The sequence below is a fragment of the Micromonospora echinaurantiaca genome (assembly GCF_900090235.1).
Lineage (GTDB): Bacteria > Actinomycetota > Actinomycetes > Mycobacteriales > Micromonosporaceae > Micromonospora > Micromonospora echinaurantiaca.
Genome location: NZ_LT607750.1, coordinates 6,941,876 through 7,050,475 on the forward strand (window position 1 = coordinate 6,941,876; position 108,600 = coordinate 7,050,475).

General features: G+C 73.8%; 118 protein-coding genes, 1 tRNA gene, 4 pseudogenes and 1 riboswitch (2 of these 124 only partly in view). Of the genes and pseudogenes, 71 read left to right on the forward strand and 52 right to left on the reverse strand.

Annotation, left to right across the window (positions count from 1 at the left end):
* The 7 genes from eccCa to GA0070609_RS31645 form a co-directional block, all read left to right on the forward strand.
* A protein-coding gene (gene eccCa / locus GA0070609_RS31615) for a type VII secretion protein EccCa (protein ID WP_088997171.1) crosses the window boundary here: on the forward strand, nucleotides 1–3,558 show its 3' portion. 405 nt of this gene lie to the left of the window's left edge; 3,558 of the gene's 3,963 nt are visible here — the last part of the coding sequence; the start codon falls outside the window, past its left edge; it ends in the stop codon at nucleotides 3,556–3,558.
* Between the two features lie 48 nt (nucleotides 3,559–3,606).
* Nucleotides 3,607–3,870: a hypothetical protein gene (locus GA0070609_RS31620; protein ID WP_088997172.1), complete on the forward strand. Its 264-nt coding sequence runs from the start codon at nucleotides 3,607–3,609 to the stop codon at nucleotides 3,868–3,870.
* A gap of 176 nt (nucleotides 3,871–4,046) precedes the next feature.
* Entirely contained in the window at nucleotides 4,047–4,355 is a 309-nt protein-coding gene (locus GA0070609_RS31625; RefSeq protein ID WP_088997173.1) for a WXG100 family type VII secretion target, read from the forward strand.
* Nucleotides 4,356–4,383: 28 nt separating this feature from the next.
* Nucleotides 4,384–4,662 carry a WXG100 family type VII secretion target gene (locus GA0070609_RS31630; RefSeq protein WP_088997174.1) on the forward strand — a complete coding sequence of 93 codons (279 nt, stop codon included), beginning with the start codon at nucleotides 4,384–4,386 and terminating at the stop codon, nucleotides 4,660–4,662.
* 82 nt (nucleotides 4,663–4,744) lie between these two features.
* The gene (locus tag GA0070609_RS31635) at nucleotides 4,745–6,286 is read left to right on the forward strand and encodes a S8 family serine peptidase (RefSeq protein ID WP_088997175.1); all 1,542 of its coding nucleotides are present in this window, start codon (nucleotides 4,745–4,747) and stop codon (nucleotides 6,284–6,286) included.
* A gap of 33 nt (nucleotides 6,287–6,319) precedes the next feature.
* Nucleotides 6,320–6,886, forward strand: coding sequence for a hypothetical protein (locus tag GA0070609_RS31640; RefSeq protein WP_088997176.1), 567 nt, complete (start codon nucleotides 6,320–6,322; stop codon nucleotides 6,884–6,886).
* Between the two features lie 15 nt (nucleotides 6,887–6,901).
* Nucleotides 6,902–8,203 (forward strand): WXG100 family type VII secretion target, encoded by a 1,302-nt coding sequence (locus GA0070609_RS31645; protein WP_157748348.1) that lies wholly within the window; start codon nucleotides 6,902–6,904, stop codon nucleotides 8,201–8,203.
* Nucleotides 8,204–8,492: 289 nt separating this feature from the next.
* On the opposite strand, the gene mycP is transcribed toward GA0070609_RS31645, so the two are convergent.
* Both mycP and GA0070609_RS31655 read right to left on the reverse strand, forming a co-directional pair.
* Nucleotides 8,493–9,740, reverse strand: a complete 1,248-nt coding sequence (gene mycP, locus GA0070609_RS31650; protein ID WP_231928472.1) for a type VII secretion-associated serine protease mycosin — start codon at nucleotides 9,738–9,740, stop codon at nucleotides 8,493–8,495.
* A gap of 137 nt (nucleotides 9,741–9,877) precedes the next feature.
* Entirely contained in the window at nucleotides 9,878–10,219 is a 342-nt protein-coding gene (locus tag GA0070609_RS31655) for a helix-turn-helix transcriptional regulator (RefSeq protein WP_088997179.1), read from the reverse strand.
* A gap of 237 nt (nucleotides 10,220–10,456) precedes the next feature.
* Here GA0070609_RS31655 and GA0070609_RS31660 point away from each other — a divergent pair, with 237 nt between their 5' ends.
* Entirely contained in the window at nucleotides 10,457–11,167 is a 711-nt protein-coding gene (locus GA0070609_RS31660; protein WP_088997180.1) for a carbonic anhydrase, read from the forward strand.
* A gap of 78 nt (nucleotides 11,168–11,245) precedes the next feature.
* Here GA0070609_RS31660 and GA0070609_RS31665 read toward each other — a convergent pair whose 3' ends face one another.
* The gene (locus tag GA0070609_RS31665; protein WP_088997181.1) at nucleotides 11,246–12,262 is read right to left on the reverse strand and encodes a coiled-coil domain-containing protein; all 1,017 of its coding nucleotides are present in this window, start codon (nucleotides 12,260–12,262) and stop codon (nucleotides 11,246–11,248) included.
* 4 nt (nucleotides 12,263–12,266) lie between these two features.
* Nucleotides 12,267–12,397, reverse strand: a riboswitch (cyclic di-AMP (ydaO/yuaA leader).
* 166 nt (nucleotides 12,398–12,563) lie between these two features.
* Complete coding sequence (locus GA0070609_RS31670) at nucleotides 12,564–13,934, reverse strand: YibE/F family protein (RefSeq protein WP_088997182.1); 1,371 nt, start codon at nucleotides 13,932–13,934, stop codon at nucleotides 12,564–12,566.
* 369 nt (nucleotides 13,935–14,303) lie between these two features.
* Between GA0070609_RS31670 and GA0070609_RS31675 the strand changes: the two genes are divergently transcribed.
* The 3 genes from GA0070609_RS31675 to GA0070609_RS31685 all read left to right on the forward strand — a co-directional run bounded on the left by GA0070609_RS31675 (nucleotide 14,304) and on the right by GA0070609_RS31685 (nucleotide 17,739).
* Nucleotides 14,304–16,457, forward strand: coding sequence for a copper-translocating P-type ATPase (locus tag GA0070609_RS31675; RefSeq protein ID WP_088997183.1), 2,154 nt, complete (start codon nucleotides 14,304–14,306; stop codon nucleotides 16,455–16,457).
* A 10-nt stretch (nucleotides 16,458–16,467) separates the two neighbouring features.
* Entirely contained in the window at nucleotides 16,468–17,040 is a 573-nt protein-coding gene (locus GA0070609_RS31680) for a hypothetical protein (RefSeq protein WP_157748349.1), read from the forward strand.
* 75 nt (nucleotides 17,041–17,115) lie between these two features.
* Nucleotides 17,116–17,739, forward strand: coding sequence for a DUF305 domain-containing protein (locus GA0070609_RS31685; protein WP_088997185.1), 624 nt, complete (start codon nucleotides 17,116–17,118; stop codon nucleotides 17,737–17,739).
* 104 nt (nucleotides 17,740–17,843) lie between these two features.
* On the opposite strand, the gene GA0070609_RS31690 is transcribed toward GA0070609_RS31685, so the two are convergent.
* Nucleotides 17,844–18,140: a metal-sensitive transcriptional regulator gene (locus tag GA0070609_RS31690; RefSeq protein ID WP_088997186.1), complete on the reverse strand. Its 297-nt coding sequence runs from the start codon at nucleotides 18,138–18,140 to the stop codon at nucleotides 17,844–17,846.
* Between the two features lie 151 nt (nucleotides 18,141–18,291).
* Here GA0070609_RS31690 and GA0070609_RS31695 point away from each other — a divergent pair, with 151 nt between their 5' ends.
* The 4 genes from GA0070609_RS31695 (at nucleotide 18,292) to GA0070609_RS31710 (ending at nucleotide 22,046) form a co-directional block, all read left to right on the forward strand.
* Nucleotides 18,292–18,501 (forward strand): heavy-metal-associated domain-containing protein, encoded by a 210-nt coding sequence (locus GA0070609_RS31695; RefSeq protein ID WP_088997187.1) that lies wholly within the window; start codon nucleotides 18,292–18,294, stop codon nucleotides 18,499–18,501.
* 34 nt (nucleotides 18,502–18,535) lie between these two features.
* Nucleotides 18,536–19,531, forward strand: coding sequence for a hypothetical protein (locus tag GA0070609_RS31700; protein WP_088997188.1), 996 nt, complete (start codon nucleotides 18,536–18,538; stop codon nucleotides 19,529–19,531).
* A gap of 10 nt (nucleotides 19,532–19,541) precedes the next feature.
* Nucleotides 19,542–21,797 carry a heavy metal translocating P-type ATPase gene (locus GA0070609_RS31705; RefSeq protein WP_088998086.1) on the forward strand — a complete coding sequence of 752 codons (2,256 nt, stop codon included), beginning with the start codon at nucleotides 19,542–19,544 and terminating at the stop codon, nucleotides 21,795–21,797.
* Nucleotides 21,798–21,872: 75 nt separating this feature from the next.
* Nucleotides 21,873–22,046, forward strand: a complete 174-nt coding sequence (locus tag GA0070609_RS31710; protein ID WP_088997189.1) for a CsbD family protein — start codon at nucleotides 21,873–21,875, stop codon at nucleotides 22,044–22,046.
* Between the two features lie 192 nt (nucleotides 22,047–22,238).
* Here the strand turns inward: GA0070609_RS31710 and GA0070609_RS31715 are convergent, their stop codons facing one another.
* The 3 genes from GA0070609_RS31715 to GA0070609_RS31725 form a co-directional block, all read right to left on the reverse strand.
* The gene (locus GA0070609_RS31715; RefSeq protein WP_088997190.1) at nucleotides 22,239–23,507 is read right to left on the reverse strand and encodes an RNA polymerase sigma factor; all 1,269 of its coding nucleotides are present in this window, start codon (nucleotides 23,505–23,507) and stop codon (nucleotides 22,239–22,241) included.
* The gene (locus GA0070609_RS31720; RefSeq protein WP_088997191.1) at nucleotides 23,504–23,869 is read right to left on the reverse strand and encodes a YciI family protein; all 366 of its coding nucleotides are present in this window, start codon (nucleotides 23,867–23,869) and stop codon (nucleotides 23,504–23,506) included. Before GA0070609_RS31720 ends, GA0070609_RS31715 begins: the two co-directional genes overlap by 4 nt.
* Before the next feature lie 105 nt (nucleotides 23,870–23,974).
* The gene (locus tag GA0070609_RS31725; RefSeq protein WP_088997192.1) at nucleotides 23,975–25,213 is read right to left on the reverse strand and encodes a DUF2786 domain-containing protein; all 1,239 of its coding nucleotides are present in this window, start codon (nucleotides 25,211–25,213) and stop codon (nucleotides 23,975–23,977) included.
* A gap of 191 nt (nucleotides 25,214–25,404) precedes the next feature.
* Between GA0070609_RS31725 and hflX the strand changes: the two genes are divergently transcribed.
* From hflX to GA0070609_RS31740, 3 genes are all read left to right on the forward strand, one after another.
* Complete coding sequence (hflX, locus tag GA0070609_RS31730; RefSeq protein ID WP_088997193.1) at nucleotides 25,405–26,556, forward strand: GTPase HflX; 1,152 nt, start codon at nucleotides 25,405–25,407, stop codon at nucleotides 26,554–26,556.
* 79 nt (nucleotides 26,557–26,635) lie between these two features.
* Nucleotides 26,636–27,880, forward strand: coding sequence for a PucR family transcriptional regulator (locus GA0070609_RS34980; RefSeq protein WP_088997194.1), 1,245 nt, complete (start codon nucleotides 26,636–26,638; stop codon nucleotides 27,878–27,880).
* A gap of 543 nt (nucleotides 27,881–28,423) precedes the next feature.
* Nucleotides 28,424–28,744, forward strand: coding sequence for a TraR/DksA family transcriptional regulator (locus GA0070609_RS31740; RefSeq protein WP_088997195.1), 321 nt, complete (start codon nucleotides 28,424–28,426; stop codon nucleotides 28,742–28,744).
* A gap of 44 nt (nucleotides 28,745–28,788) precedes the next feature.
* Here GA0070609_RS31740 and GA0070609_RS31745 read toward each other — a convergent pair whose 3' ends face one another.
* The 4 genes and pseudogenes from GA0070609_RS31745 to GA0070609_RS34990 form a co-directional block, all read right to left on the reverse strand.
* Nucleotides 28,789–29,751, reverse strand: coding sequence for a sensor histidine kinase (locus GA0070609_RS31745; protein WP_088997196.1), 963 nt, complete (start codon nucleotides 29,749–29,751; stop codon nucleotides 28,789–28,791).
* Nucleotides 29,748–30,581 (reverse strand): MEDS domain-containing protein, encoded by an 834-nt coding sequence (locus tag GA0070609_RS31750; protein ID WP_088997197.1) that lies wholly within the window; start codon nucleotides 30,579–30,581, stop codon nucleotides 29,748–29,750. Before GA0070609_RS31750 ends, GA0070609_RS31745 begins: the two co-directional genes overlap by 4 nt.
* A gap of 102 nt (nucleotides 30,582–30,683) precedes the next feature.
* A complete protein-coding gene (locus GA0070609_RS34985; RefSeq protein ID WP_269459265.1) occupies nucleotides 30,684–31,052 on the reverse strand; it encodes an SMP-30/gluconolactonase/LRE family protein in 369 nt (122 codons plus the stop codon).
* A gap of 215 nt (nucleotides 31,053–31,267) precedes the next feature.
* A pseudogene (locus tag GA0070609_RS34990) lies at nucleotides 31,268–31,624 on the reverse strand (L-dopachrome tautomerase-related protein); the annotation flags it as partial.
* A gap of 39 nt (nucleotides 31,625–31,663) precedes the next feature.
* On the opposite strand from GA0070609_RS34990, the gene GA0070609_RS31760 reads away from it, so the two are divergent.
* Entirely contained in the window at nucleotides 31,664–32,572 is a 909-nt protein-coding gene (locus GA0070609_RS31760; protein WP_088997198.1) for an LLM class flavin-dependent oxidoreductase, read from the forward strand.
* A gap of 58 nt (nucleotides 32,573–32,630) precedes the next feature.
* Here GA0070609_RS31760 and GA0070609_RS31765 read toward each other — a convergent pair whose 3' ends face one another.
* The gene (locus GA0070609_RS31765) at nucleotides 32,631–33,155 is read right to left on the reverse strand and encodes a DUF421 domain-containing protein (protein ID WP_088997199.1); all 525 of its coding nucleotides are present in this window, start codon (nucleotides 33,153–33,155) and stop codon (nucleotides 32,631–32,633) included.
* A gap of 47 nt (nucleotides 33,156–33,202) precedes the next feature.
* Nucleotides 33,203–33,700: an ATP-binding protein gene (locus tag GA0070609_RS31770; protein ID WP_088997200.1), complete on the reverse strand. Its 498-nt coding sequence runs from the start codon at nucleotides 33,698–33,700 to the stop codon at nucleotides 33,203–33,205.
* A gap of 167 nt (nucleotides 33,701–33,867) precedes the next feature.
* On the opposite strand from GA0070609_RS31770, the gene GA0070609_RS31775 reads away from it, so the two are divergent.
* Nucleotides 33,868–34,275 carry a four-helix bundle copper-binding protein gene (locus GA0070609_RS31775; RefSeq protein WP_231928473.1) on the forward strand — a complete coding sequence of 136 codons (408 nt, stop codon included), beginning with the start codon at nucleotides 33,868–33,870 and terminating at the stop codon, nucleotides 34,273–34,275.
* A gap of 74 nt (nucleotides 34,276–34,349) precedes the next feature.
* Here the strand turns inward: GA0070609_RS31775 and GA0070609_RS33455 are convergent, their stop codons facing one another.
* Complete coding sequence (locus tag GA0070609_RS33455) at nucleotides 34,350–34,508, reverse strand: hypothetical protein (RefSeq protein ID WP_157748350.1); 159 nt, start codon at nucleotides 34,506–34,508, stop codon at nucleotides 34,350–34,352.
* 250 nt (nucleotides 34,509–34,758) lie between these two features.
* On the opposite strand from GA0070609_RS33455, the gene GA0070609_RS31780 reads away from it, so the two are divergent.
* Genes GA0070609_RS31780 through GA0070609_RS31790 form a run of 3 tightly spaced genes read left to right on the forward strand, consistent with a single transcriptional unit; the run spans nucleotide 34,759 to nucleotide 38,169 of the window.
* The gene (locus GA0070609_RS31780; RefSeq protein ID WP_088997201.1) at nucleotides 34,759–35,280 is read left to right on the forward strand and encodes an HPP family protein; all 522 of its coding nucleotides are present in this window, start codon (nucleotides 34,759–34,761) and stop codon (nucleotides 35,278–35,280) included.
* Nucleotides 35,273–37,708: a molybdopterin oxidoreductase family protein gene (locus GA0070609_RS31785; RefSeq protein ID WP_088997202.1), complete on the forward strand. Its 2,436-nt coding sequence runs from the start codon at nucleotides 35,273–35,275 to the stop codon at nucleotides 37,706–37,708. The genes GA0070609_RS31780 and GA0070609_RS31785 overlap by 8 nt, the downstream gene beginning before the upstream one ends.
* 2 nt (nucleotides 37,709–37,710) lie before the next feature.
* Nucleotides 37,711–38,169, forward strand: a complete 459-nt coding sequence (locus tag GA0070609_RS31790) for a hypothetical protein (protein ID WP_088997203.1) — start codon at nucleotides 37,711–37,713, stop codon at nucleotides 38,167–38,169.
* Between the two features lie 39 nt (nucleotides 38,170–38,208).
* Here the strand turns inward: GA0070609_RS31790 and yidD are convergent, their stop codons facing one another.
* The gene (gene yidD / locus GA0070609_RS31795; protein WP_172899441.1) at nucleotides 38,209–38,586 is read right to left on the reverse strand and encodes a membrane protein insertion efficiency factor YidD; all 378 of its coding nucleotides are present in this window, start codon (nucleotides 38,584–38,586) and stop codon (nucleotides 38,209–38,211) included.
* A 6-nt stretch (nucleotides 38,587–38,592) separates the two neighbouring features.
* Between yidD and GA0070609_RS34715 the strand changes: the two are divergent.
* The 3 genes and pseudogenes from GA0070609_RS34715 to GA0070609_RS31805 form a co-directional block, all read left to right on the forward strand.
* Nucleotides 38,593–38,832 (forward strand): annotated as a pseudogene (locus GA0070609_RS34715) (RidA family protein); the annotation flags it as partial.
* 25 nt (nucleotides 38,833–38,857) lie between these two features.
* Nucleotides 38,858–39,025: a hypothetical protein gene (locus tag GA0070609_RS34720; protein WP_231928947.1), complete on the forward strand. Its 168-nt coding sequence runs from the start codon at nucleotides 38,858–38,860 to the stop codon at nucleotides 39,023–39,025.
* Nucleotides 39,022–39,453, forward strand: coding sequence for an SRPBCC domain-containing protein (locus tag GA0070609_RS31805; protein WP_088997204.1), 432 nt, complete (start codon nucleotides 39,022–39,024; stop codon nucleotides 39,451–39,453). The genes GA0070609_RS34720 and GA0070609_RS31805 overlap by 4 nt, the downstream gene beginning before the upstream one ends.
* An 85-nt stretch (nucleotides 39,454–39,538) precedes the next feature.
* On the opposite strand, the gene GA0070609_RS31810 is transcribed toward GA0070609_RS31805, so the two are convergent.
* The gene (locus GA0070609_RS31810) at nucleotides 39,539–39,778 is read right to left on the reverse strand and encodes a hypothetical protein (RefSeq protein WP_172899442.1); all 240 of its coding nucleotides are present in this window, start codon (nucleotides 39,776–39,778) and stop codon (nucleotides 39,539–39,541) included.
* A 313-nt stretch (nucleotides 39,779–40,091) separates the two neighbouring features.
* Here GA0070609_RS31810 and GA0070609_RS31815 point away from each other — a divergent pair, with 313 nt between their 5' ends.
* Complete coding sequence (locus GA0070609_RS31815; protein WP_088997205.1) at nucleotides 40,092–40,820, forward strand: alpha/beta fold hydrolase; 729 nt, start codon at nucleotides 40,092–40,094, stop codon at nucleotides 40,818–40,820.
* A 27-nt stretch (nucleotides 40,821–40,847) separates the two neighbouring features.
* Here the strand turns inward: GA0070609_RS31815 and GA0070609_RS31820 are convergent, their stop codons facing one another.
* Complete coding sequence (locus tag GA0070609_RS31820; RefSeq protein WP_197700202.1) at nucleotides 40,848–41,066, reverse strand: SbtR family transcriptional regulator; 219 nt, start codon at nucleotides 41,064–41,066, stop codon at nucleotides 40,848–40,850.
* A 437-nt stretch (nucleotides 41,067–41,503) separates the two neighbouring features.
* Between GA0070609_RS31820 and GA0070609_RS31825 the strand changes: the two genes are divergently transcribed.
* From GA0070609_RS31825 to GA0070609_RS31845, 5 genes are all read left to right on the forward strand, one after another.
* A complete protein-coding gene (locus GA0070609_RS31825; protein WP_088997206.1) occupies nucleotides 41,504–41,713 on the forward strand; it encodes a hypothetical protein in 210 nt (69 codons plus the stop codon).
* A 191-nt stretch (nucleotides 41,714–41,904) separates the two neighbouring features.
* On the forward strand, nucleotides 41,905–42,948 hold the full coding sequence (locus GA0070609_RS31830) for a fatty acid desaturase family protein (protein ID WP_088997207.1): 1,044 nt from the start codon (nucleotides 41,905–41,907) through the stop codon (nucleotides 42,946–42,948).
* A 71-nt stretch (nucleotides 42,949–43,019) separates the two neighbouring features.
* A complete protein-coding gene (locus GA0070609_RS31835; RefSeq protein ID WP_088998090.1) occupies nucleotides 43,020–43,751 on the forward strand; it encodes a GAF and ANTAR domain-containing protein in 732 nt (243 codons plus the stop codon).
* Nucleotides 43,752–43,899: 148 nt separating this feature from the next.
* Entirely contained in the window at nucleotides 43,900–44,700 is an 801-nt protein-coding gene (locus GA0070609_RS31840) for a SigB/SigF/SigG family RNA polymerase sigma factor (protein WP_088997208.1), read from the forward strand.
* A 151-nt stretch (nucleotides 44,701–44,851) separates the two neighbouring features.
* Entirely contained in the window at nucleotides 44,852–45,409 is a 558-nt protein-coding gene (locus tag GA0070609_RS31845; protein WP_088997209.1) for a DUF5994 family protein, read from the forward strand.
* 258 nt (nucleotides 45,410–45,667) lie between these two features.
* Here the strand turns inward: GA0070609_RS31845 and GA0070609_RS31850 are convergent, their stop codons facing one another.
* Nucleotides 45,668–46,135: an SAM-dependent methyltransferase gene (locus tag GA0070609_RS31850; protein WP_088997210.1), complete on the reverse strand. Its 468-nt coding sequence runs from the start codon at nucleotides 46,133–46,135 to the stop codon at nucleotides 45,668–45,670.
* Nucleotides 46,136–46,302: 167 nt separating this feature from the next.
* Nucleotides 46,303–47,205 (reverse strand): NADP-dependent oxidoreductase, encoded by a 903-nt coding sequence (locus tag GA0070609_RS31855; RefSeq protein WP_088997211.1) that lies wholly within the window; start codon nucleotides 47,203–47,205, stop codon nucleotides 46,303–46,305.
* Between the two features lie 106 nt (nucleotides 47,206–47,311).
* Here GA0070609_RS31855 and GA0070609_RS31860 point away from each other — a divergent pair, with 106 nt between their 5' ends.
* Both GA0070609_RS31860 and GA0070609_RS31865 read left to right on the forward strand, forming a co-directional pair.
* On the forward strand, nucleotides 47,312–47,710 hold the full coding sequence (locus tag GA0070609_RS31860; protein ID WP_088997212.1) for a winged helix-turn-helix transcriptional regulator: 399 nt from the start codon (nucleotides 47,312–47,314) through the stop codon (nucleotides 47,708–47,710).
* 245 nt (nucleotides 47,711–47,955) lie between these two features.
* Nucleotides 47,956–48,028 (forward strand) — tRNA-Arg (locus GA0070609_RS31865).
* Nucleotides 48,029–48,156: 128 nt separating this feature from the next.
* Here the strand turns inward: GA0070609_RS31865 and GA0070609_RS31870 are convergent.
* Nucleotides 48,157–48,651: a GNAT family N-acetyltransferase gene (locus tag GA0070609_RS31870; protein WP_088997213.1), complete on the reverse strand. Its 495-nt coding sequence runs from the start codon at nucleotides 48,649–48,651 to the stop codon at nucleotides 48,157–48,159.
* An 86-nt stretch (nucleotides 48,652–48,737) separates the two neighbouring features.
* Here GA0070609_RS31870 and GA0070609_RS31875 point away from each other — a divergent pair, with 86 nt between their 5' ends.
* Nucleotides 48,738–48,947, forward strand: a complete 210-nt coding sequence (locus GA0070609_RS31875; RefSeq protein WP_088997214.1) for a hypothetical protein — start codon at nucleotides 48,738–48,740, stop codon at nucleotides 48,945–48,947.
* 410 nt (nucleotides 48,948–49,357) lie between these two features.
* Nucleotides 49,358–50,329 (forward strand): zinc-binding dehydrogenase, encoded by a 972-nt coding sequence (locus tag GA0070609_RS31880; RefSeq protein ID WP_088997215.1) that lies wholly within the window; start codon nucleotides 49,358–49,360, stop codon nucleotides 50,327–50,329.
* Between the two features lie 55 nt (nucleotides 50,330–50,384).
* Here GA0070609_RS31880 and GA0070609_RS31885 read toward each other — a convergent pair whose 3' ends face one another.
* Nucleotides 50,385–51,233 (reverse strand): SDR family oxidoreductase, encoded by an 849-nt coding sequence (locus tag GA0070609_RS31885; protein WP_088997216.1) that lies wholly within the window; start codon nucleotides 51,231–51,233, stop codon nucleotides 50,385–50,387.
* A 104-nt stretch (nucleotides 51,234–51,337) separates the two neighbouring features.
* On the opposite strand from GA0070609_RS31885, the gene GA0070609_RS31890 reads away from it, so the two are divergent.
* A complete protein-coding gene (locus tag GA0070609_RS31890) occupies nucleotides 51,338–51,706 on the forward strand; it encodes a winged helix-turn-helix transcriptional regulator (protein ID WP_088997217.1) in 369 nt (122 codons plus the stop codon).
* Nucleotides 51,707–52,079: 373 nt separating this feature from the next.
* Here the strand turns inward: GA0070609_RS31890 and GA0070609_RS31895 are convergent, their stop codons facing one another.
* Nucleotides 52,080–52,679, reverse strand: a complete 600-nt coding sequence (locus GA0070609_RS31895; protein ID WP_088997218.1) for a ClpP family protease — start codon at nucleotides 52,677–52,679, stop codon at nucleotides 52,080–52,082.
* Nucleotides 52,680–52,814: 135 nt separating this feature from the next.
* Nucleotides 52,815–53,429, reverse strand: coding sequence for a helix-turn-helix domain-containing protein (locus GA0070609_RS31900; protein WP_088998091.1), 615 nt, complete (start codon nucleotides 53,427–53,429; stop codon nucleotides 52,815–52,817).
* A 168-nt stretch (nucleotides 53,430–53,597) separates the two neighbouring features.
* Here GA0070609_RS31900 and GA0070609_RS31905 point away from each other — a divergent pair, with 168 nt between their 5' ends.
* Nucleotides 53,598–54,611 (forward strand): potassium channel family protein, encoded by a 1,014-nt coding sequence (locus tag GA0070609_RS31905; protein ID WP_088997219.1) that lies wholly within the window; start codon nucleotides 53,598–53,600, stop codon nucleotides 54,609–54,611.
* Between the two features lie 127 nt (nucleotides 54,612–54,738).
* Here GA0070609_RS31905 and GA0070609_RS31910 read toward each other — a convergent pair whose 3' ends face one another.
* A complete protein-coding gene (locus GA0070609_RS31910) occupies nucleotides 54,739–55,227 on the reverse strand; it encodes a MarR family winged helix-turn-helix transcriptional regulator (RefSeq protein WP_088997220.1) in 489 nt (162 codons plus the stop codon).
* 83 nt (nucleotides 55,228–55,310) lie between these two features.
* On the opposite strand from GA0070609_RS31910, the gene GA0070609_RS31915 reads away from it, so the two are divergent.
* Entirely contained in the window at nucleotides 55,311–55,955 is a 645-nt protein-coding gene (locus GA0070609_RS31915; protein ID WP_088997221.1) for an FMN-dependent NADH-azoreductase, read from the forward strand.
* A gap of 76 nt (nucleotides 55,956–56,031) precedes the next feature.
* Here the strand turns inward: GA0070609_RS31915 and GA0070609_RS31920 are convergent, their stop codons facing one another.
* From GA0070609_RS31920 to GA0070609_RS31930, 3 genes are all read right to left on the reverse strand, one after another.
* The gene (locus GA0070609_RS31920; protein ID WP_088997222.1) at nucleotides 56,032–57,066 is read right to left on the reverse strand and encodes a 2-oxoacid:ferredoxin oxidoreductase subunit beta; all 1,035 of its coding nucleotides are present in this window, start codon (nucleotides 57,064–57,066) and stop codon (nucleotides 56,032–56,034) included.
* Complete coding sequence (locus GA0070609_RS31925; RefSeq protein ID WP_088997223.1) at nucleotides 57,059–58,906, reverse strand: 2-oxoacid:acceptor oxidoreductase subunit alpha; 1,848 nt, start codon at nucleotides 58,904–58,906, stop codon at nucleotides 57,059–57,061. Before GA0070609_RS31925 ends, GA0070609_RS31920 begins: the two co-directional genes overlap by 8 nt.
* 316 nt (nucleotides 58,907–59,222) lie before the next feature.
* Entirely contained in the window at nucleotides 59,223–60,638 is a 1,416-nt protein-coding gene (locus GA0070609_RS31930) for a hypothetical protein (RefSeq protein WP_088997224.1), read from the reverse strand.
* Nucleotides 60,639–60,771: 133 nt separating this feature from the next.
* On the opposite strand from GA0070609_RS31930, the gene ndhC reads away from it, so the two are divergent.
* Nucleotides 60,772–61,149 (forward strand): NADH-quinone oxidoreductase subunit A, encoded by a 378-nt coding sequence (gene ndhC, locus GA0070609_RS31935; protein WP_088997225.1) that lies wholly within the window; start codon nucleotides 60,772–60,774, stop codon nucleotides 61,147–61,149.
* Nucleotides 61,150–61,221: 72 nt separating this feature from the next.
* Here ndhC and folP read toward each other — a convergent pair whose 3' ends face one another.
* Nucleotides 61,222–62,091: a dihydropteroate synthase gene (folP, locus tag GA0070609_RS31940; protein ID WP_088997226.1), complete on the reverse strand. Its 870-nt coding sequence runs from the start codon at nucleotides 62,089–62,091 to the stop codon at nucleotides 61,222–61,224.
* Between the two features lie 443 nt (nucleotides 62,092–62,534).
* On the opposite strand from folP, the pseudogene GA0070609_RS31945 reads away from it, so the two are divergent.
* A pseudogene (locus tag GA0070609_RS31945) lies at nucleotides 62,535–63,086 on the forward strand (DivIVA domain-containing protein); the annotation flags it as partial.
* A gap of 275 nt (nucleotides 63,087–63,361) precedes the next feature.
* Complete coding sequence (locus GA0070609_RS31950) at nucleotides 63,362–63,859, forward strand: SRPBCC family protein (protein WP_088997227.1); 498 nt, start codon at nucleotides 63,362–63,364, stop codon at nucleotides 63,857–63,859.
* Between the two features lie 6 nt (nucleotides 63,860–63,865).
* On the opposite strand, the gene GA0070609_RS31955 is transcribed toward GA0070609_RS31950, so the two are convergent.
* On the reverse strand, nucleotides 63,866–64,762 hold the full coding sequence (locus GA0070609_RS31955) for a sterol desaturase family protein (RefSeq protein WP_088997228.1): 897 nt from the start codon (nucleotides 64,760–64,762) through the stop codon (nucleotides 63,866–63,868).
* 148 nt (nucleotides 64,763–64,910) lie between these two features.
* Between GA0070609_RS31955 and GA0070609_RS31960 the strand changes: the two genes are divergently transcribed.
* Entirely contained in the window at nucleotides 64,911–65,501 is a 591-nt protein-coding gene (locus GA0070609_RS31960) for a DNA-3-methyladenine glycosylase I (protein WP_172899443.1), read from the forward strand.
* A 4-nt stretch (nucleotides 65,502–65,505) separates the two neighbouring features.
* Nucleotides 65,506–66,129, forward strand: a complete 624-nt coding sequence (locus GA0070609_RS31965) for a hypothetical protein (protein WP_088997230.1) — start codon at nucleotides 65,506–65,508, stop codon at nucleotides 66,127–66,129.
* Between the two features lie 15 nt (nucleotides 66,130–66,144).
* On the opposite strand, the gene GA0070609_RS31970 is transcribed toward GA0070609_RS31965, so the two are convergent.
* Together GA0070609_RS31970 and GA0070609_RS31975 are read right to left on the reverse strand one after the other, a co-directional pair.
* On the reverse strand, nucleotides 66,145–66,936 hold the full coding sequence (locus GA0070609_RS31970; protein ID WP_088997231.1) for an enoyl-CoA hydratase-related protein: 792 nt from the start codon (nucleotides 66,934–66,936) through the stop codon (nucleotides 66,145–66,147).
* A 4-nt stretch (nucleotides 66,937–66,940) separates the two neighbouring features.
* Entirely contained in the window at nucleotides 66,941–67,759 is an 819-nt protein-coding gene (locus tag GA0070609_RS31975; protein WP_088997232.1) for a PaaX family transcriptional regulator, read from the reverse strand.
* A gap of 190 nt (nucleotides 67,760–67,949) precedes the next feature.
* On the opposite strand from GA0070609_RS31975, the gene GA0070609_RS31980 reads away from it, so the two are divergent.
* Together GA0070609_RS31980 and GA0070609_RS31985 are read left to right on the forward strand one after the other, a co-directional pair.
* Complete coding sequence (locus GA0070609_RS31980) at nucleotides 67,950–68,117, forward strand: DUF3117 domain-containing protein (RefSeq protein WP_007455245.1); 168 nt, start codon at nucleotides 67,950–67,952, stop codon at nucleotides 68,115–68,117.
* A 148-nt stretch (nucleotides 68,118–68,265) separates the two neighbouring features.
* The gene (locus GA0070609_RS31985; protein WP_088997233.1) at nucleotides 68,266–69,741 is read left to right on the forward strand and encodes a leucyl aminopeptidase family protein; all 1,476 of its coding nucleotides are present in this window, start codon (nucleotides 68,266–68,268) and stop codon (nucleotides 69,739–69,741) included.
* Between the two features lie 42 nt (nucleotides 69,742–69,783).
* On the opposite strand, the gene GA0070609_RS31990 is transcribed toward GA0070609_RS31985, so the two are convergent.
* Entirely contained in the window at nucleotides 69,784–70,356 is a 573-nt protein-coding gene (locus GA0070609_RS31990) for an O-methyltransferase (RefSeq protein WP_088997234.1), read from the reverse strand.
* A gap of 313 nt (nucleotides 70,357–70,669) precedes the next feature.
* Between GA0070609_RS31990 and GA0070609_RS31995 the strand changes: the two genes are divergently transcribed.
* Nucleotides 70,670–71,980, forward strand: coding sequence for a S1C family serine protease (locus GA0070609_RS31995; protein WP_088997235.1), 1,311 nt, complete (start codon nucleotides 70,670–70,672; stop codon nucleotides 71,978–71,980).
* Between the two features lie 73 nt (nucleotides 71,981–72,053).
* Entirely contained in the window at nucleotides 72,054–72,476 is a 423-nt protein-coding gene (locus GA0070609_RS32000) for a Sec-independent protein translocase family protein (RefSeq protein WP_088997236.1), read from the forward strand.
* Between the two features lie 366 nt (nucleotides 72,477–72,842).
* Here the strand turns inward: GA0070609_RS32000 and GA0070609_RS32005 are convergent, their stop codons facing one another.
* The 3 genes from GA0070609_RS32005 to GA0070609_RS32015 form a co-directional block, all read right to left on the reverse strand.
* Nucleotides 72,843–73,991, reverse strand: coding sequence for an Mrp/NBP35 family ATP-binding protein (locus GA0070609_RS32005; RefSeq protein WP_088997237.1), 1,149 nt, complete (start codon nucleotides 73,989–73,991; stop codon nucleotides 72,843–72,845).
* Nucleotides 73,992–74,244: 253 nt separating this feature from the next.
* Nucleotides 74,245–74,853 carry a DUF1003 domain-containing protein gene (locus GA0070609_RS32010; RefSeq protein ID WP_088998092.1) on the reverse strand — a complete coding sequence of 203 codons (609 nt, stop codon included), beginning with the start codon at nucleotides 74,851–74,853 and terminating at the stop codon, nucleotides 74,245–74,247.
* Nucleotides 74,846–76,132 (reverse strand): magnesium transporter MgtE N-terminal domain-containing protein, encoded by a 1,287-nt coding sequence (locus tag GA0070609_RS32015; RefSeq protein ID WP_088997238.1) that lies wholly within the window; start codon nucleotides 76,130–76,132, stop codon nucleotides 74,846–74,848. Before GA0070609_RS32015 ends, GA0070609_RS32010 begins: the two co-directional genes overlap by 8 nt.
* 33 nt (nucleotides 76,133–76,165) lie before the next feature.
* Here GA0070609_RS32015 and GA0070609_RS32020 point away from each other — a divergent pair, with 33 nt between their 5' ends.
* Both GA0070609_RS32020 and GA0070609_RS32025 read left to right on the forward strand, forming a co-directional pair.
* On the forward strand, nucleotides 76,166–77,035 hold the full coding sequence (locus tag GA0070609_RS32020) for a PhzF family phenazine biosynthesis protein (RefSeq protein WP_088997239.1): 870 nt from the start codon (nucleotides 76,166–76,168) through the stop codon (nucleotides 77,033–77,035).
* A gap of 32 nt (nucleotides 77,036–77,067) precedes the next feature.
* A complete protein-coding gene (locus GA0070609_RS32025; RefSeq protein ID WP_088997240.1) occupies nucleotides 77,068–77,580 on the forward strand; it encodes a hypothetical protein in 513 nt (170 codons plus the stop codon).
* A gap of 46 nt (nucleotides 77,581–77,626) precedes the next feature.
* Here the strand turns inward: GA0070609_RS32025 and GA0070609_RS32030 are convergent, their stop codons facing one another.
* Nucleotides 77,627–78,322: an HAD family hydrolase gene (locus tag GA0070609_RS32030; protein ID WP_088997241.1), complete on the reverse strand. Its 696-nt coding sequence runs from the start codon at nucleotides 78,320–78,322 to the stop codon at nucleotides 77,627–77,629.
* Nucleotides 78,323–78,426: 104 nt separating this feature from the next.
* On the opposite strand from GA0070609_RS32030, the gene GA0070609_RS32035 reads away from it, so the two are divergent.
* Together GA0070609_RS32035 and GA0070609_RS32040 are read left to right on the forward strand one after the other, a co-directional pair.
* Nucleotides 78,427–79,383 (forward strand): DMT family transporter, encoded by a 957-nt coding sequence (locus tag GA0070609_RS32035; RefSeq protein WP_408630618.1) that lies wholly within the window; start codon nucleotides 78,427–78,429, stop codon nucleotides 79,381–79,383.
* A gap of 131 nt (nucleotides 79,384–79,514) precedes the next feature.
* Nucleotides 79,515–81,716 (forward strand): APC family permease, encoded by a 2,202-nt coding sequence (locus GA0070609_RS32040; RefSeq protein ID WP_088997243.1) that lies wholly within the window; start codon nucleotides 79,515–79,517, stop codon nucleotides 81,714–81,716.
* A 21-nt stretch (nucleotides 81,717–81,737) separates the two neighbouring features.
* Here GA0070609_RS32040 and GA0070609_RS32045 read toward each other — a convergent pair whose 3' ends face one another.
* A complete protein-coding gene (locus GA0070609_RS32045) occupies nucleotides 81,738–82,523 on the reverse strand; it encodes a GNAT family N-acetyltransferase (RefSeq protein ID WP_088997244.1) in 786 nt (261 codons plus the stop codon).
* Nucleotides 82,524–82,546: 23 nt separating this feature from the next.
* The gene (locus tag GA0070609_RS32050; RefSeq protein WP_088997245.1) at nucleotides 82,547–83,371 is read right to left on the reverse strand and encodes an SDR family NAD(P)-dependent oxidoreductase; all 825 of its coding nucleotides are present in this window, start codon (nucleotides 83,369–83,371) and stop codon (nucleotides 82,547–82,549) included.
* 127 nt (nucleotides 83,372–83,498) lie between these two features.
* Between GA0070609_RS32050 and GA0070609_RS32055 the strand changes: the two genes are divergently transcribed.
* Complete coding sequence (locus GA0070609_RS32055; RefSeq protein ID WP_088997246.1) at nucleotides 83,499–84,455, forward strand: HpcH/HpaI aldolase/citrate lyase family protein; 957 nt, start codon at nucleotides 83,499–83,501, stop codon at nucleotides 84,453–84,455.
* 55 nt (nucleotides 84,456–84,510) lie between these two features.
* Here GA0070609_RS32055 and GA0070609_RS32060 read toward each other — a convergent pair whose 3' ends face one another.
* Nucleotides 84,511–85,029: a DUF4190 domain-containing protein gene (locus tag GA0070609_RS32060; RefSeq protein WP_088997247.1), complete on the reverse strand. Its 519-nt coding sequence runs from the start codon at nucleotides 85,027–85,029 to the stop codon at nucleotides 84,511–84,513.
* Nucleotides 85,030–85,213: 184 nt separating this feature from the next.
* Between GA0070609_RS32060 and GA0070609_RS32065 the strand changes: the two genes are divergently transcribed.
* Nucleotides 85,214–86,053, forward strand: coding sequence for an SDR family NAD(P)-dependent oxidoreductase (locus GA0070609_RS32065; protein WP_408630690.1), 840 nt, complete (start codon nucleotides 85,214–85,216; stop codon nucleotides 86,051–86,053).
* Here the strand turns inward: GA0070609_RS32065 and GA0070609_RS32070 are convergent.
* The gene (locus GA0070609_RS32070; protein ID WP_088997249.1) at nucleotides 86,047–86,580 is read right to left on the reverse strand and encodes a DUF4190 domain-containing protein; all 534 of its coding nucleotides are present in this window, start codon (nucleotides 86,578–86,580) and stop codon (nucleotides 86,047–86,049) included. The genes GA0070609_RS32065 and GA0070609_RS32070 overlap by 7 nt on opposite strands.
* 180 nt (nucleotides 86,581–86,760) lie before the next feature.
* Here GA0070609_RS32070 and GA0070609_RS32075 point away from each other — a divergent pair, with 180 nt between their 5' ends.
* On the forward strand, nucleotides 86,761–87,957 hold the full coding sequence (locus tag GA0070609_RS32075) for an acyl-CoA dehydrogenase family protein (protein WP_088997250.1): 1,197 nt from the start codon (nucleotides 86,761–86,763) through the stop codon (nucleotides 87,955–87,957).
* A 34-nt stretch (nucleotides 87,958–87,991) separates the two neighbouring features.
* Here the strand turns inward: GA0070609_RS32075 and GA0070609_RS32080 are convergent, their stop codons facing one another.
* Together GA0070609_RS32080 and GA0070609_RS32085 are read right to left on the reverse strand one after the other, a co-directional pair.
* A complete protein-coding gene (locus tag GA0070609_RS32080) occupies nucleotides 87,992–88,399 on the reverse strand; it encodes a CoA-binding protein (protein ID WP_088997251.1) in 408 nt (135 codons plus the stop codon).
* 62 nt (nucleotides 88,400–88,461) lie between these two features.
* The gene (locus tag GA0070609_RS32085; protein WP_088997252.1) at nucleotides 88,462–90,336 is read right to left on the reverse strand and encodes an intein-containing Rv2578c family radical SAM protein; all 1,875 of its coding nucleotides are present in this window, start codon (nucleotides 90,334–90,336) and stop codon (nucleotides 88,462–88,464) included.
* Nucleotides 90,337–90,437: 101 nt separating this feature from the next.
* Here GA0070609_RS32085 and GA0070609_RS32090 point away from each other — a divergent pair, with 101 nt between their 5' ends.
* A complete protein-coding gene (locus tag GA0070609_RS32090) occupies nucleotides 90,438–90,851 on the forward strand; it encodes a thiol-disulfide oxidoreductase DCC family protein (RefSeq protein ID WP_088997253.1) in 414 nt (137 codons plus the stop codon).
* Between the two features lie 52 nt (nucleotides 90,852–90,903).
* Here the strand turns inward: GA0070609_RS32090 and GA0070609_RS32095 are convergent, their stop codons facing one another.
* The 3 genes from GA0070609_RS32095 to trxA all read right to left on the reverse strand — a co-directional run bounded on the left by GA0070609_RS32095 (nucleotide 90,904) and on the right by trxA (nucleotide 92,762).
* On the reverse strand, nucleotides 90,904–91,836 hold the full coding sequence (locus tag GA0070609_RS32095; protein WP_157748352.1) for an HTTM domain-containing protein: 933 nt from the start codon (nucleotides 91,834–91,836) through the stop codon (nucleotides 90,904–90,906).
* Nucleotides 91,833–92,273, reverse strand: a complete 441-nt coding sequence (locus GA0070609_RS32100; RefSeq protein WP_088997254.1) for a hypothetical protein — start codon at nucleotides 92,271–92,273, stop codon at nucleotides 91,833–91,835. The genes GA0070609_RS32095 and GA0070609_RS32100 overlap by 4 nt, the downstream gene beginning before the upstream one ends.
* A gap of 126 nt (nucleotides 92,274–92,399) precedes the next feature.
* Nucleotides 92,400–92,762, reverse strand: a complete 363-nt coding sequence (gene trxA, locus GA0070609_RS32105) for a thioredoxin (protein ID WP_088997255.1) — start codon at nucleotides 92,760–92,762, stop codon at nucleotides 92,400–92,402.
* A 541-nt stretch (nucleotides 92,763–93,303) separates the two neighbouring features.
* On the opposite strand from trxA, the gene GA0070609_RS32110 reads away from it, so the two are divergent.
* The 11 genes from GA0070609_RS32110 to GA0070609_RS32155 all read left to right on the forward strand — a co-directional run bounded on the left by GA0070609_RS32110 (nucleotide 93,304) and on the right by GA0070609_RS32155 (nucleotide 101,742).
* A complete protein-coding gene (locus tag GA0070609_RS32110) occupies nucleotides 93,304–93,819 on the forward strand; it encodes a MaoC family dehydratase (protein WP_088997256.1) in 516 nt (171 codons plus the stop codon).
* An 89-nt stretch (nucleotides 93,820–93,908) separates the two neighbouring features.
* Nucleotides 93,909–94,442 (forward strand): hypothetical protein, encoded by a 534-nt coding sequence (locus GA0070609_RS32115; protein ID WP_172899444.1) that lies wholly within the window; start codon nucleotides 93,909–93,911, stop codon nucleotides 94,440–94,442.
* 62 nt (nucleotides 94,443–94,504) lie between these two features.
* On the forward strand, nucleotides 94,505–95,128 hold the full coding sequence (locus GA0070609_RS32120; RefSeq protein WP_088997257.1) for a TrmH family RNA methyltransferase: 624 nt from the start codon (nucleotides 94,505–94,507) through the stop codon (nucleotides 95,126–95,128).
* A gap of 95 nt (nucleotides 95,129–95,223) precedes the next feature.
* Nucleotides 95,224–95,910, forward strand: a complete 687-nt coding sequence (locus GA0070609_RS32125) for a DUF6758 family protein (RefSeq protein WP_331716897.1) — start codon at nucleotides 95,224–95,226, stop codon at nucleotides 95,908–95,910.
* Nucleotides 95,911–96,026: 116 nt separating this feature from the next.
* Nucleotides 96,027–96,185: a hypothetical protein gene (locus GA0070609_RS33765; RefSeq protein ID WP_007455302.1), complete on the forward strand. Its 159-nt coding sequence runs from the start codon at nucleotides 96,027–96,029 to the stop codon at nucleotides 96,183–96,185.
* A gap of 6 nt (nucleotides 96,186–96,191) precedes the next feature.
* The gene (locus GA0070609_RS32130) at nucleotides 96,192–97,064 is read left to right on the forward strand and encodes a PH domain-containing protein (RefSeq protein WP_088997259.1); all 873 of its coding nucleotides are present in this window, start codon (nucleotides 96,192–96,194) and stop codon (nucleotides 97,062–97,064) included.
* 102 nt (nucleotides 97,065–97,166) lie between these two features.
* Entirely contained in the window at nucleotides 97,167–97,952 is a 786-nt protein-coding gene (locus GA0070609_RS32135; RefSeq protein WP_088998094.1) for a SigE family RNA polymerase sigma factor, read from the forward strand.
* Nucleotides 97,949–99,205: a hypothetical protein gene (locus GA0070609_RS32140; RefSeq protein WP_088997260.1), complete on the forward strand. Its 1,257-nt coding sequence runs from the start codon at nucleotides 97,949–97,951 to the stop codon at nucleotides 99,203–99,205. Before GA0070609_RS32135 ends, GA0070609_RS32140 begins: the two co-directional genes overlap by 4 nt.
* Before the next feature lie 32 nt (nucleotides 99,206–99,237).
* On the forward strand, nucleotides 99,238–100,104 hold the full coding sequence (locus GA0070609_RS32145; RefSeq protein WP_088997261.1) for a PHP domain-containing protein: 867 nt from the start codon (nucleotides 99,238–99,240) through the stop codon (nucleotides 100,102–100,104).
* Between the two features lie 40 nt (nucleotides 100,105–100,144).
* The gene (locus tag GA0070609_RS32150) at nucleotides 100,145–100,759 is read left to right on the forward strand and encodes a MarC family protein (protein ID WP_088997262.1); all 615 of its coding nucleotides are present in this window, start codon (nucleotides 100,145–100,147) and stop codon (nucleotides 100,757–100,759) included.
* A 140-nt stretch (nucleotides 100,760–100,899) separates the two neighbouring features.
* Nucleotides 100,900–101,742, forward strand: coding sequence for a RecB family exonuclease (locus GA0070609_RS32155; RefSeq protein WP_408630619.1), 843 nt, complete (start codon nucleotides 100,900–100,902; stop codon nucleotides 101,740–101,742).
* Between the two features lie 135 nt (nucleotides 101,743–101,877).
* On the opposite strand, the gene GA0070609_RS32160 is transcribed toward GA0070609_RS32155, so the two are convergent.
* Nucleotides 101,878–102,741 (reverse strand): oxygenase MpaB family protein, encoded by an 864-nt coding sequence (locus tag GA0070609_RS32160; RefSeq protein ID WP_088997264.1) that lies wholly within the window; start codon nucleotides 102,739–102,741, stop codon nucleotides 101,878–101,880.
* A 57-nt stretch (nucleotides 102,742–102,798) separates the two neighbouring features.
* Nucleotides 102,799–103,227, reverse strand: coding sequence for a Fur family transcriptional regulator (locus GA0070609_RS32165; protein WP_088997265.1), 429 nt, complete (start codon nucleotides 103,225–103,227; stop codon nucleotides 102,799–102,801).
* A gap of 257 nt (nucleotides 103,228–103,484) precedes the next feature.
* On the opposite strand from GA0070609_RS32165, the gene GA0070609_RS32170 reads away from it, so the two are divergent.
* The gene (locus tag GA0070609_RS32170; RefSeq protein WP_088997266.1) at nucleotides 103,485–103,967 is read left to right on the forward strand and encodes a DUF2231 domain-containing protein; all 483 of its coding nucleotides are present in this window, start codon (nucleotides 103,485–103,487) and stop codon (nucleotides 103,965–103,967) included.
* A gap of 37 nt (nucleotides 103,968–104,004) precedes the next feature.
* Here the strand turns inward: GA0070609_RS32170 and GA0070609_RS32175 are convergent, their stop codons facing one another.
* Nucleotides 104,005–104,517: a hypothetical protein gene (locus GA0070609_RS32175; RefSeq protein ID WP_231928474.1), complete on the reverse strand. Its 513-nt coding sequence runs from the start codon at nucleotides 104,515–104,517 to the stop codon at nucleotides 104,005–104,007.
* A 107-nt stretch (nucleotides 104,518–104,624) separates the two neighbouring features.
* On the opposite strand from GA0070609_RS32175, the gene GA0070609_RS32180 reads away from it, so the two are divergent.
* Nucleotides 104,625–104,804 (forward strand): hypothetical protein, encoded by a 180-nt coding sequence (locus GA0070609_RS32180; protein ID WP_088997268.1) that lies wholly within the window; start codon nucleotides 104,625–104,627, stop codon nucleotides 104,802–104,804.
* 12 nt (nucleotides 104,805–104,816) lie between these two features.
* Here GA0070609_RS32180 and GA0070609_RS34725 read toward each other — a convergent pair whose 3' ends face one another.
* Nucleotides 104,817–105,509, reverse strand: coding sequence for a hypothetical protein (locus GA0070609_RS34725; RefSeq protein ID WP_231928475.1), 693 nt, complete (start codon nucleotides 105,507–105,509; stop codon nucleotides 104,817–104,819).
* A 155-nt stretch (nucleotides 105,510–105,664) separates the two neighbouring features.
* Here GA0070609_RS34725 and GA0070609_RS34730 point away from each other — a divergent pair, with 155 nt between their 5' ends.
* A complete protein-coding gene (locus GA0070609_RS34730) occupies nucleotides 105,665–105,922 on the forward strand; it encodes a hypothetical protein (RefSeq protein WP_231928476.1) in 258 nt (85 codons plus the stop codon).
* Nucleotides 105,923–105,984: 62 nt separating this feature from the next.
* Here GA0070609_RS34730 and GA0070609_RS34735 read toward each other — a convergent pair.
* Nucleotides 105,985–106,143 (reverse strand): annotated as a pseudogene (locus tag GA0070609_RS34735) (FmdB family zinc ribbon protein); the annotation flags it as partial.
* Nucleotides 106,140–106,790 carry a 5-formyltetrahydrofolate cyclo-ligase gene (locus GA0070609_RS32200; RefSeq protein WP_408630620.1) on the reverse strand — a complete coding sequence of 217 codons (651 nt, stop codon included), beginning with the start codon at nucleotides 106,788–106,790 and terminating at the stop codon, nucleotides 106,140–106,142. The gene GA0070609_RS32200 and the pseudogene GA0070609_RS34735, both read right to left, overlap by 4 nt.
* Before the next feature lie 117 nt (nucleotides 106,791–106,907).
* Here GA0070609_RS32200 and GA0070609_RS32205 point away from each other — a divergent pair, with 117 nt between their 5' ends.
* Nucleotides 106,908–108,600, forward strand: the 5' portion of a protein-coding gene (locus GA0070609_RS32205) for a diguanylate cyclase (protein ID WP_172899445.1). 596 nt of this gene lie beyond the right edge of the window; the window shows 1,693 of its 2,289 coding nt (coding positions 1–1,693); the start codon lies at nucleotides 106,908–106,910; the stop codon falls past the right edge of the window.

Sequence of the window (108,600 nt, forward strand, 5' to 3'; positions counted from 1 at the left end):
TGGTCGATCGCCTCGTCCCGCCGGCTGTGGGAGCGCCGGATCACCGAGGACGACTTCGGCGAGACCCGGATCGCCACCGGCCCGCAGCGGCTCGCGGTGGAGATCGTGCCGCCGGAGACGAAGCCGGTCGAGGACCTGGAGCCGATGAGCGCGATCGCGCTGCGTCGCTTCGTCCGCGCCCACTCGACCGTGCCGGACCTGCCGACCGCGCTGTCGCTGCGCGCGTTCAGCCGGGTGGTGCTGCGCGGGGAGCGGGAGCCGGTGCTCGACCTGACCCGGGCCGCGCTCGGTCAGCTGGCCACCTTCCACGCCCCGGACGACCTGGTCATCGCGGTGGTCGCCGCGGTGGACCGGCAGGCCGCCTGGGACTGGGTGAAGTGGCTGCCGCACACCCAGCACAGCTCCCGCACCGACGCGGCCGGCGCCCGCCGGATGGTCTTCGCCCACCTGGCGGAGGCGGAGGAGGCGCTCGCCGCCGAGCTGACCGGCCGGCCGCGCTTCGCCCCGGAGGCGAAGCCGCTGACCACCATGCCGCACGTGGTGGTGGTGATCGACGGTGGCGAGGTCTCGCCGACCTGCCAGCTGATGGGGCCGGGCCTGCTCGGCGCCACCGTGATCGACCTGTCCGGCACCGTGCCCCGGGAAGCCGGCCGCTGGCTGCTCTGCCTCGACGCGGGCGACGGCAGCTCGCTCGACCTGGTCCGCGGGACGTCCACGTCCCGGCTCGGCCGGCCGGACCGGCTCAGCGCCGCGGCCGCCGAGGGGCTGGCCCGGCAGATCGCCCCCTACCGGCTCTCCCAGCAGCAGGCCAGCAGCGACGAGCCGCTGGCCCGCAGCATGGAGCTGCCCGACCTGCTCGGGGTGGGCGACGCCGCCGCGGTCGACGTGCAGCAGACCTGGCGGCCCCGCGGCCACCGGGACCGGCTGCGCATCCCGCTCGGCGTGGGCCCGGACGGCAACGTGGTCGAGCTGGACTTCAAGGAGTCCGCGCACGAGGGCATGGGCCCGCACGGCCTGGTCATCGGCGCGACCGGCTCCGGCAAGAGCGAGCTGCTGCGTACGGTGGTCGCCGCGCTGGCCGTGACGCACTCCTCCGAGGAGCTCAACTTCGTCCTGGTCGACTTCAAGGGTGGCGCCACCTTCGCGTCGCTGGAGGCGCTGCCGCACACCAGCGCCGTGATCACCAACCTGGCCGACGAGCTGCCGCTGGTCGACCGGATGCGGGACGCGCTGGCCGGTGAGATGAACCGCCGGCAGGAGGTGCTCCGGGCGGCCGGCAACTACGTCTCCCGCTTCGACTACGAGAAGGCGCGGGCGGCCGGCGAGCCGCTGGAGCCGATGCCCAGCCTGCTGATCATCTGTGACGAGTTCAGCGAGCTGCTCGCCGCCAAGCCCGACTTCATCGACCTCTTCGTGATGATCGGCCGGCTGGGCCGGTCGCTCGGCGTGCACCTGCTGCTGGCCTCGCAGCGCCTCGAGGAGGGCAAGCTGCGCGGCCTGGACACCCACCTGTCGTACCGGATCGGTCTGCGCACCTTCTCCGCCGTGGAGAGCCGGATCGTGCTCGGCGTGCCGGACGCGTACGAGCTGCCCAGCGCCCCGGGTCACGGCTACCTGAAGACCGACACCAGCACCATGCTGCGGTTCCGTGCCGCGTACGTGTCCGGGCCGTACCGGGCGCCCGGCGAGCAGGCGTCGGCGTCGCAGGCGATGGTGCAGCGCCGGATCGTGCCGTACGGGGTCCACTTCGTGCCGGTGCGGCAGCCCCAGGTGCCGGTGGAGGCCACGCCGGAGCCGGAGCAGCCGGCCGACGGCAAGGCCGTGGCCATGCTCGACGTGCTGATCGACCGGCTCAAGGGGCGGGGCAAGCCGGCGCACCAGGTCTGGCTGCCGCCGCTGGCCGAGCCGCCGAGCCTGGGCGAGCTGCTCCCACCGCTGAAGGCGGACCCGACGTACGGGCTGTGCACCGCCACCTGGCAGGGCCGGGGCCGGCTCACCGTGCCGGTCGGCGTGGTCGACCGGCCGTACGAGCAGCGGCGCGACCCGATGATGGTCGAGCTGGCCGGCGCGGGCGGCAACGTGGTGATCGTCGGCGCCTCGCTGAGCGGCAAGAGCACCATGCTGCGCTCGATGCTCGCCTCGCTGGCGCTCACCCACACGCCGCGCGAGGTGCAGTTCTTCTGCCTCGACTTCGGCGGCGGCGCGCTGCGCAGCCTGGAGGGGCTGCCGCACATGTCCGGGGTGGCCGGCCGGCGGGACACCGAGGCGGTCCGCCGGACGGTGGCCGAGGTGGTGGCCATCATCGACGACCGCGAGGCGCGCTTCGCCCAGCACGGCATCGACTCGGTGGCCAGCTACCGGCGGCGCCGGGCGGCCGGCGAGTTCGCCGACGACCCGTTCGGCGACGTCTTCCTCGTGGTGGACGGCTGGAACACGCTGCGCCAGGAGTACGAGGAGCTGGAGCAGACCATCACCAACCTGGCCAACCGCGGGCTCGGTTTCGGCGTACACGTGGTGGTCACCGCCGTGCGGTGGGCGGAGATCCGGATCAACATGCGCGACCTGCTCGGCACCAAGCTCGAGCTGCGGCTCGGCGACGCGGCCGAGTCGGAGATCGACCGCCGGGCGGCGATGAACGTCCCGGAGAAGACCCCGGGCCGCGGCCTGACCCGCGACAAGCTGCACTTCCTCGCCGCGATCTCGCGGATCGACGGACGCCGCGACGTCGACGACCTGACCGAGGCCTCGGCCGCCCTGGCCGCGCACGTGGCGGCCAACTGGCCCGGCCGCCCGGCGCCGAAGGTGCGGCTGCTGCCGCGCAAGCTGCCCGTCGCCGAGCTGGCCCGGGTGGCCGACCGGTCGGCGCCCGGCCTGCCGATCGGCGTCAACGAGTCGGCGCTCGCGCCGGTCTACCTCGACCTGGCCAACGAGCCGCACCTGACGGTCTTCGGCGACGCCGAGTGCGGCAAGACCAACCTGCTGCGGCTGATCGCCCGCGGCATCACCGAGCGGTACACCCCGGCCGAGGCCCGGCTGGTCATCGCCGACTACCGGCGCGGCCTGCTCGGCGCCGTGGAGGGCGACCACCTGCTCGACTACGCCCCGTCCAACCAGGCGTTCGCGCAGGGGCTGGGCTCGATCCGCAGCGCGCTGTCCAACCGGCTGCCCGGACCGGACGTCACCACCGCCCAGCTACGCGACCGCAGCTGGTGGAAGGGTCCGGACCTCTACATCCTGGTCGACGACTACGACCTGGTCGCCTCGGGCGGCAGCAACCCGCTCAGCGCGCTGCACGAGCTGCTGCCCCAGGCCCGCGACATCGGCCTGCACCTGATCATCACGCGGCGGGTCGGCGGGGTGGCCCGGGCGCTCTACGAGCCGGTGCTGCAACGCCTGCGCGAGCTGGACTCGCCCGGCCTGCTGATGTCCGGCAACCGGGAGGAGGGCGCGGTCTTCGGCACGCTGCGGCCGAGCCCGCAGCCGCCGGGCCGGGGCACCCTGGTGCGCCGCCGCGACGGCCAGCAGCTGATCCAGACCGCCTGGTCCGAGCCGGTCTGATCGGGGACCCTGCCGACCCTGGCCGGCAGCACGAGAGGTGGGCGCGCCGTGTGGGTGACCTGGTCGTTCGGGTACGCGCTCCTGGCCATGCCCGTCTTCGTCGTGCTGGGGCTGGTCGCGCAGCTGAGCGGCTCGGCGCGGGTGAAGCGGGTGGCGGAGATCGTCGTGCTCAGCGCGACCGCGGCGCTGGCCGCCCCGCTCGCCGCGACCGCGGGTGGCGACCCGGTGCAGTGGGGCCTGGTCGTGCTGCTCGGGGTCGCCTTCGTCGTCGGCTCGGTGCTGCATGTGAGATCGTATTCACGCTCCTCGTGACTTGCGCGTCGGACCGCATCGGTCGCGTTGCCGTCACAGTGGGCGAGACAGGGCTGCGCTCGCTGGACGCGGTCCGCTACGGTCTTCAGAGGAGTGTCCGTCGGTGGGGTGTTTGCCTTGCCGCGGGGGAGGGCGCGGCAGATCCGCCGCCACAAGGAGACGGAAGGGTGTGAAGCATGGCGTTCGAGGTCGAAGCAGCGACTCTGCATACCGCCGCGAGTGACGTGCGGTCCACGCGCAGCGAGGTCGACGGCGAGCTGAAGAAGCTGTGGAACGTGGTCGACGACCTGGCCATCGCCTGGAAGGGCGGGGCGTCCGCGGGCTTCCAGCAGCTGATGCAGCGCTGGAACGAAGACACGGCCAAGCTGCTGACGGCGATGGACAACATCGCCGACCTGCTCGACAAGTCGGGTACGACGCACCAGGTCAACGACGAAGAGCAGCAGCAGATGCTGGACAAGTTCCACTCTGCACTCAACCCGTGATCCGCCGAGACGAGCAGGGGAGGAACCGATGAGCATCAAGGTTGATTACGCAGTCCTGGAGAGCAGCAACCAGCAGATGCTGGCCATCTCGCGGACCATCGACGAGAAGCTGGACACGCTGCGGTCGATGCTGAGCAAGCTCCAGTGGGACGGCCAGGACCGGGCCGCCTACGAGCAGCACCAGGCGCAGTGGGACGCCGCCGTCCGGGACATCAACAAGATCCTGAACGACATCGGTGGCGCGGTGGGCATCGCCCGCGAGAACTACGTCAACACCGAGATGAGCAACGCCAAGGTGTGGGGCTGAGCGACCATCGACGCGGCTCCGGTCCGGTTCGACCGGGCCGGAGCCGCGGCGCGTTACCAGCCGTCGAGGTCCTGGGAGAGCGATGAACACGGAGCTGCGTCTCCGCCCACTGTGGAGGTCCGCCGTCGCCACGTTGGCGCTGGCCGCGCTGGCCGGGTCGGGAGCGCTCGCGGCGCCGGAACCGGCGCGCGCCGCCGACACCGTACGCGGCCTCCAGTGGTACCTCGACAGCCTGAAGATCCCGCAGGCCCACAAGGTCAGCAAGGGCCGCGGCGTGACCGTGGCCGTGATCGACGCCGGCGTCGACCCGAACGTCCCCGACCTGCGCGGCCAGGTGTTGCCCGGCAAGGGTTTCGGCGCCGACGCGACCGCCGACGGGCGGGGCACCGATGACAAGATCAGCCATGGCACGGGCATGGCGGGCCTGATCGCCGGCCGGGGCGGCGGCACCATGCGCCAGCTCGGCATCGCCCCGGAGGCGAAGATCCTGCCGATCTCGCTCGGCAGCCGGACCGACGCGGCGGAACTGGCCGCCGGCATCCGCTGGGCCGCCGACAACGGCGCCGACGTGATCAGCATGTCGCTCGGCGCCCGCGGCCGGCCGGGCGCGGACGAGCAGGCCGCCGTCCGCTACGCCCTAGACAAGAACGTGGTGCTGGTCGCCTCGGCGGGTAACCGCGAGCAGGGCGACACCAGCGTCCTGAACCCGGCCAGCATCCCCGGTGTCATCGCCGTGACCGGGCTGGCCAAGAACGGCGACTTCTTCAGCGGCAGCGTCGCCGGGCCGGAGGCCGTGCTGGCCGCGCCGATGGAGCAGATCATCACGCCGCGGCCGACGTCGGTCTCGTCCAACGGCTACAGCGTCGGCAGCGGCACCAGCGAGTCGGCCGCGATCGTGGCCGGCGTGGCGGCCCTGGTCCGGGCGAAGCACCCCGACCTCGACGCCGCCAACGTGGTGAACCGGCTGATCCGCACCGCCCGCGACGAGGGCCCGTCCGGCCGCGACGACGAGTACGGCTTCGGGGCCGTCGATCCGGTCGCCGCGCTGAGCCGCCCGGTGCCGGCCGTGACGGCGCACCCGCTGCTGTCCGGCGAGGGCGCCCCGGCGGACGCGTCGGCCGGGCCGGCCGCCACCGGCGAGGAGGACGACGGCCCGGCCGTCTCGATCAGCGTCACCAACAAGACCGGCGCGGTGATCCAGGTAGCGCTCTGCCTCGCCGTACCGCTGGTGGTGCTGATCGTGGTGATCGTGCTGGTGCGCCGGTCCCGGCGCCGCTCGGCCGCCACCCCGGCCGGGCCGCCGCCCGGCTTCCCACCACCGCCCGGCGCGGCGCCGCAGGGCTTCCCGGCACCACCCGGCGCGGCGCCGCAGGGCTTCCCTGCACCGCCCGGATTCACGCCACCGCCCGGCGCGCCCGGTGCCCAGCAGTTCGGCCGGGCGCCGGGGCAGCCCGGCGGTCCGTACGTGCCACCGCAGGGCGCACCGACGCCGGGCGGCTACCCGCCGCCCCCGGGGCCCGGTGGCTATCCTCCGCCGCCCGGAGCGGCGCCCGGCACCGCCGCCTGGCCGCCGCCGGGGCCGGCCGGGCCACCCCCGCCCCCGCCGGGCGGGCACCAGCAGTAAGCCAGATCTTCAGTCGGCGACGGGGAGGAACCGATGACGAAGGACAGGACCGACCAGCCGGACGAGGTCCGGATCGACACGCCGAACGTGCCGATCGGCCCACCGCACATGGTGCCGCCGTTCGTGACGCTGGACGCCGTCACCATGGACAACGTCAACCGGGCCGAGGTGCCGTCCGGGCTGGTCCCGGGGGCGGGCGACGCCGGCGCCAAGACCGAGTGGGACGCCTCCAGCCTGGAGAAGGCCAAGAAGTGGCTGGAGGAGACCGCCGACTTCATCCACAGCCAGTCGTACGAGATGGTGGAGATCTCCGACAAGATGGGCGGCACCGCCGCGGGGGCCGGCGGCGGCGAGATGGGCGGGGGCACGAGCCCGCTCGGCAGCTTCGACCGTGCCGGCGACCTGGCGCGCAAGCACAGCGGTCTGTACACCAGCACCCAGCAGGGCATGCGCCAGCTCGCCAAGGACCTCTACAAGGCGGCGAACGCGCTGCAGAAGGTCAAGGAGAACTACGAGACGGCCGAGGGCGCCAACGAGATGTCGGCGGCCGAGATGCAGAACGCCTTCAACACCGCGTCCAGCAACCGCGGCAAGGCGTAGACGGGGAGGGTGGCCGTGCCGAGCTGGGAAGAGATGTGCAAGCAGATCGTCATCGACGGTCGGCCAGGCGACGTGGCCAGCGCCGCGCTCGGCTGGGAGCAGCTGCTGAAGAACCTGCGAACCGTCAAGGAGAGCCTGGAGACCAACGTCAAGGACCTGGGCGACGCGTGGAAGGGCCCGGCGTACGAGGCCTTCAAGACCCACATCACCGGGCTCGCCAAGCGGGCCGGTCAGCTCGTCGAGGGCGCGGAGAGCCAGAACGGCATCGTCCGGTCGCTGAACGAGGCCGCTGACAAGCTCACCGCCGCCCAGCGCGATTTTCCGATCCCGGCCAGCTGCGTCAACGACGTGCTGGAGGCCCGCAACGGCCGGCTGGTGATCGACACCGGGTTCTTCGAGATGAAGGTGAAGCCGGACTTCCTCGGCTTCCTGGACCCGATCACCTCGCTCGCCGACTGGATCAACGACAAGTCCGAGGAAGCGGCGAAGGTCTACAACCAGGTCAGGGGCGACTACACCACTGTCGACTCGCGCACCCCGGGTGAGTCCGGTCCGTTCACCTCGACCGACCCGACGGTCACCACGCCGGATCTGGGCAGCGGTCCCGGCGCCGGCAAGACCGGCGGTGTGCCGGGCCTCGGCGGTTCGCCGTCGACCGGCGGTCTCGGTGGCAGCCCGTCGCTGAGCACCAGCGGCATGCCGGACACCGGCTCCCCGGGGATCGGTTCCGGCGCGCACCCCGACCTCTCCGGCGGGTACGGCTCGGGCGGCGGCGGCTACCCCGGCTCCGGCAGCCTCGCCGACGACTACGGCAGCGGGCTGGCCGGTGCCGGTGGCGGCGGCGCTCCCGGCCTGGGCGGTGGCGGCTTCGGCGGCGGCCTGCCCGCCACGTCCGGCCTCGGCGCGGGCGGCGGAATGGGCGGCGGTGGCGCCGGCCTGGCCGGCGGCGGCATGATCCCGGGCGGCGGTGCCCTCGGCCGGCCGGTGGCGGCCGGCATGCCGCCGATGATGGGCGGCGGCGGCGCGGCCGGCGCCGGTCGGGGCGGTGGCCGCGGTGGGCGGCTCGCTGGCGGCATGGCCCCCGCCATGGGCGGCGGCATGGCCGGTGGCGCCCGCGGCGGCGGACGGGCCGGTGCCGCCGGCGCGGCCGGTGCCGGGGCGCGCGGTGCGGGCGTCCGGGGCGGCGGGATCGCCGGAATGGGCGGGGCCGGCGGTGCCGGTTACGGCGAGGAAGAGGCCCCGCGCAACAGTTGGCTGGAGGAGGACGAGGACGTCTGGGGCGCGGACGGCGACGGCACGCCCGGCGTGCTGCGCTGACCTGACCTGACCTGACCTGACCTGACCTCGACCCGCGACCCGAGCGCCGTCCACCGCCACCCGGCGGCTGGGCGGCGCTCGGCGCATCCGCGCCGGCGTCTACAGGGCTGGCGTTTCCGGGCTGGCGTCTACAGGGCTGGCGTTTTCGGGCCAGCGTCTACAAGACTGGCGTTTCGGGTTGGCCTTTGCGCGGCCGGCGTCTCCCAGCCGGCGTTCCCGGCCCGCTTCCGGGCTGGCGTTTTGCGCGCTGACGTTTTCCGGCCGGAGCTTCGGGCGGGCTGGCGGAGCGTCAGCCGGTCGCGGCCGGGTCGGCGCCGGCCGGGCGACGGCCCGGGCGCCAGCCCCGACGCCGGCCCCGGACCAGGATCGGCTTCACCGCGAGCAGCACGGTGGCCAGCAGCGCCCCGATCGCGGCGACCCAGATCGCCACGGTGCGCTGCCAGCCGAGCGGATCGTCGGCGGGCGGCGGCGCCGGCAGCGCGCCGGCCGGCGGGTTGCTCCGGGTGCCGAGCAGGCTCGCCACCGCCCGGTACGGGTTGACCACCCCGTACCCCAGCTGGGCGTTGTGGCCGTCCGGCGGGCTGTCCGCGGTGCGGGTCAGCCGCTCGGCGACCTGCTCGGGGGTCAGGTCCGGGTAGGCGGCGCGGACCAGCGCGGCCGCTCCCGAGACGTACGCGGCGGCGAAGCTGGTGCCGCCCTGCGGCTCGGCGAGGTATCCGTCGCCGCCGGGCGCCGGCCCGATGATGTTCAGCCCGGGGGCGGCGATGTCGACGTAGTCGCCGCTCACCGAACTGCCCACGTGCCCGCCCTGCTCGTCCACCCCGGCCACCGCGATGACCCCGGGATACGCGGCTGGGTAGGCCGGCTGGTCGTGCTGCTGCTCCTGCCGGTTGCCGGCGGCCGCCACCACGACCACCTTCTTGTCCAGCGCGTACTCGATGGCGTCGGCGAGTTCGGGCCGGGGCAGCGTCACCAGCGACAGGTTCAGCACGTCGGCGCCGTTGTCCACCGCCCACCGGATCGCCTGGGCGATCTGCCCGGGCAGGGCCTCGTCGTTGGTGCGCCGGGTGTCCGGCAGCACCCGTACCGGAAGGATCCGGGCCTGCGGCGCGATGCCGCTGAACGGCTGCCCGGTGCCCTCCCGGCCGGCGATGATGCCGGCCACCATGGTGCCGTGTCCGGCCAGGTCGCACTGACCCTGCTGCTGCGTCAGCCCGTTGAAGTCGCGGCCCTGGCGGACCTGTCCCCTGAGGACGGGGTGGATGGCCGAGACGCCCGAGTCGATCACCGCGACCGTGACGCCGGCGCCGCGGGAGAGCCGCCAGGCCGACGACGGCTCCAGCCGGCGCAACGGCCAGGGCAGCTCGGCGGGGGCGGCCTGGCCGGCCGGGCCGCAGCGGGGCGCCGCGGCGGCCGGAGCCGGCGGTACGACCAGGGTGGCGAGCAGCACCGCGGCCGCTCCACTGAGGAGGGCGCGGGCCGCGCGCCCGGCACTGCGGACCGGCGCTGTCCCATCCGGTCGGAAGCTCTCGCGCACGCGCTGAGACTACCGCCGCGCCGCCCGCCGTGCGGTGACGGGAGCACCCGCTCGCACCGACCCGGAAACGGCGGTGCCGGTCCCCGGGCGGCCGGCCCGCCGAGTCGGCCCCGCCGCGGCCCCACCACCCCGACCGGTCAGGACGGGTTGGCGCCGCCGGCCACCGGTTCCTCGGTGAAGAGCGCCAGCAGGGCGCCGACCTGGCGATCGTTCTCGGCGGGGTGGCGGAACCGGCCGGCCGGGTTGAGGGTGTACTCGTTGCGCCGGCCCACCCGGGTGCGGCGCAGGTAGCCGCCCGCCTCCAGGTCGGCGACGATCGCCTGGGCGGCCCGTTCGGTGACGCCCACCTCGTCGGCGACGTCACGCAGCCGGGCGGTGGGATTGCGGGCGATGGCGAGCAGCACGTGCCCGTGATTGGTGAGGAACGTCCAGTTCCGGTTGCTCCCGTTCTCGCCGCTCGTCGTCGCCATGTCCGCCATCGTATGGCCCGCCGCGCCGATCCACCGGCACGCCCTCGCCCGGCCGCCGACCGGCGCTGGCGACTTCCGCGGGCGCTCGGACGGATCGTCGCCGACGCGCAAGCGTTCTGGAATACATGAAATGCATATCACGCATATCTTGACGTATCTTGCGCAGAGTGTGACCGTGGTGGCAGCCCGCGTCCGACGTCGGCCGGGATTGCCCAGGTCACGTACGTCGAGGGACGAGGTGAGGGGATGAGCCGTCTCGGTTCGCCCGGCGCCCAGCCGGGTCCGCCACGGGAGTCGACGGGGCCGGCGGTCACGTCGATCACCCCGGCGCAGGCGCTGGCCGAGTTGTCCGCCGGCAACCGGAGATTCGTCACCGGAATCCCGCGCCATCCCAATCAGGACGCCGGGCACCGTGCCGCGGTCGCCGACGGGCAGCACCCGTTCGCGGTGATCGTGGGCTGCTCCGACTCCCGGCTGGCCGCCGAGATCATCTTCGACCGTGGTCTCGGTGACCTCTTCGTGGTCCGGACCGCCGGGCACACCACCGGCCCCGAGGTGCTCGGCAGCGTCGAGTACGCGGTGACCGTCCTCGGCACGCCGCTGGTGGTCGTGCTCGGGCACGACTCGTGCGGCGCGGTGCAGGCGGCGAAGACGGCGGCGGAGACGGACACCTCCCCGGCCGGTCACCTGCGGGCGGTGGTGGACGCCATGATGCCCAGCCTGCGCCGGGCCGAGGCCGCCGGGGTGACCGACGTGGACGGGATCGTCGACATCCACATCGCGCACACCGTCGAGGCGATGCTGGGCAGCTCGGCCGTACTGGCCGCCGAGGTGGCCGCCGGGCGCTGCGCGGTGGTCGGGATGTCGTACCGGCTGGCCGCCGGTGAGGTGCGGACGGTGACCGCCGCCGGCGACCTGCCCGACCCGGCGGCGGACCCGACCCCGGCCGCCGCCTGACCGCACGCCGTCGCCGAAGACGGTGCGAGGGCCGTCCCACCGGGAACGGCCCTCGCGTCGCGCGGTCTCAGGCTGTCGCTACAGCAGCGAGACGTGCACGTGGTCGGTGTGGTTCGACGGCCCGCTGTACGACTTCCAGCCGGTCGCCGGGAACCAGATCTGCCGGTTCCAGATCACGTAGTAGACGCCCAGCCGGTCCGCGTTCCGGATCAGGAACGCGGCGAGGTTGTTGCCGTACATTCGGGTGTCCTTGTTGTGCCAGGGGGAGAAGCCGCTCCGCTGCAGCGACCAGTCGCAGGCCCGGCCCTTCGGGTGCTCCCAGGGGCCACCGGGGCGGTAGCAGCCGACGAACCGGTTGAACCCGGCCCGCTTGACCTCCTTGTACATGTGCAGCGTCCGGGGCGTGATGCAGCCGGAGGTGGTCGGGTCGTTCTGGCTGCACGACTCGGCCTTCCAGTCGCCGTCGGCGGTGCGGCCTGGGGCGATCCGGGCGACCGGCGAGGTGGCCGACACCAGGCCGCCGGTGAAGCCCAACCCACCCACCAGGGCCAGCGCCTTCTCCGCGTCGCGCTTGTTCTTGGCCATCAGGTTGGTCTGCTTCTGCTGCTCGCGGATCTCCGCCTCGAGCGCCAGCTTCGCCTGCTCGGCGCGGGTCTTCACCTCGTTGATCTCGGCGAGCTTCTTGGCGTTGACCATGTTCAGCTCGTCCAGGGCGGTGGCTCGCTCGACGAACGTGTCGGGGCTGTTGGCCTCCAGCAGCAGGGCCACGGCCCCGATGCGTCCCGTCCGGTACGACTGGGTGGCGAGCTGGCTGACCTGCGGGGCGAGTGCGTTCAGCTCGGCCTGGGCCCGGTCGACCTCGAGCGCGAGTTCCAGCTGGCGCTTCTTGGACTTCTCCAGCCGGGACTTCGCCTGGGAGTAGTTCCGGTTGGTCGACTCGATCACGTCCGTGATCAACTTCGAGTCGCCGTCCTCGTGTCCCGAGGGCTTGGGGGTGCTGGGTGCGGCCGACGCCGGGAGGGGCCCGGCAAGGACGGCCAAGGCGGCGAACACGGCCACCACAGGTGTCAACCAGCGGCGTAGGGGTGCCGTCACAGTGTTCCCTTCCGTCGACCGCCGACCGGGTTAGCTGACGGGTTCGGGGCGGAAGTGGCCCCTACCGCTGTCGCGGACTCACCCCACGTACCTGGGTCCCCGGCTCGCCTGGCGGCGATTGGGCGGCGGCACCGCAGGCGCCGCTGCGCGCCTTCGGCGGTGACCGGCAGCGAGGTTACCCGAGAGTCCACCGGTGGATCTACGTCCCGAAGCCGACTAAATGCGTTATTTCGTAACGGCGGACGGTGACCAGTGACGCGTTTATCAAGCTCGCCGGCCTGGACGGTCACGCTACGGAGTCTCACCATGTGGCGTCCGTGCTCCTGTCCGGATCGGGCCACCCGCTGGAGGTGGCGGAGGACGTGTTTCCGGCACGCGGCGCGGTCAGCGCCCGCAGCGCCTCGGCCCGGTCCGGGACCGGCCGGGAACCTTCCGGGGTACGCGACGGCTCGTCGCCGGCACCGCCGTCGCCGTCGCCGTCGGCGGTACGCGCGGCGGCGCGGCCGGCCGTGGTCACCAGCGCGGCGAGCGCGGTGGTCAGCGGCACGGCGGCGATCAGCCCGAGCGTGGCGACCGCGCTGCGGACGATCTCCTGGGCGAGGAACTCGCTGGTCAGGATCTGGGTCACCGACCGGGAGTCCGCGGTGAGCAGGAGCAGCAGCGGCAGCGACGCGCCCGCGTACGCCAGCACGATGGTGTTCACCGTCGAGGCGATGTGCGCCCGGCCGACCCGGGTCGCCGCGCGGTAGAGCTGGAGCCGGGACAGGCCTGGGTTGGCGTGCGCCAGTTCGGTGACCGTGGCGGCCTGGGTCACCGTGACGTCGTCGAGCACGCCGAGCGAGCCGATGATGATCCCGGCCAGCAGCAGCCCGTGCAGGTCCACGTCGGCCTGGAACATCGACAGCGTGGTGGCGTCCTCGGAGCCGTACCCGGTGAGGTGGGTGGCGGCGGTGGCGAGGGTGCCCAGGACCCCGGTGAGCACCAGGCTGCCGAGCGTCCCGAGCACCGCCACCGAGGTCTGCGCGGTCACCCCGTGGGTCAGGTACAGCACCACGAACATGATGAGCGCGGCGCCGACGATCGCGATCAGCAGCGGCGACCCACCGGCGCTGATCCCGGGCAGCACGAAGGCGAGCAGGATGGCGAAGCTGGCCGCCAGGCCCGCCAGCGCGGCCAGCCCACGCCACCGGCCGAACGCCACGATGGCGGCGGCGAAGAGCAGCACCAGCCAGACCAGCGGCTTGCCGCGCTGGTGCTCGGCGATGTTGTAGCTGCTCGCCGTCGGGTCGGCCGGGTCGGTCAGCTTGACCAGGATGATCTCGTCACCCACGGCGACGGTCGGGGCGCCGGGGCCGCTCGGCACCGGCGTCTGCACCTCCTGGCCGGCGTCCGGACCGTCGGCCACCTTGACGGTGACCGTGCCACACGGTCCCGCGGCGCTGCCGCCCTCCGGCGTCTCCGGGGTCGGCGGGCAGGCCTCGGTCAGCACGCGGGTGACGGTGCCGTGGTAGCGGGGCGGATCGGTGCCCTGGTCGACCCCGGAGGAGTCGCGGGGCCACAGCAGCAGGGCGGCGACCACCGTGACCACGACTAGCGGGACCACCGTCGCGACGAGGATCCGCCGCACCCCGGGCGGGGCGGACGGAGCGGGACGGTTGTGGTCGGCGCCCATTGAGTGTCTCCCAACGAATCCGGGGCGTGGTACGTGTCGGCGGGCCGGTCGGTTCAGTGCCGCCGTCGGGCCGGCCGGAATCGTGGGTGGGATCGCCTGAGGGTGGCGACGCGACCACGTACCGTCGGCCCGGCGGCCGGCCGGCCCCGTGCGGTCGGCGGCGCCGATGCCCGGCGGCGGGTCGGATGGTGCGAGATCCGAAGGGCCATCGTGCCGAATCGTAGCCATCCCGGCATCCGGTCGCTGGTCGCGCGGGGTGGTGTCGGGCACCGGACCCCGGCGTACGCCCGTGCGCGGGTGGGGTGGTGGCAGGGGGCCGGACCCGGCGGTTGGCCCGCGCGGGCGGCCCCGGTCGGGGATGTTGGAGGCATGGCTGAGCAGACCCCGCCGCACGACGGCGCGCCGCGCGCCGGCCACGGCAGACCCGCTGGACAGGCCGGCGGCGACCACGCCGGGCACGGTGGGCACGGTGGGCACGACAAGCACGCCGGGCACGACCCGGAGATGTTCCGCCGCCGGTTCTGGCTCTGCCTGCTGCTCACCCTGCCGGTGGTGGCCACCAGCCACATGGTGATGGACTGGCTGGGCTACTCGCTGGAGTTCCCGGGCCGGTCCTGGGTGGGGCCGGTGCTCGGCTCGGTGGTCTTCTGGTGGGGCGGCTGGCCGTTCCTGGTCGGCGCCGTCCGCGAGGTGCGCGACCGGGCGCCGGGGATGATGCTGCTGGTCGCCATGGCGATCACGGTCGCCTACGCCGCCTCGCTGGCCACCAGTCTGGGCGCCTTCGACCTGGACTTCTGGTGGGAGCTGGCCGCCCTGGTCACCATCATGCTGCTCGGGCACTGGCAGGAGATGAAGGCGATCGGGCAGGCCCGCGGCGCCCTCGCCGCGCTGGCCGCGCTGCTGCCCGACGACGCCGAGCGGGTCACCGGGGACGGCGGGCTGGAGCGGGTTGCGGTGGCCGAGTTGCGGGTCGGCGACGTGGTGCTGGTCCGGCCCGGCGGCCGGGTGCCGGCGGACGGTCGGGTGGTGGACGGCGCCGCCGAGCTGGACGAGTCGATGATCACCGGGGAGTCCCGGCCGGTGCCACACTCGGTCGGCGACCGGGTGGTGGCCGGCACGGTGGCCACCGACTCGGCGGTGCGGGTCCGGGTCGAGGCGCTCGGCGAGGAGACCACGCTCGCCGGCATCCAGCGCATGGTCGCCCAGGCCCAGCAGTCCAGCGGGCGGGCCCAGGTGCTGGCCGACCGGTTCGCCGCCGGGCTGTTCTACGTCGCCACCGCCACCGCCGTGCTCACCGTGCTGGCCTGGACCACGCTCGGCGACCGGGACGAGGCGGTGGTCCGGACCGTCACGGTGCTGGTGATCGCCTGCCCGCACGCACTGGGCCTGGCCATCCCGCTGGTGATCGCGCTCTCCACCGGGCTCGCCGCGAGCTCCGGCATCCTGGTCAAGGACCGGCTGGCGCTGGAGCGGATGCGCACCGTCGACGCGGTGCTGTTCGACAAGACCGGCACGCTGACCCGGGGCGAACACGCGGTCACCGACCGGGCGGCGGCGGCCGGCTCCGACCCCGACGACCTGCTGCGGATCGCCGCCGGGGTGGAGTCCGACAGCGAGCACCCGCTGGCCCGGGCGATCGTCGCCGCCGCCGGCCCACGCGGCGGTCCGGCCCCGGCCACCGGCTTCCGCTCCCTGCCGGGCCGCGGCGTCCAGGCCACCGTCGCCGGGCGGGAGTACGCCGTGGGCGGCCCGGCACTGCTGCGCGAGCTGGGCGTACGGCTGCCGGACGAGCTGACGACGGCGACCGACCGGTGGTCGGCCCGGGGCGCGGCGGTGCTCTACCTGGTGCGGCTGCCGGACGCCGCGCTCGGCGCCTTCGCCCTCACCGACGAGGTGCGCCCCGAGGCGCGGGAGGCGATCGCCGAGCTGCGCGCCCAGGGCGTCCGGACCATCGCCATGATCACCGGGGACGCCCGGCCGGTCGCCGAGGCGGTCGCCGCCGATCTCGGCTTCACTCCCGGCGTCGACGAGGTCTTCGCCGAGGTGCTGCCGGCCGACAAGGACGGCAAGGTGACCGAGCTGCAGCGGCGCGGGCTGACCGTGGCAATGGTCGGTGACGGGGTGAACGACGCCCCGGCGCTGGCCCGGGCCGACGTCGGGATCGCGATCGGTGCGGGCACCGACGTGGCGATCGAGTCGGCCGGGGTGGTGCTCGCCTCGTCCGACCCGCGCGGGGTGACCGCCGTGATCCGGCTCTCCCGCGCGTCGTACCGGAAGATGCTGCAGAACCTGGCCTGGGCGGCCGGCTACAACGTGGTGGCGCTGCCGCTGGCCGCCGGTGTGCTGGCCTGGGCGGGGCTGGCGCTGAGCCCGGCGCTCGCCGCCGTGCTGATGTCCGCCTCGACCATCGTGGTGGCGCTCAACGCCCAACTGTTGCGCCGGGTACGCCTCGGCCCGACGGGGCCGGTCGGCCCCGGAAGCGAACCGGCCGGTGCCGCCGCGGCGGACCGCGCGGCGGGCTAGCGTGGTAGCCGTGCGGACGACGGCGGCGGTGTCGCTCGGGCGGTGGGCCCGGCTCCTGCTGTTCGTGACGCTCTTCGGGCTCGCCGCCATGCACACCCTCGGCCACGACACGCACGCCGACCACGGCTTCGGTGCCGCCGGCCACGGCTCAGCCGCCGCTGACCACGGCTCAGCCGCCCGCATCGGCCCCCTGGCCGACGTGCCCGAGGCCGCCGCCGGCCACGCGGCCGTCGCCGCCGTAGCGGGCGGGACCGCCACGGTCGGGCTCGGCGCGGCCCACGCGACCGGGGTGCGTACGGCCGTCGACGCCACGGTTCCCGGTGGCTGTCCGGCCGGCTGCCCGACCGACCGGCTGCTGCCGTCCGGCGGCACCGGGAGCGGGGACCTGCCCGGGTGGGCGGTCTGCCTGGCCGTGCTCGGCGTGCTCGCGGTGTCGGTGCTGGTCGCGTGGCTGCTGCTGACGCTCCGGCGGTCCGCGGCGCCGGGTGCCCGGCGAGTGGGCCGCTCCACCTCGCCACCCCGGGCCCCGCCGCCCGGCCCGATCGGGCTACGACTCACCACGGTCGCGGTGCTGCGCAGATAGGCGACCCGGCGCGGAACGGTTCCGGTTCCGCGTCCCCGCTCTGCCGCGTAGCCACCGAATCCGAAAGGTCGAACCGTGTTCACTCGTACCATCGCGCGCCGGGCCGCCCTGGCCGGCGCCGGCACCGTCGTCGTACTCGCCCTGGCCGGCTGTGCCGGGGACCACTCACCCTCCGGGATGGGGCACGACCAGCCCCGGTCCACCACCACCGGCGCGTCCGCCAGCGCGGCCGCGTTCGGCCCGGCCGACGTCATGTTCGCCCAGATGATGATCCCGCACCACCAGCAGGCCGTGGAGATGGCCGACCTGGCCGCCACCCGGGCCGCCGATCCGGAGGTCAAGCGGCTCGCCGGGCAGATCAAGGCGGCGCAGGCGCCGGAGATCGCCACCATGAGGGGGTGGCTGGCCGCCTGGGGCCGGCCGATGCCGTCCCCGGGTGGGGAGATGCCGCACATGGACCACGGCATGCCCGGGATGATGTCCGCGGCCGACATGGCGCGGTTGGCGGCCGCGTCCGGTCGTGAGTTCGACCGGCAGTTCCTGACCATGATGATCGCCCACCACGAGGGTGCGATCACCATGGCCGAGGACGAGCTCGCCGACGGCGCGAACTCGGACGCGAAGAAGCTTGCCCAGGAGATCATCACTGCTCAGCGGGCCGAGATCGCCACGATGCGGGAGATCCTGGCCCGGCTCTGACGCCGACGCCCGGGCCCGCGCGCCGTTCCGGTGGCGGGGCCCGGGCTCCGGTGAACCGGCGACGGGTGGGCCAGCCGCGCTTGATGAGGCGGCCGACGGGTGAGTCAGCCGCGCTTCATGAGGCGGCCGACGGCGGCCATCATCTCGGTGGCCATCTCGTCGGCGCGGCCCTCGGCGGCGCCCTCGTGCATGCAGTGCCGGGCGTGCCCGTCGAGCAGGCCGAGGGCGACCTTGTCCAGGGCCGCCTGGATGGCGGAGATCTGGGTGAGCACGTCGATGCAGTAGCGGTCCTCGTCGACCATCTTCTCGATGCCGCGCACCTGCCCCTCGACGCGGCGGAGCCGGGCGAGGAGCTGGTCCTTGCTGGCGGTGTAGCCCCGGACGGGCGTGGGTGAGGTCATGGGGACAAGGATAGCGTACCCCTGGGGGGTATGGTACGGTCCCTGTTGTCCGGGTACCCCCACCGGGTACCGGTAACAGAGCGACGGCAGCAGTCTGCCTCCGTCTTACCCCCCAGGGGTATATGGTGGAGGTGGCGGAAGGAGAACAGCGATGGTCACCACGACGTACCAGGTGCAGGGCATGACCTGCGGGCACTGCGTCAGCTCGGTCAGCGCCGAGGTGGGCGCCGTGCCGGGCGTCACCGACGTCCAGGTCGACCTGGCCACCGGCCAGGTCACCGTCACCAGTGAGCAGCCGTTGGACACCGACACCGTGCGCGCCGCGGTCGACGAGGCCGGTTACGACCTCGTGGACGCGTGACCGGTCGCCGGCCCAGGAAACCGAGGTAACCACGATGAATACGGCGACGAAGCTGAGCGGCTTCGCCCTCGGCCTCGCGGCGGTGTTCGGCGCGGCGTACGGGATCGGCCAGGTGGCCGGTCCCGTCGCCCCCGCCGCCGAGACCAGTCACGACGACAGCGGCGGTGGCCACGCGGCCACCGACGGGGGCGGCCACGCCGACCCGGCCGGGCCGGCGGAGCACCTCCCCGGTGGCCTGCTGGTCTCCGACCGCGGCTACACCCTGCAACGGGTGGCCGCCCCGGCGGACGAGTTCGCCTTCCGGGTCACCGGCCCGGACGGCTCGCCGGTCACCGCGTACGACGTGGCGCACGACAAGCGGATGCACCTGATCGTGGCCCGCCGCGACCTCTCCGGCTTCCGGCACGTGCACCCCGAGATGGCCCCGGACGGCACCTGGCGGGTCGCCTCGCCGCTGGCCGGCCCGGGCGTCTGGCGGGCGTTCGCCGACTTCACGCCCACCGGCGCCGAGCCGCTGACGCTCGGCGTGGACGTGACCGTCCCCGGCGCGCTGACCGAGGTGCCGCTGCCGGCGCCGGCGACCAGCACCACGGTCGACGGCTACACCGTCACCCTCGCCGGCACCCCGCAGCCCGGCCGCACCGCCGAGCTGACCCTGACCGTGAGCCGCGACGGCGCCCCGGTCACCGACCTGGAGCCCTACCTGGGCGCGTACGGGCACCTGGTGGCGCTGCGCCAGGGCGACCTGGCGTACCTGCACGTGCACCCGGACGGCGCGCCCGGCGACGGGCGGACCCGGCCCGGCCCCGAGGTGACCTTCTTCGCCGAGGTGCCCTCGGCCGGCGCCTACCGGCTCTACCTGGACTTCAAGCACGGCGGGACGGTGCACACCGCCGAGTTCACCGTCGTCGCCGGGAACCCCGGCGCCCCGGCCGGCGACCCGCCGGCCGTCCCGGCGCCCGCCGGCACGAGCACCCCCGCACCGACCGCCGGTGCCGACCACGGCACCCCCGGCCACGGGCACGACTGACGGGACCGTGATGACCACCACGAGCAAGCCGCTACCGATGGCACCGAACCGGATCGAACTGGCGATCGGCGGGATGACCTGCGCCTCCTGCGCCGCCCGCATCGAGAAGAAGCTGAACCGGATGGGCGGCGTCACCGCCACGGTCAACTACGCCACCGAGAAGGCCACCGTCCAGTACGTGGACGAGGTCAGCCCGGCGGACCTGATCGCCACGGTGGAGAAGACCGGCTACACCGCCGTCGTGCCGCCCCCGCCCGCACCGGCGGGTACGGAACCGGCCGCCGAGCCGGTGGACGAACTGCGCCCCCTGCGTACCCGGCTCTGGGTCTCGGTCGTGCTGACCGTCCCGGTGATCGTGCTGGCCATGGTGCCGGCCTGGCAGTTCGACTACTGGCAGTGGCTGTCGCTGACCCTGGCCGCCCCGGTCGTGGTCTACGGCGGTCTGCCGTTCCACCGGGCGGCCTGGATCAACCTGCGGCACGGCGCGGCGACCATGGACACCCTGGTCTCGCTCGGCACCCTGGCCGCGTTCGGCTGGTCGGTCTGGGCGCTCTTCCTCGGCACCGCCGGCACGCCGGGGATGACCCACCCGTTCAGCTTCGACATCAGCCGCACCGACGGCGCCGGCAACATCTACCTGGAGGCGGCGGCCGGGGTGACCGTGTTCATCCTCGCCGGCCGCTACTTCGAGGCCCGCTCCAAGCGGACCGCCGGCGCCGCCCTGCGCGCCCTGCTGGAACTCGGCGCCCGGGACGTCGCGGTGCTGCGCGGCGGCACCGAGACCCGGATCCCGGTCGACCAGCTCGCGGTGGGGGACCGGTTCGTGGTCCGCCCCGGCGAGAAGATCGCCACCGACGGCGTGGTCGACGAGGGCACCTCGGCCGTCGACGCCAGCATGCTGACCGGCGAGTCGGTGCCGGTCGAGGTCGGCCCGGGCGACACCGTGGTCGGCGCCACCATCAACGCGGGCGGACGACTGGTGGTCACCGCCACCCGGATCGGCGGCGACACCCAGCTGGCGCAGATGGCCCGGCTGGTGGAGGAGGCGCAGACCGGCAAGGCGGCGGTGCAGCGGCTGGCCGACCGGATCTCCGGGTTCTTCGTCCCGGTGGTGATCGCGCTGGCCGCCGGCACGCTGGGCTGGTGGCTCGGCACCGGAGCCGGCCCGACCGCGGCGTTCACCGCGGCGGTGGCCGTGCTCATCATCGCCTGCCCGTGCGCGCTCGGCCTGGCCACCCCGACCGCGCTGCTGGTCGGCACCGGCCGGGGTGCCCAGCTCGGCATCCTGATCAAGGGGCCGGAGGTGCTGGAGTCCACCCGGCAGGTGGACACCGTGGTGCTGGACAAGACCGGCACGGTCACCACCGGCCGGATGACCCTGGTCGACGTGCTGCCGGCGGCCGGCGAGGAGCGGGCGGAACTGCTCCGGCTGGCCGGCGCCCTGGAGGCCGCCTCCGAGCACCCGATCGCCCGGGCGGTCGCCACCGGTGCCGCCGAGGCCGGTGCGCTGCCCCCGGTGACCGGCTTCGTCAACGTCGAGGGGCTCGGCGTGACCGGCACGGTCGAGGGCCGCGAGCTGCTGGTCGGCCGGCTGCGGCTGCTGCGCGAGCGCGGGTACGACGTACCGGAGGAGGTCGAGCGGACGGCGACCACGGCGGAGGCCGCCGGCCGGACGGCCGTGCTGGCCGGCTGGGACGGGCGGGCCCGCGGCGTCCTCGCGGTGGCCGACGTGGTCAAGCCGACCAGCCGGGCGGCCGTCGCCGGGCTGCGCGCGCTCGGCCTGACCCCGGTGCTGCTGACCGGCGACAACGCCACGGTGGCCCGGGCGGTGGCCGCCGAGGTGGGCATCGACGAGGTGATCGCCGAGGTGCTGCCGGCCGACAAGGTGGACGTGGTCGCCCGGCTCCAGGGCGAGGGGAAGGTCGTGGCGATGGTCGGCGACGGGGTCAACGACGCCGCCGCGCTGGCCCGGGCCGACCTCGGACTGGCCATGGGGACCGGCACGGACGTGGCGATCGAGGCGAGCGAACTGACCCTGGTGCGCGGCGACCTGACCGCCGCGGTCGACGCGATCCGGCTCTCCCGGCGCACCCTCGGCATCATCAAGGGCAACCTGTTCTGGGCCTTCGCCTACAACGTGGCAGCCCTGCCGCTGGCCGCCGCCGGGCTGCTCAACCCGATGATCGCCGGCGCCGCGATGGCCTTCTCCTCGGTCTTCGTGGTGGCCAACAGCCTCCGGCTGCGCGGCTTCCGGCCGGTCGGCTGACCCGGCACCGGCGGTTGGCGGACCGGGTCACGGGGTACATCCGGGACGTACCGGAACGCTGAGCGGAGGTTTGACATGGGTGTCGAGGACAAGATCAACAACGCGACCGAGGACGCCGCCGGCAAGCTGAAGGAGGGCGCCGGCCGGGCCACCGACAACGAGCGGCTCGAGGCCGAGGGCCGCAACGACCAGACGTCCGCCAACCTGAAGCAGGCCGGCGAGAAGGTCAAGGACGCCTTCAAGAGCTGAGTTCGCGTACGCCCGGGACCGCCGGGCCGGCTCCCGCCGGCCCGGCGGTCCGCGCTTCGCGCGGCAGAGCCCCAGCACTTCGAGATCTTGGTAGAAACGGCCCCTCCAGGGGCCATTCGCCACCAAGATCTTCGTGGAATCAGGCGGCGCGGTCAGCGCAGCAGGTGGTAGCGGATGTGGTGACGGTGGGGCTCACCGTCGCTCCTTCGTGCTCGGGGTGGGTGGCGCGGCCAGGCGGGCCGCGCGCAGTTCCAGGTAGCGCTGTTCCGGGCGGCTGGTGGTCGCCCGCGCCGCCGCCCGGTACGCCTCCCGCGCGGCGGCCGGCTCGCCGGCCAGTTCCAGCAGGTGGGCGCGGACGGCGGCGAGCCGGTGGTGCCCGGCGGTGCGCTCGTCGGCGTCCAGCGGGGCGAGCAGCGCCAGGCCGGCCCGGGGACCGTCCACCATGGCCACCGCCACCGCCTGGTTCAGGGTGATCATCGGGTTCGGCGCCAGCCGGGCCAGCAGCCGGTAGAGCGCCAGGATCTGCGGCCAGTCGGTCCGCTCGGCCGACGGCGCCTCGGCGTGCACCGCGGCGATCGCCGCCTGCACCTGGTACGGCCCCGGCGGTGACCAGGTCAGCGCCGCGGTGACCAGGGCGATCCCCTCCTCGATGGCCGCCCGGTCCCACCGGCTGCGGTCCTGCTCGGCGAGCGGGACCAGTTCCCCGTCCGGCCCGGTACGCGCCGCCCGGTGCGCGTCGGTGAGCAGCATCAGCGCCAGCAACCCGGCCACCTCGCCGTCGTCGGGCAGCAGCCGGTGCAGGATGCGGGTCAGCCGGATCGCCTCGCTGGTCAGCTCGGCTCGGTGCAGGCCCGGGCCGCTGGAGGCGGTGTAGCCCTCGTTGAAGATCAGGTAGAGCACCTGGAGCACGGTGCGCAGCCGCTCGTCCCGCTCGGCCGCCGACGGCATGGCGAACGTGGCCCCGGCGGCCTCGACCCGCTGCTTGGCCCGCCGGATGCGCTGGCTCATGGTCGCCTCGGGCACCAGGTGGGCCCGGGCGATCTGCGCAGTGGTCAGGCCGCCGACGGCGCGTAGCGTCAACGCCACCTGGGCCGAGCGGGCCAGCGCCGGGTGGCAGCAGAGGAAGAGCAGCGTCAGCGTGTCGTCCTCGGCCGGCGGCTCCGCGTCGGCCGGCGGGGCCACCGCCGCGTACGCCGGCTCGCGGATCGCCACCGCGACCTCGCGCTCCCGGCGGGCCCGCTCGCTGCGCCACTCGTCGGTGAGCCGCCGGGTGGCGACGGTCAGCAACCAGGCCCGCGGATTGTCCGGCACACCCTGCTCGGGCCACTGGGTGGCGGCGGCCAGCAGGGCCTCCTGGACGGCGTCCTCGCACCGGTCGAACTGGCCGTGCCGGCGCACGAGCAGGCCGAGGACCTGCGGCGCGACGGTGCGCAGCAGGTCCTCGACGGCGCGGTCCGTCACATCTCCGTCCCGGCCTCGTCCATCACCGGCCGGACCTCCAGCGCGCCGCCCAACCGCACGTCCGGCCAGCGCCGGGCGATCTCGACGGCCCGCTCGAAGCTGTCGCAGTCCACCATCAGGTAGCCGGCGAACTGCTCCTTGCTCTCCATGAACGGGCCGTCGGTGACCTCCGGCTGGCCGCCGCCGAGCCGGACGGTACGGGTCTGCGACGGGTCGGCCAACGCCTGGCCGCCGACCAGCTCGCCGGACTCGGTCAGCTCCTTCATGATCTCGTCGACCTCGCCGAAGAGCGCGGTGCGCTCCGACTCGGAGAGCGACTCGGCGAACCCGGGGCGGTTCCAGATCAGCAGCATGTACTTCATCGGGTGCTCCTCGCGTCGATGTCGCGCCCATCGTGGCGCTTCTCGCGGGTAGGTCGGAGCCGACCCCCCGTACCCGACAGCCGCGGGAAGGAAATTTTTCCGGCGTCAGCGGCGGCGGCCGCGTACCTGCCGGGTGGGCCCGGCCGGCCGGCCCGGGTCGAGCGACGCCCGGTCGGCGGCGGAGGTGCCCGAGTTCCAGCCCTCGGCGTCGCGGACGGTGAGCCGGTGCCGGGTGACCCCGGGGAAGAGGGTGTCGAGGCGTTCCCGGACCGCCTCGGAGCGGGCGGCGAGCACCGGCAGCAGCCGGTCCGGCCCGGCCGTCTCGGCGGCCCGCCGGTCCGAGTCCTCGGTGGCGGCCCGCAGCCGCTCGCCGATCCGCAGGGCGAAGGCGTTCAGAAAGGACTCGTCGTAGCCGCGGGTTCGCCGGCCGGCGGTGTGCGTCCGGCGCTCACCCCGGCCCCGCAGCATCGCGGCGGTGGCCTGGACGAGCAGCGAGGTGTAGAGCAGCTCGACCGCCTCCAGGTCGGCCGGCCAGCCCAGCACGGTGGTGAAGCCCAGATCGTCGGACCAGACCGCCTCGCACCGGTTGGCCGCCGCCACCTCCTGTACCAGCAGCGCCTTCGCGCCCGCGTACGGGGGGTCGGTGCTCAGCCGTACGCCACCGGGCAGGTCGTCGCGGTTCCCGTCGGCGGCGAGCAGCGCCTGGTCGACGCTGTGCCGGGCGATCAGCTCCTGGGCCTTGCCGGTCAACGCCTCGGCCTCCGCCGGGAAGGTGGTCGACTCGGCCTTGGCCAGCAGCGCGCGGACCCGCTCCAGCATCCGGGAGGCGGCGTCGCCGCGACCGCGGGCCGGGGCCGGGGCGGTGGCCACCCCGGGTGGCGGGCGGAGCACCGCGATCGGTGGCAGCCCCTCGGCCATCGCCAGCACGTCCACCGCCTCGCGGAGCGCGGTGATCCGGTCCAGCCCCTCCCGGCCGGCCCAGTCGGGCAGGTAACGGCCGTCCTCCGGCCACCACACCCGCGCCCCCAGCTCGGCGAGCTGGGCGTCCCACCAGCCGGGTACCGGACCGGTCTGGTCGCGCCGGTGGGCGGCGAGCACGTCCACCGCCAGCCGGGCCGGCCGGGCACCGAGCCGGCGGGCGGCGATCCGGGCCAGGTCGACCGGCTGCCAGCCGCGCGCCGCGAGCAGCCCGAACCGGCGGACCAGGCGGCGCAGCAGCACCGCGTCGGCGTCCGGGGCGCCGGTGCCGACCACCAGCCGGTCCAGCTGCCGTTCGGCGAGGCGTACGTCGGTGCCGCGCGCCGCCGCCACCGCGTCGGTGATCAGTTCCTCGGTGTCCGGCACGGCCGCGCCCCTCCTCGTCGCTGTGGTCCGGGTGCGGTGGAAGTGATCGTCGCCCGCCCCGCCGAACGTACCGCCGCGCGGGGCCGCCGTCCGTCGGTCGTGACCGGCGACACCGGCGCTCGGCCGGTCCCGGCATGCTTCGCCCGCTCCCGGGTAGATCGGTGGCCGACGGAAGCGAGGCGAGGTGCGCGATGGCGGGATCGTGGCTGCTGGGCAACGGCGCCGGCACGACGGCGCGGCGGCCGACGGCGCTGCTCGTCGCGGTGCACCGGGCGGACGAGGCGGGCGACACCGGCCCCGGTACCGAGGTGTCGTTGACCGAGCTGCGGCGGTTGGCCGACACCGACGGGCTGGCCGTGGTCGACGAGGTGGTGCAGAACCGGCCACGCCCCGATCCGGCCACCTTCGTCGGTTCCGGCAAGGTCGACGAGCTGGCCGCCCTGGCCGAGCGGACCGGGGCCGAGCTGGTGATCGCCGACGGCGAGCTGACCCCCGGCCAGGTGCGCAACCTGGAGGAGCGGGTCGGGGTGCGGGTGGTCGACCGGACCGCGCTGATCCTGGACATCTTCGCCGAGCACGCCCGCACCAGCGAGGGCCGGTTGCAGGTCGAGCTGGCGCAGATCGCGTACCAGCTGCCCCGGCTGCGCGGCGACGGGCGTTCGATGTCCCGGGTCGGTGGTGGCCGGATGGCCGGCGGCGCGGGCATGGGTGTGCGCGGTCCCGGTGAGATGCGGCTGGAGACCCAGCGGCGCCGGCTGCGTCAGCGCGCCACCCGGCTGCGCCGCAGCGCCTCGGAGCTGACCCGTCGCCGGGAGCGCAACCGGGAGCGGCGGGCCCGCAACCAGGTGCCTTCGGTGGCCATCACCGGCTACACCAACGCCGGCAAGTCGGCCCTGCTCAACCGGCTCACCGGCGCCGACGCCCAGGTGCAGGACGTGCTCTTCGCCACCCTCGACCCGACGGTGCGCCGGGTACGCGCCGACGACGTGCTGTTCACCGCCACCGACACGGTCGGTTTCGTCCGGCACCTGCCGCACCAGCTGGTCGACGCGTTCCGCTCGACGCTGGACGAAGTCAGCCAGGCCGACCTGGCCATGCACGTGGTGGACGCGTCGGCGCCGGACGCGCTGGACCAGATCACCACCGTGCACGGGGTGCTCTACGAGATCGGCGCCGGTGACGTGCCGGAGCTGCTGGTGCTCAACAAGATCGACGTGACGCCGGTCGAGTGGCTGGACGCGTTGCTGCGGGTGCACCAGGGCGCGGTAGCGGTTTCCGCGCTCACCGGCGCGGGGATGGACGAGCTGCGGGCCACGCTGGCCGGCCGGCTGTCCCGGCGCTGAGCCCGGGCGGGGTGGCCGTCGGGTTAGGGTGTCCCGGATCGGCGGTGGGCGCCGAGACCAGGTCCGAGGGAGTCGGTGGATGACCGGCGCAGTCCGGCGGCCCGGCCCGGGACGGTGGACCGGCGCGGGTCACGACGACGCCTGGCTGGCGGAGGTCGCGCGGGGTGCCAGCGCGGACGCCGGCGGGGTGCCGGTGGAGCTGCTCGGCGACTACCTGCCGCTGCTGGCCGAGGCCGCGGTGACCGGGCGCCGGCCCCGGCGCGGTGAACTCGACGCGGTCGGCGCGCTGGGCCGGCGGGCCGCCGAACAGGGCGTGTCGGCGGGCCGCGCGGTGCAGCTGTACCTGTCCGCGGCGCGCCGGCTGTGGCAGCAGTCGCCGCAGTTGGCGCGCGCCACCGACAGCGAGGTGGTACGGGCGGCGGCCGAGGCGGTGCTGCACGTCGTCGACGCCGCGGTGGCCACCCTGGCCGAGGGCTTCGCGGTGGCCCGCCGGGAACTGGTCCGCCGGGAGGAGGCGCTGCGCCGGGAACTCGTCGACGACCTGCTGCGCGGCGACTCCGACCTCGGCGGGCTGGTGGAGCGCGCCGAGCCGTTCGGGCTGGACCTGGCGCGGGTGCACCAGGTGGCGCTGGCCGCGCCGCGCCGCCGGCTGCCCGACACGGACGCGGCGATCAGCGCCCTGGAGGCGGTCATCTTCGACCGGTTGGGCGACCGGGACGTGCTGGTCGCCACCAAGGAGGGGCTGCTCGTGGTGATCGCCCCGGCCGACGCGGTGGCCGCCGATCGGGCGGCCGGGGGCGCTCCGGTCGCCGATCTCGGCCGGTTGATGCACGCCGAACTGGACCGACTGCCGCGTGGCCGGCCCTGGCAGGTGGCGGTCGGCCGCCCGCACCCCGGGCTGTACGGCATCGCCCGCTCCTACGAGGAGGCCCGGGAGGCGCTGACCATGGCGCAGCGGCTGCACGCCGACACCGCCGTCGTCGACGCCCACGACCTGCTCATCTACCGGGTCCTGCTGCGCGACCAGCCGGCCATGGTCGATCTGGTACGGGCGGTGCTCAGCCCGCTGAGCCGCAGCCGGGGTGGGGCGGAGCCGCTGCTGGACACCCTCGACGCGTACTTCGCCACCGGTGGGGTGTCCACCGAGGCGGCCCGCCGCCTGCACGTGTCGGTCCGTACGGTGACCTACCGGCTGGCCCGGGTCCGGTCGCTCACCGGGCACGACCCGACCGACCCCGGCGACCGGTTCACCCTCCAGGCGGCGGTCTTCGGCGCCCGGGCGCTGGACTGGCCGGCGCAGCCGCTGCCGGGCCCCGCGTCCTGAGCCGGCCGGGCACGCTCGGGCCGGGTCGCCGCCGGGCCGGCGCCGATGACCATCGGTGGCCGGTGGTTCATCGGGCGACGACCTGTCCGACGGCCGGCAATCTGGGGGCCGGTTGTTGGCCGGCGGTGGGCACTGTCCGGCCGTCGATTTCGGCCGACTCTGGAGGTCCGAGGTGTTCCCGACCGGCGAGGAGGCGGTGATGACGACCAGCGTGGTGGCTGTGCCACCTTCGCCACCCGGTCGGCCGTCGGTCCCGGCCGCCGGCCGCCGGAAGCGCGTGATCGCCGGTCCGGGCGGTTGTCCGCCGACCAGGCTCACGGGATCGCCTCGCCGATCCGGGACCTGACGCTCCGCCGGACCGACCAGCCCTTCCCGGCCGCCGCGCTGTAGCCGCGGCGGCCGACGCGCAGTTTCGTCCCCGGCCCGACGTCGCCGGTCCCGTCGCATCCGATCTCACCCCGCAGGCCGCCGACGCGGCGGCCGCCCCGCATCCACCCCGGCGATCCCGGGGATCCCGTGCACCACCGAAAGGAAGACACGACCATGACGGACACCGTCAGCAACCGCACCGAGGCCCTGCGTGACCTCCTGGAGCGGCAGTTCCAGAGCTACACCGACCAGCTCGCGGAACTCACCATCCACAGCCGGCAGCCGGAACAGGGCGGCCACGACCCCGACACGCTGCGCGGCCTGATGGAGACCGCCCGGCAGGGGGTCGCGGACACGGCGCAGGCGCTGCAGCGGATGTCCGAGGGCAGCTACGGCCTCTGCGAGCGGTGCGGGGGCGAGATCCCGGTGGCCCGCCTGGAGATCCTGCCCTGGGCCCGGTTCTGCGTGCCCTGCCAGTCCCGCCAGGGCAACTGACCGCGCCCCGGTGCCGCGCGGCGGTCAGCGTGCCCCGGCGGCGGTCAGCAGCCGTGATGCGGGTTGCCGGCGGTCAGCCGCAGCGTGAAGCCGTCCGCGTCACGCCGCATCGTCACGTGGTTGCAGGACTGGTAGGTGATCCACAGGCCGAGGCCGCCCGGGTCGCCGTCGCCGGCCGGTAGCAGGCCGGCGAAGGGGTCCCGGGGCCCGACACCGCCGTCGTTGACCGTCACCACGATCCGGTCGTCGCCGGGCCAGAGGCGGACCCGGACCGGGGGGACGCCGTACCGCTGCGCGTTGGTGACCGTCTCGCTCACCGCGACCACCAGGTCCTCGACGTCGTCGACCGGCAGCAGGCCCCGGTCGACGGCGTGCACGGCGGCGCGGGCCTGGGCCGCCGTCGGGTCGGTCAGCTCGACCGCCGGTGGTGCCGCCTGGAGCGGATCCGGCACCACCGGGTGGTTCTCCAGCAGGTAGCTGGCCGGTGGGGCGTACGTCGGACTGGGCACGTGCCGACCGTCCGGCGTGGCGAACCGGGGGTGGGTCCGGGCCACGTCGGCCAGCACCGCCGCCGGGGTGATCCGGCTGTCGTACGCGCACATGCTCCACAGCGGGAACTCGTCGTACGCGTGGTTGATCGCCGCCTCGTACCGGGCCCACCAGTCCCAGGTCGGGCCGAACGCCACCGGCGGCAGCTCGCCGACGATCCGGATCTGGTTGGCGCCGTCGGCCACCTGCTCGGCCAGCAACCGCCGGTAGGACCGGATCGCGGCGGTCGGTCGGCCGTACACGTCGCCGCCGGGCAGGAACTCCACCTTCAGCCCCGGAGGCAACGCCGACCGGACCAGCCCGCCGGTGCGCTCGCCCAGCGCGACGAAGGTCGGCTCGCCCGCCTCGGCGCCGCCGATCAGGAAGGGCAGCAGAACGGCGAGCAGCTCGTCGTCGCTGTCGTAGCGGACGGCCTCGTGGTAGTAGCCCTGGTGGCCGGCCGCGGCTCCGGTCCTCACCGGGTCACCTCCACCCGCAGGCTAGGCAGGTCCAGCAGGCCGACCAGCCGGGCCACGGCGGGGCGGCCGGTCCGCAGCACCGCGGTCGCGGAGCGGCGGTGCGCGTACTCGTCGAGGTGCACCAGCGAGCGGTGGTCGAGGAACCGCAGGCCGGTCGCGCGCAGCACCAGCTCCCCCTCGGTCGGGCGCAGATCGGCCCGCGCCAGGGCGGCGCCGAACAGCTTGTGCTGGGACGGGTCCAGCTCACCGGCGAGCGCGGCGTGCCCCTCGCCCGGGGCGACCGCGTACAGCCGGAACAGCAGGTCCTCGACGTTGCTCTCCGGGTGCAGGCTGGCCAGCTCGGCGACCGTCCGGGCGCCCAGCTCGGGCCGGTGGTACGCGCACATCGCGCGGAACGGCCGGGCCCGCATGTAGCGGTCGACCTGGTGCTCGTAGCGGGCGAACGCGTCGAGCTGGGCCGGGGTGCGCACCAGGTCGGTGGCCTCGGCGACGACGCGCAACCCGGTGTGACCGGCGGCCAGGGCCCGGTCGGTGGCGGCGGCGTAGGCGGCCACCTGCGCCGCCGGGTCCACGGTCCGGTCGCCGGCGTAGGTCGAGTCGAGCGGGACCACCTCGGCGGCGCCGCGGCGCAGCGCGTCGGCGAGCACGCCGACCCGGCGCAGCCGGGCCAGGACCGACTCCGGCTCGTCCGGGGTGACGTACCAGACCCGTTCGCCGGCCGCCAGGCCCGCGGTGAGGTACGCCTCGGCGTGCCTGCGGAAGGTGATCGGATCGTCGTAGGCCCAGCACAGGTGACCGTACGGCCCGTCCGGCTGCTGCTCATCGATCATGCTGGTCGTCCCACGCGGCCCAGTGTAGGCCGGCCGGCGGCGATCGCCACCGGGGCGCGGGCGGGGGCGCACGGGTGGCCGGCCTGGGCCGCGCCGTGATGGTCACCGCAGCCGGACCGGTCCGGCGTCGATCCGGGTGCGGAACAGCGCGTACGGCCTGCGGCGCAGGTCCTGGCCCCGCTGGTAGGTCGGCTGGCGGTGCAGTTGGTTGGCGGTCACGTACAGGTACCCGTCGCCGGCCACCGACATGGTGTCCGGCCAGAGCAGCCGGGGATCGTGCACCAGGGTCTCGAACTCGCCGTCCGGGTGGCGGCGCAGCACGGCGTTGTGCTCGTACGAGGTGAGGTAGAACCGGCCGGCGTCGTCGGTCTCCAGGCCGTCCGACCCGCCGCCCTTGTCCCCCTCGTCGACCACCGTCGCGGCCACGTCGGCCTCGGCCACCGTCCGGTCGGCCAGGGCGTCCGTCGCCACGCTGTACCAGCGGCGCGACGCCAGCGGGCAGTAGCACGCCGGGTGCCGTCGGCCGAGATGGCGATCCCGTCCGAGCCCATCGCCACCGGCCTGGGCGGGCCGTTCGGCGGCCGCTGCAGGAAGGGCCGGCCCTCGACCACCGGGCGGAACGTGGCCAGCGGTTCGGCCTTGGTGGAGGGGTGGTCGTGCAGCCGCCGCCAGGACGCGCCGCTGGCCAGGTCCACCACGATGATCCCGTTCGGACCGGAGTCCGACGAGTCGGTGATGTACGCGACGCCGCCGTCGCCGCGGCGCAGGTCGAACCGCACGTCGTTGAGGTAGGTGGTGGTCAGCGCCACATCCGTCGGGAACGTGATCACCTGGGCGACCGTGTCGGTGTCCAGGTCCACCCGGACCAGCTTCGGCCCGCCCGGTTCGGTCGGCTGGAACATCGGGCTACCGGTGTCGAGCACCCAGAGCCGGTCGGCCGGGTCGACCACGACGCTCTGCACCGATACGAACGCCTCGGCGTCGGCGTTCCCGCTCGGGCTGTTCCACCGCTGGTCGACGAACCCGTCGTCGGGGGCCGGCATGCCGACCCGGCGGCCCGGGCCGCGAGCAAGGATGGCGTCATGACCGACTACGGGCACGAGTTGATGTTCGGCACCTTCGTCACGCCCACCGCACAGCCCGCCCAGCAGGCCGTCGACCTCGCCGTGCTGGCGGACCGCGTCGGGCTCGACCTGGTCACCTTCCAGGACCACCCGTACCAGCCCCGGTTCCACGACACCTGGACCCTGCTCAGCTACGTGGCCGCGCGGACCGAGCGGGTCCGCCTCAGCGGCAACGTGATCAACCTGCCGCTGCGCCAGCCGGCGGTGCTCGCCCGCAGCGCGGCGAGCCTCGACCTGCTCAGCGGCGGCCGGTTCGAGCTCGGCATCGGGGCGGGCGCGTTCTGGGAGGCCATCGAGGCCATGGGCGGCCGTCGACTCGCCCCCGGCGAAGCGATCGGCGCGCTGACCGAGGCGATCGAGGTCATCCGCGCGACGTGGGCGGCCGAGCAGCCCGGCGCGGTCCGGGTCAAGGGGGAGTACTACCAGGTCAACGGCGCCAAGCGGGGCCCGGCGCCGGCCCACCGGATCGACGTCTGGCTGGGCGCGTACAAGCCGCGGATGCTGCGGCTGACCGGGCGGGTGGCGGACGGCTGGCTGCCGACCCTGGCGTACCTGCCGGGTGGGGTGGCCGACCTGGCCGAGTCGAACCGGGTCATCGACGAGGCCGCCCTCGCCGCCGGCCGCCAGCCCACCGCGGTGCGCCGGCTGCTGAACATCGCCGGGCGGTTCACCGACACCGGCCGGGCCCTGCTGGACGGACCGCCCGAGCAGTGGGCGGAGGACCTCGCCGGACTGACCCTCGACCACGGCGTCAGCGCCTTCATCCTCGCCACCGACGACCCCGCCACCACCGAGCGGTTCGCGGCCGAGGTGGTGCCGGCCACCCGGGAACTGGTGGCCGAGGAGCGCGCCCGCCGCGCGGGTTGACCCGGCGTCCGACCCGCGTCGGCTCCGGCGCGGCGGTCCGGGGCGCCCGAGCCCCGCCTCACCCCGCCGGGCCCCGGCGGGACTTCTTCCGCGGCTTGTCCCCGCCGGCCGGGATGACGCTGAACTGGCCGTCCGGTTCCATCCGGACCTCGCGTACCTCGCTGAGGTCGGCGATGCCCTGCTCCCGCAACTCGGAGTGGAGTTCCTCGTCGGTGATGAACTCCCGGCGCAGGTTGCGGCGCAGGATCCGGCCGTCCTGGACGAGCACCAGCGAGTTCGGCCGGATCACCCGGGCCGCGGCCGGCCACCAGTAGGCCAGCACGTCCAGCAGGTACGACCAGCCGATGATCACCGCCACCAGGAGCACCCCGTCGGTGACCGACCGGTAGTCGTCCGCCATGCCGTTCTGGGCGGCGTCGGCGAGCAGCACGATGACCAGCAGGTTGGTGACACCGGTGGTGCCGCTCTCCCGCTTCAGGATCACCCGGAGCAGGACGAACAGCGACAGGTACATGACGCTGCCCCGGGCGACGATCTCCAGCAGCGGCGTGTCCGGGCGGAACACGCTTCCCCAGTCGGTCACGGCGGCGCCTACCCGCCGGCCGGTACGCCAATCCTCGGGCCGTACGGTCAGGGCTGCGCCGGGTCCGCCGGGTCGGCGCCGGCCGGTGCGGCCGGATGCGCGGAGCTGTCGGTCAGGCAGACGCTCACGGTGGCGGTCAGGCCGTCCGGGCGGCGGGTCAGCATCAGCCCGCCGGTCAGCTCACGGGCCAGCCACAGGCCGCGCCCGCCGGGAACGTCCGCCGCGGGCAGCCGCACCGCGTCGGCGTCCGTGCCGGTGCCGTGGTCGTGCACCTCGCACACCAGCACGTCCGCCTGACGGAGCAGCTCGACCCGGCCCGCTCCGCCGCCGTGCCGCACCGCGTTGGTCACCAGCTCGTGCACGGCCAGGACGAAGTCCTCGGCGTCGTCACCGGCGAGACCGGCGGCCGCGACGTGGCGGACCAGCGCGTGGCGTACCTCGGTCGCCGTCGCGGCGGTGAACGCGTGCGCCCACAGCGGCACCGACCGATCCCCCACCGGCGCGCCGTCCGCTAGCTCGGCGCCGTCTGCCTGCCCAGGCCGCATACGGGCAGGATACGGGGGTTCTCCGCGGGCGCGACCGTTGCGCGACTGCAAGTAGCGCGGACGGTATCCGGTGGCCGGGTCGCGCCCGGATCGGGACGCCGGCGGGGCATGCCGGCCGGCCCGGCGGGTAGGGGCCCAGGGGTACGACCATCCGAGAGGAGCCGATCGTGTCCACGACCACCATGCTGATGCTGGAGACGTACCCAAAGTCGATCAACCTGGACCGGGCCAAGCTGGCCGCCGCCATCGACACGCTCAACGCCTGCGCCCAGGCGTGCACCGCCTGCGCCGACGCCTGCCTGAGCGAGGACATGGTCGCCGAACTGGCCAAGTGCGTACGGACGAACCTGGACTGCGCCGACATCTGCACCACCACGTCCCGGGTGCTGTCCCGGCACACCGGCTACGACGCGAACCTCAGCCGCAGCCTGCTGGAGGCCTGCGCCACCGCGTGCAGGTCCTGTACGGACGAGTGCGCCCGGCACGCGGACATGCACGAGCACTGCCGTGTCTGCGCGGACGCCTGCCGCGCCTGCGAGCGGGCGTGCCGGGATCTGCTCGCCACCATGAGCTGAGCGCCCGCTCGGCCACCTCCGGCACGACGCGGCGCCAGCACCCGGGTCGAGTGCTGGCGCCGGTGCGACTGGGGTCAGCCGCGGGCCTCGCGCTTGGCGGCCTGCGGCGAGGCGCCCTTGTCGACCTTCTTCATGGCCTGACGCAACTGGCCCTCGGTCATCTTCGAGTTGCCCTGGATGCCCTTGTCGTGGGCCTGCTGGCGCAGGTCGTGGAGCCGACTCCGGTCAGCCATGTCAACCTCCCTGTGAACCCGGCGCGAGAGGGGTCCTCGCGCCGTCCGAACCCGCTGCCTTCCCGGGTCCGGCCGGCACAAACCGGGGCCGACCCGACCGGTCGCGGCCCGACCGGTCGCGGCGCGGCCGGCCGGGCGGGGCGTCCTGTTCCGGCGGGTACCACCGGTTTCAGACCCGGTGGGCGGGGCAGGGTGTGACGATCGGGTTCATGACGCGGGCGCCGCCGACCGGACGGGAGGACCTCCGCCGATGACGGGAAGGGAACCTGCCCACGCCTTCGCGGGCAGCGCCGTCGCCCTGGTGGTGGCCGGTGCGGTGGCCATGGCCACGCACCAGCCGTGGCTGTTCCCGAGCCTCGGTCCGGCGGTCATGCTGCACGTGGAGAAGCCGGCGGCACCGGAGTCGTCACCGCGCAACACCCTGATCGGGCACCTGGTGGCGCTGCTGGCCGGGTACGGGTCGCTCGGGTCCTGCGGGTTGGCCGACCGCCCGTCGGTGTTGCAGGAGGGGGTGACCGGCCCGCGGATCGTCGCGGCGGCCGGGTCGCTGGCGGTGACGGCGGCCGTGTTGCTGCTGCTGCGCTCCCCGCACCCGCCGGCCGGCGCGACCACGTTGATCGTGAGTCTGGGCCTGCTGCGCACCCCCACCCAACTGCTGGTCGCCGCGGCGGCGGTGGTGCTGGTGACCGCCGTGGACTGGGCGTACAACCGGGCGACGGGCCGGGGCATGCCGATCTGGGCGGCCCGGCGGGAGGGAGCGGACAGTGGTTGACCGGATCGCCGATCCGTGGGGGCCGAGGACCCCGTACGGGCCGGCAGAGCCGTGGCCGGTGCGGGTGGACCGGTTCCTCGACGGTGACCTGACCGACGCGGACGTGGACCGGTGGGTCCAGTCGGCGTCGGTGCTGCACTCCAACGGCGACGCGCTGGACATCGCGGTCGCCGACGGCCGGATCGTCGGGGTACGCGGCCGGGCGGTGGACCGGGTCAACCGGGGCCGGCTGGACCCGAAGGACCTCTACGGCTGGCAGGCGAACAACAGCCCCGACCGGCTCACCCGGCCGCTGGTGCGCGACGGGGACCGGCTGGTGGAGACCGACTGGGACACCGCGATGGGCCGGATCGTCGCCCACTCGAAGGAACTCCTCGACGGCCCCGGCGGCTGGGGGCACTTCGGCTTCTACACCTCAGGCCAGCTGTTCCTGGAGGAGTACTACGCGCTCGGCGTGATCGGCAAGGCGGGCCTCGGCACCCCGCACATGGACGGCAACACCCGGCTGTGCACCGCAACGGCCGCGGCCGCGCTGAAGGCCAGTTTCGGCACCGACGGGCAGCCCGGCTCGTACACCGACGTGGACCACTGCGACGCGATCGCGCTCTGGGGGCACAACGTCGCGGAGACCCAGACGGTGCTCTGGATGCGAATGCTCGACCGGCGGCGCGGGCCCAACCCGCCGGCGATGCTCGCGGTCGATCCCCGCGCCACCCCGGTGGCCCGGGAGGCCGACCTGCACCTGGCCGTCCGCAACGGCACCAACATGGCCCTGATGAACGGCCTGCTCCGCGAGATCATCCGGCGCGGCTGGTACGACCGGGAGTACGTCGACGCACACACCCTCGGCTTCGACGAGCTGTGCCGGATCGTCGACGGCTACCCGCCCCGCCGGGTGGCGGAGATCTGTGACGTGCCGGCCGCCGACGTGGAACGCGCCGCGGAACTGCTCGGCTCGGCGCAGCGGCTGCTCTCCACCGTGCTGCAGGGCCTCTACCAGTCCAACCAGGCCACCGCCGCGGCCTGCCAGGTGAACAACCTGCACCTGATCCGGGGCATGATCGGCCGGCCGGGGGCCGGGATCTACCAGATGAACGGCCAGCCGACCGCGCAGAACACCCGGGAGACCGGCGCCGACGGCGACCTGCCCGGCCTGCGCAACTGGAACAACGAACAGCACATCGCGGAGCTGGCCCGGCTGTGGAACGTCGACGTCGACACCATCCCGCACTGGGCGCCGCCGACGCACGCTATGCAGATCTTCCGGTACGCCGAGCAGGGCTCGATCAAGCTGCTCTGGATCAGCGCCACCAACCCGGCGGTCTCCCTGCCCGACCTGTCGCGGATCCGGCGCATCCTGGCCCGGCCCGAGCTGTTCGTGGTGGTGCAGGACCTCTTCCTGACCGAGACCGCGGAACTCGCCGACGTGGTGCTGCCCGCCGCGACGTGGGGGGAGAAGACCGGCACGTTCACCAGCGTCGACCGGACCGTGCACCTCAGCGAGAAGGCGGTCGACCCGCCCGGCGAGGCCCGCCCGGACCTGGACATCTTCCTCGACTACGCCCGCCGGATGGACTTCCGCAACCGCAACGGGGGTCCGCTGATCCCGTGGACCGGGCCGGAGGAGGTCTTCGAGGCCTGGAAGGAGTGCTCCCGCGGGCGGCCGTGCGACTACACCGGCATCAGCTACGACAAGCTGCGCGGCGGGTCCGGCGTCCAGTGGCCGTGCACCGAGGAGCACCCCGACGGCACCGAGCGGCTCTACGCCGACGGGGTGTTCAACACCGATCCCGACTACTGCGAGACCTTCGGGCAGGACCTGTCCACCGGCGCCGAGTTCACCGAGTCGGAGTACCGGGCCAAGGAGCCGAACGGGCGGGCGTTCCTGCCCGCCGTCGACTACCAGCCCTCGCCCGAGGTGCCCGACGACGAGCACCCGCTGCTGCTCACCACCGGCCGGACGGTCTACCAGTTCCACACCCGGACCAAGACCGGCCGGGCCGCGCAGCTCGACGCCGCCGCGCCGGAGGTGTGGGTGGAACTCAACCCGACCGACGCCGAGCGGCTCGGCATCGCCGAAGGTGACCTGGTCGGCATCTCCTCGCCGCGGGGCGCCGTGCAGGCCCGGGCCCGGCTCTGTGGCATCCGGCCCGGGGTGGTGTTCCTGCCGTTCCACTACGGATACTTCGACCAGGATCCGGGCGAGCGCACCCCGCGCGCCGCGAACGAGCTGACCATCACCGCCTGGGATCCGATCTCCAAGCAGCCGCTGTTCAAGGTCGCCGCGATCGCGGTGGCCAAGCTGGCCGACGGCGACGGCGTACCGTCACCGGCGCCCACGATCGGCGGCAGCGAGCCGGTGCCCGGCGCCGACGTGCCGGCGACCGTCGGCGGGCCGGCCGCCGAGGCCACCAGCGGGAAGGAGTGACCGTGCACCTCGCCCACTACCTCGGGCTGCTGCACCGCGCCCAGACCAACCTCGCGGACGCGTTCCGCCAGGTCGCCGCCGCGCACTCCGACGAGCCTGACGTACAGCACCTGTGCCAGCAGCAGGCGAAGCGCTGCGACGAGCACGCCGAACGCCTGAAGCCGTTCGCCGAGCGCTACTCGGAGGAGGCGCCGGCGGAGCCGGACCGGCTGCACTCCGAGTTGTTCACCGGCACCCGTACCGGCGGCATCGGCCTGCTGCGGGATCTCCAGGACCTCTACCTGCTGGCCGCCCAGTGCGACATCTGCTGGACGGTCGTCGGTCAGGCCGCCTACGGCGCCCGGGACGAGGACCTGCTCGCAGTGGTCAAGCGGTGCGAGGGGGAGACCGCGCTCCAGCTGAAGTGGCTGCGTACCCGGATGAAGCAGGCCGCCCCGCAGGCGCTCGTGGTCGCCGAGTGACCACCCGGGTCAGGGCCCGTGGCCCGGCCTCGCGCGGCCTCAGCGCACCGGGTCTTGGGTGCCGCGCGGCACCCCGGGCCGGCACCGGCGGACCCGGTCGGCGGCCAGCCGGCCACCCACCGCCAACCCGTACCGCTGCACCGCCGTCAACCCGTACGCCCCGCAGGTCGGCGTGAACCGGCACTGCCCGGGCCAGTGCGGCGACAGCCACCTCCGGTAGCCCTGGATCGCCGCCACACCCGCCCGGTCCAGCACCGGTGCCCGGGTCGCCGCCGCGGCGAGCGAGCCGACGGTCAGCAGCGTGGAGAACAGTCCCAGGTCGCAGCAGTCGCAGCAGCCGTCGGGGTTCTTCGACTTCGAGAACTTCGCCGACTGCCTGCGGTTCTCCCGGGCCTGCTCCCGGATACGCCTGAACATCCGTACATGATCGGGCATAGTGGCCAGGCCGGCGCCCGCGCCCTCGTGGTCGCCGGTCGGCCGGATGGCGCCGGACTGGTCCAATCGCCCGCCTTCAGCCACGTCGCGGTCGTACCGCCGGGCGCGACGACGGTCTACGTCGGCGGCCAGAACGGCGCCGACGGCGACGGCAGGCTCGTCGATGGCGACGTCGCCGCTCAGGTCCGCCAGACGATGACCAACCTGCACGTCGCGCTGGCCGCCGCCGGCGCGACGGTCCCACGATCTGGTGATGATGACGATCCTGCTGGTCGACGGCGTCGACCTCGCCACGGCCTATCCGGTGGCGGCCGCCGAACTGGCGGACGCCGCGCCGCCGGTCGTGCTCGCGCGGGTGGCCGGGCTGGCCGTGCCGGGAGCGCTGGTCGAGGTCAGCGCGGTCGCGGCGGTGACCCCGTGAGCGCCGGGTGGCGGCGGGCCGAGGTCGGACGCACCCGCGACGCCGGCTGGCAGATCGGGGTGTCCAAGACGATCGACCGCCCGGTCGAGGACGTCTGGACCTTCGTCACCTCGCCGACGGGCATCGCGATCTGGTTGGGCGACGGCGTCACGGTGCTGTCGGAGCGCGGCGCGGGCTACCAGACCGCGGCCGGTGTGCGGGGCGAGACCCGCAGCTTCCGCGACTTGGACCGGATCCGGATCACCTGGCGGCCGCCCGACTGGACACACGACACGACGCTGCAACTGGCGGTGACGTCCGTCGGCGAGGGGCGGGCGCGGTTGACGGTCCACCAGGAACGGCTGGCCGACGCCACCGAACGCGAGCGGCAGCGCCGGAACTGGCAGGGCGTGGTCAACGCGATCGTGGCGGCACTGGCTAGTCCTTGAGACGCGACCTCGTACCGTCAGCGCAGCAGAACCGCGGCCGCCCGGTGAGCGTGGCGCCGCCGGGCCAGTTGCGGCGAGCTGCCGCTCACGCGTCGGCCCGGCCGCGCCGTGCCCGCACGCGGGACCGGACGGCCCGGCCGATCAGCACGGCGGAGACCACGCCCGGTCCGCAATGGACGGCCAGCACGCCGCTCAGGCTGGGCCCACCCCAGTCGTCGCGATAGCTGGCCGGGTCGCTGAAGTCGATCACGAACGGCTCGGCGAGCGCCCGTGCGATGAGGTAGAGACCGAACACGGTGCCGATGACGCCGAGAACCTTCTTCATGAGCGCCACGGTAGGGCTGACCGCCCGGCGTCCGCGTCACCCCGCAGTAGCACCGGTCGGGTGGCTCCGGAGGATGACGCAACGCCCGATGTCACCCACCACCGCAGGATCCGGCCGCGCGGCTGCGTCCACCGCCGAGGGCAAGGTCGTCATCAACATCGACGCCCAGGGCTGAGGCCGGGCAAGGGCCACTCACCGAGAAGCCGGGGGCAACCAGCCGTTTCACCGGCGCACCGTGGGTAATCAGCCCACCCGGTACAGGTCGAGCGCGGTACGCACACAACCGTCGCCCGAAGCCAAGGAGTTGGTCGTCGTGTCGGATCAGGAGCTCACTCTCGTCCTCGTCCACGGCGCGTTCGCCGAGTCGGCGAGCTGGAACGGTGTGACCGAGCGGCTCGGCTCCGCCTACTCCGTCGTGGCCGCCGCCAACCCGCTACGCGGCGTCGCCGGGGACGCTGCCTACGTGCGGGACGTGGTACGAGGGATCGGCGGTCCGGTCGTGCTCGTCGGCCATTCCTACGGCGGCATGGTGATCACGGAGGCGGCAGCGGACGACCCGGCGGTGCGTGCCCTGGTCTACGTCAACGCGTTCTGCCCGGACACCGGTGAGTCGGCGCTGACGCTGTCCGGCAAGTTCCCCGGCAGCACGCTCGCCGAGACCCTCGTCTCCTATCCGGTGGCCACCGGCGGCAACGAGGTGGCGATCGGCCAGGACGCCTATCACGCGCAGTTCGCCGCCGACGTACCCGGCGACCTGGCGGCGCTGATGGCCCGGACGCAGCGGCCGGTGACCGAGCAGGCGCTCGGTGACGGCCTGGGGACGCCCAGGCCGCCGTGGCGGTCGTTGCCTACCTGGTTCGTGTTCGGTGACGCGGACCGCAACATCCCGGTCGCCGCGCACCGGTTCATGGCCGAACGCGCCGGTCCCCGCGGCGTCCGGGAGGTCGTCGGCGCCTCCCACGCGATGGCGGTGTCCCAGCCCGGCGAGGTCGCCCAGTCCATCATCGAAGCGGTACGAGGCGTCGGGTCCGGCTCGTCCTGAGACATGGTCAGCCCCTGCCGGGCGGCGTCAAGGAGCGGCTGGCGGTGGGTGGGGCAGCGGGTGGGCGCCTTCCGGGCGTAGACCGTCGACGATGATGGCGAGGTATCGCTGCCACGGGTCGGGTGCGGCGTCCGGCAGGTAGCTGGTGACGTAGCTGGGCGCGCACATCAGCAGGATGACGTCGGCGCCGGTGACGTCGGCCCGCACGGCGCCGTCGTCCCGAGCCCGATCGACGAGCCTGTGCACGGTCGCTGAGGCCCCTCGCGCCCCCGGCCCAGCCCTACTGCTTGGTCGGTCGTCATCAGGTTCCCGGCTACTGACTCCGGGTCTTTCATGACTGAAGCGAGGCCTGCTGTGGGGAACCGGCCGAGGCGGGTGGCAGGGAAACCTTGCTCGATTCTAGGAGATATCGCACTTGATGGGGGCGTATCACTCGCTGCGGAAGCGGCGTCTGGCACGAGTGCGGATCCGCGCCGTGAGGCGTACGGTGAGCATGTCACCCGGGTCCCCGGTGATCGCCAGGTGCCGTCGCCACCAGCCGCGCGTTTGGCGATGGTCATTCCCGTCGTGCCAGCCGCTCGTCGTGCCGGCTGAGCGTCAATCACGTCCCGGTCGCCGGCTGCGGCAAGCCGTGCCCCCGACGGTGGCGGATCCGACCAGCGTCCGCACCACCGTCCGCGAGCATGATCGTTGCGGACGCCTTCCCAAGGGAGCACCCGATGATGATCGCCAGGCACCGGATCGTCAGCATTCTTCGCGACCGCGGCCAGCAGGTCAGGGCCGACTGGGTCGAGCGCGAGCTACCGGAGCGGGTGGACCCCGAAAAGCACACCGGACTGCTCGCCATCCTTCATGTTGATCTGGCCGATCTCGCCGACGCGCCGTCCCCGTGACGGTCGCTCTGCTCGGAGCGTCTGCCAGGCGCACACCTCGCGCGCGGCGCCCTGTGCTCCGGCGCGAATGACGCCAATCCGCTGCAGCGGGTGGAACCAATCGCCGAAGATCCAAGGTGGGAGGCGCCGGCTGCCGGAGCCACCGCCACTGCGACCAGCCGGCGGAGAAGGATCAGCGGGGGAGCAACTTTATGAGCGATACCAGCCTCGGCGCCGAGCGGCAGCGGGGCAGCGACTACGCGGACCTGTCCCGGCTGGTCCGCACCGTGGGTCTACTGGAGCGGCGGCGGGGCTACTACGCGGTGCGTATCGGTCTGGTCGTCGGATGCTTCGCCGGACTGTGGGCGCTGGTCTTCCTGCTCGGTGAATCGTGGTGGCAGCTCGGCGTCGCGGTGGCCCTGGCGGTGGTCTTCGCGCAGGCCGGGTTCATCGGCCACGACGCAGGGCACCGGCAGATCGCCCGCACGCGGCGGGCGAACGACCTGATCGGCATCGTGCACGGCAATCTCTTGACCGGGATCAGCTACGGCTGGTGGGTGGACAAGCACAACCGGCATCATGCCCACCCCAACACGGTAGGCAAGGACCCCGACATCACCGTGGCGCCATTGTCCTTCACCGCAGACCAGGCCGGGCGACAGCGTGGCCTCGGCGCACTGGTCGTGCGCTACCAGGCGTATCTGTTCTTCCCGTTGCTCCTGCTGGAAGGCCTGCACCTGCACGCCAACAGCGTGAAGGCGATCCTCGGCCCGCGCCGCATCGCCCGCCGACCCGTCGAAGCGGGACTGCTGGCCCTGCACCTGGGCGGTTACCTCGCCGCCGTGTTCCTGCTCCTGAGCCCGGCGCAGGCGATCGCGTTCATCCTTGTCAACCAAGGTGTTCTCGGCGTCTACCTCGGCTGCTCCTTCGCTCCGAACCACAAGGGCATGCCGATCCTCGGCGGCGACGACAACCTCAACTACCTGCGGCGACAGGTTCTCACCTCCCGCAACGTCCGCGGCGGGGTGCTCCTTGACACCGTGCTCGGCGGGCTGAACTACCAGATCGAACACCACCTGTTCCCGAGCATGCCGTGTCCCAACCTGCGCCGCGCAAGACCACTGATCCGGCGGTTCTGCGCCGAGCACGACATCGACTACCACGAGACAACATTGGGCCGCTCCTGGGCCGAGGCACTGCGCCACTTGAACGACATCGGATCCCCGGCAACTCCGACCGGCGTCACCCCGCGCTGAGCCGCTGAGCCGCCCGGACAGTCCGCTACTTGACATCGAGGAGGGGCTATCGTGTGCCGAGGGTGAGCGACATGGCCGAGATCCAGCTGTCCGACGTGTTCGTGGAAATGGCTGACACACTCGTCGACGACTTCGACGTGATCGAATTCCTGCATGTGCTCGCCGACCGGTGTGTGGAACTGCTGGGCGTCTCGGCGGCCGGGCTGTTGGTGACCGACCAGCAGGGCAACCTTCAGGTGGTGGCGGCCTCATCCGAGCGCACCCGGCTGCTGGAGTTGTTCCAGCTGCAGACCGACCAGGGGCCCTGCGTGGACTGCTTCCGCACCGGCCAACCCGTGTCGGCCATCGACCTGCGGGCCGCCGGCCACCGCTGGCCCCGGTTCGCCGCCGCCGCAGCCGAGGTCGGCTTCGCCGCGGTACACGCGCTGCCCATGCGCCTACGCTCCGAGGTCATCGGGGCGCTGAACCTCTTCGACACCCGCCCGGGCGCGCTCGACGAAGGCAAGGTTCGGATCGGGCAGGCCCTGGCGGACGTGGCCACCATCGGGCTGCTCCAGCAACGCGCCATCCACCGCCGCGACGTCCTCACCGAGCAACTGCAGACAGCACTCAACAGCCGAGTTCTGATCGAGCAGGCCAAGGGTGTCCTCGCCGAGCGCCTCCAGGTGGACGTGGGTGAGGCTTTCGCGCTGTTGCGCGAGGGCGCCCGCAGCCGTAACCGGAGGCTGGCCGACCTGGCTCAGGCCATCGTCGACGGCTCCGAGCAGTTCGCGCCAGGCACGGCAGCCGACCTGTCCGCCTGACTGCGCGGTCACCGGCGGGGCCTGCGCTGTCCCGCCCGGCCAGCGCCCAGCGGTGCGAACCGGCGCCATGAGGCGTACGGTTAGGTTGTCGCCCGGGCCCCCGGTGGCCGCCAGTTCCGCCGCCACCAGCCGTAAGGGGCGTTGAGCAATGGTCATCCCCACCGCGACCGCGACTGCCGCTTTCCCACTTCCGCCATTTGGTGAACTGCCGGCGACGAGCGAACAGTTGCTGCGTCGACACGCCGCCCTGAGCTGCGACGATCCCGATCGCACGAGACTGCGGACCCGGATCATCGAAGGCAATCTGCCGCTGGCCAGCCGCCTGGCCCGTCGATACACCGGCCGCGGAGAGCCCTACGACGACCTGGCCCAGGTGGCAGCCCTCGCCCTGGTCAGAGCCGTCGACGGATTCGACGCCCGCCGAGGCACCAAGTTCTCCAGCTATGCGGTCCCGACCATTGTCGGTGCCCTCCGCCGCCACTTCCGCGACACGACGTGGGCGATGCGGGTCCCGCGGCGTGCCCAGGAACTGAACAGCATGGTGCGAGCCGCCACAACCGAACTCACGCAGCGACAGGACCACCACCCGACCATCGTCGAACTCGCCGACCACCTGGACGTGAGCGTCAACGACGTCCTGATCGCCCTCGCCGCATCGCAGGCATACCGCCTGATGTCGCTGAACGCGCCCCAGCAGAAGGCCAACGACACCGAGGCCATGGAGCTCACCGGCGCCGTCGATCCCGGTTACGCAGGCGTCGACGATCACCTGACGCTGCTGCCGCTGCTCGCCAAGCTTCCCCCGCGCGAGCGTCAAATCCTCGCAATGCGCTTCTACCGCCACATGACCCAGGCGAGGATCGCCACCGAGGTCGGAATATCCCAGATGCATGTGTCCCGATTGCTGAGGCGTTCCCTGGCCCAGCTCAGAGCCGGAATGCCGAGCTGAGGGGCCAAATCCCGGCCCGACCAGCCGCCCGGAGGAGCGCATCGAACGATCATGAGAGGACTCCGATGGGAGACAGTCCCTCCGTCCCGACTGCGACCCTCGTGCCCCGCCGAGAGCGACCTGGTGCTGGTGCACCGAAGGGAAGGAAACGATGATCCGCTCCACCTCGGACCGCATGACGTGGGTCTGCACCGGTGAGCCGCCGACCGCACGCCTGCGGCTGGCCGATCCGCCGTCCAGCCGGGCGATGCTCGACGGCGGTTGGTGGCCGACCTCACGCGACCCGGTCGTCGAACTGTGCAGCTTGGTCACCGCGCTCACCGCCCAGCGAGGCGGCGTGATCGAACGGATCATGCTGGACCCGGCGGCCTGGGACCGACATCCTCGTCGCATCGGTGTCGGCGGCGCCGTGGTGCGGGTGGGATGGTTCACCACCCTCGGCACCGGGCTCGTGATCGTCACCGGCCGGCGGGATCTGCGGATCGACCTGACCGTGACAGCGCCGGAGACCACACACGACGTGGCGATGGCGGCCATGCTCGCCGCTTCCAGTCCCGCCAGCACCACCCGCGCCGCCGGCATCCCGCCTACTCCGCAGAGTCCTCCCTCCCCACGGTTGGCGCGACCCGAAGACGACGTAGACGCCTGGGAAAGCGAAGGCGGACACCTGCGGTTCGATCGACACCCCACAGCACCGGTCAGGACCTGAACGGCCATCCGGTCCGGGCGGGAGGCGCGGGGTCCGGGACCTCGGTTCGAGGTCCCGGACCCCGAAGCCGTCACCGACGAAAGGTCCGAAGAGCGGAGCGACCACACGGAGTTCGACGTCACCATCGACATCCCAAGGACGCGCCGCCACAAGTACGAGGTCGCCCACCTGTCCCTGACGACAACCGAACTGGACGTGCGCCGCTACGATCGCGCCGCGATCGACGCCCGCCACAACCCGGCCTGTCAGTTGAAAGCCCTAAGGCTGGAAGTACTCCGACATCAGGTGGCCGACCCATTCCGGCTGCCGGACGTTCACCGGCAGGAACTCGGTCATCGTTGGCTTCAGGTCGATGACGGGGGTGCCCGAGACCGCGTCGAGGCCGACCACCGTCAGTTCACGGCCGCGTACGGATTCGATGGCGCAGCACGTCACCCCGATGCGGTTCGGCCGGCAGGGACCGCGGCCAGCGAGGATGCCGACGGGCGGGAGGTCGGTGCGGCCGCGGTTCGGGCGGGGTTCGCGGTAGTCGTCGTGCTCTGGGAACTGGTCGAAGATGAAGAGGACTTCGACGTGGGAGAAGCCCTCCAGCCCTTGCAGGCACGCGTCGCCGATGCGTTCGTCGATGGTGATCGTGCTGCGGACGGCGCCCCAGTGGTCGCTGTGCTGGACATCCGTTCTGTCGTTCCGGACCGTACCGATCGGGTTGATCTCGAAGCTGATCATGGAGAGGGATTTCCCTTCAGTGGATGCGATCTTCGACAGAAGCGGCGTGGCTCGTGGTCACGTGACGAGGAGGAGCACGTTGATCACCATGCAGCAGGCGTGGCGCGAGCGGCGTACGCAGCGTGGGGCGCGTCAGTTGATCGTGACGGCGGAGGTCTGGCTGGGTGTCATGGGACGATCACCACGCCGCCGCGGACGCCGCCCTGGGCCAGCCGGTCGTGCGCGGCCGCGGCGTCGGCGAAGGGATACACGCCGGCGACCCGAAGCGGGAGGTCGCCGCTGGTAACGAGTTCGACCAGTTCACCCAGCCGCGATCCGTCCGGTTGCACCTCCAGCGCGAAGGTCCGGATGTTCCGCACCGGTTCCGGGCGAAGCGGAGGCGACGCGGCCACGTAGCCGCCGCCGTCGCGGACGAGGCCCAGCAGCGAGGGGCCGATCACCGCCAGGTCGATGACCGCATCGAACGTCCCCGCCGGGTCGTCGGAACGCGACAGGAATGCCGCGCCCAGCGACTCCACGAACGCACGGTCGTCGGTTCCGGCGAGTCCCGTGGCATGCAGACCGGCCGCACGGGCCAGCGCCAGGACGAACCCGCCGACCTGCCCGGCTGCGCCGGTGACGAGCACGGTCGAACCCGCCGGGACCGCGAGCAGGTCGAGGGCCTGGGCGGCGGCGAGGCCGTTGGTCGGCAGGGTCGCCGCCTCGGTGGCGGGAACGCCGGCGGGTGCGGCGGTCAGCCAGGCCGCGTCGAGCACCACGTACTCCGCGTGGGCACCGACCGTGGTTCGTAGCCATGGCGAGAAGCCGATGACCTTGTCACCGATCGTGAACTGCTCGACCGCCGGGCCGACCGCGTCGACGGTGCCGGCGACATCCCAGCCGGGCGTGTACGGCAGACCGGTCGGCAGCGGAGCCGGGAACCGACCGGAGCGGATCATCAGGTCGACCGGGTGGACGACGGACGCAGCGACCCGCACCCGTACCTGCCCCGGCCCCGGCTCGGGAATCGGCACGTCGGCCACGTGCAGGACCTCCGGCCCGCCGAACTGTGCATAGCTGACTGCGCGCATCGCTGTCTCCCTAGTGGGCTCTGGTGATCACCAAGACCGTAGGAATCAGCGGGCGGTGCCAGGAAGTAGGTACCGTGAAGTGCCTAGGGCACCGGTGGAGGACAGGATGGCGACGACGACCGCGGCGCAACGCCGCGACCAGGCCAAACGTGACTACGACGCGTTCCTGGAACAGTGCCCGACCCGCCAGCTGTTGAGCAGGCTCACCGACAAGTGGGTCGCACTGGTGATCCCAGCCCTCGCCGACGGTCCGCAGCGGCACAGCGAACTCGCCGCCCGCATCGCCGGCGTCAGCCAGAAGATGCTCACCCAGACCCTGCGCACGCTGGAGCGCGACGGCCTGGTCACCCGCACGGTCACGGCCTCGGTACCGGTCCGCGTCGACTACGAACTCACTCCACTCGGCCATGAACTGTTCCCGGTCATGATCGCGATCAAGAACTGGGCAGAGACGCACATGGAGCGGGTCTTCGAAGCCCGCGCCCAATTCGACGCACGCCCCTGAACCTCCGCAGCGGCGGCGCGACGTGTCCGCTCATCGGCCACGTGCGGACGCTTGGCGGACCGCTGCCAGCCCCGGTAAACCGATGCCAACGCGGCTCACCGCGTCGACCCCCGGTCGCACATCGAGGTTCGTGTGCTCCGGGTGTGGCCCTGGGCTGGGGCAACCGTGGTGTAGGTGACGAGGGTGAACGTGGGCCACTCCCTGCCACTCCGGGTGAACCCCAGGTCGCTAGACTGGGCCCTCGCGCCCTCGTAGCTCAGGGGATAGAGCAACGGTTTCCTAAACCGTGTGTCGCAGGTTCGAATCCTGCCGGGGGCACCTGGTCACACCGTGGATCAACGCTTACTGACTTGCTCCGGGCCTTCCGTGCCCGCTGCCTGCCCGATCGCCTCGCCAGCTTCCCAACTGAAGCAGTTCCCACGCCACGCTCGATCGGCAGCGACACGTCAAGGAGCGAGACTCTTGACCATGACGTGCTCCCTGCGCACACCGTCGGGCATGAGGTCGCCGAGCTCGCCCGTGGCCTGGAAGCCGTTCCGCTGGTAGAGCGCCCAGGCGTTCTTGTTGTCCTCCACCACGGTCAGCCGTACTGTCCCTGCGCCGACTTGCCGAGCCCACTGCTCGACCGCATGCAGGAGGTGGTCGCCCACGCCTCGGCCACGTCCGACCGGCGCCACGTACATGGAAATCAGCTCGACGACGCCGTCCTGATCCGTCGGCACTCCGCTGGCCATCCCGACGGGCTGCCCGTCGAGCATCGCCACCACGTTGTACGAGCCGGGGATGGCCAGTCGACCGCGCCAGCGTTCCTCACGGTCGCCGTCGCCCTGCCAGTCCGCCAGCTGCGAACCGAAGGCGTACGGCGCCTCCGTCAGCGCAGCGAGCCGGAGTTCCCGCCAAACCTTCCAATCGCCCTCGGTGAGCGCACGCGTTTCGATCACTCGTGAAGGCTGTCGCGGGTTGAGGGACCAGGCAATGTGTTTTCGACTGGCTGGCCCGTGAACCTGAGGCCGGCGTACTCCGCGGCGTGGGGTGGTGCGAGGGCGAGTTGTCGGACCTGCAACCCTCGTTCTTCAACCCGTTCAGGCCGTACGACCCGATGTGGCCGGTCAAGCCGCTGTTCGGGGTCGGCGGTGACCTCGACATCGCCTCACCGCAGGAGGTCGCGGAGGCGAGGCGACTGGTCGAGCCGCACGTCGCGACCTGCTGGATCGAGCCCCTCCCGGTGGTGCTGTAGTAGCCCCCCTCGGGGCGTACCAGCTGAGGGGCGGCTCGGTGAATGACCGACGGCTCGGCGGGTACGCGGTCCGCGAATGCCGCGCGCCGCTGTCACTCGGGCCGCCCGCCCGTCGTGTGGCGTCGCTCTGCCCGAACGCGCGAGGGGAGGCCCTGCGATGAAGGACAGAATCCTGCAAGGCTTGAAGAGGAAGGCAAACTCGATCGTGGTACGCCGCAGGCGAAGGGATTCCCTCATCAGCCGGCCGACCGCGGCCAGGCGGCCCGGTAGGCGCTTCCAGTAACAGGAGGCCCGGTCGGCGCTTCCAGTAGGAAGACGGCGTGCGGTGCCGGCGGCGGGCACGCCGAACAGCTGTGAGGTCAGTCGCCAGGAATTGACCTCAACCGGCCTTGAAGTTGTCGGATCGTCTCATGCGTGCGATTCAGCTTCACGAGTTCGGTCCGCCCGGCAACCTCGTCCTCGACGAGCTGCCGGACCTCTCACCCGCCCCCGGTCAGGTGCGGATCGCCGTCCGTGCCAGCGGGGTGCACCTGCTCGACACGACCCTGCGCCGGGGCGAGGCCGGCGGCCCGCTGCCGCTGCCCGAACTGCCCACGATTCCCGGTCGGGAGGTCGCCGGGGTGGTCGACCAGGTGGGTGCCGATGTCGACCGGTCCTGGCTCGGCAAGCGGGTCGTCGCCCATCTCGGCCTGGTGCCGGGCGGGTACGCCGAGCAGGCGGTCACCGCTGTCGAGTCGCTGTTCGCCGTACCGGAGGCGTTGAACTTTCCCGAGGCGGTGGCCGCGGTCGGCACCGGCCGGACCGCCCTCGGCGTCTTCGAGCTGGAACGCCCGACCGCTGACGACGTGGTCCTGGTGCCCTCGGCGGCCGGCGGCATGGGCTGGCTGCTGGTCCAGGCCGCCCGGTCGACGGGGGCCACCGTGGTCGGGGCGGCGCGGGGCAGCGACCGGACGGCGGCGCTGCACGACCTGGGCGCGGACCTCGTGGTCGACTACGGGCTGCCCGACTGGGCCGACCGGGTCCGGGAGCGGGTCGGCGGCGCGACGCTGGTCTGGGACGGGGTGGGTGGCGCGGTCGGCCGGGCCGCGCTGGAGCTGCTGCGGCCGGGCGGCCGGTTCATGATGTTCGGCTGGTCGTCGGGTACGGCGACCCGGGTCGAGACGGCGGACCTGGTGGAGCGGGGCCTCACCGTGGGGTGGCTGGGCCAGCGGATGCGCGCCCTGCCCGGCGGTATCCCGGGCCTGGCCGGCCGGTCGCTGGAACTCGCCGGCCGGGGCTGGTGGCGGCCGCGGGTGTCGACGTACCCGCTGGCGGACGCGGCCACCGCGCACGCCGACCTGGAGGGGCGCCGGGCGCTGGGCAAGGTGGTGCTGACGACCTGAGCGACGCCGGGTGGGGGGCGGGTGCGCCCCCCACCCGGCGTCGCGGGCGGGATCGTCAGAGCGCGGCGCGGATCGCCTCGGCCAGCGAGGTCGGCTCCCGGCCGATCAGCTTGGCCAGGTCGTCGCCGTCGACGTGCAGCTCGCCCTGGGCGGCCGCCCGGTCCCCGTCGGCGAGGACCTCGGCGTACGCCCGGGGCAGGCCGGCGCCGACGAGCACCTCGACGTACTTCTCCACCGGCAGGTCGGTGTAGCCCACCTGCCGGCCGGTCTGCCGGGACAGCTCCTCGGCCAGCTCGGTCATCGTGAAGCCCGCGCCGCCCAGCTCGTACACCCGGCCGGCGTGGCCCTCGGTGGTGAGCACGGCGGCGACGGCCTCGGCGTAGTCGGCGCGCGCGGCGCCGCTGATCCGGCCGTCCCCGGCCGCGCCGGCGATCCCGTGCCCCAGGTACGTCGGGATCTGCGGGAGGTAGTTCTCGAAGTACCAGCTGTTGCGCAGGAACACGTACGGCAGGCCGGAGTCCGCGATCACCTGCTCGGTGCCCCGGTGGTCGACGGCGAGGATCAGGCTGGACGTGTCCGCCTTGGGAGCGCTGGTGTAGGCGATCAGCCGGACACCGGCCTCCTGCGCGGCGGTCACCACGTTGCGGGCCTGCTCGACCCGGCGGCCGATGTCGGTGCCGGAGACGAACGCCAGCTGCTCCGCACCGGCGAACGCGGCGCGCAGCGACGCGAGGTCGTCGTAGTCGGCCCGCCGCACGGTCACCCCCCGGTCGGCCAGGTCGGCCAGCCGGTCGGTGTCGCGGCCGAGCGCCACGATCTCCCCGGCCGGTACGCCCCGGCGCAGCAGCGACTCGACGATCAGGCGGCCGAGGTGGCCGGTGGCGCCGGTGACGACGATGGACATGGAGCACTCCCTTGCGAGAACGGTGTCGGTCGTCAGCGTCAACGGGAACACCGAGCAGACACTTCCCGTTGGAGAGTAGGCACCTTGAAGTGCGTGACTTACCGATGGAGAGTGGTGGCGTGCAGCCGAACGTCTACGCCCGTGACTGCGGCAGCCGGCAGGTGCTGGACCGGATCGGCGACCGGTGGAGCGTCCTGGTGGTGCTCATCCTCGCCGAGGGCACCAAGCGCTACGGCGAGCTGGCCCAGCGGATCGAGGGGATCAGCCAGAAGATGCTCACCCAGACGCTGCGCGGGCTGGAGCGCGACGGGCTGGTCACCCGGACGGTGCACGCCAGCGTGCCGCCCCGGGTCGACTACGCGCTGACCGACCTCGGCCGCAGCCTGCTCGACCTGGTCGCCGGGCTGGAGTCGTGGGCCACCAACCACCTGGCCGAGGTGGAGGCGGCCCGGTCCCGCTACGACGCCCGGTGACGATCCGACCTCAGTCAGAGGCGGTCATCGATGTAACGAAGATTGCCGGCAAGACGCTGCGCCATGAGCCCGCGCGCGCCGTTCCCACCGCGCATAGGCTCCGCCCTATGGGGGGATCGGCACGTGACGACATTCCCACGTTGGGTGTCGGACGCGATCGAGGGGGCGCGTCCGGCGCCGTGCCGGCTCCCGCCGGTTCGCACCATCCGACGATGGACCGCGTGCGTCGTACCGCGCACCTCGTCCACCTGCTCTGACGGATGAACCGGCGGCCGGCGGTCGCCTACCGGGCACGCGACGGCGGCCGGCGGGACCATCGCCGGCCGCCGTCGCGCGTCCCCGCCCGGGGCCGCCCCCGTCGCGGCCCGGGCCGTCAACCCACCGGCAGCTGGTCGACGGTGGTGAGCACCCGGTCGACCAGGCCGTACTCGCGGGCCTGCTCGGCGGTGAACCAGCGGTCCCGGTCCCAGTCGCGCTGGATCTCCTCCAGGGTGCGCCCGCTGTGCTGGGCGATCAGCTCCTGCATGGTCCGCTTCACGTGCAGCATGTTCTCGGCCTGGATGGTGACGTCCGCGGCGGTGCCGCCCATCCCGCCGGACGGCTGGTGCATCATGATCCGCGAGTGCGGCAGCGCGTAGCGCTTCCCGGCGGCGCCCGCGCAGAGCAGGAACTGCCCCATCGAGCCGGCGAAGCCGAGCGCCAGGGTGGCCACGTCGTTGCGGACGTACCGCATGGTGTCGTAGACGGCCATGCCGGCGCTCACCGAGCCGCCCGGCGAGTTGATGTAGAGGAAGATGTCCCGCTCGGCGTCCTCGGCGGCGAGCAGCAGGATCTGGGCGCAGATCTGGTTGGCCGTCGCGTCGGTCACCTCGGTGCCGAGGAAGACGATCCGCTCCTTGAGCAGCCGTTCGTAGACCTGGTCACCGAAGGTCGGCTGCCCGCTGTCCAGCATCCGTACGCCGTTGGAGATCATCGTGTCCGCCTTCCACCGTGCCGGCGGGCGGCGGAACCGCCCGGGGGACCGGCGCTTCCAGCCTCCGGCGCGACGCGGGCGGAACCCCAGGATTTCTGCCCGCGGCAGATCCGCCGTGGGCAGAACCGGGCCGGGCTACGCCGGGGTCAGCCGCCGCCGGCCCGCCCGGACCCGCCGCCGGGCCAGCACCTTGGCGGTACGCGGGCGCGGGCGCCCGGCTGGAGCGGAGGGAATCAGCCGCACCCGCAGCCCCGCCCCGCCGACGGTCGAGCCGAGCCCCGGCATCCCGCCGCCCACGTACGCCGGCACGCCGACGGTGAGCACCACCGACCCGCCGGTGTACGGCCTCGGCTCGCCGAGATGCGGCCTCGGGTCGCCGGCGCCGGGGCCGAAGCCGACCCGGGTACGGCCGGCGCGCGGTGCGACCGTGACGCGTGGGCCGCTCTCCTCGTGGCGGGTGACCGGCACCCGCTCCAACCGGGCCAGGGCGGCCCGCGGTGCGGTGGGGATGCGCGGCTCCACCCGGCGCAGGTCGTCCCGCGCCTCCTCCAGCAGGTCGGAGAGGCGGATGCCGAGCGCCCGGCAGATCGCCGCGAGCACCTCCGACGAGGCCTCCTTGCGGCCCCGCTCGATCTCGGACAGGTAGGGCACCGACACCCCGGCGGCCACCGCCACCTCGCGCAGCGTGCGGCCCTGGCGCAGCCGGAGCCGGCGCAGCACGCCGCCGATCACTCGTCGCAGCAACGACATGCGGGCCTCACTCTCGCGGTCGTCCGGGGACCCCTCCATCATGCCCGCTCACCGCCGTCCCGGTCGGCCCGGTCTCCTCCGGTCGCCCGCGATCTCCACCCGGGCGTGCGGCCCCCCGGGAAACCGCTATGTTGTGGGCGTGCAGGCGTCGGTGGAGCAGGTCCCTCGGTGATCCATTTTCCCGCACAGCGGCGCGGACCGCTGAGCGCGCTGAGCCTGCGCCTGGCCGCCGCGGTCGGGCTGGTCCTCGCCACCGTCGCGGTGGTCTACCTCGACCGGGACGGCTACCGGGACGTCAACGAGGACGGGCTGACCCTCCTCGACTGCTTCTACTACGTGGTGGTGTCGCTCTCCACCACCGGCTACGGCGACATCACCCCGGTCAGCCAGAGCGCCCGGCTGGTCAACGTCCTGTACATCACCCCCGCCCGGGTGCTCTTCCTGATCATCCTGGTCGGCACCACGCTGGAAGTCCTGACCGAGCAGTACCGCACCGGCCGTCGCCTGTCGCGGTGGAGGAGAACCGTGAAGGACCACGTCATCATCTGCGGCTACGGCACCAAGGGCCGGAGCGCGGTCTCCGCTCTGCTGGAGAACGGTCTGGAGAAGTCGCGGATCGTGGTGGTGGAGCGCAACGGCCCGGCGCTGCGGCAGGCCACCTCGGCCGGGCTGGTGGCGATCGAGGGCTCGGCGACCCGTTCCTCGGTGCTCAACGAGGCGCACGTCCGGCACGCCAAGGCGGTGATCATCGCGACCGACAGCGACGACGCCTCCGTCCTGGTGGCGCTGACCGCACGCCAGCTCACCGCGGGACAGGTGCGGATCATCGCCGCCGCCCGGGAGGCCGAGAACGCCCCGTTGCTCAAGCAGAGCGGCGCACACCACGTGATCGTCTCGTCGGCGACCGCCGGGCGGCTGCTGGGGCTCTCCACCTCCGCCCCGCCGCTGATCGACGTGGTGGAGGATCTGCTCACGCCCGGGCAGGGAATGGCGCTGGCGATGCGCTCGGCCGAGCGCCATGAGGTCGGCCGCTCGCCCCGCGAGCTGGACTCGCTGGTCATCGCGCTGGTCCGGCGGGGCAAGGTGGTCACCCTGGCCGACCGGGCCGGCGCGGTCATCGAGACCGGCGACATGCTCGTGCACGTCCGCGACGACCGGCCGCAGGCGGCTCCGACGAGCTGACCACCCGGACGGCCAGAACCGGTGTCATCCGGTGCCGGCCGGCACCGGGCCGGCTGGCCCGGGCGGTGACGCGCCGGTCCGGGCCACCCGGTCGGGCTGGTCGGGCTCGGCCTGCTGGCGGGCCGGCTCAGCAGCTGGCGTCCAGCTCCGCCTCGTCGGTGACGGCCGCGGCGCAGTTGGCCGGCGCTCCGCTGGTCGCCCGCCGGAGCAGCTCGTAGAGCTGGTCGCGCTCCGCCGGATCCAGCGCGCCGAGCACCTCCTCCTCGGCGCTGGCCAGGGCGCACTCGGCCTCGCCGAGCCGGCTCGCCCCGGTCTCGGTGAGGAACACGTCGTGCCGGCGGCGATCCTCCGGTGAGCGTCGCCGCTCCACCAGGTGTGCCGCCTCCAGGTCGTTGAGCAGCCCCACCACGTTGGTGCTGTCGATCTGCAGGGTGCTGGCCAGCGCCTGCTGACTGATGCCGCCCGCGTCGCGCAGCACGGTGAGCGCGACCAGATGCCGGGGGCGCAGGCCGAGCGGCGCGAGCACCGATTCCGAGCGCAGCCGCATCCGCCGGGCCAGGTATTCCAGGAGCGCCCCCGACCGGCGCTCCGACTGGCCGACCGACGGGGCAGACATGTGACCCAGTCTACCCACCGAGGGAACATCGGCCTGCTATAAATGGTTGGCGCTACACAAACGATCTGTGGAGGGTTGGCCAAATGTCACACCTGTTGCACATCGACTCGAGCATCCGCGGCGAGCAGTCGGTCAGCCGTCGGCTCACCGCCCGGGCAGCCGCCGCCTGGCGGGCCGCCCATCCGGACGGCACGGTGACCTACCGGGACCTCGGCCGGGAGCCGCTGCCGCACCTGGACGAGGCCGGCGGCCTGGCCCGGATCGTGCCGGTCGACCAGCACACCCCGGAGCAGCGGGCGTCCTGGGAGCTGACCGAGCGGCTGGTGGCCGAGGTCAAGCGGGCCGACACCGTCCTGCTCGGGCTGCCGCTCTACAACTACGGCGCGCCGAGCAGCGTGAAGACCTGGGTCGACCACCTCATCGCGCCCGGCATCGCGTACGACCCGGAGACCGGCACCGGCCTGCTGGGCGACCGGGAGTTCATCGTGCTGACCAGCCGCGGCGGCGGCTACGGAGCGGGCACCCCGCGGGAGGGCTGGGACCACGCCGAGCCCTGGCTGCCGCACGGCATCTCCCAGACCGGGATGGAGCCGCGCTTCATCACCGCCGAGCTCACCCTCGCCCCGGTGGTACCGGCCATGGCCGAGCTGATCCCGCTGCACGAGCAGAGCCTCGCGGCGGCCGAGCGCGCCATCGACGAGCTCTGGGTGCCGGCCCGAGTCGGCTGAGGTGCCGCCCGGACAACGGAAAGGGTGGCCGTCCCCGCGCGGGGACGGCCACCCTTTCCGTGGGCTCAGCGCCGGCTCAGATGATCGTCCAGGTGTCGCCGCTGTTGAGCAGGCCGGCGAGCTGCCGTTCCGGGGTGTCGGTGACCTTCGCGCGGGCGGTCGCGAGCTGCTCCTGCACGACGCTGTCGTAGGACGGCCGCTCGACCGAGCGGAACACGCCGATCGGGGTGTTGCGCAGGTCGAGGCCGGGCAGCCGGGACAGCGCGAACGCGTAGGCCGGGTCGGTGACCGTGGCGTCGTGCACGACGATCTCGTCGGGGCTGGTGGCCGCGGTCTCCCGTACCTCCAGGCCGAACCCGCCGGGCGGGTGGACGACGCAGAACTGGCCGTCCTTGCCGAAGGTGATCGGCTGCCCGTGCTCCAGGCGGATCAGGTAGTCGTCCCGGGTGGCCGGCTCCTTGAGCTGGTCGAAGGCGCCGTCGTTGAAGATGTTGCAGTTCTGGTAGATCTCCACGAACGCCGAGCCCTGGTGCTCCGCCGCCGCCCGCAGCACGGACTGCAGGTGCTTGCGGTCGGAGTCGATGGTGCGGCCGACGAAGGTCGCCTCGGCGCCGAGCGCCAGAGAGATCGGGTTGAACGGCGCGTCCGCCGACCCGACCGGCGTCGACTTGGTGATCTTGCCGACCTCTGAGGTGGGGGAGTACTGCCCCTTGGTCAGCCCGTAGATCCGGTTGTTGAACAGCAGGATCTTCAGGTTGACGTTGCGGCGCAGCGCGTGGATCAGGTGGTTGCCGCCGATGGAGAGGGCGTCGCCGTCACCGGTGACCACCCAGACGGACAGGTCGGGCCGGGTGGCGGACAGGCCGGTGGCGATCGCCGGGGCGCGGCCGTGGATGGAGTGCATCCCGTAGGTGTTCATGTAGTACGGGAAGCGGGACGAGCAGCCGATGCCGGAGACGAACACGATGCGCTCGCGCGGGATGTTCAGCTCGGGCATGAACTGCTGCACGGCCGCGAGGATGGCGTAGTCGCCGCAGCCGGGGCACCAACGCACCTCCTGGTCGGACTTGAAGTCCTTGGCGGTGAGCTTCAGCGCGATGGGCTCAGACATTCTTCAGGACCTCTTCCAGCATCGTCTCCAGCTCCGCGGCGGTGAACGGCAGGCCGCGGACCTGGTTGTAGCCGATCGCGTCGACCAGGTACTTCGCCCGGATCACGTGCGCCAGCTGGCCGAGGTTCATCTCGGGGATGACCACCCGGTCGTAGGAGCGCAGCACCTCACCGAGGTTGGCGGGCATGGGAGCCAGGTGCCGCAGGTGCGCCTGCGCGACCGGCAGCCCGCGCTGGCGCAGCGCCCGGCAGGCCGCACCGATCGGCCCGTACGTCGAACCCCAGCCGAGCACCAGGACGCGGGCGTCGCCGTCGGGGTCCTCGACCTCGACGTCCGGCACCGGGATCGCCTCGATCCGGGCGGCCCGGGTGCGGACCATGAAATCGTGGTTGGCCGGGTCGTAGGAGATGTCGCCGGTCTTGTCGGCCTTCTCCAGCCCGCCGATCCGGTGCTCCAGGCCGGGCGTGCCCGGGATCGCCCACGGCCGGGCCAGGGTCTGCGGATCACGCAGGTACGGCAGGAAGGTCGTGCCGTCCTCGCCGTTGGGCTTGGTGGCGAACTCGACCCGCAGGTCGGGCAGGGACTCCACGTCGGGCAGCAGCCACGGCTCGGAGCCGTTGGCCACGTAGTTGTCCGACAGCAGGATCACCGGCGTGCGGTAGGTGAGCGCGATCCGGGCCGCCTCCAGAGCCGCGTAGAAGCAGTCGGACGGCGACTTCGGCGCGATCACCGCGACCGGCGCCTCGCCGTGCCGCCCGTAGAGCGCCATGTTGAGGTCGGCCTGCTCGGTCTTGGTCGGCATGCCGGTCGACGGCCCGGCCCGCTGCACGTCGACGATGACCAGCGGCAGCTCCAGCGCCACCGCCAGCGAGATGGTCTCGCTCTTCAGTGCGACACCGGGACCGGAGGTGGTGGTCACGCCCAGCGAGCCGCCGTACGACGCGCCCAGCGCCGCGCCGACCGCCGCGATCTCGTCCTCGGCCTGCATGGTGAGCACACCGAACTTCTTGTGCTTGCTCAGCTCGTGCAGGATGTCCGAGGCCGGCGTGATCGGGTAGGCGCCCAGGAAGACCGGCAGCCCGGAGCGGACGCCCGCGGCCACCAGGCCGAGCGACAGGGCCGCGTTGCCGGTGATGTTGCGGTACGTGCCGGGCTGCATCTTCGCCGGCTTGACCTCGTAGCGGACCGCGAAGTCCTCGGTCGTCTCACCGAAGTTCCACCCGGCCCGGAAGGCGGCGACATTCGCGGCCACCAGCTCTGGCCGGGCCGCGAATTTGCGCTCCAGGAACCGCAGCGTCGACTCGTACGGCCGGGAGTACATCCAGGAGAGCAGGCCGAGGGCGAACATGTTCTTGGCCCGCTCGGCGTCCTTCTTGGACACCGCCTGGTCGGCGAGGGCGCCGATGGTCATCGACGTCAGCGCGACCGGGTGCACCACGTAGCCGGCCAGCGAATCGTCGTCCAGCGGGTTCGCCTGGTAGCCCACCTTGGCCAGGTTCCGCTTGGTGAACTCGTCGGTGTTCACGATGATGTCCGCGCCGCGGGGCAGGTCGGCCAGGTTCGCCTTCAGCGCGGCCGGGTTCATCGCCACCAGCACGTTCGGCGCGTCGCCGGGGGTGAGGATGTCGTAGTCGGCGAAGTGCACCTGGAAGCTCGACACACCGGGCAGGGTCCCGGCAGGCGCCCGGATCTCCGCCGGGAAGTTCGGCAGGGTGGAGATGTCGTTGCCGAGCTGTGCCGTCTCGGAGGTGAACCGGTCGCCGGTCAACTGCATGCCGTCGCCGGAGTCGCCGGCGAACCGGATGACCACCCGGTCGAGCTGACGGATCTGCTTGGTCACGCCTGCACCTCGCTTCGCTCAGCGCGGTCGCGCGGGCGGCTGAAACTGATGGTGACCTCGCCTTGCCCGGCCACGTGACCTCCTTGACGCACCGCCGCACCGGCCGTCCGTGACTGGTCCGGCCCGCTGTCGTTCCTCATCTGAGAGCCTACGTCGGATCGACCGGCCAACCTCCCGGGAGGTCCGCCGACTGGGACCGGAAATGGCCGCCTTTTGTCCGGTACTAAGGCGTTTTGTCGTGCCCGCCGTAATTCAGATCACCGGTCGCGCGCCGTCCCCTCGCGGCCGTCGAGGCGGCCTCGGGCCGTCGGGCGGGTCACTCCAGCGCCGCGGGCGTCGCCGTCGGCTTGGTCGCCGGTGCCGTCATCCGACGGCGCAGGGAGACGGTGGCCAGCGTCAGGGCGAGCACCACCAGCAGCGCGGAGACCGCGATCAGCAGGATCGCGGTGCGCTGCACCGAACTCGACCCGCCGCCGGCGCGGTCGAGCGCCGGTGCGGTGGCCGCCAGCACCCCCTGCGAGCCGGTCGGCGCGGGCGCCGCGGCGACCTGGGTGGTCAGGGCGGCCGCCGCGGTGATCCGGAAGCTCATCTGCACCCGCCGGGTCCGCCCCTGGCGCGGGTCGAGCTGCCCGACCACCGCACCGGAGAGTGGCGCGGCGCGCTGGGCCTCCGGCGTCGCGACCACCGGCAGGCGCAGCTCGGCGGTCCGCCCGGCCGGCACCGCACCGACCGCGCACCGGGTCCGGCCCGCCGTCGTCGGCGCGCATCCCGCCGGGGGCGTCGGCACGCTCACCCCGTCCGGCAGGACCACCTCGATCCGGCCGGTGGCGTCCACCCGGCCGGTGTTGCCCAGCCGGACCGCGAGTTGGCTCGCCCCGCCGCTGATGTCGAAGGCGACCTCGTCGGCCTGCAGCGTGATGCCGGGCACCGGCGGGCCGGGCGGGAAGAGCACCGCGAAGCCCTCGTTGTCGGTGACCGAGCCGACCGTGCCGGGCGCGGTCGCGGTGACCCGGACCGAGCCGCTGAGCGGCATGTTCCGCCAGGCGGTGCCGCTGATCCGGATCTTCAGTCGGGTGCTGAACCGCGCGCCCGGCGCGGTGCTCCACTCGCCGCACCGGTGCTCGCCGCCCCCGGTCCCGACGCAACCCGGGGTGCCCGCGTCGGTCAGTCCGCCGGGCAGGGTGTAGCGGAGCCGGATCCGGGCCCGCGCCGTGCCGGTGTTGGTGATGCTGACCCGGAGCGTGGCCACCGTGCTGGCGGCGTTCCAGTAGCGGCCGGAGAGCTGGATGTCGCCGGTGCTGACCCGGACGCCGAGCGGGCTGGCCGGCGGGGCGCCCGGACCGGGCGCGGACGGCCGGACCGACGGCGGCACCGGCACCGGGCTGGCGGGCGTGGTGGCCGGCGCCCCGGTGGTCGGGGCCGGAGCGCCGGTCTCGGTGGCGGTGGGGTCCGGATCGGCGGTCGGCGTCGCCGGTGGGGTGGTCTCCGGGCTGGTCGGTGGTGCGGTCGTCGGCACCGGTCCGGTGTCCGTCGGATCAGCGGTCGGCGTCTGCTCGTCCGGCTCGTCCGCGGGCCCGGTGCCGGGAGTGGTCACCAGGGCGGCGGACGGCGCGGCGGCCGCCCATCCGGGCACCGCGGTGAGCGCCAGCCCGAGCACGAGGGGGACCGCCAGCAGCGGCACGACCCGCCGGCTGCGCGCCCACCGAGCGGGCGATACGTCTGCGGGGGCCATCTGTCCTCCGGGTGACCAGGGGTGGGAGCCACTCCATATTCGTGACATTTGCCCCAGAGCACTAGTCGCACCGGAAAACAAATTCGTAACTTGTCCGGACCGACAGTCCCGGACCGGGAGGTAGGCTGCCGGCGTGACCGGTTACCTGGGCTCGTACGCGACGCTCGGGCTGCTGCTGCTCGCCAGCGTCCTCTTCTTTGTCATGGCGTTCTCGGCCAACCGGGTGTTACGTCCTGCCCGTCCGGCCGATCCGCCGGGGAAGCGGGCCAGCTACGAGTGTGGCCTCGATCCGGTCGGCGCCGACTGGGCGCAGATGCAGATCCGGTACTACGTGTACGCGTACCTGTACGTGCTGTTCGCGGTGGAGTCGGTCTTCCTCTTCCCCTGGGCGGTGGTCTTCGACCGGCCGGGGTTCGGGATGGTCACCGTGGTCGAGATGGCGATCTTCGTGGCGGTGCTGGCGCTCGGCATCCTCTACGCGTGGCGCCGCAACATCCTGCGCTGGACCTGACCCGCCCGCCCGGGATCCGACCCGTCCGGCGGAGCCTCGCTCGGGCGGCGGGCGCCTGACCGCCCGGCGCGGTCAGGCGAGGCCGCGGCGGGTCGCCGTGGGCGGCCGGTCGCCCCGGATCGAGGCGACCATGTCGAGCACCCGGCGGGTCTGGCGTACCTGGTGGGCCCGGAACACCCGAGCGCCCAGCCAGGCGGAGACGGCGGTCGCCGCCAGGGTGCCCTCCAGCCGCTCGGCCACCGGCAGGTCCAGCGTCTCGCCGACGAAGTCCTTGTTGGACAGGGCGACCAGCAACGGCCAGCCGGTGCGGGTGAGCTCGTCCAGCCGGCGGGTGATCTCCAGCGAGTGGCGGGTGTTCTTGCCGAAGTCGTGCGCCGGATCGATCAGGATGCCGTCCCGACGTACGCCGAGCGCGACCGCGCGGTCGGCCAGCTTCGTCACCGTGGCGAGCACGTCGGCCACCACGTCGTCGAAGGCCGCGCGGTGCGGCCGGGTCCGCGGCGCCAGCCCGCCGGCGTGCGAGCAGACCAGCCCGGCGCCGGTGTCGGCGGCCACCTGGGCCAGTGCCGGGTCGGCGCCGGACCAGGTGTCGTTGAGCAGGTCGGCGCCGGCGGCCACCGCCTCCACCGCCACCTCGGCCCGCCAGGTGTCGATCGAGATGACCACCTCCGGGAACGCGGCCCGGACGGCGGCGATGGTGTCCACCGTCCGGCGGATCTCCTCGGCCACGTCGACCTCGGCTCCCGGGCCGGCCTTGACCCCGCCGATGTCGATGATCTCGGCGCCCTCCTCGACCGCCCGCTCCACCGCCCGCAGTGCGCTGTCGGCGGCGAAGGTCGCGCCCCGGTCGAAGAACGAGTCCGGCGTGCGGTTGACGATCGCCATCACCACCAGGTCGCCGGCGTCGAACGTCCGCGCACCGAGCCGAAGCGCTCCGGCCATGCCGCCTCCCGAGTTCCGCGCCGCCGACCGCCCGTCGCCGGCCGATCCCGACGCTATCCGGTCGCCGGCCGCCGCCTCCGCCCGCCCGCCGGACGCTGTCCCCGCGCCGCCGGTCGGCCCGGTACGGCCCGCGCTCACCCGGTCGACCTCGCCGCTCAGGCCCGCCGGCCTGATGCGGGTCCCTGCCCCCAGTCCGGCGTCGCCTGCCGGCGGACCGGTCGGCACCGCGAGTGCGGGCGGGGGGTCAGGGACCGCGGCCGGCGCGCCGGCCCGATGAGGGTCCCGGCCTGCAGCCCGGCGTCGCCTGCCGGCGGACCCGTCGGCATCGAGAGTGCGGGCGGCGGGTCCAGGGACACCGGCCGGCCGCGCCGGAACCGGGCGGATCTGGCGGCGGGGTGGGTGGTGGGGTCGCTCCGGCCCGTTCGACATGCCACGATCTGTGCATGGGTCAGGTTCTGCTCCTACTGGTCGTGGCGCTGACCGTCGCGGCGGTGGTGTTCGGGGTGACGGTGCTGGTCAGCGGCCGGGATCCCGGCCTGGTGCCGGTCGAGCCGGACGGCCGGGCGGTGCCGCTGCCGGGCGCCCGCCCGCTGCGCGAGTCGGACGTCGGCGAGGTCCGGTTCGACACCGCCCTGCGCGGCTACCGGATGGCTCAGGTCGACCAGGCGATGCGGCGGGCGGCGTACGACATCGGCTACAAGTCCGAGCTGATCGGGGTGCTGGAGGCCGAGGTCACCGCGCTGCGCGAGGGGCGGATCGCGGACGCCGACGCCCTGCGCCGGGCCCGCGAGCAGGCCGCCGGCAGCGCCGCCCAGCCCGAGCCCCCGGCCGCCGGCGCCACCGGGCCGATCGGGCCCGGCGGGCCCCCGGTCGCCGAGCCCACCGGGCCCGCGGTCTCCGAACCCGTCGTGTACGCCGAGCCGGCACCGACCGGGCGGGACGCCTTCGCCCGGCCGACGAGCGGGTCCGACGCCTTCGCCCGGCCCACGACGGCCACCGGGACGGCTGGCGGACCGGCCGGGGCCGCCACCGACCGGCCCGTGACCGAATCGGATTTTGCCCGGCCGACGACGGCCGGCGAGCCGGCCGCCGGGCCGGCCGGGGCCGCCACCACATCCGGCACGGCGGCCACCGGCACGCCGGGCGCCGAGGCCGCGCCGGCGACCGGGAACGGGGCCCGGCCGGCACCCGCCGGAAGCGACGACGCGCCGGACTCGCCGGGTGAGCCGGAGGACGGCCGGCGCGGGCCGGTGGCCCGGTCGGAGCCGGTGTGACCGGACCGGAGGGAGCGGACGACCTGCGCGAGGCCGCCCACCCAGGTGCCGGCGAGGTGACCGCCACGGTGATCGTGAACGCCCCGGCCGGGCGGGTCTTCGCGGCGCTGACCGCGTGGGAGCGGCAGTCCGAGTGGATCCCGTTCACCACGGTGCGGGTGATCGAGGGCGACGGCGGCGAGGGCAGTCTGGTCGAGGCGGTCACCACGGTGGGGCCGGCCGTGCTCCGGGACGAGATGCGGGTCGTCCAGGTGGACCCGCCGTACGAGGTGCGGGTGGTGCACTGCGGCCGGCTGCTGCGCGGTCCCGGCGTGCTGCGCTGCACGCAGCTGGAGCGGGACCGCACCCAGGTGGTCTGGCACGAGTGGTTCCACCTGCCGGGCGGCACCGCCGGCCGGGTGGCCTGGCCGGTGCTCTGGCCCGGCTCCAAGTTCGGCCTCACCCAGGCGCTGAAGAAGTTCGCCCGGCTGGTCGAGCAGGGCCGCCTGCCCTGACCCCGGTCAGCGGGTGGTGACCGGGGTGGCCGGTGCGGAGGCGGCCGGTGCCGGGGTGGCCGGCGCGGGGACGGCCTCCGGCTGCCAGCCGGGCGAGCGGAGCAGCACCCCCGCCCGGTGCCGCCAGCCCGCCGCGGTACGCAGGTCGCGGGCGATCGAGACGTACTCGTGGAAGGCCACCCGGAGCGGGTTGTGGGTCTCGATGTTCTTGGTCAGCCCGTAGACGCAGCGCTCCCGCTCCGGCGCGAAGGTGCCGAACAGCCGGTCCCAGACGATCAGGATGCCGCCGAAGTTGCGGTCCAGGTAGCCGCCCTGCGAGGCGTGGTGCACCCGGTGGTGTGACGGGGTGTTGAACACCGCCTCGTACCAGCGGGGGAGCTTGTCGATCCGCTCGGTGTGGATCCAGAACTGGTAGAGCAGGTTGACCGAGCCGGCGAACGCCACGACCGCCGGATGCACCCCGAGCAGGATCATCGGGATGTAGAACACCCAGCCGGTGACGCTGGTCCACGGCTGGCGCAGCGCGGTGGAGAGGTTGAACCGCTGCGAGGAGTGGTGCACGACGTGGGTGGCCCAGAGGATCCGGATCACGTGGTGGCCCCGGTGCGACCAGTAGTAGCAGAAGTCCTGGGCGAGCACGATCAGTGGCCAGGTCCACCACAGCTCGGCGACCCGCAGCGGGGTGACCGCGTAGAGCAGCGCGTACGCGGCGGCGATCGGAATCTTCCAGAGCAGATCGGTGAAGACGCTGCCCAGCCCCATCGCCAGGCTCGTGGCGGTGTCGGCCGCCCCGTAGCCCACCTCGTCGTCGTCGCGGTGCAGCAGGTAGGAGACCCGTTCCAGCACGACGAGCAGCAGGAAGGCCGGGATCGACCAGGCGATGATGTCGGGGAAATCCTTCATGGTGCCGCCTCCCGCTGCGGTGCCGCCGGTGCGCCGGGCGCCGGCCGGGTGTGACGACGCCCACCTACCGACCGGTAACCAGCACCATAGGCAGCCGCCCCGGCCGGAGGCAATGGGTGTGTCGGGGGATTGGCCTACCGTTTACGCCGTGAGTGACCTGGTGATCGGCGCCGACGGGCTGCCGCGCTGCGCCTGGGGGTCGAGCACCCCCGACTACGCCGTCTACCACGACACCGAGTGGGGTCGGCCGCTGCACGGCGACGACGCGCTCTACGAGCGGATGACGCTGGAGGCGTTCCAGTCCGGCCTGTCCTGGCTGACCATCCTGCGCAAGCGGGCCAACTTCCGGCTCGCCTTCGACGACTTCCACATCTCCACCGTGGCCGGCTACGGCGAGGCCGAGGTGAACCGGCTGCTGGCCGACGCCGGCATCGTGCGCAACCGGGCCAAGATCGAGGCGGCGATCGCCAACGCGCGGGCCGCGCTGGACCTGCCCGACGGGCTCTCCAAGCTGCTCTGGTCGTACGCGCCGCCGCCCCGGGCCAGCCGGCCCACGTCGTTCGCGCAGGTGCCGGCCTTGACCGCCGAGTCCACCGCGATGGCCAAGGCGCTCAAGAAGCGCGGTTTCCGGTTCGTCGGCCCGACCACGGCGTACGCGCTGATGCAGGCCACCGGCATGGTCGACGACCACCTGGCGGGCTGCCACGTCGTGACGCCCGGCGGCGGCGTGATGGGATGAGGGCATGACGACCGACACCGCGTACCGGGTGAACGGGGTGGGCCGCGCCGACGGCACCGGCGTCTGGGCGGTGCTGCTGCCGGCCGGGCGCTACGACGCCGAGCGGCTCGTCCACCACGACACGCTGGAGCTGACCGGCCTCGACGGCACCGCCCGCCCCCGCCCCGGCGACCAGGTGGCGGTGCTGGCCGACGAGCCGCCGCGGCTGGTGGCGCTGGGCCGGGTCGTCGCGCCCACCGGCGAGGCGCCGGAGGACCCGGACGATCCGCTGTCCGAGCGGGGTCCCGCCGAGCTGGTGGTGGCGTACACCCGGCGCGCCTTCGACGAGCCGGTGCCGGCCGACGCGGTCACCCTCGACCGGCCGGTGAGCCCGCTGGACCCGGCCGTCTTCCGGCGGCTGGTCGACCGGCTCGGCCCGCCGAAGGAGCGGCGCTCCTGGCTGGTCAGCCTCGACCTGCCGATCGAGGCCGAGTCACCGGCCGAGGCGGTCCGGCTGTTCTGGGCGTACGTGCAGGAGCTGGGCCCGCGCGAGCTGCCGGCCTTCGTCTCGCCGTCCGGCGACGAACTGGCGATGCAGGCGTTCGTGCTCGGCGAGGAGGCCAACCAGGACCCGGAGGAGGACGACTGACCCGACCGGGTCGGGTCAGCGCCCCTCGAACGCCGGCTTCTGCTTTTTGACGAAGGCGAAGGTGGCCGCGCGGTGGTCGTCGGTGGCCCCGCAGATCGACTGGGCCTGCGCCTCGGCGGCCAGCGCGTCGGCGAGGGTGCCCGCGTCGGCGATGGAGAGCTGCCGCTTGATCGCCCCGTACGCGACGGTCGGGCCGGCGGCGAGCCGGGCGGCCAGCTCCTGCGCGGCCGGCAGCACCTGCTCGTCGTCCTCGACCATCCGGTTGAGCAGCCCGAGCCGGCAGGCCTCCTCGGCGCGGACCGGTTCGGCCAGCATCAGCAACTCCACCGCCTTGGCGTGGCCGACCAGCCGGGGCAGCGTCCAGGACGCGCCGGTGTCGGCGGCGAGCCCCACCTTGGCGAAGGCCATCAGGAAGCTGGTCGACGGTCCACCGATCCGGATGTCGGCCAGGAAGGCGATCGAGGCGCCCGCCCCGGCGGCCATCCCGCGTACCGCGGCGACCACCGGCTTCGGCAGGTTGGCCAGCCGGGCGGCGATCGGGTTGTAGTGCGCCCGGACGGTGTCCAGCGCGTCGCCGCCGCCGGACTCCAGCGTCTGGACGTGCTCGCGCAGGTCCTGGCCGGCGCTGAACGACCCGCCCGCGCCGGCCAGCACCACCGCCCGGCAGGACCGGTCGGTCTCCAGCTCGGCCAGGGTGTCCCGGAGGGCCTCCTTGAGCGCCACGTCGAGCGCGTTCATCGCGGTCGGGCGGTTCAGGGTGAGGGTCACGACGGCGTCGGTGCGGTCGACCAGCAGCGGCTCGGTCACGTCTCTAACGACCCTTCTGTCGGACGATGCGGTTGCCGGCGTCGAGGCACTGCTCGACGTACCGGTCGGCGGCCGGCCGGAGCCGGGCGGCGTGCCGGTCGAAGAAGCTGGCCGCGGCAGTGCCGGGCCAGCGTTCGGGCAGCAGCGCCGGGGGCAGTTGCGGATCCCGGAACAGGAAGGTACGCCACGCGTGCACCAGCCGGAACCGGGCGGCGTACGCCTCCTCGTCGCCGCTGCGCACGGTCACCCCGGCCAGCAGCGGGCGCTGCTCGGCGACGAACTGCTCGTAGGCCCGGCCGATCTCGGCCAGGTCCCAGGCCCGGCGCACCACGCCCATCGCGCCCGGGGTGCCCGAGGCGTGCGCGGCGGTGAACCGCTCGAACCGGACGCCGGCCTCGGCGAGCAGCAGGTCGACGTCCTCGGCCGGGCGGGTGGCCACCCAGGTCTGCTCGTCGAGCGTGCCGTAGCCGAGGAAGCGGAGGTTGGCGGCGAGCCGCTGTCGTTCCCGGCGGCCGGCGGGCGCCTCCAGCACGAGCAGGTCGAACCGGCCGTCCCAGCTGACCCGGCCGGTGCGGTAGATCCGGGCCGCCGCCTCGTCGAGCCGGCGGGCGGCTTTCGGTGTGATCGAATATCCCGGCCCGGAGGTGAGCCGGCACGGGTCGAGCCACCCCTGACGCACCATCCGGGACACCGCCGTACGCACGGCGGGCGGGGCGATCCCGAGCGGTGCCAGCAGCTTGACCAGGGCGGCGACCGGCGCGCGGCCACCCCGCGGTCGGAGGTGGTCGCCGTACAGGTCGAAGAGTGCCGACCGTGCCTGCATGACCGCACATTGTGACAGGCCTTCTCAAGATAAGCTAGATGCTGTTACATCAATGCTGCTTCGGTTTGGGTCCGGCGGTGTTCATCAGGGAAAATCGTCAGTCGACACCCCCGCGTAGGTTGCGGGTGGTCGTGACGAAGTGGCTGTGGGGCAACCCACCGACCCTGGTGTAGGTCTGAGGGGAGACAACATGGCGGCGATGAAGCCGCGGACGGGCGACGGTCCGCTGGAAGTCACCAAGGAGGGCCGGGGCATCGTCATGCGGGTCCCGCTGGAGGGCGGTGGCCGGCTCGTCGTCGAGATGACTCCCGACGAGGCCAACGCGCTCGGTGACGCGCTGAAGGCGGCCGCCGGCTGAGCGAGGAGCGGTCTGGGCGGCGCCCGCCGCCCCGACGGTTCGTCGTACCCTGAGCCACCGGCCCCGCCGGTGGCTCAGGGCTTCACCGGCGCGGAGCGCCGTGGGTCATCCCCGCTCCGCGATCACTTTCCTGGAGGTACGGTCCCGCGTGCTCGCCATCCGTCTGGTCGCCGAGCCCGACCGGCTCGACACCCTCGTCCTGCCCCTTCGTCCGGCTGGGGAGGGGGCGGGCGGCGACGCTCCGGCCGTGCCCGCGCCGACCGCGGTGGCGCTGCCCGACGGCGTCGTCGACGAGGCCGTCGCGCTGGCCCCGGCCGCCCGGCTCACCGGCCGGGCCGGTGAGCTGCGGACCCAGTTCCGTCCGGGGCGGACCCCGGGCCTGCTGGTCCTGGTCGGCACGGGGGACGGCGACGAGGCGAGCTGGCGGCGTGCCGGCGCGGCGCTGGTCCGTGCCGTCGCCGATGAGACGCACATCACGATCTCGGTGCCGGCGGACGCGTCCCCGGCCGCCGTCCGGGGGCTCTACGAGGGGCTGCTGCTCGCGTCGTACCGGTTCCGGCTGACCGACGCCGGCGACGCGCCCGCGCTCACCGGGGTCGACCTGCTGGTGGCCGACCCGGAGCCCTACCTGGCCGTGGTCGAGACGGCCCGCACCACCGCCCGGCTGACCCGCTGGGCCCGCGACCTGACGAACATGCCCTCCTCGGTGAAGAACCCCGAGTGGTTCGCCGAGCAGGTGGCCGACCGGGTCACCGGAGTGCCGGACCTGCACCTGCGGGTACGCGAGCCGGCCGAGCTGGCCGCCGAGGGCTTCGGCGGCATCCTGACCGTGGGTGGCGGCTCGGCGCACGGCCCGCGCCTGGTCGAGCTGGACTGGCGGCCGGCCGAAGCCCGCACCCACGTGGTGCTGGTCGGCAAGGGCATCACCTTCGACACCGGCGGCATCTCGATCAAGCCGGTGCCGGCGATGAAGCTGATGCGCAAGGACATGGCCGGGGCGGCCGCGGTGGTGGCGGCCACCGTCGGCGCCGCCGCGCTGCGGCTGCCGGTACGCGTCACCGCGCTCGCCCCGCTGGCCGAGAACATGGTCAGCGGCTCGGCGTTCCGCCCGGGCGACGTCGTCCGCCACTACGGCGGGACCACCAGCGAGACCACCAACTCCGACGCCGAGGGCCGGCTGGTGCTCGCCGACGCGCTCGCCTACGCCGTCCAGGAGCTGCGGCCGGACCTGCTCGTCGACCTGGCCACGCTGACCGGCGCCAACGCGGTGGCGCTGGGCAAGCGCACCGGCGCGCTCTACAGCGAGAACGACGAGCTGGCCGCCGCCGTACTGGCCGCGGTGGCCGAGGCCGGCGAGGCGGCCTGGCGGATGCCGCTGCCCACCGACTACGTCGAGTATCTCGGCAGCGAGCTGGCCGACCTGTACAGCGCGCCGACCCAGGGCGCGGGCTCGGTGGTCGCCGCGCTCTACCTGCGCGAGTTCACCGGCGACCTGCGCGACCGCTGGCTGCACGTGGACATGTCCGCGCCGTCCTGGGCGGACGCCGACGACGCGGAACTGACCACGGGCGCGACCGGCTGGGGCGTACGCTCGCTGCTGCGCTGGCTGGCCACGCTCGGCTGACCGACGGTGCCCGCCCCCGGCGGACGCGGTCGAGTGCCCCGGTCAGCACTTCACGGCGGCGAGCAGCCCGTGCCCGAGCGGCAGCAGCGCCGGGATCCAGTGCTCCGACTCCCGGATCGCCTTGATCGTCTCCCGGATGGTCACCGTCTCCACGTCGCGGGCGGCCGGGTCGCCGATCCGGCCGCCGGCCAGCGTGCCGTTGAGCGCGAGCACCCCGCCCGGGCGCAGCAGCCGCAGCGCGGCGTCCACGCAGGCGGCGAAACCGGTCGACTCGGCGTCCACGAAGACCAGGTCGTACGCGCCGTCGGCGAGCCGGGGCAGCACGTCCAGCGCGCGGCCGGTGATGATCCTGGTGCGGCCCGCCGGGAAACCGGCCTCGGTGAAGATCCGCCGGGCGATCCGCTGGTGCTCCACCTCGACGTCGATGGTGGTGAGGACGCCGTCGGCCCGCATGCCGCGCAGCAGCCACACCCCGCTGACGCCGGTGCCGGTGCCGATCTCCACCACCGCCCGGGCGTTGCCGGCGGCGGCGAGCAGCCGCAGCGCGGCGCCCGCGCCGGGGGTCACCGCGTCGAGACCGACCTCACGGGCGAGGCTGCGGGCGGTGCGCAGCACGAGATCCTCAGCGGCGTACGACTCGGCGAACTGCAGAGCCTGGGCCGTCGAACTGCCGGAACCGGCGACCGTGGCGATGGGACACCTCCGGGCGGCGCGAATGGTGCGAGGGGCGGGTTGGCACTGTGAGCCTAGAGGCGGCCCCCAACGCTCGCAGCCGCGCGTCCCGCCGCGGACGATCACGGGCGGCAACCGCTGACTCCACCCGGGGCATCCGTGCAATCCTGGAGACGGGATCCCGCCGGTCGCGACCGGGCCGACCTGTCGCCGGGCCGTCGCGGGCGGGATCCGGGGACGGACTGGGAGGACCGACGTGACCGACGGCTGGGACTGGCGCCAGCCCGGTGGGAGCCCGACGCCGGCGGGACCGCCGACGCCGGCGTACCCGCCGCCTGCGCCGACGGCTCCGCACGGCACCGGCACCACCTCACCCTGGTGGTCCGACGCGCTCACCGACCCGTGGCGCGATCCGGCCGCCCCGGCCGCGGTGGTGGTCCCGGCCGCGCCCGGCCCCGGCACGGAGCCGGAACCCGTCACCGACCCGGACGCCCCGGGTCGCCTCTCACTGCGGCAACTGCTGCTCATCCCGCTGATCACCGCGCTGCTCGCCGGTGGCCTCGGTGGCGCGCTCGGCTACGCCTTCGCGGTGCGGGGCGGTGCCGGTGCCGGCACGGTCCTCGGCGCCGACCCGCAGGCACCGGGGTTGGCCCAGCGCAAGCCGGAGTCGCTGGCCGGCGTCGCCGAACGGGTGCTGCCCAGCGTGGTGACCGTGCGGGTGAGCAGCCTCGGCGGCACGAGCGAGGGCTCCGGCTTCATCGCCAGCGCGGACGGCCACGTGATCACCAACGACCACGTGGTCGCGGGCGGCAACGGCAAGGCCTCGGTGGTCTTCAACGACGGCAGCTCGGCCGCGGCCACCCTCGTCGGGCAGGACCCGGAATCCGACATTGCGGTGATCAAGGTGGCCCGCACCGGGCTGCGGCCGGTGGAGTTCGGCGACTCCGACGCGCTCGCCGTGGGCGACCCGGTGCTGGCCATCGGCTCGCCGCTCTCGCTGGCCAACACGGTCACCGCGGGCATCGTGAGCGCGCTCGACCGGACCATGCAGGCGGGTGAGCCGGGCGGCCCGGTGCGCTACTACGCGGCCATCCAGACCGACGCCGCGGTCAACCACGGCAACTCGGGCGGTCCGCTGGTGGACGGCGCCGGCCGGGTGATCGGGGTGAACTCGACCATCAAGTCGCTGGTCGCCGACGGGCAGGAGGCGGGCAACATCGGTCTCGCCTTCGCCATCCCGATCAACCAGGCCAAGCGGATCACCCAGGACATCATCGGCACCGGCAAGGCCCGGCGCACCGTGATCGGCGCTCAGGTCGGCGGCCCCGGCGCGGCCAGCGGCAACGGCGTACGGCTGGTGACGGTGGAGCCGTCCGGGCCGGCGGCCGACGCCGGGCTCAAGGCCGGCGACGTGATCCTGAAGTTGAACGGGCGCCCGATGACCGAACCGACCGATCTGATCGCCCTGGTCCGAAAGTTCGCCCCGGGCTCGGTGGTGACCGTGGAGTACCGCCGCGGCTCGGACCGGCTGAACGCGTCGGTGACGCTCGCCGCAGACGCGAAGTAGCGGGCGGTCACCCCCTCCCGGTCCGGCGCCCGACGTGCGTAGTCTTGCTGCTGACGCCGAGAGGGGGCCCGCAGTGCTCGACAACCTGAACATGTGGGAGATCGGTGGGCTGCTGCTCCTGGCGCTGCTGATCTTCGGCGACCGGCTGCCCGCGGTGATCAACGACGGCCTGCGGATGGTGCGCAACCTGCGCAACATGGCCCGCAACGCCACCACTGACCTGAGCAAGGAGCTGGGCACCGACATCCAGCTGGAGGATCTGCACCCCAAGGCGTTCATCCGCAAGCACCTGCTCAGCGAGGAGGACGAGCAGGCGATCCGGAAGCCGCTGCAGGGCGTCTACGACAATCTGCGGGCCGACGTCACCGGCGTGCACAACGAGCTGAAGGACGTCGCCAACGCCGCCGACCCCCGGTCGAACGGGGGCCGGCCGGCCACCGCCACCGGCGGCGCCCCGGCGCCCGCCCCGCGGGTCAGCTACGACGACGCCACCTGAGCCCGGGCACCCCTCGCACCGCCGTCCTCACCGCGCGCCACCAGCCCGATGGCCGATGCCGGCCATCCCTGCTGCCTGCTGTGACGCCGCCGGGTGTGCCGCTTGCGGTGACTCCGCCCATGCCATTGACGGGCGTACTGCCTGCTGTGGCTCCGCCCATGCCACCGTTGGGCGTGCCGCCCTGGAGGGCCACTCTGCTCTGCAGACCTGATACCTGAGAGTCATCCTGATGACTCTCAGGTATCACGACCGACTGCGAGCTGCCGGCCCGCCTGCGTCACCGTGCGTGTCCAAGACCACCCCACCCCGGCCTGCAGCGTCTGGGCGGCGCGGCGCCTCGGCAGCGGGGCGTTAGGGCCGTGCGGGTCAGCGGCCGGCGGGCTTGAGGCCCAGCGGCTTGCCGAGCAGCGACTCGCGGCGGACGGCGAGCCGGTCGGCGACCTTGCCGAGCGCCACCGCGGCCGGCGACTCCGGCTCGGCCAGCACGATCGGGTTGCCTTCGTCGCCGGCCTCCCGGACGCGGGTGTCCAGCGGGATCTGGCCGAGCAGCGGCACCTGGGCGCCGATCGTCTTCGTCAGCGACTCGGCGACCGTCGCGCCGCCGCCGGCGCCGAAGACCTCCATCCGGGACCCGTCCGGCAGCTCCAGCCAGGACATGTTCTCGATGACGCCGACCACCCGCTGGTGGGTCTGCAGGGCGATCGCGCCGGCCCGCTCGGCCACCTCGGCGGCCGCCGCCTGCGGCGTGGTGACCACCAGGATCTCCGAGTTGGGCAGCAGCTGCGCCAGCGAGATGGCCACGTCGCCGGTGCCCGGGGGCAGGTCGAGCAGGAGCACGTCCAGGTCGCCCCAGTAGACGTCGGCGAGGAACTGCTGCAGCGCCCGGTGCAGCATCGGGCCGCGCCACACCACGGCGGCGTTGCCGGCGGTGAACATGCCGATCGAGATCACCTTCACGCCGTGCGACTGCGGCGGCATGATCATGTCCTCGACCCGGGTGGGCCGGCCGTCCGCGCCGAGCATCCGGGGCACCGAGTGACCGTAGATGTCCGCGTCGACCACGCCGACGGAGAGCCCGCGGGCGGCCAGCGCCGCGGCCAGGTTGACGGTCACGCTGGACTTGCCGACGCCGCCCTTGCCGCTGGCGACCGCGTACACCCGGGTGCGCGAGCCGGGCTGGGCGAACGGGATGACCGGCTCCTCGGTGGCGCCGCCGCCACGCAGCTTCGCCTGGAGCTGCTGGCGCTGCTCCGGGCTCATCACGCCGAACTCGATCTCGACGCCGGTCACCCCGGGCACCGCGCCGACGGCCGCGGTGATGTCCGCGCGCAGCTTGTCCTTCAGCGGGCAGCCGGCGACGGTGAGCAGCAGCTCTACCCGGACCACACCGTCGTCGCCGACCGTGGCGGCGCGGACCATGCCGAGCTCGGTGATCGGCCGGCGGATCTCCGGGTCGTTGACGGTGGCCAGCGCGGCCTGGATCGCGTCGGAGACGGTGCTGACGGGTGCTGACATGCCCGCAATGCTACGTCGGAGGCAGTCCCGCACCGCCGCCAGCGGGGGTCGGTGTGAGCGAATCGATGACGCCCGCCCAGGGCCGCAGGGGTCTGGACGCGTACCGCACGAAGTGGGACGATCGAGGCGAACGCCGCTCGCCTGGCCCCTTGAGGCGCGCGGCGTTCTGATGCACCGGTCAGGGCGCCGAGCCCTACCGCTCTCCCCGGCGTCCCCACGCCGGAGCTCACCCCGGCGGCCGTCCGACGCCGGCTCACCCCTCCGGGCGGCCGTCCCGGGCCCAGTCGCCGTCCAGTTCGTCGCGGGGCTCCTCCAGCGCGTCGCCACCCCCGGCCGCCCGATGCGCGGCCCGCTCCTGCTGGCGGCGTTCCAGCCGCTGCCGGCGCTGCCCCGCCTCGTCCAGCTCCTCGGCCAGCCGGGCCAGCTCGGAACGGAGGAAGTCCCGGGTGGCCACCTCGCCCATCGCGATCCGCAGCGCAGCGATCTCCCGGGCCAGGTACTCGGTGTCGGCCTTCTGCATGGTGGCCCGGCGCCGGTCCTCCTCCAGCGCCAGCCGGTCCCGGTCCGCCTGCCGGTTCTGCGCCAGCAGGATCAGCGGCGCCGCGTAGCTGGCCTGCAACGACAGCATCAGGGTGAGGAACGTGAAGGTGTACGGGTCGAAGCGCAGGTGCGCCGGGGCCAGCGTGTTCCAGCCGAACCACAGCAGGATCACCACCGTCATGTAGACGATGAAGTTCGCCGTGCCCATGCCCCGGGCGATGCCCTCCGACCACCGGCCGAAGGCCTCCGGGTCGAACCGGGGCAGCTTCAGGCTCCGGGGCTCGCGCGGCTGGTCCAGCCGTTCCGCCCGCCGCTCAACCATCCGCACCGTCCAGCACCGCGTCCGGGTTGGTCGGGCCGGTCATGGCGTCCCGGTCGCGCCAGTCCCGCGGCAGCGAGTGGTCCAGTACGTCGTCGACGGTGACCGCGCCGACCAGCCGGTTGTTCCGGTCGATCACCGGCATGGCGACCAGGTCGTAGGTGGCCATCCGGCGGGTGATCTCCGGCAGCGGGGTGGTCGGCCGGAGCGGGTCGATGTCGTTGACCACCACCCCGCCGAGCATGTCGGCCGGCGGTTCCCGGAGCAACCGTTGGAAGTGCACCATCCCGAGGTAGCGGCCGGTCGGGGTGGTCATCGGCGCGCGGGTCACGAAGACCTGCGCGGCGACCGCCGGGGAGAGCTGCGGTTCGCGGATCCGGGCCAGCGCCTCCGCCACCGTCGCGTCCGGGGGCAGGATCACCGGCTCCGAGGTCATCACGCTGCCCGCCGTGCCGGGCGTGTACTTCAGCAGCTGGCGTACCGGGTCGGCCTCGTCCGGCTGCATCAGGTCGAGCAGCACGTCCTGTTCCGGCGGGGTGAGCTCGCTGAGCAGGTCGGCGGCGTCGTCCGGGTCCATCTCCTCCAGCACGTCCGCGGCCCGTTCCCGGTCCAGCGCGGCCAGGATTTCCACCTGGTCGTGCTCGGGCAGTTCGCTGAGCACGTCGGCGAGCCGCTCGTCGTCGAGGGCGGCGGCGACCTCGTTGCGCCGCGCGTCGGGCAGGTCCTGCAACGCGTTGGCCAGGTCGGCGGGGCGCATGTCCTCGAGCACGGCGAGCAGGTTGGCGGTGCCCCGGGTGTCGGCGATGCCGCTCAACCCGCGGACCCGCTCCCACTCGACCTGCTGCAGGTTGCCGCGCCGGCTCAGCCGGCCGGTCTGCTCGCGTACCGCCACTCGGGTCAGCGACCACTCGCCGCCGCGGCTGCACTCCATCGCCACGTCGACCACCGTGCCGGCCTGGCCGCCCGGGTCGACCTGCACCCGCCGGTCGAGCAGTTCCTGGAGCACCAGCAGTTCGTTCGGGCGCTTCTCGAAGCGGCGCAGGTTGAGGGTGCCGGTGCCGAGCACCACCGCGTCGGCATCGATCGAGGTGATCCGGTTGATCGACAGGAAGATCCGCCGGCGCATGGGCATCTCGGCGACCAGGCCCACCACCTCCGGCGGGCGCTGGGTCGGCCGCAACCGGGCCACCGCGTCGCGTACCCGGCCCACCTGGTCGCCGTTGGGGTCGAAGACGGCGACGCCGGCGAGACGGGCGAGGTAGACCCGGGTCGGCGTGCTCACGGGCACCAGCCTAAGCGCCTAGTGTTTATCAACATGTCGACCTTGGCCTACGAGATCGTGGACGTCTTCACCGACCGCCCGTTCGCCGGCAACCCGCTGGCCGTGGTGTTCGGCGCCGAAGGGCTGGCCACCGAACAGATGCAGGCGCTCGCGCTGGAGTTCAACCTGTCCGAGACGGTGTTCGTGCTGCCGCCCACCCAGGTCGGCGCCACCTACCGGGCGCGGATCTTCACCCCGGCCGAGGAACTGCCGTTCGCCGGGCATCCCAGCGTCGGAGCGGCGGTCACGGCCAGCCGCCGGGGCATGTTCGGTGTGGGGCAGGTCACCCAGGAGTGCGGCGCCGGGGTGCTGCCGATCCAGGTGACGGCGACCGGGGCCACGCTGACCGGCGGCACCCCCACCCTCGGCCCTGAGCTGGACCCGGAGCCGCTGCTGGAGATGGCCGGGCTGAGCGCGGACGACCACGTCGGCCCGGCGCCCCGGGTGGCCGGCTGCGGGCTGGAGTTCCCCTACCTGCCGGTGCGTCCGGACGCGGTGGCCCGGGCGCGGGTGAACGCGGCGGCGGCACAGCGGTACGGCGTGGAGCACGTCAGCGTCTTCTCCTGGGACGCCGACTCGCAAACCGCGCACGCCCGGGTCTTCGTGCCGGGGCTCGGCGTGCCGGAGGACCCGGCCACCGGGTCGGCCGCGCTCGGCCTCGGGGTCTGGCTGGTCGCCAGTGGCCTGCTGCCCGGCGAGGGCCGCTCGTCGTACGACGTGGTGCAGGGGGCCGAGATCAACCGTCCGTCCTCGTTGGCCTGCACGGTGACGGCGGCCGGCGGCGTGGCGGTCGGCGCCACCGTCGCGGGCCAGGTGATGCCGGTGGCCCGAGGCGAGATCATGGTGCCGCCGTTCCTCGGCTGACGCCGACGGCCCGGGTACGGGAGGATGCCGGAGTGAGCGACGAGCCCGAGCGCAGCAGCACGCCCCTGGTCGACGAGGCGATGAAGAAGGCCGCGGTGGCCTGGGTCGCCGTGCCCGGTGGCCCCGCGCTCGCGCTCTGGTGCGTACCGCTGGAGGGCGCGCTCTTCGTGGTGAGCGGGCCGGGCGAGCAGGCCGCGCCCGGGCTGGCCGAGGCGACCGAGGTGCGGGTGACGCTGCGCGGCGACCACGGCGGCCGGATCGTCACCTGGCCGGCCCGGGTGGAGCGGGTGACCCCGGGCAGCGAGACCTGGGAGACCGCGGCGCCGCTGGTCGCCGGCAAGCGGCTGAACGGCCGGGGCAGCGCCACCGACCAGATCGCCCGGTGGGCCGCCGAGGGCTGCGCGCTGATCCGGCTGACTCCGGCCGGGGAGCCGGTGGCCGGGGCCGGGCTGCCCGACGGTTCACTGGCCGAGGAGCCCCGGCAGGCGCCGGTGGTGCGGGCGACCCGCAAGCCGTTCCGGCTGCACCGGGTCCGCCGCCGCTGACCGGCCCCCCGACCCGACGACCCGACCCGAACCGGCCCCTGGCGCGTCACGCCGGCACCGCCGCCGGGGCGACCAGGTCGAGCACCTCGGTCAGCGAGCGCAGCACCGGCCCGTCCCAGGTGTCGGCGTTGAACACCATGTGCTCGGCCAGATCCGGCGCGGCCAGCCGCACCGCGGTCATGCCGGCCCGTTCCGCCCCGGTCAGCTCCTGGCTGCCGCCGTCGCCGACGTAGAGGCAGTCCGCCGGGGCCAGTCCGAGCCGGTGGCAGGCCGCCAGGTAGAGCGCCGGATCCGGCTTGCAGCGGCCGACCTGCACCGAGAAGACCCGCACGTCGAGCAGCGGGGCGATGGCCAGTTGCGGCAGGAACGCCGGCAGTTCGTGGGTGCAGTCGCTGATCAGGCCGGTCCGCAGCCCCCGCTCGCGCAGTGCGACGAGCACCGCCGCCGCGTCGTCGCGCAGCCGGGTGTCCGCACGTACCGCCCGGTGCCGGGAGGCCACCGCGGCCCGCACCGCGCCGTCCGAGGGGTGTACGCCGGCCTGCTCACAGACCCAGCGCAGGGTGGCCTCGGCGTTGCCGAACCGCCCGCTGGCCCGCTGGTAGTAGCTGCGGTCGAGCACCTCGACCAGCGTGTCGGCCGGGCAGCCGAGCAGCTCGGCGATGCACCGGTGCGCCGCGCCGCGCTGCACCGAGCGGGTGAGCGTGCCGAAGAAGTCGAAGAGCACCGCCTGGTAGGTGGGCATGGGGGAACGCCTCCGGGCGGTCGAGGGGGTCGCCGGTGGACCGCATGATCGTAACCGAGTGATGACGGTCCGTGGTGACCCGAGTCGTGTGAGGATTGCTCCCCGTGCCGTCCGAAATCCGCCCGCCGCTGGATCCGCTGACCACCGGGGCGCTCGCCCTGGCCGTGGTCGCCGTGTCGTCGTCCGCGCCGCTGATCGCGTTCGCGGCCGCACCCGCCCTGGCGGTCGCGTTCTGGCGCAACCTGCTCTCGGTCGCCGTGCTCGGCCCGGTCGCGCTGACCCGCCGCCGGGCCGAACTGCGGTCGCTGACCGTCGGGGCGGGCCGGCGCGCGGGCTGGGCCTGCGTGCTCTCCGGCGTCGCGCTGGCCGCCCACTTCGCCACCTGGATGCCGAGCGCCCAGCTCACCTCGGTGGCCGCCGCGACGGCGCTGGGTGCCACCCAGCCGGTCTGGCAGGGGCTGATCGCCCGGTGGCAGGGCAGACGGCTGCCGCTGGTGGTCTGGGCCGGGATCGGGGTGGCGGTCGGCGGGGCGGTGCTGGCCAGCGGGGCGGACTTCGCCGTCTCCGGCCGGGCCTTCGCCGGTGACCTGCTCGCGGTGGCCGGCGGCCTGTTCGCCGCCGTGTACACCGCGTTCGGCGAGCGGGCCCGGGCCACCGTCAGCACCACCACGTACACCACCGTCTGCTACGGGGTCTGCACGATGATCCTGCTGGTGCTCTGCCTGGCCGGCGGGCTGCCGCTGGGCGGCTTCGACACTGGCACCTGGCTGGCGATCCTGGCCCTGGTGGCCGGCGCCCAACTGCTCGGCCACTCGATGTTCAACTACGCGCTGCGGCGGGTCTCGGCCACCACGATCAGCGTGCTGGTCCTGCTGGAGGCACCCGGCGCCGCGTTGATCGGCTGGGCCTGGCTGGGGCAACTGCCCCGGGCCACCGCGCTGCCCGGGCTGGCGCTGCTGCTGGTCGGCGTCGCCGTGGTGGTGCTGGGCGGCGCCCGAGCCCGCCGCACCCCACCCGTCCCGACCACCGTCCCCGCCGACGCCACCCCGCTGTCCGACTGAGCCACCGCCGCGGACGGCCCCCCCGACCGCCGCGATCCGCGCACCTTCCGCGAAGAGTCCGCATTCCGCCACCGCGGGCCGCGCTTTCGGTGACAGTGCGAGAGGTGGGCGGGACGAGGGCGGGAGGCGGGGTGAACGGCTCCGCAGCCGGCGAGAGCGACGGCGCGGAGGCCACCCTGGTCACGCCCTCGGCCGAGTTTCCGCCGCTGGCGCCGGAGGAACTGGCGGCGCTGCGCCGGATCGGCGACCAGTGGCGGGCGGCCCGGCGGGACCAGCCGCCCGGAGCGCTACCGGTCGACCCCACCCTGCGCCGCGCCGGCGGCCAGCCCGGGCCGAGCCGGTTCGGCCGGCTCGCCCCGATCGCGATGTTCCGGGTCGGCGAGCCGGACGAACTGGTCGCCACCGAGCCGGCCAACCTGCCCGGAACCCGGTTCGGCCGGATCGTCACCCGGCTCCGGCGCGCCCTGCTCGGGCCGCCGCTGAGCAGCTCGGCGGTCCTCTACGAGCGGATGCGCAAGCTGGTCGCCCTGCCGGTGCTCTCCTCCGACCTGCTCAGTTCGGTCGCGTACGGGCCGGAGGCGATGCTGGCCGTGCTGCTGCTCGCCGGCAGCGGCGCGCTGGGACTGTCGCTGCCGCTGGCCGCCTGCCTGGCCGTGCTGATGGTGACGGTCGGCGTGTCGTACCGGCAGACGGTGGTCGCCTACCCGCACGGTGCCGGCTCCTACGTGGTGGCCGGGGACAACCTGGGACCCCGGGCCGGGCTCGCGGCCGCCGCCGGCCTGATGGTCGACTACGTGCTCACCGTGGCGGTGTCGGTGGCCGCCGGGGTGCACGCGGTCACCTCGGCGCTACCCGAACTGGGCGGATGGAGCGTGCCGCTCGGCGTGCTCACCATCGCCCTGCTGCTCGCCGGCAACCTGCGCGGCGTCCGTACCGCCGGGAACCTGTTCGTGCTGCCCACGTACGCCTTCGTGGTCGCGCTGCTGGCGCTGCTCGCGGTCGGCTACGCCCGCGCGGCCGCCGGTGGGTTCGCGCCGGTCCCGCCGCCGCCGGTGCCGGCGGTCGAGGGGCTGGGGCTGCTGCTGGTGCTGCGGGCGTTCTCCTCCGGGGCGGTGTCGATGACCGGCATCGAGGCGGTGTCGAACGCGGTCCCGGTGTTCCGGCCGCCGGAATGGCGCAACGCCCGCACCACGCTCGGCTGGATGGTGGCGATGCTGGTGCTGCTCTTCGCCGGGCTGACCGGGCTGGTCCACCTGACCGGGGTGGTGCCGACCCCGGAGGCGACCCTGCTCTCCCAGCTCGCCCGGGTCACCTTTCCGACCGGCCCCTGGTACGGGCTGGTCCAGGCGGCCACCGCGCTGATCCTGCTGCTGGCCGCGAACACCGCGTTCAACGGGTTTCCCCGGTTGCTGTTCTTCATGGCCCGGGCGGACCACGCCCCTCGCCGGTTCCTGCACATGGGGGACCGGTTGGCGTTCAGCGACGGGCTGGTCGCGCTGGCCGTCGCCGCGGCGGCCGTGCTGGTGGCCTTCCGCGGGCACACCGAGTCGCTGATTCCGCTCTACGCGGTCGGGGTGTTCCTGGCGTTCACCCTGTCCCAGGCGGGGATGGTGGTCCACTGGCGACGCCACCGCGAGCCGGGCTGGCACCGGCGGGCGATGGTCAACGCGGTCGGCGCGATGCTCTCCGGGCTGGTGCTGGTCACCGCCGCGGCCACCAAGTTCACCGAGGGCGCCTGGGTGGTGGTGCTCGCGGTGCCGCTGCTGGTGCTGCTCGGCACGGCGATCCACCGGCACTACGCGCTGCTGCACCGGTCGCTGGCGCTGCACCCGCCGCCGGCCGGCCGGGCGCCGCCGCCCCCGGTGGTGCCGGCGCCGCCACCGGCGGCCGGCCCGGCGCCACCCGAGGGCGAGGAACTGCCCCAGCAGGTACGGCACCTGGTGGTGGTCCCGGTCGCCCGGCTGAACCGGGCCTCGCTGCGGGCGCTGGCGTACGCGGCCTCGCTCGGCCAGCCGACCCTGGCCGTGCACATCGCCCCCGAGGAGCCGGAGGCGGACCGGTTCCGCGCGCAGTGGCGGGCGTGGGGTGACCACGTCCGGCTGGAGACCATCGTCTCGCCGTACCGGGCGGTGATCGGGCCGCTCGCGCACTACCTGGAGGCCCTGCACGCCGCCCGGTCCGACCTGGTGCTGACCGTGATCGTGCCCGAGGTGGTGGTCCGCAGCCGCTGGCACCGGCCGCTGCACAGCCGCACCGAGCAGCGACTGCGCTCAGCGCTGCGGCCACTGCCCGCCGTGGTGGTCACCAGCGTCCCGGTGCACCTGACCGAGTAGCGTCGGCCGCGGCAGCGCCGGTCAGACCTCGTGCACCTCCAGCACCCGGGCGGTCGGGGCGGCGTCGCCGAGCGCGGCGCGCAGCGCCACCCGTTCCGGGTCGACCAGGAAGGCGTCGTAGCCGGCGCGGGTGTCGAACCGGATCAGGTGCACCTCGGTACGCCCGTCGCCGGTGCGCAGCCGGCGCTCCACCCGCCCGCCGTGCCGGCCCAGCAGGCCGAGCACCGCGTCCTCGTAGCCCTGGCCGGCCTCGACCGCCCCGTCCGGGAACTCGACCAGCGCGACGACGCGGAGCGCGGCGGCGGGGTCGGTGCGCAGCGACTTCCAGAAGTGGTGGTCGACGTGGCCGCCCGGGATGCCCTCCCGGCGGCCGGTGTCCAGGTAGCCGTGGCGGCGGTAGAACTCCGGCGCCTGGAACGAGAACGACGACACCGAGACCTCCGTGCACCCCCGCCGGCCGGCCTCCTCCTCGAACGCCCGCAGCAGCCGGCCGCCCCAGCCCTCGGCCCGCCGGTCCACGCGCACCCAGATCATGTTGATTCCGGCGCAGCCGCCCCACGTCCAACCGGTCAGGCCGGCGACCAGGTCGCCGTCGGCGTCGGTGACCCGGACGTTGAGCTCCGCCTCGTCGTCGGCGCCGGTGGCCCGGTTGTTGAACGCGGTCAGCTCCCGGTCCAGCCGGGCGGTCAACTCCGGGTCCGCCGTCGCGAGCACGGTCAGCGTGTCACCCGAGCCGGCCCGGTCCGGGTCGGTGGTCGGCGTGGCGTCGGTCGGCGGTGTGGTGGTGGCGTCGTTCCCCGTCGTCATGCGGCGGAGTATGGCAGGCGGCGCTATTCGCCGATGCCGACCGCCTTGGCGCTGGCCGTCCAGAGCCGGGCGGCCAGCTGCGGGTCGGCGGCCTTGCGCAGCGGCCGGCGCGGCCGCCGGTCGAAGTAGTAGCCGCCGTCGATCAGCCGGGCGGGATCCTGGTTGGCCAGCCAGACCAGCGTCTCGGCCCCCTTCTCCGGGCTGCGGAACGGCAGCATCCGCATGCCGAGCGCGACCAGCCGGCTGTCATTGCCGAACCGGGTGCGCACCACGCCGGGGTGGAAGCAGTACGAGCGCACCTGCGGCCAGCGGCGGGCCGCCTCGGCGGTGAACAGGATGTTCGCCTGCTTGCTGGTGCCGTACGCGGTCATCGAGCGGTAGCGGCGCAGCGGCGCGTTCAGGTCGTCCGGGTCCAGGGTGCCGCTGCGGTGCGCGCCGGAGGCGGTCACCACCATCCGGCCGACCCGGTCCCGCAGCAGATTGCTGAGCAGGAACGGGGCCAGGTGGTTGGCCTGGATCGACAGCTCGAACCCGTCCACCGTGGTCAGCGGCTGGAGCACGATCGCGCCGGCGTTGTTGGCCAGCACGTCGATCCGGTCGTACGCGGCCCGCAGCCGCTCGGCCAGCCCGCGTACGTCGTCGAGCACCGCGAAGTCGGCGCGGAACAACTCGGGCCGCTCCCCGCACGCCTCCCGCACCTGCTCGGCCGCCGCCTGCAACCGGGCCGGGTCGCGCCCGACCAGTACCACCTGGTCACCGCGGCGCGCCAGATCCATCGCCGCCGCGAGGCCGATACCCGAACTGGCCCCGGTCACCACCACGAGTCGGCGCCCAGTGACATCTTCCACAGGTCCATTCACCCCGGTCATGGCGCGAGGTTACCGTGGCGTCACAACGCCCTTTGGGATCGTTAAGTTCTCGGATTCTCGTCAGCTGGCGTCGGCGTGCCCGCCGCACGCTGGAAGGAGCGCACCCATGGCCGCAGTCGGTCGCCCCCGCCGGTCCTGCCTCGCGGTACCCGGTTCCAGCGTCAAGATGCTCGGCAAGGCCCAGGGCCTCCCGGCCGACCAGGTCTTCCTCGACCTGGAGGACGCGGTCGCCCCGCTGGCCAAGCCGGACGCCCGGAAGAACATCGTGGCCGCGCTCAACGAGGGCGACTGGTCCGGCAAGACCCGGGTGGTCCGGGTGAACGACCTGACCACCCCGTGGACCTACCGGGACGTCATCGACGTGGTCGAGGGAGCCGGCGCCAACCTCGACTGCATCATGCTGCCGAAGGTGCAGAACGCGGCCCAGGTGCAGTGGCTCGACCTGACGCTCACCCAGCTGGAGAAGACCCTCGGCCTGGAGGTCGGCCGGATCGGCATCGAGGCGCAGATCGAGAACGCCGCCGGCCTGGTCAACGTCGACGCGATCGCCGCCGCCTCGCCCCGGGTCGAGACGATCATCTTCGGGCCGGCCGACTTCATGGCCTCGATCAACATGAAGTCGCTGGTGGTCGGCGCGCTGATCCCGGACTACCCGGGCGACCCGTACCACTACATCCTGATGCGGATCCTGATGGCCGCGCGGATGCACGACAAGCAGGCCATCGACGGCCCGTTCCTGCAGATCCGCGACGTGGACGCGTTCCGCGAGGTGGCCAAGCGGTCGGCCGCGCTGGGCTTCGACGGCAAGTGGGTGCTGCATCCGGGCCAGATCGACGCCGCCAACGAGGTCTACTCGCCGGCCCAGGCCGACTACGACCACGCCGAGCTGATCCTCGACGCGTACGAGCACTACACCTCGGAGGCGGGCGGCAAGCTCGGCGCGGTGATGCTCGGCGACGAGATGATCGACGAGGCGTCCCGCAAGATGGCGCTGGTGATCGCCGCCAAGGGGCGGGCGGCCGGGATGAGCCGGACGTCCAGCTTCACCCCGCCCGCCGAGTAGCACGCCCGGTTCCTCCTCGCGCCGCCCCGGCCGGACCGGGGCGGCGCGAGTGTCTTCAGTAGCTGCTGCTGGTGTTGTCGGACTGCGTGATGGCGAAGACGATGGCCGCCACGTAGAAGAGGATCACCAGCACCAGCAGGCCGGTGAGGATCCAGCCGACGATGATGGCGGCCTTCGCCATGCCCTCGCCGCCCTCACCGGTCTGCCGGATCTGCTTCTGGGCCACGTGCCCGAGGATGGCCCCGATCGGGGCGGTGATGCACGACCCGACGCCGACCAGGGAGAGCACCAGCGCGGCGATCGCCAGGCCGTTGGTCTTCTGCTGCGGCGGGTAGCCGTAGCCGTAGCCCGGGTAGGCGGGCGGCGGGTAGCCGGCGGCGGCGTACGGGTCACCGGGCTGGCCGGGCGCCTTCATCCCGGCGTACGGGTCGCCGGCGGGGTGCGGCTCGGCGGCGGTGGGCTGGGTGGGCACGGGCTGACCGCTGATCGGCAGGGTCGGGTCGGCCGGTGGGCTCGACTGCTGGCCCGACCACGCCGGGTCGTTCCAGCCGCCGGACGGCGGGGGATAGGTCATGTCTACTCCGTTGGGTGCGGGTGCGCGGTCAGGGTAGCCAGCGGCACGCAAACCGCGCCGTCCCGCCACCGGGTGCCGCGTTGCCCGGGCGGGGATAACCGGGCAGGATCCTGGCATGGTGTTTGACGCGCGAGCCGCGGACCGCTCCGGCAGCCGACCGAGACGGGACGCGAGCCGCCCCGGGCTGGCCCGGCGCAGCCGGGCGGCCGTTGCCGCACCCGCCCCCGGGCAGGACGAGCCGGCGCCGCTGCCGGAGCCGGTGACCATGCGGCTCGACGGGAAGGTCGCCCTGGTGACCGGAGCGGGTAGCCCGGACGGCATCGGGTACGCGACCGCGCGCCGGCTCGCCGACCTGGGCGCCCGGGTGGCCATCGTCTCCACCACCCGGCGCATCCACGAACGGGCCAGCGAGCTGGGGGTGACCGGGTTCGTCGCCGACCTCACCGACGAGTCGGAGGTCGGCGCGCTCGCCGACGCCGTGGCCGAGCAGCTCGGCGACGTGGAGGTGCTGGTCAACAACGCCGGGCTGGCCAGCCGGGCCAGCCCCGAGGTGCTGCGCCCGGTCGCCCAGCTCAGCTACGACGAGTGGCGGGGCGAGATCGACCGGAACCTGACCACCGCGTTCCTGTGCAGCCGGGCCTTCATCGGCGGGATGGCCGAGCGCGGCTGGGGGCGGATCGTGAACCTGGCAGCGACCGCCGGGCCGGTCAACGCGCTGCCCACCGAGGCGGCGTACGCGGCGGCGAAGGCGGGCGTGGTCGGGCTGACCCGGGCGCTGGCGATGGAGATGATCGCCGACGGGGTGACCGTGAACTCGGTGGCGCCCGGCACCATCTACACCGCGGCGTCCACCATGGCCGAGATCAAGCAGGGCCTCGGTACGCCGGTCGGCCGGCCGGGCACGCCGGACGAGGTGGCCGCCGCCATCGCCTTCCTCTGCTCGCCGGCCGCCTCCTACATCACCGGCCAGATGCTGGTGGTGGACGGCGGGAACAGCGTCCGCGAGGCGCAGTTCCGTCAGTAGGTGGTGTCGCCGACGCCGGCGAAGGCGACCAGCGCGATCCAGCCGCAGCAGATCAGCAGGCCCAGGCCGGTGAAGACGTAGCTGAGGATCAGCCCCCAGGTGGCCAGCTGGTCGCCCTCCTCGCCGCTGGTCCGCAGCTGCCGCTTGGCCAGGTGGCCGAGGACGATGCCGGCGGGCGAGAACACGAACGCGAAGACCAGCGAGAGGATGGCCAGCACGTTCGTGCCCCGGGTGGGCCCGGGCGACGGCGGGCCGTACTGGCCGTAGGGGCCCTGTGGGGCGTACGGGGGTTGGTGTCCCCATTGCGGGGCGTGCGGGGGCTGGCCGGGCTGCTCGTACGACGGCTGTCCGTACGCCGGCTGCTGCTCGTAGGACGGCGGCCCGTACCCCGAGGGCGGCGGCTCCTGGCCCGCGGGCGGCCCGTATCCCGACGAGGGCTCCTGCGCCGGAAAGGGCTCCTGCCCCGGGGGCGGTGGTTCCCAAGGTGACGGCGGCCGGTCCGGATCCGGCGGCGGTGGCTGGCTCACGGGTGTCCTCCTCCTGCCGGTGGCGGATCACGCCCCTCTTGCCGGACGCTACCGGTAGCGGTGAACCTTTTCACAGCGGTTGTGTGGACTGGTCACCTTGGCGTCGCCGGTCGCGCGGCCGATACTGACCGAGCGTTCAGTTACCCATGAGTAAGGCGCCCGATTCCCCCGGAGGCTGAGATGGCTCGACTCGCCCAGACGCCCGGCCTGACCGACGAGCAGCGGTCGATCCTGGAAACCGTCCGGGAGTTCGCCGACAAGGAGATCATCCCGCACGCCCAGCGGCTGGAGCACGCCGACGAGTACCCCACCGACATCCTCGACGGGATGCGCGAGATGGGGTTGTTCGGCCTCACCATCGACGAGGAGTACGGCGGCCTGGGGGAGTCCCTGCTGACCTACGCCCTGGTGGTGGAGGAGCTTTCCCGGGGCTGGATGTCGATCTCCGGCATCGTCAACACCCACTTCATCGTGGCCTACCTGATCTCGCAGCACGGCTCGGCCGAGCAGAAGGCCCGGCTGCTGCCGAAGATGGCCACCGGCGAGGTGCGCGGCGCCTTCTCGATGTCGGAACCGGAGTGCGGCTCCGACGTCTCGGCGATCAAGTCGAAGGCGGTCCGGGACGGCGACAACTACGTCCTCAACGGCCAGAAGATGTGGCTGACCAACGGCGCCTACTCGTCCGTGGTGGCCACCCTGGTCAAGACCGACACCGGCGCCGACTCGGTCTACGGCAACATGAGCACCTTCCTGCTGGAGAAGGAGCCCGGCTTCGGCGAGACGGCGCCCGGCCTGACCATCCCGGGCAAGATCGACAAGATGGGCTACAAGGGCGTCGAGACCACCGAGATGGTGCTCGACGGGGTGACCGTGCCCGCCACCGCCGTGCTCGGCGGCGAGGAGAAGGTCGGCCGCGGCTTCTACCAGATGATGGACGGCATCGAGGTCGGCCGGGTCAACGTCGCCGCCCGCGCCTGCGGCATCTCCATCCGGGCCTTCGAGCTCGCCGTCGCGTACGCCCAGCAGCGCCGCACCTTCGGCCAGCCGCTCGCCAAGCACCAGGCCGTCGCCTTCAAGCTCGCCGAGATGGGCACGAAGATCGAGGCGGCACACGCCCTGATGGTGAACGCCGCCCGGCTCAAGGACGCCGGCCAGCGCAACGACGTCGAGGCCGGGATGGCCAAGCTGCTCGCCTCCGAGTACTGCGCGGAGGTGGTGCAGGAGGCGTTCCGCATCCACGGCGGCTACGGCTACTCCAAGGAGTACGAGATCGAGCGGCTGATGCGGGAGGCCCCGTTCCTGCTCATCGGCGAGGGCACCTCGGAGATCCAGAAGACGATCATCTCCCGGGGCCTGCTCAAGGAGTACAAGCTCTGACCCGGGCGGCGGTCGTCCGACCGGGCCCGCCCGGTCAGCTCAGCCGGGTGAGGCCGGCGGCGGCGCGCTCGACGATCAGGCAGCGGTCCTCGACGTAGTCGATGCCCGCCTCGGTGGCGATTCGCCGTGCCTCGGGCGAGACGATGCCGAGTTGCAGCCAGACGGCCGGCGCGCCGATCGCCACCGCCTCGCGGACCACCTCGACCGCGTCCGCGGCCGGCCGGAAGATGTCGACCAGGTCGACCGGGTGCGGGATGTCGGCCAGCGAGCGGTAGGCCCGCTCGCCGAAGAGTTCGTCCACCGTCGGGTTGACCGGGATGATCCGCCAGCCGTACCGCTGCATCTGCAACGGCACGCTGTGCGCGGCCTTGCGGGGGTCGCGGGACGCGCCCACGACGGCGATCACGGCGGAGTCGGCGAGGAGCTGCTGAGCGGAGCGCACCCGCCGACTCTAGCTCCGCCAGGCGGCCCGCCGTCGCCGAGCGGCCGGCTCCGGTCGGCGCCTCAGAGCAGGGTCAGCTGCTCGGTGGCCGGGGGCGCCGGTGGCTCGGGCAGGTTACGGTTCCCGCCGCGCTCGGCCCGGGGCAGGCCGTGCCGGCGGGCGGCGATCCGCACCCGCGCGGTCAGCTCCCGCTGGTACGCCTGCGGGGCGTAGGCGCCGGAGCGGTAGAGCTCGCGGTAGCGGGGCACCAGGTGCGGGAACTCCCGCCCGAGCCAGCGCGCGTACCACTCGCGGGCGCCGGGGCGCAGGTGCAGCGCCAGCGGGGTGACGCTGGACGCGCCCGCCGCGGCGATCGCGGACACGGTGGCCTCGATCGACTCGTCGCTGTCGCTGAGGCCGGGCAGGATCGGCGCCATCAGCACGCCCACCTCGAAGCCCGCGTCGGTGAGCGCCCGGACGGCGTCCAGCCGCCGGCGCGGACTGGGGGTGCCGGGCTCGACGGCCCGCCAGAGCCGCTCGTCGACGAAGCCGACCGAGTAGGAGACGCCGACCCGGGTCACCTCGGCGGCCTGCCGCAGCAGCGGCAGGTCGCGCAGCAGCAGGGTGCCTTTGGTGAGGATGGAGAACGGGTTGGCGAAGTCCCGCAGCGCCGCGATGATCTGCGGCATCAGCCGGTAGCGCCCCTCGGCCCGCTGGTAGCAGTCGACGTTGGTGCCCATCGCGATGTGTGCGCCCCGCCAGCGCGGCGCGGCCAGCTCCCGCCGGACCAGCTCCCCGGCGTTGACCTTGACGATCACCTTCCGGTCGAAGTCCGCCCCCGCGTCGAGGTCCAGATAGGTGTGCGTGTTCCGGGCGAAGCAGTTGTGGCTCACCACGCCGTTCGCGATGAAATCCCCGGTGCCGGTGGTGATGTCCCACAGCGGCAGCTCCAACCCGAGCGGCTCCACCGCGGTGACGCGCGGCGCGGTGAGGTGGGGCACCGGTACGCCGTTGACGAGCCGTCCGTGCAGGCTCGCCGGTTCGGCCAGGTGCAGGAACCGCAGCCGTTCGCGCAGCCCGCCGGTCAACCGGAGCTGTCGGGGGCGGCCGGGGAGGTTGTGGTCCTCCCGGACGAAGTCGAAGCCGAACCGGTCGAGCGCCGCGGTGACCTGGTGGAGCCGCTCGTCGTCGGCGACGATGATCCGCAGCGCGTCGCTGCTGCACCGGCCCGCGAGGTCGAAGGTGCCGGCCAGGAAACCGAGCCACCAGTCGTCGGTGTGCTGCTCGGACGAGTCGGCGGGCCCGCCGGCGGAAGCGGCGACCGGAGACGAGTCGTCGCGGGTCGTCGCCTGCCGATAGCCGCGCCGGTAGTCGGTGGAGCCCTTGTGCCCTTCGGGGAAGCGGCCGGTCCCGACCAGCCGTTCGCCACTGGTCAGGCGCTTCCGCCGGCCCGGCTCCGGAGAGACGTAGCGCCAGCCCTCGCGGGACAGGAAGCGGTGGTCGCCGCTGGCCACCAGGGTCGTGCCGTCGTCCAGCGTGACCCGGTGGGCCGGCTTCACCGTGGACCACTTGGCCAGCACCGTCGTCACCACGTAGCGGCGGTGGGCGCCCCGGCGCTGCGTGCCGTAGATCCGCTCGCCGATCTCCAGGTCCTGGATCGCCTTCGTGCGCCCGTCCGCCAGCAGCACCGGAGTGTCGCCGGAGACGCAGTACACACACGCGTGCGAGCAGCCACGGTAGGGGTTGATGGTCCACTCGAAGGGGACGCGGGAGGCGCCGGGAACCTTGTTGATGATGGACTTGGCGCGCACCTCGTAGAACGTCATCCCGGCGAAGCCCGGGGTGTCGAAGGTGCGGACGACCGCGCCGGGCAGCGCCAGCGGCAGGGGTGGCGTCGCTGGCGCTGCCCGCCCGGGAACGCCCTCGTCCGGGGGAGCGGAGAGGTTGTCCCAGCGCATGGCTCCATTCGAACACGCGTACGAGTCGAGCGCAAGCGACCCGCCGTGTTCCCGGCCACCTCGACCACCGGCCCGGACCGGGGTGGGTGGAGGATGGGGGCATGGAGAGGTCGACGTTCGTCTACGACGGGGACTGCGCGTTCTGCACCCGCTGCGCCGAGTTCATCGACCGGCGGATCCCGACCGGCGTCCGGGTGGTGCCCTGGCAGTTCGCCGACCTGGCCGCGCTCGGCCTGACCGAGGCCGAGTGCGAGGAGGCGGTGCAGTGGGTGGGCGCCGACGGCTCCCGCGCCGCCGGTCCGGACGCGATAGCGAAGTTGCTCGGTGACAGCGGGCCGCTCTGGCGGGTGGCCGGCGCCGGCCTGCGCTTCCCGCCGGTGCGGGCGGCCGCCTGGCCGGCGTACCGCTGGGTGGCCCGCAACCGGCACCGGATGCCCGGCGGTACGGCCGCCTGCTCGCTGCCGCAGGAGGCGCGGGAGCGCCTCTACGGCCCGGCCGGCCGTCCCGGCGCCTGACCGACGCCCGGCCGACGGTTGAACGCCCGGCCGGTGACCGCCAAACCGCGTCCTACTGCCCAGCCGGCTCCGGCTCCGCGACCGCCGGTCCGCCGCGCAGCGGTGCCGGTGGCGCCGATGGCGCCGCCCCGTCGACGGGTCCGTCGTCCGCCGGGCCGCGCCCGCGACCGGCGAGCCGGCGGGCCCAGACCAGCGGGCGGACCCGCTCCAGCGGCAGGAAGCTGGTCATCGCCGCCAGGTGCGGGGCGAACGAGATGGTGATGGTCGCGAACGTCACCAGGTGGAACGAGTAGAAGAAGCCGACCGTGTAGAGCCGCCAGCGCTTCCGGAGCAGGAAGATCGCCGGGCTGGCGAGTTCGAACGCGACGATCCCGAACTGGGCGACGATCAGCAGGTAGGGCACGCTGGCGATCACGTCGGCCAGTTCGGTGCCGCGGCGGATGATCGCCCGGGCCAGCACCGAGCCGGTCAGCCAGTCCAGGCCGCCGAACCGCAGCTTGGCCCAGGCGGCGAGGAAGTACGTGCAGACCACCGCGATCTGGGTGACCCGCAACGCCCACCCACCGGCCTCGGTGCGGGTCGGGTCACCGTGCCGGGCCCGGCCGGCGGTGGGCAGCACCGCGAGCGCCACCAGCAGGCCGAACCGGTCGTGGTCGACCTTGCCGTAGCTCATCGCGACGATCATCCACTCGAAGTAGAGCGCGAAGACCGCCCAGCCGAGCAGCCGGGGCGCCCGGCCGGTCGCGGCGAGCAGGGCGAGCAGCAGCAGCGCCCAGAAGATGACGCCCACCACCGCCGGGGTCGGGGTGGGCAGCGGCAGCAGCCGGCCGATCAGCAGCGGCTGGTAGAGCTCGCCGGGCACCGCGACCCGGGTGCGCACCCAGGGGGTGAACAACACCAGGTCGGCGGCGACGAAGAGATAGATCAGCGTACGGAAGGCGGCCACCCGCCCCCGGGGGACCGGCTCGGTCAGCCAGCGGGTCATCGGGACGCCTGCCAACTCACCACTGTCTCGTCGGTCCACCGGCCGGTGGGCCGGCCGTCCCGGATGCCGTGCCAGCGGATCACGATGCGGACCTCGACCAGCCGCGCCGCGTCCGGGTTCCGTTCGGCGTACGCGTCGGCCACCTCGGCGAGCAGCGCGGGGTCGGCGGCGTAGCGACTCTGCTGGCCCTCGATCTCGGCGCGGCGGATCCCGGTGGCCTGCTCGCCCAGGCCGACCACCGCGCCGGTGACGTCGACCCCCTCGACGCGAGTGTCCGGGGCGGGGGCACTCGGCGGGTTGGACGTCGAGTACATCCGGAACGGCCCGAACGGGAAGTGGTCGTCGGTACCCCAGACGGTGCCGGCCACCAGTACCGCCAGCCCGAGCGCGGTGGCGGCGAGTCGGGCCGCGCGGCCGCGGGTGGTCAGAGTCTCCATCGGGTCGTGACGATACGCGACGGACCACGGCACGCGGGGGGCGTCCGGAGGCGTCCGCCTTCTCCGGCGGCGGACACGACGACGGCCGGGCCCCCACCATGGGGACCCGGCCGTCGTGGTGGTCGATCAGTGCTTGTGCTCGGCCAACTGCTTGCGGACGTCGTCCATGTCGAGGGCCTCGACCTGCTCGATCAGGTTCTCCAGCGCCGACTCGGGCAGCGCGCCCGGCTGGGCGAAGACGATCACACCGTCACGGATGGCCATGATCGTCGGGATGGACCGGATGTCGAACTTGGCGCCCAGTTCCTGCTGCGCCTCGGTGTCCACCTTGCCGAAGACGATGCCCGGGTGCTTCTCCGACGAGCGCTCGTAGACCGGGGCGAACCGCTTGCAGGGACCGCACCAGTCGGCCCAGAAGTCGACCAGGACGATGCCGTCGCCGCTGGTCACCTCGTCGAAGTTTGCCGTGGTCAGCTCTACGGTTGCCATGGGAATCTCTCCGATCACCGCGGAATAGCTACGTCTGGTGGAACGAGGACGTACCCCGTCGGATTCCCGCCTCGGTGGTGCGGAAACGTGTTCTGGAAGGTGATCCTCGTCATCGACCGCCGTCTGTCGAATCGGGGTCGTGCGGTCCGCAAGTGCAGTACGCATTTGCGTGACCGGACGTGATGGGAGCGTTTCCAAGGAGATCGGCACGATTCCGCAACACCGATCGGTAACTTCTCGCTTGACAAGCGAGGATCCGCCCCCTGGAGATCGCTTACGGCTCGACCTAACCTCACAGAGAGTAGTGTTACAAAAAGATAAATGTGACCTCCGTCTCTGTCCGTGTCGGGTGGGCGTCCGGCAGAATCTTTCGCATCAGAGCGTGGGCGGCGGGTGCCGGGGAGGGCCCCGCCGCTCATTGCGTCTCCCCCCGGGGCGGCCGGTGTGACATTTCCCCACGGCCCGCGCCCCGCTCAGTTCCTTAACCCTCGATAAGGCATGCTGTGCCGAACTCCATCGCCGCCCGTCGAAGGGGACAAGGATGCAGTTCGGCCGCTACTACGAGGAGTTCGAGGTCGGCGCGGTCTACCGGCACTGGCCGGGCAAGACGGTCACCGAGTACGACGACCACCTCTTCTGTCTGCTCACCATGAACCACCACCCGCTGCACATGGACGCGCACTACGCCGAGACGGCCAGCCAGTTCAAGCGCAACGTCGTGGTGGGCAACTACATCTACTCCCTGCTCCTCGGCATGTCCGTGCCGGACGTCAGCGGCAAGGCGATCGCCAACCTCGAGGTCGAGTCGCTGCGGCACGTGGCGCCGACCTTCCACGGCGACACCATCTACGGCGAGACCACCGTGCTGGACAAGCGGGAGTCCTCCTCGAAGCCCGACCGGGGGGTGGTCGCGGTGGAGACCCGGGGCTACAACCAGGACGGCACGCTGGTCTGTGTCTTCCGCCGCCGGGTGATGGTCCCCAAGCGGGAGTACGCGGCCAGCGCGGTGCCCGAGGGCGTCGACCCGGAGCGCCCGAGCTTCCCCGAGCCGCGCTGACCCGGTCGAACGTCGACGCGTCCCCGACGCGACGGGCCCCTTCCACCCCGGTTCCGGGTGGAAGGGGCCCTTTTCCCGATCCGGGGCATATGCTGGCGCCGGAGGTCCCCATGAGCCACTCCCTCGCCGGAGAGCCGCCCTCTGCCGGTCGCCGTACCGCACCGTTGACCACCGCCGTCTACTCCGCCGCCGAGTGGGATCTGCTGACCGACCTGCCCGGCCGGGTCGTCGTGGCCGCCGCCGCGCCCGGTCCCGGGCGGCCCCGCCGGGGCGTCGCCGCCGGGCTGGCCGGCCTGGACGCCGTCGCCGCCGGCCGGGCCTTCGACAGCGACCTGGTCCGCGCCGTGGTGGCCGCGATCTACGCCCGGCACGACGGCGCACCCGAACCCACCGACCGGCTCACCGACCTGGTGGACCTGCTCGCCGCCTGCCGCGCCGCGGCACGGGTGCTGCGCCGGCGCGCCGACCCGGCCGACTCGGCGGCGTACCGGCAGTGGGTGCAGTCGGTGGCCGCCCGGGTGTGCCGGGCGACGCCGGTCGGCACGCCGGGGCCGCCCGCCGGCGAGTCGCCCGCCGACCGCCGGTTCCTCGAACGCCTCGGCGGCGCGCTGGGGCTGCGCTGAGCCGCACCGGTTCCCGGGGTCCCGCCGGTGCGACGGCGCCCGGGCCGTACCCTCTCCAGACCGTGACCGATGAGCAGCTCGACGTCGGCGTGGGACCGTGGCCCGGAGACCCGCCGGACGACCCGCGCTACGACCCCGTACTGCTCGCCGAGGGCGACCGGCGCAACGTGGTGGACCGCTACCGGTACTGGCGGCGCGAGGCGGTGGTGGCGGACCTGGACCGGCGCCGGCACGACTTCCACGTGGCCATCGAGAACTGGCAGCACGACCTCAACATCGGCACTGTGGTCCGCAACGCCAACGCCTTCCTCGCCGCCGAGGTGCACATCGTCGGCCGGCGCCGATGGAACCGCCGGGGCGCCATGGTGACCGACCGCTACCAGCACGTCCGGCACCACCCGACGATCGAGGAGTTCGTCGCCTGGGCGGCGGAGCGGGAACTGCCGGTGGTCGGCATCGACAACCTGCCCGGCTCCCGGCCGCTGGAGACCACCACCCTGCCGCGGCGCTGCGTCCTGCTCTTCGGGCAGGAGGGGCCGGGCCTGTCCGACCCGGCGCGGGCCGCCTGCGCCCAGCTCTTCTCGATCTCGCAGTACGGCTCCACCCGGTCGATCAACGCCGGGGTGGCCAGCGGGATCGCGATGCACGCCTGGATCCGCGCCCACGCCGACCCGCCGCCGGACTGAGCGCCGTACCACCTGGGCGATCATCGGCGACCGAAACCGGCGCTCCGCTTGACGGACCGGCGGTGCGGGGCGACGGTGGAAAGGTGAGTGTCGCGGTGAGTTGTCCCAGGTGCGGTGGTCCGGTCCGGGCGCCGGACCTGATGCACACCGAGTCGCGCTGCCTGAACTGCGGGCCGGTCCCGCCGCTGCACGTGCCCGAGCACATCGGAGCGGAGATCGTGGCCAGTGTGGTCGACCGGATCACCGCCGCCGCCGAGCCGCCGAAGCGGCCGGCCGCCCCGCTCTGGTGCCCGTGGCCGCTGCCGACCGGCTGGACGATGACCGGCGTGGCGTACGCCGGGGACGACCGCACCGGTGTCCGCGCCACCGCGGTCGCCTGCGCGGGCCCGTCGCCGCTCGCCGGCGGTCCCGCCGACCTGGTCTTCGTGGCCGAGGAGCCCGGCGTCGGCCTGGGCACCCGGCTCGCCGGCATGCCGGGCCCGGATCCGGGTCCACAACTGGCGGACGCGCTGACCGACCCCGGTCCGGGTCATCCCGAGCACGTCGGACAGGCTCGGATCAAGGTGGCCGGTCACCCCACTCCACTGTGGCTGGTGAATTCACCGGCGGATCGAAGCGCGTACGCGGGCGAGGCTCGGGGAATGTGGCTGCATGCGATAGCCTGGCCGGCGAGTGCGGGGCACCTGCTCGCGGAGGACGTCGTGCTGCACGACCTGACCGAGTGGACACCACCCGAACTCGTGTACGGCGCACCGTCTCCGTACCTGCACGGGAGGGCTTGACATGCCTCCCGGAATGACGGAGAACGGACGCAGATATTCACTGTACGACACCACACTGATACTCTGGGTGCCGCTGCGGTAATGGGACCCGGCGCCGCGCGAGAGGATGGCCCGCCATGGTCAAGAAGGTCCTCACCTGGGCCGGAATCGCATTCTTGATCTTCTTCGTCGCCTACCGGCCGAACTCCGCGGCGGATGTCTTCAAGTCGCTGGGCGGCGGCATCATGGACATCGCCCAGGGCTTCGGCGACTTCTTCACCAGCCTCGTCGCCTGACCGCCGATGGGCAGCCCCTCCGGTCCACCCTTCAACCCCGACGACCCCGACGACCGGGAGCGCCGGGAGCGCGACACGGAGCCGATCCCGCCGTACCGGCCCGACGACGGGCCGGGCTACGGTGCCGGCCCGGGCCTCTCCGACGGCCCCTCCCTCTCCGACGACGCCGGCTACGGCGCCGGGGCGGGCTACGCCAGCGAGAGCCGCTCGGGCCGCGCCTGGGTCCGTGACCCCGAGGCCGGCTACCCCTCGATCTCCGAGGAGGAACTGGCCGGGCTGCGCGCCGACGCCGCCGGCATGACACCCCGGCGGGTGCTGCCGCTGGAGGACGAGCCGAGTTCGCTGGTCGCCCGCTACCTCTTCCCCACCGAGCGCTACCGGGGCGAGTGGAAGCGGCACTGGGTCCACCTCACCACGCCGCTGCTGATCGGCGTCGCGGCCACCTTCGTGCTCGGCTACCTCTCCGGCTTCCTCGCCGGCCAGGACGTCGGCGCGCTCACCACCATCGCCGTGCTGCTCTGGTTCGCCGTGATGGGCTGGGTGGCCTGGAAGGTCGCCGACTGGTGGTACGACCGCTTCATCCTGACCAACAAGCGGGTCATGGTGGTCAACGGCATCATCACCCGCCAGGTGGCGATGATGCCGCTGGTCCGGGTCACCGACATGAAGTACGAGCAGACCCCGGCCGGCCGGGCGCTCAACTACGGCACCTTCGTGCTGGAGTCCGCCGGCCAGGAGCAGGCCCTCCGCGAGATCAAGAACCTGCCCAACCCGAACGAGCTCTACCTGCGTGTGGTCGAAGAGATGTACGAGCCGCAGGCGGTCGAGGCGCGGCTGGGCAAGGAGGCCGACGAGGCCAAGGCCGACGACGGAGCGTGAACGTTTTCGTCCGAACATCGGATGAACTGCACACCTTTGGGCGTCGACCCGACTCGTCCGGACATGGCAGCCTGCCAGGCAGGACGGGGCGCGGAGGTGGACGTGGCGAGCAGGGACCCGCTGGAGGAGGAGTTCCGCGACTTCGTCGCGGCCCGTTCCGGCGCCCTGCTGCGTACCGCGTACCTGCTCACCGGGGACTGGGCCACCGCCGAGGACCTGCTCCAGACCGCGCTGACCAAGACGTACCTGGCCTGGAAGCGGCTCGGCGGGATCGAGGCCATCGAGCCGTACGCCCGCCGGGTCATGGTCAACACCTCGACCAGTTGGTGGCGGCGGCGCTGGCACGGTGAGCGCCCCACCGAGGTGCTGCCCGAGCGGACCGGGGTCGACGAGATCGAGCAGCAGCTCGACCGGGACCTGCTCTGGCGGCACCTGAAGGCCCTGCCCGCCCGGCAGCGCGCGGTGCTGGTGCTGCGCTTCTACGAGGACCTGTCGGAGGCGCAGACCGCCGCCCTGCTGGAGATCTCGCCCGGCACGGTGAAGAGCCAGACCTCCCGCGCGCTGAACACCCTGCGCCGCCGGCTGGGCGCCGAGGGAGCGCTCGGCCTGCCCACCGGGATCGAACCGGCGCCGGCCCGACCGCCCGCGCCCCGCCGCGCCACCGGCCGGGGCGCCACCGCCGTACCGACCCCACGGCCGGGCGCCGCACCGGCCACCCCGGGCTCCGAACGCCCGCCGACCCCGGCCGCCCCCGCGGCGGTGCCGGCCGCGGCGCCCCCCGAGGCGGCGGCCACCCCGACACCGGAGCCGGACGTCGAGGCCGTCCCGGTGACCGTGCCGGCCCGCTCCGGCGTACCGGCGGGCACCGTCGCCATGGAGGCCCGGTGACCACCCGGTCGGGTCGCCGTGGCAACCAGACGGTCGGCCCGACGCGTCCACTCCACGTGCGGCAGGACGACCTGGAACACGCGGTGCGGGAGACGCTGTCCCGCCAGGTCGCCGTGCCCCACGCGCTCGCCGTCGACCCGGCCGGGCTGGCCATCCGCCGGGCCGACCGGATCCGCCGTCGGCGTACCGCCGCCGGGCTGGCCTTGGCCACGGTGGCCACCGCACTGCTCACCACCGGGATGGCGCAGCTCGGTGAGGAGCAGGGGCCACCCAGGACGCCGACCGTGGTGCTCGGTGACCCGTACGCCTCACCGCTGCCGGAACCGACGGCGGCCGTGACCGCACCGGTCGGCCCGGACCGCGGCGAGGTGGATCTGATCATCGGGGGCACGCTCGCCGGCGCGGACGGCAGCCGGGTCCCGTTGCTCGACGTCGGCCCGGTCGAGCGGGCCCAGCGGGCACCGGACGGCGGCGGCTGGCTGGTGGTCGGCGCGCCCACCGTGGCCGGCCGGTCGCTCTGGCTGGTGCCGCCCCGCGGCGCCGCGCAGGTGCTGCTCGCCGGCGCGGCGCAGATCACGCTCAGCGACGACGGGCGCCAGGTCGCCTGGCGGGAGGGCGCGGACCTGGTGGCGGCCGGCATCGTCGGCGGCCAGCTCGTCGCCACCGTGCGGACGGCGCTACCGGCCGGGGCGGAGCCGGTGCGGTTCGCGGGCGACCGCGTGCTGGCCCGCCTCGACCCGACCGGGCCCGGGCACCTCCTGTGGCGACCGGGCGACGAGGCGCCGGTAATGGCAGCCGACGACACCAGCAGGCACGTCTACGGCCGCCTGCCCGACGGCCGGCTGGTCGCCCAGGTGTCCGCCGGCACGCCGCGCCGGCCCTGCCTCGCCCTGCTCGATCCGGCGCTCACGCCGACGCGTACCGCCTGCGGGCCGAGCCTGGGCGCCGACGGCCGCGGCGCGGTCTCCGCCGACGGCCGGTGGCTGGTGCTGAACGGGGGCGCCGCCGGCAAGGACGCCGCGCTCCTGGTCGACCTGGCGGCGCTCGGGTCCGGGACGCTGACCGCGCTACCGGCCGGGCCACCGCTGGCCGGGGCGGTCGCCTGGACGGCGGACCAGACCGTGGTCTACGGCGACGCCGCGGGCGGCCTGGTGCGGGCCGCGGTGGACTCGGTGCTCGCCGGCGAGCGGGCCACCCCCGCCCCGGTGCCGGGGCTGCGGTCCGGTGAGCGCCTGGTGGTGGTCACCGGATGACCGGGGCGTCCCGGGCCGGGTAGCGTCGGGCGGTGAGTTCCCGCCCACGGATCGACCTGCACACCCACTCCACCGCCAGCGACGGCACCCTCGGCCCGGCCGAGCTGGTGCGGGCGGCCGCCGACGCCGGGTTGGACGTCGTGGCGCTCACCGACCACGACACCACCGCCGGGTGGGAACCGGCGCTGCGGGCGCTGCCGCCCGGGCTTCGCCTGGTGCGCGGCGCCGAACTCTCCTGCCGCTGGTACGGCCCGGACTCGCCGGTGCCGCTGCACCTGCTGGCGTACCTCTTCGATCCGGACCACCCGGCGCTGGCCGCGGAGCTGGCCCGGGTGCGGCTGGCCCGGGAGGTGCGCGGCGAGCGCATCGTGACGCTGCTGCGGGCGGACGGCGTCGACGTCAGCTGGCCGGAGATCCTCGCTGCGGCGGCCGGCGGCACGGTGGGCCGCCCGCACATCGCGCAGGCGCTGATCCGGGCCGGCCTGGTGGCGAGCACCACCGAGGCGTTCGGGCCGGACTGGCTGGGGGAGCGCTACCGGCTGCCCAAGGAGGACATCGATGTCTTCCACGCGGTCCGGCTGGTCCGGGCGGCCGGCGGCGTGCCGGTCTTCGCCCATCCTCGGGCCAGCCGGCGGGGACGGATCGTGCCGGACGAGCTGATCGCCGAACTGGCCGCGGCCGGTCTCGCCGGCCTGGAGGCCGACCACGAGGACCACTCGCCGGCCGAGCGGGCGCACGTCCGCGCGCTCGCCGCCGAGCTGGGCCTGCTGGTGACCGGGTCGTCGGACTTCCACGGCACGCACAAGACGGTGCGGCTCGGTGCCTTCCACACCGAACCCGAGGCGTACGAGCGGCTGGTCGCCGAGGCGTCCGGGGTGACCGAGGTCGCTTCCGGCTGATCCGCGTTTCCGTCTCCGGCGCCACGGCTACCTTGATCGCGTGGATGTCAAGCTGTTCGGCGAGGTCTTCGTGACCCTGCTGGTGATCGTCGACCCGCCGGGCATGATGCCCATCTTCCTCGCGCTGACCGGTCCGCTGCCGGCCCGCGACCGCAACCGGGCCGCCTGGCAGGCGGTCGCGCTGGCGCTCGGCGTGATCGTCGTCTTCGCGGTGGCCGGGCAGACCATCCTCGACTACCTGCACGTGGACCTGCCCGCGTTGCAGGCGGCCGGCGGCCTGCTGCTGATCCTGGTCGCGCTGGAGCTGCTGACCGGCAAGACCGACGACCCGAGCCAGCAGACCACCTCGAACATCGCCCTGGTGCCGCTCGGCACGCCGCTGCTGGCCGGTCCGGGCGCGATCGTGGCGACCATGCTCTTCGTGCAGCAGTCCGACGGCGCCGCGGACTACACCGCCGTGGCCGCCGGGATCGTGGCGGTGATGCTCGCGGTGTGGATCGTGCTCCGGTTCTCCGGCGGGATCGTCAAGATCCTGCGTCCGGGCGGGATCGAGGTGCTCACCCGGATCGCCGGCCTGCTGCTGGCCGCCATCGCTGTGCAGCTCATCGCGGACGCGGTGGCCGCCTTCGTGGCCCAGTACACCGGCGCGGCCTGACCGCCGTACCGGTCCTGTCGGACTCGGGTGGCAGGATCCCCGGTGTGCGACGAGCATCTTCAGCCGGTCGACCCTCCGCCGCGGGGGGCCGGGCACCCCGACCGCGCGACGCCCAGCCCGAGCAGCTCGGTTTCGAGGGCATGCCGGAGCGGCTCTTCGTCTGCACCCCCAGCAAACTCGGCACGTACGCGGACTGCCCCCGGCGCTACCGCTACTCCTACGTCGACCGTCCGGCCCCGCCCAAGGGCCCACCCTGGGCGCACAACTCGCTCGGCGCCAGCGTGCACACCGCCCTGCGCAACTGGTACGCGCTGCCCCCCGAGCGACGCCGACCGGAGGCGCTGGCCGGGTTGCTCAAGGGCACCTGGGTCCGCGAGGGCTACCGCGACGACGAGCAGGAGCGCTCCGCCTACCGGCGGGCGCTGAGCTGGCTGGAGTCCTACGTGGCCACCCTCGACCCGGAGGTCGACCCGCTCGGCGTGGAACGGGTGGTCGCGGTGAAGACGGCGGTGCTGGCCTTCAACGGCCGGGCCGACCGGATCGACTCCCGCCCCGGGCCGGCGGGCCCCGAGCTGGTCATCGTCGACTACAAGACCGGCCGCACCGGCCTGGACGTCGACGACGCGCGCGGTTCGCAGGCGCTGGCCCTCTACGCGTACGCGGCCGAGCGGGTGTTCCGCCGGCCGTGCCGCCGGGTCGAGCTGCACCACCTGCCCACCGGCACGGTGGCCGGGCACGATCACACCGTCGAGTCGCTCGCCCGACAGGTGTCCCGGGCCGAGGAGACCGCGCGCGACATCATGGCCGCCGAGCGGGCCGTCGCCGACGGCGGCGACCCCGACGAGGCCTTCCCCACCACTCCGGGCCCCCGCTGCGGCTGGTGCGACTACCGGCGCAGCTGCCCGGCCGGCGCCCAGGCCCCCGGCAAGGAGCCGTGGGCGGCCATCGAGCGGCCGAGCGACGCGCTCCCCGGTCAGGAGTGATCGTCTCCACGCGATGACCGTCCCGGGCGGCACGGGGTGACTCTGCGGGAGGCGAGCCGCACCCCGCCCGGTGCTGGGCAGCCCCCGGCCGGCGGCAGCTTGGTGGCACCGGACGGGTTTGACCGGGCTGGACGGTCAGCCGGGCAGCGGGGTGGCGGTGAGCCGGGCGGCCCGTTCCTTGGCCGCCTGCTGCATCGGCCCCTCCCGGTAGCGGCGGGGCAGCGCGGCGAGGGCGAGGCGCAGGGCCCGTACCGTCAGGTCGGCCGAGAGCGCGGTGGTCGGCAGGCCGAGGCCGCCGTACATCCGCCGGGCCCAGGCCGGCAGCAGTGCCAGCGCGGTGCCGGCGATCCCGAAGTACGCCCACCGGGGCGGGCCGAGGGTGAGGCCGACCCGGACCGGCAGGCTGAGCTTCCACGGCAGCGGTGGCGCGGTGAGGAAGAGCGCGGTCTCCGCCGCCTCCCGGGTCATCCGCAGCTCCGGGCGGATCCGCCGGTAGTACTCCGCCACCTCGGCGGCGGAGCCCGGCACGGTCTGTGGATCCAGGCCGACCAGGGCGGCGGCCCGCCGCTGCTCGGTGTAGTAGCCGTCCACCTCGTCGCCGGTCAGCGGCAGCCCGGCCCGGCGCGCGGTGTCGAGGAACGACTCGATCTCGGTGACGTGCACCCAGCGCAGCAGGTCGGGCTCGTCGATCCGGAACTCCTCCCCGGTGGCCGGGTCGGTGGCCCGCATCCGGGCGTGCAGCCGGCGCAGCCGCAGCCCGGCCGCCTCCGCCTCGGCGGTGGTGCCGTAGATGGTGGTGGCCACGTAGGTGGCGGTGCGGACCAGGCGCCCCCAGGCGTCGGTGCGGTAGTTGCTGTTCTGCGCCACCCCGGCCATCGCCCGCGGGTGCAGCGCCTGCAGGTAGAGCGAGCGCAGGCCGGCGACGAGCAGGATCGGCTCCTCGTGCACCTTCCAGGTGACCGAGCCGGGACCGAACAGGCCGACGTCATCCGACTTCACCGAACCAGCGTGCCACGGCCGGAGCCCGTTCCGGCGGTCGCGGGTGCGCGGCCCTGGTCAGTCGTCGGCGGAGCGGCGGGCCTGGCAGGCCGGGCAGAGGCCCCAGAAGGTCACTTCCGCCTCGTCCACCTCGAAGCCGTTGTCGATGTTCGGGTCGAGGCAGGGTGCGGAGCCGACCGCGCAGTCGATGTCGGCGATCTCGCCGCAGCCCCGGCAGACCACGTGGTGGTGGTTGTCGCCGACCCGGGCCTCGTACCGGGCGGGGCTGCCGGCCGGCTCGATCCGGCGGGACAGGCCGGCCCGGGACAGCGCACCCAGGACGTCGTAGACGGCCTGGGTGGAGACCGAGTCGAGGCGCTCACGCACCCGTCGGGTGATCTCGTCCACCTCGAGGTGGCCGCCAGCGGCCAGCACCTCGAGCACGGCGAGGCGCGGCCGGGTCACCCGTAGGCCCTTCGACCGGAGCAGATCCTCGCCACTGGACATGTGCCAATGACAGCACGGGCGCAGGAGGTCGACAACCGAGCTCCGGGACGAGGTGGCCCCGACCACAGCCTGGTGACCGGCGTTGATCTTTCGGGGCAGCTCGATGGGAGCGCTGCCGATCGTTCGGTGAAGATCCTTGCGAGTCCGGTGAACCGGACCGGCCGGGGGCGCGTGTGACCCGGTGAGAGTCCTGGGCGGGTCTACCGGCGCACCGTACGCTGGCCTCCCGCGACCGCGAACTGCCCCGGAGGTTGTCGATGTTCCTGAAGGTGCTGGGTCTTCCAGTACACGTGCTGGTGGTGCACGCGGTCGTGTTGTTCGTGCCGCTGCTGGCGCTCCTCTCCGCCGCGTACGTGGCGCTGCCCCGGTTCCGGTCCCGGCTGGACTGGGCGGTGGGGGCCCTCGCCGTGATCGCGCCGTTGACCGCGTGGGTCGCCGTCCAGTCAGGGGAGCGGCTGACCGACCACCAGGTGGCGCGGGGTTTCCAGGGCGAGATCCTGGACAAGATCTACGAGCACTCCCGCTACGGTGACCTGCTGTTCCGGTACACCCTGCCGCTCGGCGTCGGCGCTCTCCTGCTGGTCGCGCTGACCAGCGGGCACCCCCGGGTGCCGCGGCTGCCGAACTGGGCCGTCCCGGCGCTGTCGGTGGTGGTGATCGCCCTCGGGGTGGCGTCCCTGGTCTACGTCTACCTGACCGGGCACTCCGGAGCCGACGCCGTCTGGGGCAACACCTTCTGACCCGCGGCTGGCGCCCCTGCTGGTGCTCCCGGCCGACTCAGAAGAGGACGCGCGAGCAGAGCAGGCAGCACAGCACCACCAGCACCACCCCGGCCACCACGCCCACCCCCCAGGTGACCCGCTGCGCCCGCTGTTCCGCCGCGTCGAGCCCGACCATGTCCTGCGGCGGCAGGGGCCGGGGCGGTGGCGGTTGCAGGTGTACCGGCGGTCGCCAACCGGCCGGGGGTGGCACGGTCGGCGGCGGACCGGCGTACCCGCCCGCCGGCCGGCCGGCGGCCGCCGGCGGCGCGGGGTGGGCTGGTCCGCTCGGCGTGGCCGGCGCGGGCTGCCCGGTCGGCGGTGCCGGCGGCGCCCAGGCGGACCCGCCCGGCGCCGGCGGTGGTGGGGTCCGGGCCGGCTCGGTCGGCACGACGGTGTGCTGAGTCGGCGCGGCGGAGGGCTGGGTCGGCTCGGTCGGCGCGGCGGGGGGCTGGGTCGGCGACCCCTCGGCGCCGGCGTCGGGTCGCCGCCACTGGTCGTCCGGGGAGCTGCCGGAGCTGGGGGTCGTCACGCCGTCCGACGCTACCAACGCACCCGCCCTGCGGCCGGCCGGACGCGGCCGGTCCAGCCGGTTCGGTGCCGGCCGGCTGACGCCCGGCTGCGTTAGTCTTGCCGCTCGTGAGCACCGAGGACCCCGGGGCGCCGGTACGCGGCGACGACGACCGCACGGTCGACCTGAGCGACGACTTCGTGGTGCTGCCCGAGCAGACCGCCGACGACACCGACCGGGGCTGGGGCGAGCGGGCCGGCGGCAACGACGACTGGCTGCTCGCCGAACGCCCGCCGCACTGGGACTGACGCCGACGCTGGTCATTCGCGTACCACGATGGCGAAGCGGCTGCCTTCCGGCTGGCTGACGGCGCGCCGCGCCTGGTCGGGCGGGAGCGCCAGGTAGAGCGCCGCGCCGGCGTCGAGGGCGTCGACACCGACCACGTCGAGCACCAGTGCCCGGGAGGCCAGCAGGGATCCCGTGCCGTCCGCACCCGGCGGCAGCGCGAGCAGGTCGACCCGTGCGCCCGGACGCACCACCGCGAGGGCCGCCGGCTCGGCCAGCCGGACCGGCACGCCGACCGCCCCGCTGGGCAGGGGTAGGGGCGCCGGCCGCCCGCCCGGGCCGGCCACCGGCTCGCCACCTCCGGGATCGGTACCGCCGTCCGTGCCGTCGAGCGCCCCGGCCTGCTCGCCGCTGCCAGGGGCGCCGGACCGGTCGCCCGACCCGCCCGGCTCTCCGCTGGCGAGGCCCGGCCCGGCGGGACGGCGGGTGCCCGACGGGCCGGCGCCGCCGGTCGGCTCGCCGTCCGGTGAGCCGGACGACGACCCGCTGGGCGGTGGACGGGAGCCGGCCGGGCCGGGCGGGCAGCCGGCCGGGGTGTGCAGGACGGCCGCCGCCAGGCCGAGCAGCGCGGCGAACAGGCCGGCCCGGAGCAGCGTGGCGCGCCGGGGCAGCCAGGGACGGCGCAGCGGACGTAGCGCTCTCGCCGAGACCGCGTCGCCGCTCGCCATGGCCGCCTCCCTGCCTGAACCCGGTACCGTCACGGCACCCGTGGGCAGCAGGCTAGGCGGCACGGCGCCGCCGACGGGTCCACCGCCGGCGGCCTGTGGACAACCCGGCGGCCTGTGGACAACGCCCGCGCGGGAGCGGTTTCTGCTACGGCACCGTGGCCGCCAGGTCGGCGCCGCCGGTGCCGGCGGCGTCGCCTCAGGAGGCGGTGCTGCTCGCCGCCGGGGCCTTGCTGGTCGAGCCGCCGGTGGACGAGCCGGCGGAGCTGGACGAACCCGAGGAGCCGTTCGACGTCGAGCTGCTCGATCCGTTCGACGAACCGGAGCTGCCGGCCGAGGAGGTGTCGCTCTTCGCCGGCTTGCTGGCGCCGCTGCCGGCCGTCTCCGAGCCGGACGAGCGGGAATCGGTGCGGTAGAAGCCCGAGCCCTTGAAGACGATGCCGACGGAGTTGAAGACCTTCCGCAGCCGCCCCTCACACGCCGGGCACTCGGTCAGCGGCTCGTCAGAGAAGGACTGCACCGCCTCGAGCTGGTGGCCGCACGCGGTGCAGGCGTACTGGTACGTGGGCACGTTCTCCTCCGGAATCTGGCACGGCCGGTTGGCACTCGACGTATTCGAGTGCCAATGGTGCGTCATGCGCCCCGGATTCGTCCAGCGGAAGTGTGGGGCGCGACACCTGGCGCGATGCCCGACGCGCCGTCCAGCGTACGCAGGCCCTCGGCGGGGGTGACCACCGCGCGTACCGGGCGGTCGTGCGGCTCGGCGGGGACCGCCTCGACCAGCTCACCGTCGTGCAGCGGCACCACGGTGAGCGCCGTCACCGGCACCCGGGCCAGCGCCCGGTCGTACGAGCCGCCGCCGCGGCCCAGCCGCAGCCCCCGGCGGTCCACCGCCAGCGCGGGCACCACCACCAGCTCCGCCCCGGCCACCGCGCTGCGGCCCAGCCGCGGCCCGGCCGGCTCCCGCATCCCCCGGCCCGCCGCGACCAGCCCGTCCGGCCCGGTCCAGGCCGCCCAGTCCAGGTCGAGGTCCGCGCACAGCACCGGCAGCAGCAGCTCACCCCCGGCCGGCAGCGCCGCGGCGAGCACCTCGGGCAGCTCCGGCCCGCCCGGCTCGCTGCCGACCGGCACGTACGCGGTCATCCGGCGCGGGCGCAGCCGGCGTACCACGGCAACCAGCTCGGCCTGGACGCGCGCCGCGGCGGCGGCCCGCTGCGCAGCGGTCAGCGCCCGGCGGCGGGCGAGCAGCGCGGCACGGACATCCCGCTTGGCCACATGTGCCACATCGGCCGCTTGCGCTCCATCAGAAAAATCCGGCACGCAACACTCCTGACGCAACGCCTTCCACCTGGTCGCTCTGTGTCAGCATCGCAGCATCGGCGGAACTTCCGGGGGGACCGAGTGACGCTACGTGGGCGGTTGACCGCAGCCTTCCTGGCGGTGGTGCTCGGCCCGGTGCTGCTCGGAGCGTTCTTCGTCGCCTCGACCGTAGCGTCCGTCGACCGCGGTCGCTCCACCGAGCGCCTCGCCGTGGCGGCGGCGACCGTGCGTACCGCCGTCGACGCCCTCTGCCAGCAGTTGCGTGCCGCCGCCGACGCGGTCGCCCTCACCCCCGACCACGCCGGCGCCGCCGGGCAGGTGGTCAGCCGGGGCCTCGCCGCCGCGGTGCGGGTCACCGACCAGGCCGGCCGGGTCACCTACGCGACGCCGGGCTCGCCGCCGGCCCCGTGGCGGGACTGCGCGGCCGACGCCCCGGCGTTCGGTCCGGTGTCGGCCCTCGCCGTGCGGGTGGACCTGCGCGACCCGGCCGGCGTCGGGTTGGGCGCGGTCGCCGCCGCGCAGCCGGTGGACCCGGCCTTCGTGGCCCGGCTGGCGGCGGTGACCGGCGTGGCGGTCACCCTGCTCGACGGGGCTGCGGCGCCCGCCCGGGTCGCGCACACCACCGAGGCCACCGGGGTACGCGACGCCGTGCTGGGCGCCGCCGGCAGGGTCGACGGCGAGGCGGTCACCGAGACCGCCGACGGCCGGTACGTCCGGCGGGTCGGCCCGACCTCCGGGCAGCCGCTGCCGCTGGTGCTCTCCGTGCCCAGCGACCAGCCACCGGGCCTGCGGGGCGCGCTGGTCGGCGCGGTGCTGCTGGCCGCCCTGCTGGCGGTGGCCGTCGCCTGGCGGCTGGCCCGGGTGACCACCCGGCCGCTGGTGGAGCTGGCCGGCGCGGTGGACCGGGTGGCCGGTGGCGACCTGGGCACCCGGGTCCCGGTGCGCAGCCGCGACGAGATCGGCCGGCTGGCCGGCGCCTTCAACCGGATGACCCGGGAGACCGGCAGCTACGTGGCGGCGCTGACCAGCAGCCGGGACCAGCTGCGCGGGCACCTGGCGGTACTCGGCGACACCCTGGCGAGTACCCACGACCTGCAACGCATCCTGCGGGTCATCCTGCACAGCGCGATCGCGGCGACCGGTGCCCGGGCCGGCGCCGTGCTGCTGCTGGACTCCGGCGGGGTGCTCGTGGCGCAGTGCACGGAAGGGCTGGACGGGCGCCTGCCGGCGGACGACCCGCCCGATTCGGCGCCGTTGCGGGTGCCGGTGGGCGCCGGGGTGGTCGGCGCGGTCGCGGCGACCGGCGAGGCCCGGCGGGGCCGGATCGAGCCGTCCGAGGTCCCGGCGGGGGAGCCGCGCTGCCAGACGTACGTCGCGGTGCCGTTCGCCGCGCCCGGCGCCGCACCGGCCGACCCGCCCGGACGCGGCGCGGAGAGCGCGGCCGCGGCCCGCCCCGGTGACCCGGCGCCGCGCCCGGGGGTCGACCCGGCGCCCGAGGCCGGCGCGCTCGGCGTGCTCGCCCTCTACGACCGGCTCGGCGCGGACGAGTTCGACGACGACGACCTGCGCACCCTGCGTACCTTCGCCGGGCACGCGGCGGTGGCGGTGGACAACGTGCGGGTGCACGAGGAGGCGCAACGGCTCTCCCTCACCGACCCGCTCACCGGGCTGTGGAACTACCGCTACCTGCGCGAGTCGATGCGCCGGGAGGTGGAGCGGGCCAACCGGTTCGGCCGGATGCTCAGCGTCCTCGCCCTCGACCTGGACCGGTTCA

Bases quoted from the DNA above. Each gene is read 5' to 3' on its own strand.
- GA0070609_RS32110 (WP_088997256.1), top strand. From the start codon at position 93,304: ATGCAGTTCGGCCGCTACTACGAGGAGTTCGAGGTCGGCGCGGTCTAC.
- GA0070609_RS31845 (WP_088997209.1), top strand. From the start codon at position 44,852: ATGATCCGCTCCACCTCGGACCGCATGACGTGGGTCTGCACCGGTGAG.
- GA0070609_RS31740 (WP_088997195.1), top strand. From the start codon at position 28,424: ATGACGGACACCGTCAGCAACCGCACCGAGGCCCTGCGTGACCTCCTG.
- GA0070609_RS31660 (WP_088997180.1), top strand. From the start codon at position 10,457: ATGAGCCGTCTCGGTTCGCCCGGCGCCCAGCCGGGTCCGCCACGGGAG.
- GA0070609_RS31885 (WP_088997216.1), bottom strand. From the start codon at position 51,233: ATGTCCATCGTCGTCACCGGCGCCACCGGCCACCTCGGCCGCCTGATC.
- GA0070609_RS32020 (WP_088997239.1), top strand. From the start codon at position 76,166: ATGTCGACCTTGGCCTACGAGATCGTGGACGTCTTCACCGACCGCCCG.
- GA0070609_RS31695 (WP_088997187.1), top strand. From the start codon at position 18,292: ATGGTCACCACGACGTACCAGGTGCAGGGCATGACCTGCGGGCACTGC.
- GA0070609_RS32115 (WP_172899444.1), top strand. From the start codon at position 93,909: ATGCTGGCGCCGGAGGTCCCCATGAGCCACTCCCTCGCCGGAGAGCCG.
- GA0070609_RS34720 (WP_231928947.1), top strand. From the start codon at position 38,858: ATGATGACGATCCTGCTGGTCGACGGCGTCGACCTCGCCACGGCCTAT.
- GA0070609_RS31900 (WP_088998091.1), bottom strand. From the start codon at position 53,429: ATGTCGTTGCTGCGACGAGTGATCGGCGGCGTGCTGCGCCGGCTCCGG.
- GA0070609_RS34980 (WP_088997194.1), top strand. From the start codon at position 26,636: ATGACCGGCGCAGTCCGGCGGCCCGGCCCGGGACGGTGGACCGGCGCG.
- GA0070609_RS33455 (WP_157748350.1), bottom strand. From the start codon at position 34,508: ATGGCTGACCGGAGTCGGCTCCACGACCTGCGCCAGCAGGCCCACGAC.
- GA0070609_RS31910 (WP_088997220.1), bottom strand. From the start codon at position 55,227: ATGTCTGCCCCGTCGGTCGGCCAGTCGGAGCGCCGGTCGGGGGCGCTC.
- GA0070609_RS31920 (WP_088997222.1), bottom strand. From the start codon at position 57,066: ATGTCTGAGCCCATCGCGCTGAAGCTCACCGCCAAGGACTTCAAGTCC.
- GA0070609_RS31750 (WP_088997197.1), bottom strand. From the start codon at position 30,581: ATGATCGATGAGCAGCAGCCGGACGGGCCGTACGGTCACCTGTGCTGG.
- GA0070609_RS31635 (WP_088997175.1), top strand. From the start codon at position 4,745: ATGAACACGGAGCTGCGTCTCCGCCCACTGTGGAGGTCCGCCGTCGCC.
- GA0070609_RS31975 (WP_088997232.1), bottom strand. From the start codon at position 67,759: ATGCAGGCACGGTCGGCACTCTTCGACCTGTACGGCGACCACCTCCGA.
- GA0070609_RS31835 (WP_088998090.1), top strand. From the start codon at position 43,020: ATGGCCGAGATCCAGCTGTCCGACGTGTTCGTGGAAATGGCTGACACA.
- yidD (WP_172899441.1), bottom strand. From the start codon at position 38,586: ATGTTCAGGCGTATCCGGGAGCAGGCCCGGGAGAACCGCAGGCAGTCG.
- GA0070609_RS31980 (WP_007455245.1), top strand. From the start codon at position 67,950: ATGGCGGCGATGAAGCCGCGGACGGGCGACGGTCCGCTGGAAGTCACC.
- GA0070609_RS31770 (WP_088997200.1), bottom strand. From the start codon at position 33,700: ATGCGGCCTGGGCAGGCAGACGGCGCCGAGCTAGCGGACGGCGCGCCG.
- GA0070609_RS32045 (WP_088997244.1), bottom strand. From the start codon at position 82,523: ATGACGACGGGGAACGACGCCACCACCACACCGCCGACCGACGCCACG.
- folP (WP_088997226.1), bottom strand. From the start codon at position 62,091: ATGGCCGGAGCGCTTCGGCTCGGTGCGCGGACGTTCGACGCCGGCGAC.
- GA0070609_RS32170 (WP_088997266.1), top strand. From the start codon at position 103,485: ATGTTCCTGAAGGTGCTGGGTCTTCCAGTACACGTGCTGGTGGTGCAC.
- GA0070609_RS32095 (WP_157748352.1), bottom strand. From the start codon at position 91,836: ATGACCCGCTGGCTGACCGAGCCGGTCCCCCGGGGGCGGGTGGCCGCC.
- GA0070609_RS31840 (WP_088997208.1), top strand. From the start codon at position 43,900: ATGGTCATCCCCACCGCGACCGCGACTGCCGCTTTCCCACTTCCGCCA.
- GA0070609_RS32165 (WP_088997265.1), bottom strand. From the start codon at position 103,227: ATGTCCAGTGGCGAGGATCTGCTCCGGTCGAAGGGCCTACGGGTGACC.
- GA0070609_RS31880 (WP_088997215.1), top strand. From the start codon at position 49,358: ATGCGTGCGATTCAGCTTCACGAGTTCGGTCCGCCCGGCAACCTCGTC.
- GA0070609_RS31625 (WP_088997173.1), top strand. From the start codon at position 4,047: ATGGCGTTCGAGGTCGAAGCAGCGACTCTGCATACCGCCGCGAGTGAC.
- GA0070609_RS32090 (WP_088997253.1), top strand. From the start codon at position 90,438: ATGGAGAGGTCGACGTTCGTCTACGACGGGGACTGCGCGTTCTGCACC.
- GA0070609_RS31830 (WP_088997207.1), top strand. From the start codon at position 41,905: ATGAGCGATACCAGCCTCGGCGCCGAGCGGCAGCGGGGCAGCGACTAC.
- GA0070609_RS31720 (WP_088997191.1), bottom strand. From the start codon at position 23,869: ATGAAGTACATGCTGCTGATCTGGAACCGCCCCGGGTTCGCCGAGTCG.
- GA0070609_RS31860 (WP_088997212.1), top strand. From the start codon at position 47,312: ATGGCGACGACGACCGCGGCGCAACGCCGCGACCAGGCCAAACGTGAC.
- GA0070609_RS31670 (WP_088997182.1), bottom strand. From the start codon at position 13,934: ATGGGCGCCGACCACAACCGTCCCGCTCCGTCCGCCCCGCCCGGGGTG.
- GA0070609_RS31630 (WP_088997174.1), top strand. From the start codon at position 4,384: ATGAGCATCAAGGTTGATTACGCAGTCCTGGAGAGCAGCAACCAGCAG.
- GA0070609_RS34725 (WP_231928475.1), bottom strand. From the start codon at position 105,509: ATGGCGAGCGGCGACGCGGTCTCGGCGAGAGCGCTACGTCCGCTGCGC.
- GA0070609_RS31955 (WP_088997228.1), bottom strand. From the start codon at position 64,762: ATGAAGGATTTCCCCGACATCATCGCCTGGTCGATCCCGGCCTTCCTG.
- GA0070609_RS31855 (WP_088997211.1), bottom strand. From the start codon at position 47,205: ATGCGCGCAGTCAGCTATGCACAGTTCGGCGGGCCGGAGGTCCTGCAC.
- GA0070609_RS32155 (WP_408630619.1), top strand. From the start codon at position 100,900: ATGCCGGAGCGGCTCTTCGTCTGCACCCCCAGCAAACTCGGCACGTAC.
- GA0070609_RS31640 (WP_088997176.1), top strand. From the start codon at position 6,320: ATGACGAAGGACAGGACCGACCAGCCGGACGAGGTCCGGATCGACACG.
- GA0070609_RS31965 (WP_088997230.1), top strand. From the start codon at position 65,506: ATGACGACCGACACCGCGTACCGGGTGAACGGGGTGGGCCGCGCCGAC.
- GA0070609_RS31780 (WP_088997201.1), top strand. From the start codon at position 34,759: ATGACGGGAAGGGAACCTGCCCACGCCTTCGCGGGCAGCGCCGTCGCC.
- GA0070609_RS31810 (WP_172899442.1), bottom strand. From the start codon at position 39,778: ATGAAGAAGGTTCTCGGCGTCATCGGCACCGTGTTCGGTCTCTACCTC.
- GA0070609_RS31850 (WP_088997210.1), bottom strand. From the start codon at position 46,135: ATGATCAGCTTCGAGATCAACCCGATCGGTACGGTCCGGAACGACAGA.
- GA0070609_RS31915 (WP_088997221.1), top strand. From the start codon at position 55,311: ATGTCACACCTGTTGCACATCGACTCGAGCATCCGCGGCGAGCAGTCG.
- GA0070609_RS32055 (WP_088997246.1), top strand. From the start codon at position 83,499: ATGGCCGCAGTCGGTCGCCCCCGCCGGTCCTGCCTCGCGGTACCCGGT.
- GA0070609_RS32005 (WP_088997237.1), bottom strand. From the start codon at position 73,991: ATGTCAGCACCCGTCAGCACCGTCTCCGACGCGATCCAGGCCGCGCTG.
- trxA (WP_088997255.1), bottom strand. From the start codon at position 92,762: ATGGCAACCGTAGAGCTGACCACGGCAAACTTCGACGAGGTGACCAGC.
- GA0070609_RS31890 (WP_088997217.1), top strand. From the start codon at position 51,338: ATGGAGAGTGGTGGCGTGCAGCCGAACGTCTACGCCCGTGACTGCGGC.
- GA0070609_RS32075 (WP_088997250.1), top strand. From the start codon at position 86,761: ATGGCTCGACTCGCCCAGACGCCCGGCCTGACCGACGAGCAGCGGTCG.
- GA0070609_RS31930 (WP_088997224.1), bottom strand. From the start codon at position 60,638: ATGGCCCCCGCAGACGTATCGCCCGCTCGGTGGGCGCGCAGCCGGCGG.
- GA0070609_RS31690 (WP_088997186.1), bottom strand. From the start codon at position 18,140: ATGACCTCACCCACGCCCGTCCGGGGCTACACCGCCAGCAAGGACCAG.
- GA0070609_RS31655 (WP_088997179.1), bottom strand. From the start codon at position 10,219: ATGGCGGACATGGCGACGACGAGCGGCGAGAACGGGAGCAACCGGAAC.
- GA0070609_RS31710 (WP_088997189.1), top strand. From the start codon at position 21,873: ATGGGTGTCGAGGACAAGATCAACAACGCGACCGAGGACGCCGCCGGC.
- GA0070609_RS31760 (WP_088997198.1), top strand. From the start codon at position 31,664: ATGACCGACTACGGGCACGAGTTGATGTTCGGCACCTTCGTCACGCCC.
- GA0070609_RS31825 (WP_088997206.1), top strand. From the start codon at position 41,504: ATGATCGTTGCGGACGCCTTCCCAAGGGAGCACCCGATGATGATCGCC.
- GA0070609_RS32130 (WP_088997259.1), top strand. From the start codon at position 96,192: ATGGGCAGCCCCTCCGGTCCACCCTTCAACCCCGACGACCCCGACGAC.
- GA0070609_RS32030 (WP_088997241.1), bottom strand. From the start codon at position 78,322: ATGCCCACCTACCAGGCGGTGCTCTTCGACTTCTTCGGCACGCTCACC.
- GA0070609_RS32085 (WP_088997252.1), bottom strand. From the start codon at position 90,336: ATGCGCTGGGACAACCTCTCCGCTCCCCCGGACGAGGGCGTTCCCGGG.
- GA0070609_RS32010 (WP_088998092.1), bottom strand. From the start codon at position 74,853: ATGGTTGAGCGGCGGGCGGAACGGCTGGACCAGCCGCGCGAGCCCCGG.
- GA0070609_RS33765 (WP_007455302.1), top strand. From the start codon at position 96,027: ATGGTCAAGAAGGTCCTCACCTGGGCCGGAATCGCATTCTTGATCTTC.
- GA0070609_RS31675 (WP_088997183.1), top strand. From the start codon at position 14,304: ATGGCTGAGCAGACCCCGCCGCACGACGGCGCGCCGCGCGCCGGCCAC.
- GA0070609_RS32060 (WP_088997247.1), bottom strand. From the start codon at position 85,029: ATGACCTATCCCCCGCCGTCCGGCGGCTGGAACGACCCGGCGTGGTCG.
- GA0070609_RS31705 (WP_088998086.1), top strand. From the start codon at position 19,542: ATGACCACCACGAGCAAGCCGCTACCGATGGCACCGAACCGGATCGAA.
- hflX (WP_088997193.1), top strand. From the start codon at position 25,405: ATGGCGGGATCGTGGCTGCTGGGCAACGGCGCCGGCACGACGGCGCGG.
- GA0070609_RS31895 (WP_088997218.1), bottom strand. From the start codon at position 52,679: ATGATCTCCAACGGCGTACGGATGCTGGACAGCGGGCAGCCGACCTTC.
- GA0070609_RS32100 (WP_088997254.1), bottom strand. From the start codon at position 92,273: ATGGAGACTCTGACCACCCGCGGCCGCGCGGCCCGACTCGCCGCCACC.
- GA0070609_RS31700 (WP_088997188.1), top strand. From the start codon at position 18,536: ATGAATACGGCGACGAAGCTGAGCGGCTTCGCCCTCGGCCTCGCGGCG.